General features: G+C 30.1%; 79 protein-coding genes, 1 tRNA gene and 5 pseudogenes (2 of these 85 running past the window's edge). 70 read left to right on the forward strand and 15 right to left on the reverse strand.

The genetic code is table 11. The features are described from left to right. From IPM32_12565 to IPM32_12615, 11 genes are all read left to right on the forward strand, one after another. Window positions 1-688: the 3' portion of a PorV/PorQ family protein gene (locus tag IPM32_12565; GenBank protein ID MBK8946087.1), read on the forward strand. The gene continues 371 nt to the left of window position 1, outside the view; 688 of the gene's 1,059 nt are visible here — the last part of the coding sequence; its start codon lies off the left edge, out of view; the stop codon is at window positions 686-688. A 2-nt stretch (window positions 689-690) separates the two neighbouring features. After that, the gene (locus tag IPM32_12570; protein MBK8946088.1) at window positions 691-2,124 is read left to right on the forward strand and encodes a hypothetical protein; all 1,434 of its coding nucleotides are present in this window, start codon (window positions 691-693) and stop codon (window positions 2,122-2,124) included. 21 nt (window positions 2,125-2,145) lie between these two features. Next, the gene (locus IPM32_12575) at window positions 2,146-3,303 is read left to right on the forward strand and encodes a metallophosphoesterase family protein (protein ID MBK8946089.1); all 1,158 of its coding nucleotides are present in this window, start codon (window positions 2,146-2,148) and stop codon (window positions 3,301-3,303) included. Window positions 3,304-3,320: 17 nt separating this feature from the next. Then, on the forward strand, window positions 3,321-6,251 hold the full coding sequence (locus IPM32_12580; protein MBK8946090.1) for a T9SS type A sorting domain-containing protein: 2,931 nt from the start codon (window positions 3,321-3,323) through the stop codon (window positions 6,249-6,251). A 68-nt stretch (window positions 6,252-6,319) separates the two neighbouring features. Further along, window positions 6,320-7,417 carry a 2-aminoethylphosphonate--pyruvate transaminase gene (locus IPM32_12585; GenBank protein MBK8946091.1) on the forward strand — a complete coding sequence of 366 codons (1,098 nt, stop codon included), beginning with the start codon at window positions 6,320-6,322 and terminating at the stop codon, window positions 7,415-7,417. An 18-nt stretch (window positions 7,418-7,435) separates the two neighbouring features. Then, window positions 7,436-8,257 carry a phosphonoacetaldehyde hydrolase gene (locus tag IPM32_12590; GenBank protein MBK8946092.1) on the forward strand — a complete coding sequence of 274 codons (822 nt, stop codon included), beginning with the start codon at window positions 7,436-7,438 and terminating at the stop codon, window positions 8,255-8,257. A 12-nt stretch (window positions 8,258-8,269) separates the two neighbouring features. Further along, window positions 8,270-9,439 (forward strand): alkaline phosphatase, encoded by a 1,170-nt coding sequence (locus IPM32_12595; GenBank protein ID MBK8946093.1) that lies wholly within the window; start codon window positions 8,270-8,272, stop codon window positions 9,437-9,439. Continuing rightward, the gene (locus IPM32_12600) at window positions 9,439-10,239 is read left to right on the forward strand and encodes a hypothetical protein (GenBank protein ID MBK8946094.1); all 801 of its coding nucleotides are present in this window, start codon (window positions 9,439-9,441) and stop codon (window positions 10,237-10,239) included. Before IPM32_12595 ends, IPM32_12600 begins: the two co-directional genes overlap by 1 nt. After that, complete coding sequence (locus IPM32_12605) at window positions 10,232-11,617, forward strand: aspartate aminotransferase family protein (GenBank protein ID MBK8946095.1); 1,386 nt, start codon at window positions 10,232-10,234, stop codon at window positions 11,615-11,617. Before IPM32_12600 ends, IPM32_12605 begins: the two co-directional genes overlap by 8 nt. Before the next feature lie 6 nt (window positions 11,618-11,623). After that, on the forward strand, window positions 11,624-12,985 hold the full coding sequence (locus IPM32_12610) for an aspartate aminotransferase family protein (GenBank protein ID MBK8946096.1): 1,362 nt from the start codon (window positions 11,624-11,626) through the stop codon (window positions 12,983-12,985). A gap of 12 nt (window positions 12,986-12,997) precedes the next feature. Further along, on the forward strand, window positions 12,998-14,626 hold the full coding sequence (locus tag IPM32_12615) for an alkaline phosphatase family protein (GenBank protein ID MBK8946097.1): 1,629 nt from the start codon (window positions 12,998-13,000) through the stop codon (window positions 14,624-14,626). A gap of 11 nt (window positions 14,627-14,637) precedes the next feature. On the opposite strand, the gene IPM32_12620 is transcribed toward IPM32_12615, so the two are convergent. The 6 genes from IPM32_12620 to IPM32_12645 all read right to left on the reverse strand — a co-directional run bounded on the left by IPM32_12620 (window position 14,638) and on the right by IPM32_12645 (window position 19,359). After that, window positions 14,638-14,988, reverse strand: coding sequence for an aspartate 1-decarboxylase (locus tag IPM32_12620; GenBank protein MBK8946098.1), 351 nt, complete (start codon window positions 14,986-14,988; stop codon window positions 14,638-14,640). Beyond that, on the reverse strand, window positions 14,988-15,767 hold the full coding sequence (locus IPM32_12625; protein ID MBK8946099.1) for a type III pantothenate kinase: 780 nt from the start codon (window positions 15,765-15,767) through the stop codon (window positions 14,988-14,990). The genes IPM32_12620 and IPM32_12625 overlap by 1 nt, the downstream gene beginning before the upstream one ends. A 10-nt stretch (window positions 15,768-15,777) precedes the next feature. Then, complete coding sequence (gene coaBC, locus IPM32_12630) at window positions 15,778-16,998, reverse strand: bifunctional phosphopantothenoylcysteine decarboxylase/phosphopantothenate--cysteine ligase CoaBC (protein ID MBK8946100.1); 1,221 nt, start codon at window positions 16,996-16,998, stop codon at window positions 15,778-15,780. Beyond that, window positions 16,985-17,740 (reverse strand): pantoate--beta-alanine ligase, encoded by a 756-nt coding sequence (gene panC / locus IPM32_12635; GenBank protein MBK8946101.1) that lies wholly within the window; start codon window positions 17,738-17,740, stop codon window positions 16,985-16,987. Before panC ends, coaBC begins: the two co-directional genes overlap by 14 nt. Before the next feature lie 6 nt (window positions 17,741-17,746). Further along, window positions 17,747-18,532, reverse strand: a complete 786-nt coding sequence (gene panB, locus IPM32_12640; protein MBK8946102.1) for a 3-methyl-2-oxobutanoate hydroxymethyltransferase — start codon at window positions 18,530-18,532, stop codon at window positions 17,747-17,749. Window positions 18,533-18,837: 305 nt separating this feature from the next. Next, entirely contained in the window at window positions 18,838-19,359 is a 522-nt protein-coding gene (locus tag IPM32_12645; GenBank protein MBK8946103.1) for a hypothetical protein, read from the reverse strand. Between the two features lie 138 nt (window positions 19,360-19,497). On the opposite strand from IPM32_12645, the gene IPM32_12650 reads away from it, so the two are divergent. Genes IPM32_12650 through nadA form a run of 6 tightly spaced genes read left to right on the forward strand, consistent with a single transcriptional unit; the run spans window position 19,498 to window position 26,016 of the window. Further along, window positions 19,498-20,568 (forward strand): zinc-binding dehydrogenase, encoded by a 1,071-nt coding sequence (locus IPM32_12650; GenBank protein MBK8946104.1) that lies wholly within the window; start codon window positions 19,498-19,500, stop codon window positions 20,566-20,568. Then, the gene (locus tag IPM32_12655) at window positions 20,561-21,880 is read left to right on the forward strand and encodes a hypothetical protein (protein MBK8946105.1); all 1,320 of its coding nucleotides are present in this window, start codon (window positions 20,561-20,563) and stop codon (window positions 21,878-21,880) included. Before IPM32_12650 ends, IPM32_12655 begins: the two co-directional genes overlap by 8 nt. Then, window positions 21,870-22,604 carry an HAD hydrolase-like protein gene (locus tag IPM32_12660; GenBank protein MBK8946106.1) on the forward strand — a complete coding sequence of 245 codons (735 nt, stop codon included), beginning with the start codon at window positions 21,870-21,872 and terminating at the stop codon, window positions 22,602-22,604. Before IPM32_12655 ends, IPM32_12660 begins: the two co-directional genes overlap by 11 nt. Window positions 22,605-22,618: 14 nt before the next feature. Further along, on the forward strand, window positions 22,619-24,205 hold the full coding sequence (gene nadB, locus IPM32_12665) for an L-aspartate oxidase (GenBank protein ID MBK8946107.1): 1,587 nt from the start codon (window positions 22,619-22,621) through the stop codon (window positions 24,203-24,205). A gap of 12 nt (window positions 24,206-24,217) precedes the next feature. After that, window positions 24,218-25,063, forward strand: coding sequence for a carboxylating nicotinate-nucleotide diphosphorylase (gene nadC / locus IPM32_12670; GenBank protein ID MBK8946108.1), 846 nt, complete (start codon window positions 24,218-24,220; stop codon window positions 25,061-25,063). Between the two features lie 14 nt (window positions 25,064-25,077). Continuing rightward, window positions 25,078-26,016: a quinolinate synthase NadA gene (nadA, locus tag IPM32_12675; protein ID MBK8946109.1), complete on the forward strand. Its 939-nt coding sequence runs from the start codon at window positions 25,078-25,080 to the stop codon at window positions 26,014-26,016. Window positions 26,017-26,069: 53 nt separating this feature from the next. Here nadA and IPM32_12680 read toward each other — a convergent pair whose 3' ends face one another. Continuing rightward, on the reverse strand, window positions 26,070-26,546 hold the full coding sequence (locus tag IPM32_12680; GenBank protein MBK8946110.1) for a DUF2062 domain-containing protein: 477 nt from the start codon (window positions 26,544-26,546) through the stop codon (window positions 26,070-26,072). Window positions 26,547-26,556: 10 nt separating this feature from the next. Then, window positions 26,557-27,129, reverse strand: coding sequence for a hypothetical protein (locus tag IPM32_12685; protein ID MBK8946111.1), 573 nt, complete (start codon window positions 27,127-27,129; stop codon window positions 26,557-26,559). Here IPM32_12685 and tilS point away from each other — a divergent pair. Next, the gene (tilS, locus tag IPM32_12690; protein ID MBK8946112.1) at window positions 27,095-27,211 is read left to right on the forward strand and encodes a tRNA lysidine(34) synthetase TilS; all 117 of its coding nucleotides are present in this window, start codon (window positions 27,095-27,097) and stop codon (window positions 27,209-27,211) included. The two genes, IPM32_12685 and tilS, sit on opposite strands and share 35 nt — an antisense overlap. Before the next feature lie 100 nt (window positions 27,212-27,311). On the opposite strand, the gene IPM32_12695 is transcribed toward tilS, so the two are convergent. The 3 genes from IPM32_12695 to IPM32_12705 all read right to left on the reverse strand — a co-directional run bounded on the left by IPM32_12695 (window position 27,312) and on the right by IPM32_12705 (window position 31,847). Next, complete coding sequence (locus IPM32_12695) at window positions 27,312-27,953, reverse strand: CPBP family intramembrane metalloprotease (protein MBK8946113.1); 642 nt, start codon at window positions 27,951-27,953, stop codon at window positions 27,312-27,314. Window positions 27,954-27,961: 8 nt separating this feature from the next. Beyond that, complete coding sequence (locus tag IPM32_12700) at window positions 27,962-29,005, reverse strand: hypothetical protein (protein MBK8946114.1); 1,044 nt, start codon at window positions 29,003-29,005, stop codon at window positions 27,962-27,964. A 106-nt stretch (window positions 29,006-29,111) separates the two neighbouring features. Beyond that, window positions 29,112-31,847 (reverse strand): TonB-dependent receptor, encoded by a 2,736-nt coding sequence (locus tag IPM32_12705; GenBank protein ID MBK8946115.1) that lies wholly within the window; start codon window positions 31,845-31,847, stop codon window positions 29,112-29,114. Between the two features lie 663 nt (window positions 31,848-32,510). Between IPM32_12705 and IPM32_12710 the strand changes: the two genes are divergently transcribed. The 37 genes and pseudogenes from IPM32_12710 to IPM32_12890 all read left to right on the forward strand — a co-directional run bounded on the left by IPM32_12710 (window position 32,511) and on the right by IPM32_12890 (window position 94,804). Beyond that, window positions 32,511-32,969: a TonB-dependent receptor plug domain-containing protein gene (locus tag IPM32_12710; protein MBK8946116.1), complete on the forward strand. Its 459-nt coding sequence runs from the start codon at window positions 32,511-32,513 to the stop codon at window positions 32,967-32,969. Window positions 32,970-33,089: 120 nt separating this feature from the next. Beyond that, window positions 33,090-34,103: a TonB-dependent receptor gene (locus tag IPM32_12715; protein MBK8946117.1), complete on the forward strand. Its 1,014-nt coding sequence runs from the start codon at window positions 33,090-33,092 to the stop codon at window positions 34,101-34,103. Between the two features lie 57 nt (window positions 34,104-34,160). Beyond that, on the forward strand, window positions 34,161-34,466 hold the full coding sequence (locus IPM32_12720; protein MBK8946118.1) for a TonB-dependent receptor: 306 nt from the start codon (window positions 34,161-34,163) through the stop codon (window positions 34,464-34,466). A gap of 55 nt (window positions 34,467-34,521) precedes the next feature. Then, a complete protein-coding gene (locus IPM32_12725; protein ID MBK8946119.1) occupies window positions 34,522-35,019 on the forward strand; it encodes a hypothetical protein in 498 nt (165 codons plus the stop codon). Between the two features lie 15 nt (window positions 35,020-35,034). Next, complete coding sequence (locus tag IPM32_12730; protein MBK8946120.1) at window positions 35,035-37,038, forward strand: HAMP domain-containing protein; 2,004 nt, start codon at window positions 35,035-35,037, stop codon at window positions 37,036-37,038. A gap of 870 nt (window positions 37,039-37,908) precedes the next feature. After that, window positions 37,909-40,215 (forward strand): annotated as a pseudogene (locus IPM32_12735) (glycoside hydrolase family 3 C-terminal domain-containing protein). A gap of 193 nt (window positions 40,216-40,408) precedes the next feature. Then, window positions 40,409-43,489: a TonB-dependent receptor gene (locus IPM32_12740; GenBank protein MBK8946121.1), complete on the forward strand. Its 3,081-nt coding sequence runs from the start codon at window positions 40,409-40,411 to the stop codon at window positions 43,487-43,489. Between the two features lie 1,193 nt (window positions 43,490-44,682). After that, window positions 44,683-45,354, forward strand: coding sequence for a T9SS type A sorting domain-containing protein (locus tag IPM32_12745; GenBank protein MBK8946122.1), 672 nt, complete (start codon window positions 44,683-44,685; stop codon window positions 45,352-45,354). 115 nt (window positions 45,355-45,469) lie between these two features. After that, the gene (locus tag IPM32_12750) at window positions 45,470-47,236 is read left to right on the forward strand and encodes a peptidyl-prolyl cis-trans isomerase (protein MBK8946123.1); all 1,767 of its coding nucleotides are present in this window, start codon (window positions 45,470-45,472) and stop codon (window positions 47,234-47,236) included. A 2-nt stretch (window positions 47,237-47,238) separates the two neighbouring features. Continuing rightward, window positions 47,239-49,575, forward strand: a complete 2,337-nt coding sequence (locus IPM32_12755; protein ID MBK8946124.1) for a hypothetical protein — start codon at window positions 47,239-47,241, stop codon at window positions 49,573-49,575. After that, window positions 49,572-51,524 carry a tetratricopeptide repeat protein gene (locus tag IPM32_12760; GenBank protein MBK8946125.1) on the forward strand — a complete coding sequence of 651 codons (1,953 nt, stop codon included), beginning with the start codon at window positions 49,572-49,574 and terminating at the stop codon, window positions 51,522-51,524. The genes IPM32_12755 and IPM32_12760 overlap by 4 nt, the downstream gene beginning before the upstream one ends. Window positions 51,525-51,573: 49 nt before the next feature. Further along, a complete protein-coding gene (locus IPM32_12765; GenBank protein MBK8946126.1) occupies window positions 51,574-53,964 on the forward strand; it encodes a glycoside hydrolase family 127 protein in 2,391 nt (796 codons plus the stop codon). Window positions 53,965-53,994: 30 nt separating this feature from the next. Beyond that, window positions 53,995-56,478: a glycoside hydrolase N-terminal domain-containing protein gene (locus IPM32_12770; protein ID MBK8946127.1), complete on the forward strand. Its 2,484-nt coding sequence runs from the start codon at window positions 53,995-53,997 to the stop codon at window positions 56,476-56,478. Window positions 56,479-56,488: 10 nt separating this feature from the next. Further along, window positions 56,489-57,925, forward strand: a complete 1,437-nt coding sequence (locus tag IPM32_12775; GenBank protein ID MBK8946128.1) for a DUF1593 domain-containing protein — start codon at window positions 56,489-56,491, stop codon at window positions 57,923-57,925. Window positions 57,926-57,972: 47 nt separating this feature from the next. Next, window positions 57,973-59,094 (forward strand): esterase, encoded by a 1,122-nt coding sequence (locus IPM32_12780; protein ID MBK8946129.1) that lies wholly within the window; start codon window positions 57,973-57,975, stop codon window positions 59,092-59,094. Between the two features lie 153 nt (window positions 59,095-59,247). Beyond that, a complete protein-coding gene (locus tag IPM32_12785) occupies window positions 59,248-60,393 on the forward strand; it encodes an esterase (GenBank protein ID MBK8946130.1) in 1,146 nt (381 codons plus the stop codon). Between the two features lie 12 nt (window positions 60,394-60,405). Next, window positions 60,406-61,563, forward strand: a complete 1,158-nt coding sequence (locus tag IPM32_12790) for an esterase (protein ID MBK8946131.1) — start codon at window positions 60,406-60,408, stop codon at window positions 61,561-61,563. Window positions 61,564-61,607: 44 nt separating this feature from the next. Continuing rightward, a complete protein-coding gene (locus IPM32_12795; GenBank protein ID MBK8946132.1) occupies window positions 61,608-62,474 on the forward strand; it encodes an alpha/beta hydrolase in 867 nt (288 codons plus the stop codon). Window positions 62,475-62,493: 19 nt separating this feature from the next. Then, on the forward strand, window positions 62,494-63,621 hold the full coding sequence (locus tag IPM32_12800; protein ID MBK8946133.1) for an esterase: 1,128 nt from the start codon (window positions 62,494-62,496) through the stop codon (window positions 63,619-63,621). A gap of 42 nt (window positions 63,622-63,663) precedes the next feature. Further along, window positions 63,664-65,595, forward strand: coding sequence for a glycoside hydrolase family 97 catalytic domain-containing protein (locus IPM32_12805; GenBank protein MBK8946134.1), 1,932 nt, complete (start codon window positions 63,664-63,666; stop codon window positions 65,593-65,595). 33 nt (window positions 65,596-65,628) lie between these two features. Further along, the gene (locus IPM32_12810) at window positions 65,629-68,226 is read left to right on the forward strand and encodes a glycoside hydrolase family 3 C-terminal domain-containing protein (GenBank protein MBK8946135.1); all 2,598 of its coding nucleotides are present in this window, start codon (window positions 65,629-65,631) and stop codon (window positions 68,224-68,226) included. Between the two features lie 252 nt (window positions 68,227-68,478). Continuing rightward, the gene (locus IPM32_12815) at window positions 68,479-69,408 is read left to right on the forward strand and encodes a family 43 glycosylhydrolase (GenBank protein ID MBK8946136.1); all 930 of its coding nucleotides are present in this window, start codon (window positions 68,479-68,481) and stop codon (window positions 69,406-69,408) included. 125 nt (window positions 69,409-69,533) lie between these two features. Beyond that, window positions 69,534-70,169, forward strand: a complete 636-nt coding sequence (locus IPM32_12820; GenBank protein MBK8946137.1) for a hypothetical protein — start codon at window positions 69,534-69,536, stop codon at window positions 70,167-70,169. A 73-nt stretch (window positions 70,170-70,242) separates the two neighbouring features. Further along, complete coding sequence (locus tag IPM32_12825) at window positions 70,243-72,564, forward strand: carboxylesterase family protein (GenBank protein MBK8946138.1); 2,322 nt, start codon at window positions 70,243-70,245, stop codon at window positions 72,562-72,564. A gap of 232 nt (window positions 72,565-72,796) precedes the next feature. After that, entirely contained in the window at window positions 72,797-74,641 is a 1,845-nt protein-coding gene (locus tag IPM32_12830) for an esterase (protein MBK8946139.1), read from the forward strand. Window positions 74,642-74,661: 20 nt separating this feature from the next. Further along, window positions 74,662-76,299: an alpha-L-fucosidase gene (locus IPM32_12835; protein MBK8946140.1), complete on the forward strand. Its 1,638-nt coding sequence runs from the start codon at window positions 74,662-74,664 to the stop codon at window positions 76,297-76,299. 136 nt (window positions 76,300-76,435) lie between these two features. Beyond that, complete coding sequence (locus IPM32_12840; protein ID MBK8946141.1) at window positions 76,436-78,355, forward strand: alpha-N-arabinofuranosidase; 1,920 nt, start codon at window positions 76,436-76,438, stop codon at window positions 78,353-78,355. A gap of 23 nt (window positions 78,356-78,378) precedes the next feature. Then, entirely contained in the window at window positions 78,379-79,986 is a 1,608-nt protein-coding gene (locus IPM32_12845) for a glycoside hydrolase 43 family protein (GenBank protein MBK8946142.1), read from the forward strand. 128 nt (window positions 79,987-80,114) lie between these two features. Further along, complete coding sequence (locus IPM32_12850; GenBank protein MBK8946143.1) at window positions 80,115-82,685, forward strand: glycoside hydrolase family 9 protein; 2,571 nt, start codon at window positions 80,115-80,117, stop codon at window positions 82,683-82,685. Window positions 82,686-82,703: 18 nt separating this feature from the next. After that, window positions 82,704-83,744 carry a radical SAM protein gene (locus IPM32_12855; GenBank protein MBK8946144.1) on the forward strand — a complete coding sequence of 347 codons (1,041 nt, stop codon included), beginning with the start codon at window positions 82,704-82,706 and terminating at the stop codon, window positions 83,742-83,744. A gap of 54 nt (window positions 83,745-83,798) precedes the next feature. After that, a pseudogene (locus tag IPM32_12860) lies at window positions 83,799-85,135 on the forward strand (family 43 glycosylhydrolase). Between the two features lie 39 nt (window positions 85,136-85,174). Continuing rightward, entirely contained in the window at window positions 85,175-86,704 is a 1,530-nt protein-coding gene (locus IPM32_12865) for an alpha-N-arabinofuranosidase (GenBank protein ID MBK8946145.1), read from the forward strand. Window positions 86,705-86,756: 52 nt separating this feature from the next. Then, the gene (locus IPM32_12870; GenBank protein ID MBK8946146.1) at window positions 86,757-89,105 is read left to right on the forward strand and encodes a DUF362 domain-containing protein; all 2,349 of its coding nucleotides are present in this window, start codon (window positions 86,757-86,759) and stop codon (window positions 89,103-89,105) included. A gap of 1 nt (window position 89,106) precedes the next feature. Then, on the forward strand, window positions 89,107-90,408 hold the full coding sequence (locus IPM32_12875; protein MBK8946147.1) for a T9SS type A sorting domain-containing protein: 1,302 nt from the start codon (window positions 89,107-89,109) through the stop codon (window positions 90,406-90,408). Between the two features lie 27 nt (window positions 90,409-90,435). After that, complete coding sequence (locus tag IPM32_12880) at window positions 90,436-91,638, forward strand: SMP-30/gluconolactonase/LRE family protein (protein MBK8946148.1); 1,203 nt, start codon at window positions 90,436-90,438, stop codon at window positions 91,636-91,638. Between the two features lie 33 nt (window positions 91,639-91,671). Then, the gene (locus IPM32_12885; protein ID MBK8946149.1) at window positions 91,672-93,015 is read left to right on the forward strand and encodes an acetylxylan esterase; all 1,344 of its coding nucleotides are present in this window, start codon (window positions 91,672-91,674) and stop codon (window positions 93,013-93,015) included. Window positions 93,016-93,076: 61 nt separating this feature from the next. Next, window positions 93,077-94,804, forward strand: coding sequence for a glycoside hydrolase family 43 protein (locus IPM32_12890; GenBank protein ID MBK8946150.1), 1,728 nt, complete (start codon window positions 93,077-93,079; stop codon window positions 94,802-94,804). Window positions 94,805-95,131: 327 nt separating this feature from the next. On the opposite strand, the gene IPM32_12895 is transcribed toward IPM32_12890, so the two are convergent. Next, window positions 95,132-95,205: transfer RNA gene (locus IPM32_12895), tRNA-Ile, on the reverse strand. Between the two features lie 141 nt (window positions 95,206-95,346). Here IPM32_12895 and IPM32_12900 point away from each other — a divergent pair. The 6 genes and pseudogenes from IPM32_12900 (at window position 95,347) to IPM32_12925 (ending at window position 102,668) form a co-directional block, all read left to right on the forward strand. Continuing rightward, window positions 95,347-97,286: pseudogene (locus tag IPM32_12900) on the forward strand (oligopeptide transporter, OPT family). Window positions 97,287-97,300: 14 nt separating this feature from the next. Then, a pseudogene (locus IPM32_12905) lies at window positions 97,301-98,589 on the forward strand (MFS transporter). A gap of 3 nt (window positions 98,590-98,592) precedes the next feature. Continuing rightward, complete coding sequence (locus IPM32_12910) at window positions 98,593-98,928, forward strand: PqqD family protein (protein ID MBK8946151.1); 336 nt, start codon at window positions 98,593-98,595, stop codon at window positions 98,926-98,928. Window positions 98,929-98,942: 14 nt separating this feature from the next. Continuing rightward, window positions 98,943-99,900: pseudogene (locus tag IPM32_12915) on the forward strand (aminopeptidase). 85 nt (window positions 99,901-99,985) lie between these two features. Further along, on the forward strand, window positions 99,986-100,354 hold the full coding sequence (locus tag IPM32_12920) for an ester cyclase (GenBank protein MBK8946152.1): 369 nt from the start codon (window positions 99,986-99,988) through the stop codon (window positions 100,352-100,354). Window positions 100,355-100,490: 136 nt separating this feature from the next. Continuing rightward, the gene (locus tag IPM32_12925) at window positions 100,491-102,668 is read left to right on the forward strand and encodes a UvrD-helicase domain-containing protein (protein MBK8946153.1); all 2,178 of its coding nucleotides are present in this window, start codon (window positions 100,491-100,493) and stop codon (window positions 102,666-102,668) included. A 77-nt stretch (window positions 102,669-102,745) separates the two neighbouring features. On the opposite strand, the gene IPM32_12930 is transcribed toward IPM32_12925, so the two are convergent. Beyond that, entirely contained in the window at window positions 102,746-103,951 is a 1,206-nt protein-coding gene (locus IPM32_12930; GenBank protein MBK8946154.1) for an ATP-dependent 6-phosphofructokinase, read from the reverse strand. A gap of 315 nt (window positions 103,952-104,266) precedes the next feature. On the opposite strand from IPM32_12930, the gene sulP reads away from it, so the two are divergent. After that, a complete protein-coding gene (sulP, locus tag IPM32_12935) occupies window positions 104,267-105,922 on the forward strand; it encodes a sulfate permease (GenBank protein MBK8946155.1) in 1,656 nt (551 codons plus the stop codon). A 48-nt stretch (window positions 105,923-105,970) separates the two neighbouring features. On the opposite strand, the gene IPM32_12940 is transcribed toward sulP, so the two are convergent. Next, complete coding sequence (locus tag IPM32_12940) at window positions 105,971-106,243, reverse strand: co-chaperone GroES (GenBank protein MBK8946156.1); 273 nt, start codon at window positions 106,241-106,243, stop codon at window positions 105,971-105,973. A gap of 14 nt (window positions 106,244-106,257) precedes the next feature. Beyond that, window positions 106,258-106,509 (reverse strand): NrdH-redoxin, encoded by a 252-nt coding sequence (locus IPM32_12945; GenBank protein MBK8946157.1) that lies wholly within the window; start codon window positions 106,507-106,509, stop codon window positions 106,258-106,260. 149 nt (window positions 106,510-106,658) lie between these two features. On the opposite strand from IPM32_12945, the gene IPM32_12950 reads away from it, so the two are divergent. The 8 genes from IPM32_12950 to IPM32_12985 form a co-directional block, all read left to right on the forward strand. Then, on the forward strand, window positions 106,659-107,846 hold the full coding sequence (locus IPM32_12950; GenBank protein ID MBK8946158.1) for a C40 family peptidase: 1,188 nt from the start codon (window positions 106,659-106,661) through the stop codon (window positions 107,844-107,846). 33 nt (window positions 107,847-107,879) lie between these two features. Next, entirely contained in the window at window positions 107,880-108,887 is a 1,008-nt protein-coding gene (locus IPM32_12955) for a dipeptide epimerase (GenBank protein MBK8946159.1), read from the forward strand. Between the two features lie 192 nt (window positions 108,888-109,079). Then, window positions 109,080-110,159, forward strand: a complete 1,080-nt coding sequence (locus IPM32_12960) for a hypothetical protein (GenBank protein MBK8946160.1) — start codon at window positions 109,080-109,082, stop codon at window positions 110,157-110,159. 3 nt (window positions 110,160-110,162) lie between these two features. Continuing rightward, window positions 110,163-113,111 carry a response regulator gene (locus IPM32_12965; protein MBK8946161.1) on the forward strand — a complete coding sequence of 983 codons (2,949 nt, stop codon included), beginning with the start codon at window positions 110,163-110,165 and terminating at the stop codon, window positions 113,109-113,111. 355 nt (window positions 113,112-113,466) lie between these two features. Beyond that, window positions 113,467-114,087, forward strand: coding sequence for a repressor LexA (lexA, locus tag IPM32_12970; GenBank protein ID MBK8946162.1), 621 nt, complete (start codon window positions 113,467-113,469; stop codon window positions 114,085-114,087). 65 nt (window positions 114,088-114,152) lie between these two features. Next, the gene (locus IPM32_12975) at window positions 114,153-114,524 is read left to right on the forward strand and encodes a GxxExxY protein (protein ID MBK8946163.1); all 372 of its coding nucleotides are present in this window, start codon (window positions 114,153-114,155) and stop codon (window positions 114,522-114,524) included. 48 nt (window positions 114,525-114,572) lie between these two features. After that, entirely contained in the window at window positions 114,573-115,070 is a 498-nt protein-coding gene (locus tag IPM32_12980; GenBank protein MBK8946164.1) for a methylated-DNA--[protein]-cysteine S-methyltransferase, read from the forward strand. A 120-nt stretch (window positions 115,071-115,190) separates the two neighbouring features. Next, window positions 115,191-115,343: the 5' end (the start) of a YjbQ family protein gene (locus tag IPM32_12985; protein MBK8946165.1), read on the forward strand. The gene runs 267 nt beyond the window's last position; the window shows 153 of its 420 coding nt (coding positions 1-153); its start codon is at window positions 115,191-115,193; its stop codon lies beyond the right edge, outside the window.

Raw genomic sequence — 115,343 nt, forward strand, 5'->3', positions numbered from 1 at the left:
ATTTGGTGACCAACCGGTCCGTACTGTTAATAGACCTGAAGGAACTGGAGAAAGTTACAGTGCACGAGACTATTCAGCTGGGATAACTTGGGCGACTGCTTTAACAGATAGATTTTCATTTGGGATTTCTTTCAAATATATAAGCTCACAAATTTGGCATGAAACCGGCACAGCATTCGCAACAGATTTTGGTATTTTCTATAATACAGAACTCGAAGGATTAAGGTTAGGTTTTAGTATGAATAATTTTGGAACTGATATTAAATATGAAGGACAAGATATTCACACCACTGTTGATCCGGATATAGAAGTTGAAAACTTTGATAGAGTTCCTTCGGAATATCAAACCGATAGTTACCCAATTCCGCTTTTATTTAGAGCCGGTATTTCTTATGAAGCAAACTTAGGCGGATTTGGTTCTGCAATTGCGGCAATTGATTTATTGCATCCGAGTAATTCACCGGAAGCAATTAATGCCGGTATTGAATATTCGTTTGCGAAAATGTTCTTTTTACGCGGAGGTTATGAAGGTTTATTTGATTCAGAAGCATTTAGCGGATTAACACTTGGTGCGGGAATAGACTACTACAACAATTCCGCAAACTTTGGAGTAAGATTTGATTACTCTTGGGCTGACTGGGGAATACTTGAAAATTCACAAAGATTTTCTGTAGGATTGGTTTTTTAGTTATGAAAAAATTTATCAAAATATCATCAATAAAAATATTATTTGGGTTTTTAATTACTTCAGCCATAAATGCTAATGATCAAAAATTAATTGATAAAGAAAACCAAATAGTTGCACAAATAGGAGATCAAGTAATTTATGAAAAAGACTTTATTGCAAATTATGAATTTGGATTGCCGCAATTAAAAGTTGGCGAAACAACTGATGAAAAAAAACTAACTTATTTAAATTTTTTAGTTAATGAAAAATTATTGTCTCTTGAAGCAAAAAAATTAGGCTTGTTTAATTCGAAAGATTATCAAAATGAAATGCGAAAAATTAAAAATGATCTTCTTTTACAATACACGATACAAAAAATAATAATGAAAAAAATTAACCTCACATTTGATGAAATAAAAATGAGGATTAATAAGAATAAAACATCATTTAAAATTACACTATGGCCGGAATTACATAAGGATGATGCTGATTTTATTAAATATCAAATTGAAAATGAGGGAATTGAAAATACAATAAAGCTCGTTACAAAAGAAAATCCTTTTTTAAATATCAATAAAGAATATTTTGAAACTGATTATTTACATGAGAACGAAATACCTTCGAAAATATTTGATGCAGTAAAAAAACTGCCAATCGGAAAAGTATCAAATCCAATAGAATATAATGGAGCATATTATTTAGCTATGGTGAATGATGTTCGTCGCAGTTCAGTTATGAGTAATGAATATAACTCACAATATCCAACTGTAAGGAAACAATTGTTTAATGAAAAATTACAAAATGAGATTGCCAATTTTACAGATTCAATAATTTCTCCAAGAAATATTTTATTGAAGAAAAAAGTTTTCAAAAAATTTGCTGATATAATTATTGGATGGTATCAAATTGAAAATCCAAAAGTTTCTGTTAGTGAATTCTATTTTGAAAAATTAGTTTTAGATGAAAACAAAATACTATCTAGTGAAAATCTTATTGAGTTTATTGATGGAAAATTAAATTCAAATGATATTATTGAATTTTTCAGATTCGATTTACTCAAAAAAGAATATCTAAATAATGAAAATAAGTATGCACTAATAAATCAAATTCTTTCATTATCTATTAGAGATTATTTTTGGATTCAAAATGCACAAGAAAATGAATATGACAAGACTGAGTGGATGATAAATGAAACAAAAAAATGGGATAGTAAATTAGGTTTTAATTTATTTAAAAATTATTTATCGAAAAACACAGACCCCAAAAGCTTAAGAACAAACCTTCTAAACTCTTCGGAAGAATTACGGAAAAAATATAATGTTAAAATCTTCGCTGAGGCACTTAAAAATATTGAAATAACAAACTCAGAAAAATCGAAAAATACATTTACACCAATTTATTTACTTGGTACAAATCGGCTTGCAGAACCAATAGTCGACGCTATATGGAAAAATTAAACATGAAAATTAAGGGACCAAATGATTAAAAAAATATTTCTCCTAAGTATCACATTTTTATTATCAATTGTTTTTGCTAATAAAAATCCTATTGAAAATAGTTCAATATTTCTTGTTAAGCCATATGTTCAATCAGTTTTAAAAAATGAAGCCAGAATTCTATTTGAAACATTTGAAGATACAAAAGCTATTGTTTTATTTGGTGAAGTTCTACCATTAGAAGAAAAAATTGAATCGAATAAAAATAAATTTCATGAAGTATTTTTAAAAAATTTAAAGAGTAACGAAAAATATTTTTATCAAATTATAGTTACAAAAGAAAACAATACTGAAATTGAATCCGAAATATATTCATTTCAAACTGCATTTGATGAAAAACTTCCAATTACTTTTGGAATAATAAGTGATACTCAAAATAATCCAGAAGTAAATAAAAATGTTGCTGAAAGAATATTTTCCGAACGACCTAACTTTGTAGTTCATGCTGGTGATATTGTAGGAAATGGAAATAAAAAAAATGAATGGGTGAGTGAATTTCTTAATTCTGTTCATACTTTAATGTCTCGCGTACCTATTTTTGCTGCATTAGGTAATCATGATGAAGATGCAGAATACTATTATCAATATTTATCAAATAGTAAAGATGAATTTTGCTTCTCTTTCAATTACGCAGAAACCCAATTTATTTTAGTTGATAGTAACAGGGACCTTCAGGAAAATAGCGAACAATATCAAAAAATAGAATTATTATTAAAAGATTCTAAAAGTAAATGGAAAATAGTTGTGTTTCATCACCCGCCATATAGCTCTGATGAAAACGATTACGGTGATACTTGGAAAGGAAAATCTGTTCTTGGCGATAGAGAATTAGACGAATTAGTAAAACTCTTAGAAAAATATAATGTAGATATTGTAATAAACGGTCATATTCATTCATATGAAAGAACTTTCCCAATTCGTAATAACAAAATTAATGAAGAAAACGGAATTACTTATTTAATAATGGGAGGTGCCGGAGGTGGTCTGGAACTGCCAGCACCGACTAGAACATGGTTTTCTAGCAAAGTTAAAAGCTGTCATCATTATGGTATTGCACAAATTTATGATAATAAATTTCAACTTAAAACATATGATCTTAACGGTAATCTAATAGATTTTCACGAACTTAACAAAAAATAAAAAACAGGAGGAATTCAATGTGGATTAAGAAAATAACAGTTTTATTTTTATTGTTTGGAAGTATTGCTTTTGCCCAAAATGCACTTCCAACAGAAGGATTAAAACATCATATCACTTTTGATAATGCAGGAGATTTAGAAACTGCAACTGTTGGTAACAACTTACAAAGAGATGCATTAACTGGTGTAACTCAATTATTCAATGCTGTTCAAGGTCCAACTGGTGGTAACGGAGCGGTTGAAGTAGGATTAGGTAGTTTTTACAGATTGGATTTAGATTTTGATGCGAATGGACCGGATACTGCATCAAGAGTTAATCAATATAGCTTAGTAATAGATTTTTATTTGCCAATTACAGGTGTTTGGTATGCATTTCATGCAACAACAAATGACGGTGATGCTGCAGAAAGTGATTGGGAATCTTTTGTAAGAGACAATGGAGCTATCGGAGTTGGTGCAACTGGATATTCTTTATATAAAATTCCGGAGAAAGAATGGCATCGATTAGTTATTTCAGCTGATTTAGGCAATTCATATAAATATTTTCTTGACGGTCAATTAGTTCAAGATGGCGGAGCACAATCAGTAGATGGAAGATTTTCACTTCCAACAATTGATGGAGCAAATCAAATACTCTTATTTGGTGATAACGACGGAGAGGATGCAAATATTTATATCTCTGAATTAGGTATATATGATAGACCATTAACTTCAGATGAAATTTGGGCAATGGGTGGTTATGGTCATTCAATTCCGCTTCAAGCACCAGCCGGATTATGGACATTTGATGATTCTGAAAATTTGTTATTACCATTTTATGGTAATGAATTAGAATTAGTTGGTGAACATGCAGCTACTCCGGGACCTGAAAGTGGTGATGGTGCCGTTACAATTGGAGTTGGAAGTCATTATTCAACTAAACATGATATAGCTTCAAATGGTGGCGGTGAGAGAGTTAATGAATATTCTATTGCAATCGATTTTAAAGTCGATAACTTAGGTTCATGGTATTGTTTTATGCAGACAGATATTACTAATACTTCCGATGGTGAATTATTTATAAATCCCGATGGGAAAATAGGTGTTGGTGATTTAGGCTATACTCAAAATTCAATTGTTGCTGGTGATTGGTATAGATTAGTAATGACAGTAGATTTGGATAGTGCAGTAAAAGTTTTTCTTGATGGAGACTCAGTACTTTATGGTGGACCTCAAGAAATTGATAATAGATTTTCCTTAAACCCAAGAAATTTGGATAACAGACTATTATTGTTTGCTGATAATGATGGTGAAGATAATATTATTTCAACAGCAAAAGTAACAATTTATAACAGAGCACTTAATCAAGAAGAAATAAGTGGTTTAGGTGGTTATGAACATGGTGCTCCGAATACAGAAGTAACTGGAGGACAAAAAGCAGTTTATTTTAATGGAAATGATGTGAATAATAAATATGGTAAAATTGTAAAAACAAATGAGGATTTTAATTTTGGTGAAGGTGATTTTACAATTGAACTATGGGCAAAACCGGATGTAAATTATGATTCGGATCCTGCACTTGTATCTGATAAGGATTGGGCTTCTGGTGGAAATCCTGGTTGGGTAATTTCAATAAGAGGAGACGATTGGAAATTTAATGCCGCAGATAATAATAGAAATAGATATGATGTTAGTGCCCCGGCAATAAATGATGGCAATTGGCATTATTTAGCTGTAGTTGCAAAACAAGATAGTGGTTTAAAGTTAATTACAGATACATTACAGAGTGTATGGGCAGGAGGTGAAGGGTTCTTTAATGTAGGAAATATTGACAATCCAACAATGCCTATATGTGTTGCTCAAGATGGAACTGAAAAATATACTGATGCTCCTCCAGCTCCAGCTCAAGTTGATGAATTAAGGATTTGGAAAGGAGTTGCAGTTGATCCGGAAGTACTTTTTGCTTGGAAAAATAAAGAAATAAATGAATCACATCCTTATTGGAGTTCATTAGTTGGATATTGGAAATTTAATGAAGGTGATGGAAATACAGTTGCTGATTTAAGTGGTAAAAATCACCCTATTGAATTAATAGGAAATCCTAAATGGGAAATTTCTTATGCTGTTATTGGTAATGAAACAGTTCAAACAATGACAGATGTAACTTCAATTTGGGGAGCTGGTACGTTAGCAAAGTCTGGTGGATTAATTGGCGAAGGTTCATTTCCATTTCCGGAAACATTAGCATTATCTAAAACTGAACCAAATAATAATTTATCAACAATTTTTGCTAAAGAAGATAATCCATATTTAGTATTTGGACATAATAATGCTGAAAATGCAACCGCATCACGTGTACCTTCTGGAGTTGAAGCAAGATTAGGTAGAATTTGGTATTTAGATGTTACTGAAACTCCAATAACTGAACCAACAATATCATTTGATTTAAGTGATTTGGGCGGCTCCGGAAATGCTGGAGATATCGCAAATTATGTATTGTTAAATTCTGTATCTGCAGAAGGTAATTTTACAGAGGTTTCTTCCACAATTGCAATTTCTGAAGATCAAATTACTTTTAGCGGTATGACATTGGCAGATGGATATTATACTTTGGGTACAAAATCATTGGCAAATTCACCGTTAGGTGGGTTATTAGTTGGTATAGAAAACTTAGATGGTTTAATTCCACAAGATTTTAATCTAAGCCAAAATTATCCTAATCCTTTTAACCCTTCAACAAAAATCAATTTTGCTTTACCGGTTTCAGCAAAGGTTAATTTAACAATTTATAATGTTCTAGGAGAAATTGTTGAAACATTAATAAATGGTGAAATAAATGCAGGATATCATTCTATTGATTGGAAGGCAAATAGCAATTTATCTAGCGGAATGTATATTTACAGCATAAATGCAACAAGTGCAAATGGTAAGAATTTTACAAAATCTTTCAAATTAATGTTGCTTAAATAGATATTAAAATATGAGGGTGATAATTCACCCTCTTTTTATTATAATTTGGCGGAACATTGGAAAAATTAATGAAAGATAAAAAACTTTTTACACCAGGCCCACTTAATACAAGTGATTCTATAAAATCTGCAATGTTAAGGGATTTGGGATCTCGTGATAATGATTTTATTTCAATTGTAAATAATGTAAGAAATAAATTATTAGAATTGGTCAATCTAAGAAAAGGTGATTATGAATCAATTTTAATGCAGGGTAGCGGAACTTTTGGTATTGAATCAGTGATAAGTTCAACCGTTCCTATTGATGGAAAACTTCTGGTAATTATAAATGGAGCTTACGGTAAACGAATAAAAAATATTTCACACCGTTTGGGTATTGAAACTATTGATTTGATTTATCAAGAAAATGAAATCCCAGACTTAAATAAAATTGAAGAAATATTAAATACTGATAATGAAATTACAAATGTTGCGGTTGTACATTGCGAAACAACTTCTGGAATTATTAATCCAATAGATGAAATAGGTAAAATTGTTAAGAAGTATAATGTTGAATACATTGTTGATGCAATGAGTAGTTTTGGAGCATATCAAATGGATTTTATTTCTTCCGGCATTGATTATTTAATTTCTTCTTCAAATAAATGTATAGAAGGTGTGCCCGGCTTTTCTTTTATAATTGCAAAAACTGAATCTCTAAAAAAGAAAAAAAATTTTTCAATTAGCACAAGTTTAGATTTATATGATCAATGGATTGCTATTGAAGGAAACGGTCAATTTAGGTTTACACCTCCAACTCACTCAATACTTGCATTCAACCAAGCATTGATTGAATTGGAAGATGAAGGCGGAATTAATGGAAGAGCTAATAGATATAAGCTGAACCATGAATATTTAGTTAATGGCATGAGAAAATTAGGATTTAGTGAATACGTTGAATCTGCTAATCAAGGATATATTATTACATCTTTTTATTATCCAATAAGTTCAAATTTTATTTTTGAAAAATTCTATGAACGACTAAGTGAAAAAGGTTTTGTAATTTATCCGGGAAAATTGAGTGAAGTCAATTGTTTTAGAATTGGTAACATTGGTAGAATTTTTATTAATGATATTGAAAATTTGTTAAATGCTATTTATGAAGTAAAATATGAATTAAACTTTTAATTTAGTTAAGAGAACTTAATGAACAATAATAAAGTGAGAGCAGTAATTTTCGATTGGGCTGGAACAACAGTGGATTTTGGTTGTATGGCTCCCGCAAAAGTATTTACAGAAATTTTTGATGAGCTAGGAATTAAGTTAAGTATTGAAGATGCAAGGGCACCAATGGGTATGAATAAGAAAGATCATATAAGAGAAATTTTAAAGAATAGAAAAATTGAACAACAGTGGAATTTGAAATACAATTCTGCTTGGAATGAAAATGATGTAAATGAATTATACCAATCATTTATTCCCAAACAACTTGGTATTCTGAATAAATATTCCGATTTGGTCCCGCATACTCTGGATGCACAAATAGAATTAAGAATGAGAAAAATTAAAATTGGATCGACTACTGGATATAATTTTGAAATGATTGAAATTGTTAGAGCTTCCGCGGAGAATCAAGGTTTTAAACCGGATTCTATTATCTGTGCTTCGGATGTTCCATATGGAAGACCGGCACCTTGGATGGCATTTCAAGTTGCTATGGAATTAGATATTTATCCGGTTAATTCAATTTTAAAAATTGGTGATACAATTTCTGATATTTATGAAGGAATAAATGCTGGAATGTGGAGTGTTGGTGTAATTGATTCAAGTAATGAAATGGGACTATCATTCGATGAATATAAATTACTCAATGAATATGAACTTGAAGATAAGAGAAAATATATTTCAAAAAAATATTTTGATGCCGGTGCTCATGCAGTTATAAACTCTTTATCAGAATTGCCTGAACTTATTGATAAGATTGAAAATTCCTTATCGCACAATTTTTATCCAAAACTAATAGAATAATCAGAGTGATTTATGAATAAAATTATAGTTTTTTTATTGATATTTATTGCAATAATAAATGCAGAATCTGAAAAATCAAAAAGTGAATATACACCGGTAAAGAATATAATTATTTATATTGGTGATGGTATGGGCAGTGCTCAAGTTGCTTCAGCTTCATATAAATATTTTGGAGTAAATGGTAAATTAGAAATTGAAAAATTACCTATTGTTGGATTGATAAAAACTCATGCTGCTGATAATTTAATAACAGATTCTGCCGCCGGTGCAACAGCATTTGCAACTGGTTACAAAACAAATGTTGGTATGGTTTCAGTAACACCAGATAGTATAGCCAAGGAAACAATTTTTGAATTTGCAGTTAAAAAAGGTATAAAAACAGGTGTTGTTGCAACTTCGCATATAACAGATGCAACACCATCATGTTTTATATCGCATGTACCAAAAAGATCAATGCAAAGTGAAATTGCAGAACAAATGATTTACAGTGGCGCAAGTATTATAATGGGTGGAGGCAAATCACAGTTTATTCCAAAAACCGATATGGAAAGTGAAAGAGTAGATGATAAAGATTTAATATCGAATGCAATAGAAAATGGATTTGAATTTATTGATACTAAAGAAAAATTAGAGAAATGTAATTCAGATAAAATATTAGGATTGTTTAATTTGCATGGATTTACATTTAATAAGGAAGAACCAACACTTGCCGAAATGACTACAAAAGCTATTAGTATTCTTTCAAAATCTAAAAACGGTTTTATGCTTATGGTTGAAGGGAGTCAAATTGATTGGAAAGCACATGATAATGATTTTGAAAAAACAATTGAACAAGTAAAATTATTTGATGATGCTGTGAAGGTAGGAAGAGATTTTGCAGAAATTAATGGTGAAACATTAATAATTGTAACAGCTGATCATGAAACAGGCGGATTGACATTAACGGGAAATAATAAAAAAAATAATTTGGATTTGGGAGTTAACTGGGCAACTGGCGGGCACACAGCTATTCCCGTGCCTATATATTCATATGGTCCAAATTCACAATTTTTTACCGGAGTAATGGATAATACGGATATTCCTAAAATCATCTCTGAACTATTTAGTTTAAATATGAATTTTAATTTTGACTCCAAAAATAAAATAGTAGAACTTGAAAAATCAGAAAAGTTAAACGATTAATGAAAATTATTTCATTGATATTCTTATTTTATTCAAATGTTGTATTATTTGGACAAAATAAATTCGCAGTAAATAGCCATTCGCATAATGATTATAATAATACTATTCCTTTATATAATGCTCTTAAAGCTGGAGCTAAAAGTATTGAAGTTGATATTTTTTTTGAAAATAATAAATTCTACGTTTGTCATAATAATGAAGACACAATAAAAAATAAATCATTAGAAAAAATGTATTTTTTACCTCTTCAAGAAATTATTGAAAACAATAAATCTTTACATCATTTCGAATATGAACTTTTTTTGTTTATTGATATAAAATCAGAAGCAGAAAAAACCTATCAACCATTAAAAATACTTTTATCAAAATATGTTAAGTACTTAACAAAAATTCAAAATGGTAATTTAATTAAGAATAAATTAAGAGTAATTCTTTCCGGAAATATGCCAATTGAAATGGTAAGGAATGAAATTGAAAGATTTATTTTTCTTGATGGTCGAATCTCAAATATTGGTAAGAATGAAAGCAATTTACTTTTTCCGGTTATCAGCGATAACTGGCTGAACGTACTTAAAATTATTAATGATTCAGACGAAGAAATTAAATTTCAAAACTTAAGAAATCTTATTGCACAAATTCATAGTGAAAATAAAATGGTAAGATTTTGGGGAATTCCGGATAATCAAGAATATTGGAAACTACAAAATGATTTTGGTGTTGATTTAATAAATACAGATCGTGTGGATAATTATCAAAAATATTATGTAAAATATTTTGAAGATAAAAAATCCAATGAATGAATTAGATCAAATCTCGGCACTTCAAAAAAAATACCTCCTTCAATGCTGGGGCAAACAAGAAAATTATAATCCAATTTCGATAGAAAGAACAGAGGAATGTTATTTATATACAACGGATGGAAGAAAAATATTTGATTTAAGAAGTGCACATGAATGCATCAATCTTGGGTTCAAGAATCCATATATAATTTCATCAATTAAAAAACAATTGGAAGATATTATTTATGTTACTGATGATTTTGCAACAGAACCTACTTCAAAGCTTGCAAAAAAAATATCAGAAATTTCACCTGGCGATGGTGATAAAAAAGTCTGGTTTGGTCAAAGTGGTGCCGATGCCGTTGAAGCTGCTATAAAAACTGCAAAGTTGTATAAATTTTATAAACTTCAAAGCAAAACAGATATTTCAGAAAAAGACTTTATTAATTTACCTTATAGAATTATTTCTCGATATAGATCGTGGCATGGTGCAACAATGGGTGCTTCTTCTGTCAGTGGTGATCCTAGAAGATGGTTTAATGAACCAATTTTTAATAGTACATTGTTCGCACCGGAAGCTTATTGTTTTAGATGTCCGCTTAAACAAATATTCCCAGGGTGTAATTTAGCATGTGCTGATTATGTTGATCATATTATTGAAATGGAAGGTGGTGAAAATAGAATTGCTGCAATTATTTTAGAACCAATTGTTGGGTCAAACGGAATAATTCCTCCACCGGATGGATATTTTAAAAGAATAAGAGAAATTTGTACAAAATGGGATATTGTTTTAATAATTGATGAAACAATGAGTGGTTTTGGAAGAACCGGGAAAATGTTTGCAATCGAACATTATGATATAATTCCTGATATTATAATTATGGGAAAAGCTTTAGGTGTTTACGTACCATTAACTGCAATGATTATCCAACCACATATTTCGAAAATATTTGAGAAAAATATTTTTGGTCATGGACAAAGTTATTCCGGGCACACCTTAGGTTGTGCTGCAGCTTTAGCCGGAATTGAATTTATTGAAAATGAAAATATTCTTGAAAAAACATTTGCAAAAGGAAAATATCTTGAAGAAAAATTAAATCGATTACGAAATAAACATTGGTCAATTGGTGATATACGAGGAATTGGATTGATGTGGACAATTGAAATAATAAAAAATAATTTAACTAAAGAACCAATTAAAAAAGTTACGGAAAAATATAAAGAAACAGTTATTGGAAAAATTTCTAAATATCTCTTGGATGAAAAAAATATTTATGTTCCATCAGATAAGTTTGGTATTTGGATTGTACCACCTTTAATTGTTACTTATGAAGAACTAGATTACATAATTGAAGCAATTGATGAAGCACTCATAATTGCAGATAATGAACAATATTAAAATCATATGAAAAATTATAAAAAAACTGAAGGCGATATAAATAATTCAGTATATCGCGATAAATGGATGCGAAATAATATTGATGAAAAAACCAGAAAAATTATTAATGAAGATTCAAAATACTTTTTACATCAATCGCTTTCTACTCCATGCATGAATACAATAACTCATTGTGAAGGTAATTATATTTTTGATGAACAAGGCAGAAGTTATTTGGATTTTCACGGGAATAATGTTCATCAAGTTGGGTATTCAAATCAATTTGTAATTGATGCTGTAAAGGAACAATTAGATACTTTAACATTTTCTCCCAGAAGATATACAAATCAAAAATCAATTGATCTTGCAAAAAAATTAATAAACTTAACAAATAAAAAACTTAACAAAGTTTTATTTGCTCCAGGAGGAACAACAGTTGTAGGAATTGCAATTAAGTTAGCAAGAAGAATTACTGGAAAATATAAAACAATAAGTTGGTGGGATTCATTTCATGGTGCTTCACTTGATTCAATAAGTGTGGGTGGGGAAGGATTATTCAGAAATAATATTGGTCCACTTTCTCCTGGCGCAATTCATGTTCCGCCTCCAAATAGTTATTCAAGTCCGTTAGGAAATAAAAAAAAATCTTTTTTGGAATCCATAAATTATATCGAGTACATTTTTGAGCGAGAAACGGATATTGCAGCTTTCATTGCAGAACCTATTAGATATACAACAGTTTCAATTCCGGAAAAAAAATATTGGAAAAGAGTTAGAGAGCTTTGTGATAAGCATGAAACATTATTAATTTTTGATGAAATCCCAACTGCCTTTGGAAGATCTGGCAAAATGTTTGTCTATGAAAATTTTAATGTAATTCCGGATATTCTTTGTTTGGGCAAGGGATTAGGTGGAGGAATAATTCCAATAGCTGCTTTACTAACCAAAGATATTTATGACACAAATGGTGATATTTCATTAGGACATTACACACATGAAAAAAATCCTATTGGCGCAGCGGCTGGTTTAGCAATGATTGATTACATTGAGAAAAATAACTTGCTTCAAAATTCAATTTATTTGGGCAGATATTTTTTAAAAAAGCTAAATCAGTTAAAAAAGAAAGTTTCAATTATTGGTGACGTTAGAGGTATAGGCTTACTTTTGGCAATTGAGTTAGTAAAAGATAGAAAAACAAAAGAGCCGGCAACAGAAATTGCTGAATATATATTATACCAATCTCTTAGTATGGGATTAAATTTTAAAGTTTCTGCTGGAAATATTATTTCTTTAATGCCGCCACTAACTATAACAAAAAATGAAATTGAAAAATCAATTGAAATTTTAGATGAATGTTTTACTAAAGCGAAAAAAGAATTTAAATATTAAAAGGAATTTGCAATGAGAAAATTATTTATCATAATATTGATACTTTTTTATTTACGTAGTTATGCTCAAGAACTAAAACAAATTAGTGAGCATTTTATTGTAATTGGGTGTGATGGTATGAGTCCGGATGGTATACTAAATGCAAATACTCCAATAATGAAAGAAATGATGAAAAATGGTTCCTACACATTAAATGCAAGAGGTGTTTTGCCAACTGTAAGCAGTCCTAATTGGGCTTCAATGTTGATGGGAGTTGGACCCGAACAACATGGCATAACATCAAATGATTGGAAAAAAGATGATTTTAATATTCCATCAATTATTTATGGTATTGATGGGATGTTCCCAACAATATTTAATGTTTTAAAAAAGCAAAATGAGAATTATGAAGTAGGTGCAATTTATCATTGGGATGATTTTGGAAGATTATTTGAAAAACAATTTGTTGATTTTGACAAACACGGTAATACAGAAGTTGAAACAAAAAACTTAGCTGTTGAATATATAAAAAATAAAAAACCAAACTTCTTATTTGTTCATTTTGATCATGTAGATGGTGCAGGACATGAATTTGGACATGGTACTGAAAATTATTATAAAGCAGTTGAAAAAGCTGATTATCTTATCGGCGAAATTATAAATGCAGTTACGGAAGCCGGAATTTTTGAAAATACAACTTTTCTTGTAACAGCAGACCATGGTGGAGTTGGATTTGGACATGGGGGAGAAACTTTAGAAGAACTTGAAATTCCTTTTATTCTTTATGGTAATGGAGTAAAAAAAAATAATGAAATACTACATCCTGTTTATACTTATGATAATGCTGCAACTGCAGCTTTTGTTTTAGGAGCAAAACCACTTAATGGTTGGATTGGAAAAGCAGTAAAGAGTGCATTTATTGGATTTGAAAATGAGAGTTTTATTGTTGGTCATAAATTATTAACAAATCCAGTTATTCATCCAAAGAAATATTTATATGAACCTGCCGGTGGACTTTTTATTGATAGCATTCCTGAGATGACAATAACTACAGAATACGAAAATGCTGAAATAAGATATACATTAGATGGAACTGAACCTACAAGAAATTCTTTAAAATATACTAATCCAGTTAGAATAAATGAATCATGTGTTGTGCTTGCAAAGGTTTTTGTTAATGATAAACAAAGTGGAATTTCTAGTGCAAATTTTAGAATTACGAAAAGCGATTCTAAAAATGGAATTAATTATAAATATTTTATTTTCGATAAACTTTCTTACATCCCATCATTAAATAATAAACAAGCAATTGATTCCGGTATAACTAATCAAATAAGATTAATTCAATCAAAGTTAACAAAAGAAAATTTTGCTGTTTCATTTTACGGCTATATAAATATTTTGGAAAATGGTACATATAAATTTTATACAAACTCTGATGATGGTAGCAAACTTTATATTGATAATAAAGAAATTGTTGATAATGATGGTGATCATGGAACAAAAGAAAGAAGCGGTACAATTAATTTAGAAAAAGGAATGCACGAAATTAATGTAATTTATTTTCAAGGTGGAGGAGGTTCTTGGATAGATGTATTGTATAAAGGTCCTGGAATTCCCAAACAAATTATTCCACCGGATGTTTTATTCCCTAAAAAATAATATTTATAATTTTAGGTAAAATTTAATACGCAATTATTTTTATCAACCAAAACAATATTTGGTTTATATGATTTTATTAACTCATTTTCAATAGAAACGAAACTTGCAATAATTATCAAATCACCAATTTGTACTAATCTTGCTGCAGCGCCGTTTAATGATATTTCACCATCATCACCCTCAATAACATAAGTAGAAAATCTTTCACCATTATTAATATTATATACATCCACTTTTTCAAATTCAATAAGATCGGCAGCTATCATTAGTTTTTTATCAATACTAATTGAGCCTTCATAATTTAAATAGGAACCGGTAACAACCGCTCTGTGAATTTTTGATTTTAATAAAGTTCGCAACATTACTCAGCCTTATGATTCATTTGAAAAGCTTCATGTAAACCAATTAGAACTAAATCTGGAATTGTTACATCAAATAAATTTTCATTTTCGAATAAACTTGAAAATCCTCCGGTTGCTATTAAAATTGCTTCGTCATTAAAAAAAACTTCACGCATAATTTGTTTTTTAATTGATTCAACAATTGATTTTTGTCCGAAATATAAACCGGAACGTATGCTCTCTTCGGTTGAGCGACCGACAACATTTTGTGGTTTAAATATTTCAACATTTGGAAGTTGAGCAGTATTTTTATTTAGAGATTCCATTGATAATCTAATTCCGGGGATAATTAATCCGCCTAAATATTCTTTAGCTTTTGTGATCACATCAAAAGTTGTTGCAGTTCCAAAATCAACAACAATTGAATTTTTACTGGGAAATAACTTTTGTGCGGCAATTGCGTTTGCAATTCTATCCGTACCGACTTCAAGCGGATTTCTATATTTTATTTTCAAACCAGTTTTAACTCCAGCTTTTAGAATAAACGGATTTATTTGAAAATATTTAATGCAACCGCTGATTATACTGTGTAAAATATCCGGTACAACACTGCAAATAGAAATATTTTTTATTTCATTCCAATTAATTTTATTTTCTGTAAGAACCGATTTTAAAAATAATCCAATTTCATCTGAAGAAAATTGTCCTCTGGAAGTTTTTCTAAACTGTAATTTAATTTCAGATCTTTCAAAAACACCTCCATGAATTTGTGTGTTCCCAATATCTAAGCAGAGTATCATTTATGTTCCTTTAAATGTTCAAAATATGCATAATTGATTTAGCAATATTTGCCGAATCTCCTTCGGATTTTATGAAACCATTTATGTTATAAAAATTAAATTCTTTCTGAATATTATTTTCTCTCATTGAAAAATCATTCTGAATAACTAAATCAGATTTTGATTTTTTTAGGAGATCATTAATTTTTTTAATAATATCATTTTGATTTTTTGAATTGGTAAACTTAAACGAAACCAATTTCATTGATTGATTATTGGAATACTTTTTTAGTTTGTTTACAATTTTAAAATTTGGAGAAAGTTTAAGTTCGATATTATATTCACTAGAATCCAATTTGTGTTTTAAAGGCAATTTAAATTTCTTATTACCGTAAATAATTTCACTCGCTTTGTAATCACTAACAGCAGCATTATGAATTAAAAGATCATAATTATTTTCACTCAGCAAATTTTGTAATAATATATTTAATGAAGTAAAGTCTGTAAAAATTTTACTTTGAAATTTGCCGATTGGTATTGCTGAATCCAAACTATGGAGAAATGTCATATCATAATTATTATCAATAAAATATTGAGCAATTTGTGATGCTGTTTTTCCAGTGCTGAGATTTGTTAAAAATCTAATTCCATCTATATTCTCTCTTGTGCCGCCTGATGTAATTAATATCTTTTTATTAAAATTATTTTTAAGAAATAATAACTTTGATTCAATCAAATTAAAAATTTGCTCGGGCTCAATCATTTTTCCTTTCCCCAAATCGCCGCAAGCTAAATATCCATCATTTGTTTCAGCAATATGGATTCCCCAACTTTTTAACAATGTTAATGACTTTTGAGTTGAAGGATGTTCAAGCATATTTGTATTCATTGCCGGAATAATTATATATGGTTTAGAAAAATCATGCGCTAAAAAAAGGGAAGTCAATAAGTTATCCGCAATTCCACAAGCAAATTTATTAATTGTATTTGCAGTTGCCGGAACAAGTATTGTTAAATCAGCCCATTTTACTAAATTAATATGAGCCATCATTTTCCCATCTTCAAAAGTATCATCATAAACTTCATTGCCAGATAAGCCTTCAAGAGTTGCTTTCCCAATAAAATTAAGCGCATCTTTTGATATCACAATTTTAACTTCATAATTATTTTGTACTAATTTTGAAATTAATATTGAAGTTTTATATGCGGCAATTGATCCGCTTATCTTAACAAGAATTTTATTTTTTAACATTATCTATTAACCTTACTTTTCCTAAATAAACTGCGGCAAAAAGTCTATCTAATTTTTCTTCAATATAATCAATAGTGAATCCAGAATTTATTAGTTCAGTTTTCATATCTTCAATTGATTTGTTGGAGTTTAAAGTTTTTGGGAAAATAGAAGCAATTTCTCTTTCTTTAGTTGTTAATAAATTATTGCGTGAGCTGAATGCTAATCCATCTTTATCTCTAACGGTTGGACAAGAAATAATATTTACATCTATAAATAATGCTTTTACCATATTGCGAATAAGTAATAACTGCTGATAATCCTTTTCTCCGAAGTAAGCATTTGTTGGTTTAATTATATTTAAAAGTTTTGCTACAATTGTTAAAACTCCATCAAAATGACCTTTGCGAGTTGCACCACATAAAGTTAAGCTAAATTCATTTTCGGTTATTTTGAATTTATAATTATCTGGGTACATAATTCCGTAATTAGGAAGAAATAAAAAATCCACATTATTTTGTTTTAACAATTCAATATCATATTCAATATTTGTCGGATAATTCTTAAGATCATTTTCATTATTAAACTGTGTTTGATTAATATAAATGCTTACAACTGTAATTTTATTCTCTAATTTGGATTTTTTTATTAGTGAGATATGTCCTTCATGTAATGCGCCCATTGTTGGCACAAAACCAATAACTTTATTTTTTAGTTTATGTGATTTTACAATTTCAAACCATTCAATTGGATAATAAAATATTTCCACTTAAAAACTTTCTTTTTGTGATGGATAAATTTTCATTTTAACTTCTTTGTTAAATTCATTTAGTGCCGATTGAAATAATTTATATCCATTTAAATATTTTTTTAAAAACTTTGGATTAAAATTATTATCTAGCCCTAATAAATCTTGCAAAACTAATACTTGTCCAGACGTGTGATTTCCAGCTCCAATTCCTATTGTGGGAATTTCTATTTTATCTGTAATTTCCTTTGCTAATTCCGAAGAGATTAATTCTAATACAATTGCCGAACATCCAGCATTTTCTAATTCAACGGCTTGAGTTAAAATAAGTTCGAATTCTTTTTCAGATTGCCCTTGAACTTTATAGCTGCCAAATTTATTTATAGATTGTGGAGTAAGACCTATATGACCAAAAACCGGAATTCCGGATTCAGTTAATATTTTTATATATTCGAGTGTACCGAAAACTCCTTCAATTTTAATTGCTTGTGCTCCGGCTTTCATTAATTTATCAACTGAATCCATAAAAATATTTTTACCTTTTTGGTGAAGTAAAAAAGGCAAATCTGCAATTAAAAATTTATTAGTTCCTTTTCTTACTGAATTTACATGAGTTTCAATCATTTCTATAGTTGCATTTATTGTTGAGTTAAATCCATGCATAACCATTGCAGAACTATCACCGACTAAAACCGCATCAATATCAGAATCGTCAATAATTTTTGCACTCCAGAAATCATAACATGTTACAATTGAAATAGGAATTTTATTTGTCTTACTATTCTGAAAATCAATTATACTATTCATCAGATATACTTTCATTGATTATTGAATAAGAAGTAAAATTGGATATTTTAATTTTGTAAAACGTTTCGGAGAAAAATTTGAGCGGATTATCTAAATATATTTTAGAAAGTAATTTTGTCATTTTTGGTACTCGTCAGTTTGATCAAGTCCAGCTTTATTAAAAAAATATTCTATTGTAATCTTCTCATTGAGATAGATTCAATAACTATCGTAAAAATAATTGTTACATAATTATTAAACAAGCAAAACAATTGCCATATTAAACACAATTTAATATTGTGAATTAATCATTGAGAAAAATACTTTCACTCAATTCTTAATTTGTGAGTAATATTTGATTTGAGTAATTCAGCTTCATCATGTTTTTTGAAATCACCAATGTTCATTATTTTTTTTGAAATATGAAATTCTAAACTATATGTTGTTGGTCCATCTGACCAATCATGAATTGCAATTTCAATTTTATTCAAATCTGTCAATTTATATTTATGTTTGAAAAGTGAACCAAAAAAAGTTTTGTGCGAGTATAAAATATATTTTCTTTCAAAATTTATTTCTAAAAATTTGTCTAAACCCCAAATGGAAACAATTATGAAAGTGCCTCCAACAAAAATTGCTCCAAATGAAATAATAATAGGAATAACTATTATAAAACTAAATTCATTCCAATGCGGCTTAATCAATAGTTCGTATGGAGTAAAAATTAGCGGACTTAATCCGATAAAAAATATAAAAAATCGTAATACTGGAGAAAGTTCTTCAGATATTAAAATAGAATTTTTATTTTCAATTATTTTAAACATAAAAGTGAATGTTTTTATAATCATTCAAATTAAAAATTTCAAAATTCTTTTTCACTCATAAATCATCATTTAACAATTACTTAATATTAATTAAAATTTTTAATAATATATTACAATGAACTAATTATAGTATTTCGAAAAAATATTTTCATAACTTTTATAATGAATTATTGCAAATCAAAAATTATTTCATTTGATTCAATAGACAATTCGCTGAAATATCTGGAAGTTGAAATACCGCAACTTACAATTGGTGAAATACTTGTTAAAAATGAATATGTAACTCTATGCAGAAGTGATATAAATACTTATATCGGAAAAAGAAAAGAAAAAAATCCAACTATTCTTGGTCATGAAATTGTTGGTAAAATTGTTGAGTTTGCAGATGGATTTCATCCAAACGATATTTTAGGAAATAAGCTTAATATTGGTGATAGAATTACTTGGGGAATTTATTCAAGCAATCCGGATTCATACTTTTCAAAAATTGGAATTCCGCAAAAAGGGGAAAATTTATTTAAGTACGGGCACGAAGAACTTACTTCTGAAAATACGCTTCATGGCGGTTTAGCTGAGTTTATTATAATTCGAAAAAACACACCAGTGATAAAATTGAACAATGCAATTCCGTTAAAAATTGCAGCTACAATAAATTGCAGTGTTGCAACAGTTGCCGGAGCTATTAGAATTGCAGGGAATATAAATCATAAAAAAATATTAATTATTGGTGTTGGAATGTTAGGAATTATTGCATGTGCAATGGCAAATTCTTTAAAGGCAAATTCTGTTGCGAGTTGCGACATTAGCAAAAATAGATTGAATGATTCTTTAGAATTTGGAGCAACAAATTCAATATTGTTTAATGAATTAGAAAAGTTAATTGAAAAATATGATTTAGTTTTTGATTTCAGCGGAATTCCGGATTCGATGGAAATTGCTTTAGATAAGCTGGAAATTGGTGGAACAGCTATTTTTGTTGGGGCAACTTATCCGCAAAGAAAATTAAATATTAGTGCGGAAAAACTTATTCGTAATATTCATACAATAAAAGGTTTGCATAATTATAACAGCGATGATTTAATAAATGCCGTGAAATTTATTGAAGAAAATTTAGAAAAATATCCGTTTGAAAAATTAGTTGTTGATAAATATAATCTTAATCAAACTTTTGAAGCATTTAATTGCGCAATTACAGAAAATCCTTATCGAGTCGGAATCTCAATCTATGAATAAAAATGATAAAATTTCAAATTGGTTAAATCAAACTAATAAATTCAATTTTGCTGTTTATTTAATTGCCGCTTCGTTTATAACTTATTTTTCAATGTATGCATTTCGTAAACCTCTTTCGGCAGGTACTTTTTCAGATTTGTATTTATTTGGGATTGACTATAAAATTTATGCAATATTTTTTCAAATAATTGGCTACACAATTTCAAAATTTGCTGGTATAAAAATAATTGCTGAGTTAAAAACTGAACAGAGAATTATTGGAATTCTGGTACTAATTGGAATATCGTGGATTTCACTTTTATTTTTTGCAATTGTACCAACTCCTTATAATTTGATTTTTCTAATTTTTAATGGATTTCCATTAGGAATGATTTGGGGAATTGTTTTTAGTTTTTTAGAAGGAAGAAAATTAACAGAAATATTAGGTGCCGGATTAAGTTCAAGTTTTATTGTTTCTTCCGGTGTTGTAAAAGCAATTGGCCGAAGTCTAGTTATAAATTTTGGTATTTCAGAATTTTGGATGCCTTTTTTAACGGGAATGATTTTTATTGCAAGTTTAGTTCTTGGAGTATTTTTACTAAGTAAAATCCCTCCACCAAATGAAGAGGATATAAAACACAGAACGCAAAGAATTCCAATGGATTCAAATATGAGGAAAAAATTCTTTAAGGAATTTTCACTTGGAATTATTTTAGTAACAATAATTTATGTATTCTTAACAATATTTAGAGATGTAAGAGATAATTTTGCTGTTGAAATTTGGAGCGATTTAGGTTTTGCAGATCGAACCGATATTTTGGCAACTGCAGAAATTCCAATATCAATTGCAGTATTGATAATTATTGGTTCTTTGTTTATAATAAATAATAATAGAATAGCATTTTATCTGAACAAAATAATTTTTACAATAACCGGAATACTTTTAATTTTAACTACTTATTTATTTCAATCAAATAGTATTAGTCCAATTTTCTGGATGATATTAAATGGATTTAGTATGTATTTAGCCTATCTCGCATACCACACATTTTTATTTGAAAGATGGATTGCAGTTTTTCAAATTAAAAGTAATATCGGATTTTTAATGTATATAGTTGATTCATTCGGATATTTAGGAAGCTCAATAATAATTTTCTCAAAAAGTTTTTTATCAATTCATATGAATTGGCTTTCGTTTTTTGTAAACATATCATACTTAACAGGATTTGTACTAATATTTTTTGGAATAATTACAATAATTTATTTCTTAAATAAAGAGAAAAAACATAAAGTTGAAATTGAACTTCAATTAGTCGGAGAAAATAATGGATAAAATAAAGTTGGCAGTTTTTGATTTATCCGGAACAACAATAAAAGATGACACAGCGGTTGCTGATTGTTTATATAAAGCCGCTTCGGAATTTAATTTGCAAACATCACGGGATGAAATTTTAAAATTAGTTGGTACTAATAAAATACATTTATACCAATATTTGATTGCAAAAAATTCAGGAAAAGAAATACCGTTCGAAAAGTTTGAAGGAGAAAAAGATCCGGCTACACATAAATTTGCCGAAGAAATATTTGTAAGATATTCTGAAATAATGTTGGACTATTATAAAAACGATTTAACTATTATGCCCGGCGCTGAAGAAACATTTGATTGGTGTCATAAAAATAATATTTTTGTTGCAACTAATACCGGTTTCCATCGAGATATTAATACTGCAATTATGGAAGGTACCGGATGGCTAAAAAATGGACTAGTTGATATTGCTGTAGATGTTGAACACACACCAAATAATATGGGAAGACCAGCTCCATTTATGATTTTTCATGCGATGAAAGAATTAAATATTCAATCTGTAAGAAGTGTAATAAAAATTGGAGACACACCGGCTGATATGTTGGAAGGTTACAATGCCGGCTGCTCTGGAATTATTGGTGTTTTAACCGGAATGTTAAATGTTTCTGAATGGGGAAAATATTTTCATACTCATATTATCCCAAGCGTAAAAGAATTACCGGAATTAATTCAAAGAGAATTTGTTATTTAAATGAAATTGAATACATGAATAGACAAATATTTAAATCTGATTTTCTAATTATAGGAAGCGGCTTAGCTGGATTAACTGCAGCAATTTATGCATCAGAATTTGGCTCGGTAAATTTAGTTTCTAAAAGCAAATTAAATATCAGCAGTACATATTGGGCGCAAGGAGGAATTGCTGCAGTATTTGATAAAGAAGATTCACCGGAAATGCATGTTAAAGATACAATTAATGCCGGAGGTGAATTGTGTAATAAAAAGATGATTGAAATTTTAGTAAACGATGGTATAGATAGAGTAAACGATTTAATAAAATGGGGAATGAAATTTGACAAAATTGGTGATGAAATACAGCTTGGCTTAGAAGGGGGTCACAGTAATAGAAGAATTCTACATGCTGGAGGAGATTCAACCGGAAGTAAAGTGGTAGATTTTTTAACTAAAGTTGTAGAATCAAAATCAAACATAAAAATATTTCAAAATACTCAAGTATTAGAATTATTAAAAGAGAATGAAATATGTTTTGGTGCTAATTCATATTCTTGGGAGACTAAAATTCATTATTTATTTCATTCGCCTATCACAATTCTTGCTACCGGTGGAGGAACCGGAATTTATTCACGAACAACAAATCCATATACATCAACCGGTGATGGAATTAACTTAGCATATAATATTGGTGCTGAAATAACCGATATGGAATTTATTCAATTTCACCCAACTGCATTTTATTCTGATAATGATCAAACATTTTTATTAACCGAAGCAATACGAGGCGAAGGTGCTTATCTCTTAAATGGAGAAGGTAGAAGATTTATGAAACATATTCATCCAAATGCTGAATTGGCTCCAAGAGATATTGTTTCAAAAGCAATTTTCTATGAGTTAAGAAATTCTAAAATTAAATCAGTATTTCTTGATTTAACTCATTTGGATGCAAAAAAAATTAAAGAAAGATTTAGTTCTATTTATGATAAAGCAATTGAATATAATATCGATATTACCAAAAATTTAATTCCGGTTTCTCCCGCAGCACATTATATGATCGGTGGAATTAAAACCGATTCGAACGGAAAAACAAATATTGACGGATTGTTTGCTTGCGGAGAAGTATCTGTAACCGGAGTTCATGGAGCAAATAGATTAGCAAGTAATTCACTATTGGAATGTTTGGTATTTGCCAAAAGATGTGTGGAATTTAGTAAAGACCACTCTAAAAATTTATCAGATATAAACTTTAATGTGAATTTTAATATCATTAATTATAAAATAAATAATTCCACGGTAAGTCAATTTGTGAGCATTAAAAATAAAATTGCTACTTTGATGAACAACAATGTTGGAATTGTTAGAAATTCTGAATTATTAAATTCAGCATTGAATGAGTTAGAAAATTACAAAAATTTTGCTGATGCAAAGGAATTTGAATATTATTCATATAGAATAAAAAGTTTAATTGATCTTTGTGAAATGATAGTAACTTCTTCATTAAAGAGAGAAGAGAGCCGTGGAACACATCAAAGAAGCGAGTACACAAAATCTTTTGAAAAATATCTCGGACATTTTATATTTAGTAAAGATTTACCGATTCAGTTTGAAAAAATATAATTGAATTTTAAAATGAATATTGAAGAAGAATATTTAAAAAATTTAGATGTACTAATAAAGTTAGCTATTTCCGAAGATATCAATACTGGTGATATTACTACGGATGCGATAATTTCCAAATCAAATATTGCTGAAGGATTTTTAAAAGCAAAACAAGATGGAATTATTTGCGGATTAAAAGTTGCAGAATTAGTTTTTAATAATTTTGATGAAAACATAAAATGGCAAACTAATTTTAATGATGGCGATAAAATTATTAGTGGTTCAATTCTCGCAAACTTTTCCGGAAAGTATAACTCTTTACTTTCTGCTGAAAGAATTGCACTGAATTTTATTCAAAGAATGTCTGCAATTTCAACAAAAACTTTCCATTTTGTAAATGAATTAAAAGGAACTAAAACCAAATTACTGGATACAAGAAAAACAATTCCTGGTTTTAGATTATTGGATAAATATGCCGTTAAAATTGGCGGAGGAACCAATCACAGATTTGGTTTGTATGATCTAGTAATGATAAAAGATAATCATATTGAAGTTGCCGGAAGTATTTCAAATGCGGTTAAGCAAGTTAGAGAAAAATATAAAAATAATTTCCGAATTGAAGTTGAAACAAGAAATATAAATGAAGTGCAAGAAGCTTTAAATTTAAATGTTGATATAATTATGCTTGATAATATGTCAATTGATGAAATGAAATCCGCTGTAAAATTAATTGGCGGCGAAATTTTAACTGAAGCTTCCGGAAATATTACTTTTGAAAAATTAAAAGCTATTGCAGAAACCGGAGTTGATTTTATATCTGTTGGAGAATTAACACACTCAGTAAAAGCTTTTGATATTGGCATGTATATTAAATAATGAAAGAGTAATAAATGGATACAAGAGAAATTATTTTTGAAATAAATAAATTACGAAAAGAAAAAAATGCAGTAATACTAGCTCATAATTATCAGATAGGTGAAATTCAAGATTTAGCAGATTTTGTTGGGGATTCTCTTGGGTTAAGTCAAATGGCAGCAAAAACCGAAGCAGATTTAATAGTATTTTGCGGCGTTCATTTTATGGCAGAAACTGCTTCAATACTAGCTCCACAGAAAAAAGTTATTATTCCAGATTTAGATGCCGGTTGTTCTCTTGCTGATAGTATAACCGCTGAAGAATTAATAAAATGGAAAGAAGAAAATCCCGGTGCGATTGTTGTATCGTATGTAAATACAACGGCAGAAGTAAAAGCTGAAACTGATTATTGTTGTACATCATCAAATGCCGTAAAAGTTGTAAACGCAATTCCGGTTGATAAACAAATTTTATTCCTTCCCGATCAGTATTTAGGAAATTATGTAAAGTACATTACTAATAGAAATATGAAAATATGGAATGGAGCTTGTCATGTTCACGAAAAAATTGGTGAGTTAGATTTTGAAAGTGCAGAAAATAAATTCCCAAATGCTGAGTTTCTTATTCATCCGGAATGTGGATGTTCAACTTCTTGTATGCTTAAGGCATCGCAAAATCCTAATTTAAAATTAAATATTTATTCTACAGAAGGAATGTTAAGAAGAGTTAATGAATCTGATTCTGATGAATTTGTAATTGCTACTGAAGTTGGGATTTTACATAGAATGAAAAAAAATAATCCAACTAAAATATTTCATCCGGCGAGTGAAGCCTCCATATGTGAATATATGAAATTAAATACATTTGAAAATTTATATCAATCATTGTTAGTTGAAAAGCATGAAGTAAAAGTTCAAAAAGAAATTGCCGATAGAGCAAGATTATCAATACAAAGAATGATTGAAATATTTTAATAAAGAGTGTTTTTTAAAATTTAATTGAAATTGTATTCAAAGTTCCTTTCAATTTATAATAGATCTTTCTTGATCGTTGAAGTTAGTTTCTTTTCTTTATAAAACTTTACTAAATAGAAAAACGTAAAATATGTTATTGAACTTAATATTATTGCAAAAATAAAATTTCCTAATGCAAGAGTAAGAAGTAAATTACCTCCTAATTCTAAAATATCGCTATATGAAGGAGAATCAATTAAATAACGTATTTCATTCCAATTTAATTCTTGATTAGTAAAAATTGAACCAATATTAAACGTTACGTAGTATAACGGTAAAATAGTAAAAGGATTTGAAATTAGAGTTGCACCCGCAGCAAGATAAATATTTGCTCTGAAAAGTAAACATAAGGGAATTACACTAATAGTCTCAAATCCCATTGGAACGGTAATACCAACAAATACACCCAATGCTAAACTGAATGCAATATTTTTTGGTTCGACTTCAATATTAAAAATTGAATTGATGTAATTTTTTATAATTTGTTTCAACTTATTTGATTTAATTAAGTAGTATTCTTGAACTGAATTTTGTTAAATAATCATTAATTACTTTCTCTGAACTAATTAATTTTTCACCATCGATTTTTATTTTCTTTAATCTGAAAATATTTGGGAATGATATCTTACCTTTAGAAAAGCTAAACATTATAAGAAGATTAATATAATCAATAATGAAAAGTGATTTTCTGTAAAGTCTAACTCTCTCTTCAGTGAAACCAATTTTTGAAATTGTTCCTCGGTTAATAAAATAAGTAATTCCGGTAACATTAATATTTTTTGGATTATTGTTCTTTTTCAGTTTATCGATAATATTTAACAAACCTTGTAAATAATTTTTAATGGTAATTTGTTTTGCAGTAACTCCTCTATATGACCATTTCATGTTTAATAAATAATCGAAAATTGTACCGTTGTGAATTTCCCAATGATTTTGTTTATATCTAATTGTTAGCAGAAAAGGAGAATGATAATTTAGATATCCGAAAAGTCTTAGCAATGGTGTTATTGAAAAATGTCCAATTACCTTTATAAATGGTATGGTAATTAAGTTAAAAGGAAATAAGTATATCAAAAAAATTTTTATAGATAGAAATATTCCGACGAAAGCAAAAACTAGAGATAAAAGCCATTGCGTCATGATTGGGTATGAATAAAATTCTCTAAAAAATTTCATTTTAGAAATGAAAAGTTATTACCAAAAGTTAGTTTAGAGAGATTAAATAAACGTAAAATAAAAATTATTTTATTGTTAAATTAATTTATGTTTCCAGAAAAAAAATAAATACCAAGTCCAACTGTAAAGATTAAATCTCCCCATATTCCATGTTCAATTGCAGTAATTACCAAGGAATTAGATTTTGAATATGTTCGTGCAAACATAATTCCTCCCAAAAAACTAATAAATGGAGAAATCCAATTTTGAAATATTATGTGAGCAAAACCAAATGACAAACCGCTCATGAAAATCATTATTGGAATTGAACTAAATAGGTTTCTAAATCTATGAAAAAAATATGATCTAAAAATTAATTCCTGAGGGAAGGCAGAAAAAAGAGGATATAAAAATAGAAAGAAAATATAAATCATTGTATTCTTTCTGGGAAAATCAAATAACTGACTTCTATTTGTGAAGTATATTAAAATTGTTAAAATTAAAAGACCTAATAGCCATCTAATAACAATAATTTTTAACAATTGTTTTTTATTTGAGATTTCAAATAAAATTGATTTATCAAACGATTTATCATTTTTTAATTTGATGAAAGCAATTAATGCGACTAATAAAATTATGGGTATTAACAGATGCTTGATTGGGAAATTTGAAATAGTAATTATAAATGGAATTAAATAAAAAATCGAAAATAGTTCAATAGATAATCTAATTTTATCTTTCACTTACATAATTACAATTTATCAAGAATGTCTTTTAAATTAAAACCTGAAATGTTTTTATCATTATTTACTGCAAAAAATGCACCTTGTGGAAAATTTGTATAAGATTCTTGTGTAAGCCAAATCCCATCGGTGTTTTTTGTATTATCTGATTTAAAATATCCAATATGATTAAAAGTTTTTCTTTCAAAAAGATGAAATATATTTGCAGATGAATCTTGATCTGTTACAATCCAAAATCCGTTGTTATTTTTTTTGTATAATGCAATTCCTTCAACTTGAGATTTAAATAGTTTCAATCCAACTACTTTATTTTTGAAATCTCCATTAAAGTTGTAGACTTTAATACAAGTTTCATCCTCTTTTTCTTCGGCAATTAATAAATTATTATTTTCCAAATCACCATTTATTGATTCAACAATTCTTAAAACACCATTGCTATTTGTTTCGCCGAACTTTTTAATTAACTCTGTTTTTGCTTCATCTTTATCAAACTGAAGTTTATAAAAATGAATTCTATTACCTAATTCAGAATCTATCGGTATTTGCTCATCAGCAGTTTCATAATTATCAGTTACATAAATATTATATGATTCATTTTCATAATAAACAAAAATACCGTATGGTTTAATCAGATTTCCATTTCCCACAAAAGTAACAAATTCAAATTGCGGCAATTGTAATACTTGTATTCTTGCATTATCTCGTTCAACAATAAATAGCAATGAATCAATTACAAAAATTCCATTAGGTCGTAAAAATTGAAGTTGACCATTTCCTTTTGTGCCAACATATTTGATAAATTTCCCATTTGATGCATCATGAACGAGTAATCTATCTGTAGATTTCGCTGTTGTAATTAGCCATATAGTAGTATCATTTAGTTTATAAAAAGTGGGTGAATCTACATTATCCAATTCATTTGCAGAAGTTTGAAAAGATTCATTTATTTTAAATTCTTTTTCAATTTTTACTTCGTTTGTTTTTTTATTTGTACATGATAAAAAAGATATTGGAATTAAAATAATGTAAAGTAAATAATAATTATATTTCATTTTTCTCTCACTTGATTAAGAAGCTGTCTCATAAGAAACAAATTAAAATATTAATTCTAAACAATAAACTTTTTTAGAAATTTCTTTTGAGACAGTTTTATTATCTTTATAAATCGAATTTAATTCCAGCATTAAATCTCAAATCATAATATTCCGCTTGATAAGTTCTTTTTTGAGAACCGGCATAATAACGTAATGGTTGATTTGTTAAATTATTCGCTTCAAAAAATAATCTTAAATTAGGAGTAAATGCGTAAGAGCCGTTTAGATCAAGCCTTACAACACTATCATAATATCTTTCCAAACCGGGAGTTAAATCTAATTCATCTGGATCCAAATAAGCTGCGGAATAATTAAATGTAATTCCAACAACAATATTTTCATTTTGATATGATAAATTTGCATTAACAATGTGAGGTGAAGTTCCCGGTAATTCAATATCTTTATCGTCTTCAACTTGTTCATTAAGTACCGGATTATCTGTATTTGAATATGTGTAAGTATAATTTGAATAGAAGTTTAAATTCTTAAAAATACTTCCCATGAAATCTAGTCTTCTTTGAAATGCAAATTCAAATCCGAATAAATTTGCCGAGGCTCCGTTTCGAGGTTGGAAAAATTCATCGTAAGTATTTCCGGAAACGTTATCAAAATAATCTTCTTCAGTATATACATATATGTAATCTTCAATAGCTTTATAAAAAATTCCACAGGAAAGTATTCCTACTGATTCTAAATATTTTTCAGCACTCAAATCAAAATTCATTGATGTCGTTGGCTTTAATGAGGAATTACCAATTGCAAGTTCTTCATTATCTTCTGCGATTGATCTGTACGGTACTAAATCATAATAATTTGGTCTTGCTAAAGTGTTTGTCCAAGCAAATCTTAAAACAGTATTATCATCAAAATTATATTTTAGATGAATACCGGGAAGAATGTTTGAATAATCATCTGTACCAGAAGTTGATGTTATTTCTTCTGATTCTTCATCAAACTGATTACCCTCAAAGTCAATATCAGTTTGTTCAAATCTGAGACCGGCAATCATAGAAAGTTTATCACCAAAATTTTGATTTAATTGAAGAAAACCGGCAATAACATTTTCAGTTGCCGAAAAATTTGCAGCAGCATATTCTTCTGGCTTATCTTCCTTTTCAAACAAGTTTGCATTATTTAATTCTAAATCTCCAATTGCAGTATTTGAAGTTAATAGTCCTATTTCATATTCACCGGCAAGAAAATTTGGATTTGTATAATCTTTTGTTCCCCAATTTAAAATATTCTCCGGTTCATTCAATGGTGAATATTCGAAGAAATTATTGTCTCTATTTTTATCTTTATTTTTTAGTCTTCCACCAACTTTTAATTTGTTTGAATAATTACCGGAATGAATTATTGGTATTTCAAAATTCAATTTTAAATTCAAATCCTTTTCTTCAGTAAATTGATATTCCTCACTAATTTCATCCAAGACATATTGTGTCATAGATACACTTTCAATAGGTTTCGGAGTTTCTAAATCTGATAAATCAAATTGAACTTCTACATCTTCAGCAGCCCAATTTATATATCTTTCATTTGGTCTTTCTTCAGAGGCTTTTGAGTAAGCAGCTGACCAATCTAATTTCATATCTCCATCAAAAAAATGATCGCCGGACAGTGCGAACGAAAACATTTTCTGATTTTCTAAACGAGCATTTTCATTTGTATTTCCGTTAATTCCACCTTTTGTTTGTCGTTCTATTGTATCATCAGAATAAGTTACTCTGTATCGATTTTCCCAATCTTTTCGATTTGAATAAATTCCTTTAAGATAAATAACATTGAACGGATTCAACCTTAGATCAAAAGTTCCACCAATACTTTGTCTTAATCTTCTGATTTGATATTCGCGAACTTCCCATTCATCGATAATTATATTACCATCGTCATTATCCCAAGAACCTTCGGTATTATCCGAACCCAATTCATGATCATGATAAGAGCCGTTTAATAATATACCAAGCATTCCATCAGCAAATCTTTGTCCTACGGTAAATGCCCCATTAAAAGCTGCTTTTTCTGATAATTGATTATAATTACCTCCAAGAGTAGTAGATAATCTAAATTGATTTGGGGCACCTTTTGTAATTAAATTTACTGAACCACCAATTGCATCGGCATCCATATCCGGAGTAACTGCTTTATTTACTTCAATTGTTTGGATCATATCAGATGGTACTAAATCTAATTGAACATTTCTTATTTCAGCTTCAGCAGAAGGAATTCTTTCACCATTTATTGTAAACGAGTTTAAACGGGGCTCAGTTCCCCTAATATTTCCAAATCGTGCTTCACCTTGATCATAATTAACTGTAATAGATGTAATTCTTTTTAATGCATCTCCAATATTTGCATCCGGAAATCTTCCGAACTGATCTGAAGAAACAATATTTGTAATATTCATATTTTCTTTTTGTTGATTCAAAGCTTTTGCTTGTCCCTTTAATTGATCGCCAAGAACAACAACTTCTTCACCTTGTAAAACTCCGGATTGTAGAACAATATTAAGTTCAATTGTTTTGTTATCCATAATATTTACATTACTTTTCTTCGATTGGTAACCTAAATAGGAAAAAGTTATTTCGTATGATCCGGGTTCTAAATTTGAAATAATGTAATTTCCATTTGCATCAGATGTTACACCTTTTTTTATAGCGTCAATAAAAATATTTGCACTAACAAGAGATAAATTATTTTCATCTGAAACATGTCCAACTATTTTTGCATTTTGAGAATAAGTTAAGTTTGAAAGAAAAAATAAAATCAATAAAATATAGAGATGTAAATATTTTTGCATAATGTCCTCAAAGTAATTATCTGGTTCGAAAAATTACTTATTAGGATTTGTGTGTATGTTAAAGAAAAGTTAAAAGTTTGTTAAGTAATTATTAAGGATGGGAAAATGATTACTTATATAAATAACAAGTTTGACATTTAATTAAAATTGAAGTATGCATAAAACACCAAATACAATATTTCACATACAGATAAAATAACATTTGAAAGTTTCTGTTTTTGATGCAACATTTTTAGAAAAGATAATTAATTAAAAATCCGGGAATTGAAAAGCAAATCGACAGCAAGAAAATTTTATTCGTATTAAAGTAAGAAATGAAGACTATTTTCTTAACGATGATCAAATGATAATCATAAGTAGTTCTGAAAATAAGATTTTTAAGAATTCTTTAAACGAAACTTGAATAAAAGTAATATACCGTTTGATAGATATATACCTTGATAAAATTTCGAATAGCAAATAATAATTGGTAATAAATTGGGTAAAACTTATTTGTAATTTATACTATCTAAAATAATAAGTAATAAATAAAAACTTAAAAAATTCATAAAAATCGCTAAAAATTAAACTTAGTCACCCCTTAATCGATAATAGCATAAAAAATTCAAAACACTTAGAATCTTTGAATTGCTTTTAAAATTTATAATTAACAAGGGGTATAGAATGAAGAATTACAACAAAATTAGTATTTCACTTATTTTTGTTTTCCTTCTTATAGTATTCAATTCAAACAATATTCTAGCTCAAGAAGAACAAAATTTAACGGAAATGAGTTTAGAAGATTTGCTTAATATGGAAGTAACAACGGCATCCAAAAAAGCAGAAAAAACAACTGATGCGCCGGGGATAATTTCAACGATTACTTCAGAAGAAATTAAATACTTTGGAGCAAATAATTTATTTGAAATTTTAGAGAAATCAACTTCAATTCAATCAATTGGGTCACATCTTTTTCCTTATAACGTTTCTGCAATGCGCGGTGATTTAAGAACACATTATGACAATCATATGTTAATTTTAATTAATGGAAGACCAGTTAGAGATGGCGTAATGGGAGGGTTAAATAGTTCAGTTTATGCGGGATATCCAATAGATATGATTGAGAAAATTGAAATTGTTTGAGGTCCCGGTTCTGTACTTTATGGCTCTAATGCTTTTGCGGGCGTAATAAATGTAATTACAAAAAGTAATGATGAAAAATCATCATTAAAAGTTTCTGCTAAAGCTGGTTCATTTGGTACAATGAAAGGAGCAGTTACAGGTAATTATGTTAAAGAAGATTTTAATTCAAAAGTAAGCTTAGTAATTGATGATATAAAAGGTTGGGATTTTGAAGCAGTTACTGCTCGACCAACTTTCCCAAATTTAAACGTGAATAAAAAGTATGGACAAAAAAATCTTGGAGTTGCTGCAGATGTTAATTATAAAGGTTTAAGTTTCACAGGATTTTATTCAAATAATCAGCATGATATGTTGGGGATTTTACCTTATGCTACATTTGAAGGTGTAAATAAATATGATAGGTTATTTCTAAATATTGGTTACAATCATAAAATAGGTGAAACTTGGGAAGCAACTGCAAATTTAACACATAGTGGTTCAATATTAACACTAAATGATGAAGCACTTGTTGCTGCTGATAAACATTCTTCTTCCGATTATGTAGGTGAAATAACATTAGGTGGAGAAATTGCAGAAAACTTCAATTTAATTGTTGGAGGAGTTCTTGATTCAAGAAATAAAAACAAGGTTGGTTCAACAGATGCGATTAAAGAACCTTATCATTTAACTCAACTTTCAAGTTATGTTCAAGCAGATTATAGACCAATAAGCAACTTGAAAATAATTGCCGGCGCTCAAATGAATAAACCGGAAGAAAAAGATATTGATATTGTTCCAAGATTTGGCGCAATTTATAATGTAGTTGATGAATTTGGAGTAAAAGCATTGTATGGACAAGCATTCAGATCCCCATGGCCGGTTGAACAATTTCTTCAAAATCCAACAATTGTTGGAAATCCAGATTTAGACCCAGAAAAAATTGCAACATTGGATATTCAACTTTTTTATACTATTAAAAATGCTGAAGTTTCTTTGACTTATTACAACAGTAAATATACAAATTCTATTACAAGGCAACCTCTTGCAGATAGACCAGGAGTTTTAACTTATGTAAATCTTGGTGAATTACATATGAATGGAATTGAAGTTGAAGGAAAAACGACAATTATCAAAGATGTATTTATTATTGGATAAGCAACAATTCAAAATAATGCTGATGAAAATACTGTTCCCGTTTACATCCCAAATTTTATGGCAAAACTTGGCGCATTTTTTAATGTTAATAAGGATTTAACAGTTGGATTATTCAATACTTTTTTTGGAAAACCAAAAGAGAATGCCGGTGCAATTGTAAATCCAGAAGCAAAAGCTGTTGCATTAGTTAATTTGAATGTAAATTATAAATTGCCAATTTCACTTCCGCTCGAATTAAATGTTAACTTTCAAAATCTGTTAAACTCAGATTACAATTATACTGAATTCGGAAGAAATTGGGTTAATTCACTTCCGTTGCAACCTGGAATGGCAGTTTATGGCGGAATCGCAATTCAATTATAGTTTAAAAATTTATAAAGAAAATCATAAAAAATTTCTTTATAGGGGAAAAATTTATATGAATATGAATCTAATTTTCAAAAAGATATCAATAATTAAAAGTATGATAATATTTTTAATTTTAACATCAATAACGTTTTCACAAGACATGGCTGTACCCGCAAATTTGCAAGCAGCTTTATTTAAAAAAATATTTTCTTTCAATAAAACTTTAGTTGCAAAAGGTAATTTTGAAGTAGCGGTTATTGGATCCGGAGCTGATGCAATAGTTGCAGCATTTAAAGAAGCTGGAATTAATGCAAAAGTTTCCTCCGATATTGGTAACAGTGCAGTTGCATATATTATGCCTGGAACAGCTTCTCTTAAATCTCAAACATCTTCAAAAGGTGTTTTTTCAATTTCCGGTGTAACTTCACATGTTGAAAGTGGCAATGTTGCAGTTGGGCTTGGAGTTGAAGGCGGAAAACCAAAAATTATTGTACATATGGCACAATTAAAAGCTGAAAGTCAAGAAATGTCAGCTGATTTATTGAAAATTGCGAAGGTAATTCAATAAAATTGAGGAATTTCAATGAAATATTTTAACAAATTAGGTATAAGACAAAAATTTCAAATCATTTTGGGAATTACTTTTCTATTAATTGCCTTGTTTCTCTTTTTCTATTTCCCTCAAAAACAGAAATCTGAAATGACAGAATCTTTGCAAGAAAAATCAAAAGTAATTGCTCAAATGATTGCTAAAACTTCGGAAGCAGGACTCATTTTTGATGATGTTTCCTCAGTTCAAACTCATTTAGAAGTTTTTAAGGAAATGAGTGATGTTAATTTTGCTGTGGTGTTAAAAAAGGATGGAACAAAGTTTTCAGCTTTTAATGAAAGCGAATATGAAAACTATAAAAAAAATATATCCAATTTAATAAAAGAAAGTACTGAGTCATATGCGGAAGGTAATAAAGTTTTCGGCCTTCATTCGGTTGGAACTGGGAAAGAAATATCAGGTTATGTTGTGGTAGCTTTAAGTACTTCGCATGTAGACGATCTGGCTTCTTCTGCACAGAATACGGCTTTAATAATTAGCTTAATTATTTTTATTCTTGGTTTAAGTGCATCTAGAATTTTCTTTAATAAAGTAATTTATAAACCGGTAAAAAATCTTACATCAATTGCTGATAAACTTTCTGTTGGCGATATTGAAGTTACAATAAAATCAAATTCAAATGATGAGATTGGTCAATTAGAAAAATCGTTTTTATCAATCATTGATTCAGTTAAGAATCAAACTCAAATTGCACAATATATTGCAAACGGTAAACTTGATGTAAAAGCAAATGTGAAATCTTCTAAAGATAGTTTGTCAATTAGCATGAATAATGTAATTGATAGTTTAGTGAATTTAATTGATGAAGCTAATTTGCTAACTAAATCTGCAAAAGAGGGAAGATTATCTGAAAGAGGTAATGTTTCCAAATATAATGGAGGATATCAGGAAATAGTGCAAGGAATAAATGATACTTTAGATGCGTTATTGAAACCAATAACGGAAGGAGTGCAAATTTTAGAAAAAGTAGCTTTGGGTGATTTTATTGTTAAAATTAGCAGTGCTTATAAAGGTGATCATCAATTAATAAAAAATAGTATCAATTCTTTAACAGATTCTCTAAACAGAACTTTGTTAGAAGTTAATGAATCAATATCTGCAACTGCTAGTGCTTCTAATCAGATAGCTTCAAGCGCCGAAGAAATGACAGCTGGTGTTCAAGAACAGTCTTCACAAATTGATGAAGTTGCAAGTGCAATTGAAGAAATGGCTTCTACAATAATTCAAACAACAAGAAATGCTTCTTCGGCATTAGAATATTCTCAAAAATCAGGATCTTTAGCAAAAAATGGTGGAGAAGTTGTAAAACAAACTGTTGAGGGAATGAATGAAATTGCAGATATAGTAAGTCAAACTTCAACAACAATCAAAGAATTGGGAAAAAGCAGCAATCAAATTGGGGAAATTATTCAGGTCATTGATGATATTGCAGACCAAACAAATTTACTTGCATTAAATGCTGCAATTGAAGCTGCGCGAGCTGGTGAACAAGGCAGAGGATTTGCGGTAGTAGCTGATGAAGTAAGAAAATTAGCTGAGAGAACTACAACAGCAACAAAAGAAATTGCTACAATGATAAAGCAAATTCAAAAAGATACAAATAATGCTGTTGAATCAATTGAAAGTGGAACAAAAGTTGTTGAGAACGGTAAGGAACTTGCAAATAAAGCTATAATTTCGCTTAAGGAAATTATTGAAAGTACAAATGAAACAAAAGATGTTATAAATTTAGTAGCTGCTGCAAGTGAACAGCAATCATCATCAGCTGAGCAAATTAGTAGAAATTTAACAAACATAAATTTAGTAGCAAAAGAATCTGCAGTAGGTGTTCAACAAATTGCTAAAGCTACAGAAGATTTAAGCAATTTGACAATCAATCTGCAGGAAAAAATATCAATGTTTAAATTGGAAGCAAACGTAAATAATTTCTCTATTGGTACTAAAACAAATATTCAAAGAAACGTCTATGCTAACTAATTGAGAAAATAAATTATTTTTAGCAAAAAAATTTTCTTACCAAATTGAAAATTTAATTTTGTAAAAAAAATTAAATTCATCTGTCATCATATAATTATTATTTCCAATCCCGGGTCAGAAATTACCCGGGTTGGTTATAAATACTTTTCAATATATTAAAATATAATTTTATTATAAACCACTAACTTCATTTTGTCGCAAAAAACATTTAATTTTTAATTGAAAATTTAATTAGATTGTTTATTCAATTATTAACTTGGTCTTTAAGAAAAATAAATATTGTAAAAAGGTAATATTTTTTTGTTGCGTAAAATGGTTAATAAAAAACTTAAAATGGTTTTTATCATATTAACTTAAAAGCTAATTTAATTTTACCTAAGGAATTTATTATTTAAAAAAAATTGAAAACATGTTAAATATTATTAAAAATCAAATAAGCAGTTTTCATATTTCCTATTTTTCGAATAAATAATTTTGAAGTAAAAAAATGTATTGTTAAGTTATAATTGTTTATTTTTGTTCTGAATGATTGAAACGGTTCAATAAAAGATAAAACTGTTTGAAATAGTTAAATAGAGAAAAGGATTTTAATAATTGTAGAAAAAAAGTTATAAAGTCTTAATAATAAAACATTAACTGATAAGAGATTCAGTGGAACAAAAAGACAAAATACAGCAGATCAAAAATAAAATACATCAGTACAAAATAGAAAGCGTATTAAAAGAAATACGTAAATGTTTTGTAAACCAAGAAAAGCTAATTCGAAAAACAGAATTACTTCCAATCCACATCGAAAGATACAATTCAAAAAAAATCAAGATATAGAATTCAACTTACAAGCAAGAAAATATAAGTTATGGAAATAAATAAATGAACGAAAAAGCAGAAATAATAAATAGTGTAGATATGCAAGACTATAAAAATCCAAATTTAAGAGTTGGTGATAGAGTAGAAGATTTATTGAGCAGAATGAGTTTGGAAGAAAAGATAGCTCAAATGATGTGTATATGGAATCAGAAAAAGAATTGATATTAGATGAGAATGGAAATCTTGACTATGAAATGATGAAAAGAACATACCAAACGGATTAGGTCAAATAGGTAGAATAAGTGATACAAATGGTGGACTAAGTCCGATAGAGATGGCAGAATTTGCAAACTCGCTTCAGAAATTTTTTGTAGAAGAAACAAGATTAGGCATACCGGTAATAATCCACGAAGAATGCTTGCATGGATTAGCTGGAAAAGAAGCGACAAGCTATCCACAACCGATTGGATTAGGAGCAACATTTAATCCGAAACTAGTAGAAGAAATATACTCGTCAATTGCCGAAGATACGAGAAAGAGAGGAGCTCACCAAGCACTTACACCTGTATTAGATGTTGCAAGAGATCCGAGATGGGGAAGAGTTGAAGAAACTTTTGGAGAGGATCCCTACCTAATAGGTGAAATGAGTAAAGCAGCAATTAGAGGATTTCAGGGCGATAGAACGTTTAAGGAAAAGAATAAAGTCTTAGCAACACTTAAACACTTTGCAGCACATGGACAACCTGAATCTGGATCAAACTGCGGACCTGCAAACTTTTCCGAGAGAGTACTGAGAGATGTATTTCTGGCACCATTTAAGGAAGTAATAGAAGAAGAGAAACCATATTCTGTAATGGCATCATATAATGAAATAGATGGCATACCATCACATGCAAATAAATGGCTGTTAAGAAAAGTTTTAAGAGAGGAATGGGGATTTAAAGGATTTGTTGTATCAGATTATTATGCAATAACAGAACTAAGTAATAAAGAAGAAACAGTAAGTCATAGTGTAGCGGCAGATAAGAAAGAAGCAGCATTACTAGCAGCAGAAGCTGGAGTGAATATTGAACTTCCGGAAATAGATTGCTATCCGAATCTAAAGGATTTGGTAATAAGTGGAAAAATAAGCGAAACATTAATTGATGAGTTAGTAAAACCAATGCTGGAAGCAAAGTTTGAGATGGGATTGTTTGAAGATCCGTATGTAGATCCAATGCTGTTACAGAATGAACACAAATTAGAGAATGACAGAAAATTGCCTTGAAAGCTGCTCAAGAAACAATTACTTTGCTAAAGAATGAGAACAAACTTCTCCCGATAAAAATAAAAGAAAAAAGTAAAATAGCAGTAATAGGACCAAATGCAGATAGAAGAATGTTGGGTGGATACAGTGGAACACCCAAATTTTATACAACAGTTTTAGAGGGAATAAAAAATAAAGTAAAAGACAAATTTGAAATTGTATATAGTGAAGGATGTAAGATAACAATTGGAGGATCGTGGAATGAAGACACGGTAGTTCCATCTGATCCGGAAGAAGATAATAGACTTATAAAAGAAGCAGTAGAAATAGCGGGAAAGTCGGATGTTGTAATATTAGCAATTGGTGGAAATGAACAAACATCAAGAGAAGCGTGGAGTAAGATACATTTAGGAGATAGAACAAACTTAGATTTGGTTGGAAGACAGAATGAGTTATTGAAAGAAATACAAAAAACCGGGAAACCAATAGTAGTTGTTTTGTTTAACGGAAGACCAAAATCGATAAGTTATATATCAGAAACAGTACCATCAATATTGGAGTGCTGGTATTTGGGACAAGAGACCGGAAATGCAGTAGCGGATGTAATATTTGGGGATGTGAATCCAAGTGGAAAATTGCCAATATCAATACCAAGATCGGTGGGACATATACCATGTCATTACAATCATAAACCATCATCAAGAAGAGGGTATTTGTTTGATGATATAACACCGCTATATCCATTTGGGTTTGGACTAAGTTACACAAACTTCAAAATAACAGACATAAAAGTTGACAAAGAAAAAATCACTGAAAATGAAAAAGTAAGTGTAACAGTAAAAGTAAAGAATGAAGGAGAATTGAAAGGAACAGAAGTAGTGCAGATGTACATAAGGGACAAAGTAAGTTCAGTAACCAGACCGGTGAAAGAGTTGAAAGGGTTTAGAAAAATAGAGTTAGAAGCCGGAGAAGAAAAAGAAATAATATTTGAGATAACGAAGAAAGAATTATCATTTACAAATGTAGATATGAGATACACAGTAGAACCAGGTGAATTTGAAATAATGGTTGGCAATTCTTCGGATGATGTTGATTTAATTAAAACAAAAATAGAAATTAATTGAAAAAAATATCAAAATTGGTAACGTGATATTGTTTTTTGAAACAAAAGCAGCAGCTTCAAACACGACTGCCTCGAAATCAATTTTTAAAGTTTGAGAAAAATTGGTTTATGTTTTGAGGATGCTGCTCAATTTTTTATAATTTACCATTTAATAAAATATGGAAACTAAAATTCAACAATATATCGGAGGAAAAATGAGCGTAAACAATTACTCAGTTAGAAATAAACTAGTACCGCTTGTTAGTCTCATAATCGTTTTACTATTACAAACTTCATTATTTGCCCAATCTGGATCTATAAGAGGAACAATCTTCGACAAAGCAACTTCTGAGACACTATTGGGCGCAAATATTTCAGTCAAAGGTACAAGTTTAGGTGCTGCTTCTGATATGGAAGGTAATTTTATAATTAGAAATATTCCGGTCGGGAAATATACTTTAGAAGTATCTTATATCGGATATAACTCTCAAATGTTAGATATAAATATTTCTGAAAATCGAGTAATTGATCAAGATTTCTTTCTGGAATTAAAAACTATTGAAAGCGGAACTGTAACTGTTACTGGTCAAGCTTCTGGACAGTTAGAAGCTATAAATAGACAATTAACTTCAAACACAATTACAAACGTAGTTTCTTCCGAACAAATAAGAGAATTACCTGATGATAATGCAGCTACAGCTCTTAGCCGTTTACCAGGTGTTTCGCTTATGAATGGTGATGAAGTTGTAATTCGCGGTGTGGAATCAAAATTAAATCAGGTTTTAATTAATGGTATTCAATTACCATCAACTAATATGGAAACCCGTTCAACAAATCTTGGTTTCATTTCATCAAGTATGATTTCCAGCATTGAAGTTATTAAAGCTATAACACCAGATATGGATGCAAACACAATTGGAGGTGTTGTTAATTTAAAATTAATGGAAGCTCCATCAGATCTTCACTTCGATGTTCTTACTCAAGGAAATTATAATTATTCAGATAGAAATTATAATAATTATAAATTTTGGGGAAGCGTAAGCAATAGATTTTTTGATGATAAATTTGGTGTTTTCTTGCAAGCAAATGCCGATCGTTCTGATGGTGGAAATCAAACTGCTTCTATTGGTCTTACACTGGACGGTTCTAGAAATATATATGGAGAATCTGCTTACTTAACAACTAGTGCAAATTTTGGATATGGTAGAAGCATTGTAGATATTTCCGGTGGTAGCCTTATTATGGATTATAAATTGCCAAACGGAAAAATTATACTACAAAATACTTATGCAGGAAATTTTACAGACCAACGAAATAATATCATCGGATTAGATTTTGGTGGTACAGATGTTCATTATACAGTTGATAGAAATAAATTTGGTAGAGATTTGTGGATTAATGCTCTACAAGCTGAAAATAGTTTTGGTGACTTTAAAGTTGAAGCAAGTTTAGCTCATTCAAGCACAAATCAATATACAAGAAATGCATATTCACCTTGGGGAGCCGGTAACGGATGGACTGATTTTAATAATGAGTCTAATTTTGATGCTCCTTTTGGAGTTGGTTCAGATAATTTACCAATTACATATTCTTCTCCGGCCGTTCAAGCAGGTTTGACTTTACAAAGAGCATATGAAATTTTTGATAATTTAAATCCTTCGGACGTTGATAGTGCAACTTTGGAAGGATGGGTATCATCTATTAAAAATAGATTTAATCAGCACTTGTATAATGGTGCATTAGATGTTTCGACACCTGTAAATTTTTCCACAGATATTACCGCAACTTTTAAAGCAGGCGGAAAATACACAAAAACAACACGCGTAAATGATTTTGACAGAACTTTTTCAGGTTCTTCTGATGATGATACTTATAGAAAGGTAGAAGATTTCTTTCCTATACATAGAGATGGTGAACGTAGAATGAGGTTAACCGATGTTTTAGACGATGATTTTGACAGAGGAAAAAATTATTTAAGCGATCAGTATGACTTTAAGAATGGATTTAAATATGTTATAGATGCAGATGTATACGACGATTGGCTTTACTTAGCACAAACAGGTTGGGAATCTGCTTTAAAAGAGGATGACAGTTGGAGAGATGATTGGAATGGATCAGAAACTTTTGCAGCAGGCTATATAATGGGTACTTTTAATTTATATAGAAATCTTACATTAATCGCCGGTCTTCGATATGAAAACTATAACATGAATTATCGTGCTGAGTTTACTGTTGTTACACATAATGTTTATGGTGACGCTGTTAGTACAAAAATGGGAACAGCAGATGTTCCTTATGATTATTATAATGTAGATAGATATGATATAAATTACTTCCCAAACGTACATTTAAAATATCAAGTTAATGATTGGTCGGATATTAGAATAGCCTATACAAACAGTATTGTACGCCCTGATTATGCATCTATTATTCCTAAAATAACTCTTTTCCCTGGCAATAATTATGTAGTTGGTAATCCTAAATTAAAACCAACAACGGCAAAAAACTTGGATGTTATTGCATCTGTTTACAGCAATATTGTTGGTCTTTTTTCAATTAATGGATTTTATAAAGAGTTAGAAGATGCTCAGTACAGAACCGGAATATATTATGGAAATGTTGATTTGTATGGTGAAAATTTATTTATGCCAGATTCAGCAATTTTACAGGACAATTTTAATTATTTAACAAAAGTTACAGATATTGTTAATACAACATTGAATAATCCGAACTTAGGTTATATTAGAGGTATTGAAGTTTCATGGCAAACAAACTTCTGGTATTTGCCCCAACCATTAAATTCACTTGTGTTAAATGTGAACTATACAAAATCCGGATCAAACGTGAATTACCGAATTATCAGAAATATACCTGTAAGACTTCCCGGTCCAAGACCTGGTACATATATATATGAATATACAACAAATGATACGATTTACAGTGGAAGATTAATTCAACAGGCAGATGATGTAATTAATGTTGCTTTAGGTGTTGATTATAAAGGATTTTCAGGTCGTTTATCATTTAATATGCGAGGGAATGTGATAAACTCTGTTGGTACAAGACCGGAAGAATCTTCATATACCGGAAATATTTATAGATGGGATTTTACACTCAAGCAAGATTTACCAGTTGATGGATTAAGTTTATCATTTAATGGATTGAATATTTTTCATAACGGAATTGAATCATTTAGGAAATTTAAACTTACACAAGATTCTCCGGTAACAGAAAATTTAGTTTCGGTTTTATATCCACCAACAATTTATCAGCTTAATTTAAGGTATAATTTTTAACAAATAGTGTATTTAAAAAAATAAACATAAGGAGGAGGTAGTTATTAGCAAACAATTATTTTTTAACCTTTTTTGCTCATTAAATCAATAATTTTAATAAGGAGAAATTTATGAGAAAGTTACTTTTACTTCTGACGGTAATTACATTGTTACCGTTAGCTTCTGTATTTTCACAAACATTGGAAGATTACATTTCAGAGCATCGTGGAGATTCTCTTGTAATTAAAGATGATATCGAATTTGGTGGACCAAACACACTTTTTCGTGTAATAAGTGATGATACACTTAATGTACCTGCAGGACGTGTATATGTGTTAAAAGCATGGGGAAATTACTCACTTGCAAATAACCCAACAACATCTGCAACCAGAAAAACAATTATTATGGGTGAAACAACCGGATCTGTAAAAACAAGTAAAGGCGATGCTCCACCAGTAGTTTCTGGTGCTGTGTTGGAAGGTGGTAATACTACTCCGTTTATTACTAGTGGTTCAGATCTTCTTGTGAAAAATATAAATATGGCTGTTGGTAATGCTGCTGGTGGTCTTGGATGGAACTGCTTCGGTTTAGCAGGTCCAGGTCTAAGAATTCAAGTTGAAAACTGTATTATTGAACATAACTTATGGACAGTTATTGGTGGTCAACCAACTAATTCAAGAATATTCTTTATAAATAATTATTTCGTAAACTTGTTAGGACATACTTGTCGTCGTAATGGTGGTGTGTTGGATTTCTTCTCTAACCAAGATACAATTTGGGTCGAAAATAATACACACGTAAACGTTCAAGGTCTTTTGTATAAATCAAGAGATAATTATGTAATTAACAGACAAGTTTTTAATCACAATAATTTTATTAATTGTAGCTCATATCCTCTAATGAACAGAGGCGGACATCCAAATTATAGCGTTACAAACAATATTTTTGTAAATACAAATGTGCAAGGAATGTCTGCTGTGCTAATTGGTGCTGATGCCGGTGAAGTTGATCCTGAAGGCTTGCCAATGGGTATTGTTAATTTACATTCCGATTCTACATTTTTGGCGAACGGTGCATCGTTCTATGCAGATAGAAACTTAACTTATTGGGACCCAAGTTTAAGTGATGTTGTAAGCACATTAAATGCTAATGCAGTTAATGGAATGACTGATTGGACTTCTCAAATGATACCAATGAATACAAGAACCGCAGCAATGTTTGCTGATGATGCAACTTATCCAAAATTAACAAACGGAACTTGGTATAACAAATTACCTAATTTTGCTGAAACAGATGTATTATTCACTACTCAACTTCAAACATTGAAAGAATTTTCAATTGCAACCGTAGATACAACTTATTCCGGTTCTTTAGCAGCATGGCGTCAACCAAATAACCCAGAAGTAGATTTTTTCATTTATGCAGACTGGCCGACTCCAATTGATCTTTCATACGATGATGCAGATTTATTAACTGCAGGTCTTGGCGGTTTCCCAGTTGGCGATTTAGCATGGTTCCCTGCTAAATATGAAGAATGGATGAATCAAAAAGATGCAGAATATGACCTAATTCATAAAACTCTTAATGGAATTGTTGGTGTTGAAAAAGTTGATGGTTTACCAACTAAATTCACTTTAGAACAAAATTATCCAAATCCATTTAACCCAACAACAGAAATTAACTTCTCAATTCCAAAATCTGGAAATGTTACTTTGAAAGTATTTGATGCAGTTGGTCAAGAAGTTGCTACTTTAGTTAATGAATTCAAAAATGCTGCCAACTATAAAGTAAACTTTAATGCTGCTAATTTAACAAGCGGTGTTTATTTCTATAGATTAGAAGCTAACGACTTACTACAAACAAAGAAAATGTTATTAATTAAATAATTTATAAACTAGTTAGTAACACGATTCAAAATTACCCCGGTAATTGAATTTTACCGGGGTTTTATATAAAATGCAATTGGATTCAAGTTTTATTCACAAAATGAGTTTTTAGCATATGCCTTTCTTTAAAACCAAACAATTGTTAAGATTTAGAAAATATCACTTTCTTTTTGTTTTAGCTATATTAATTATAAGCTGTATAAATAATGACGTTAATTCTTCTGAAGATGAAAAAATAATTGCAAAAATTGGAGAAGATTATATTGTTACATTAAGTGATTTGAAACAATATATCAAAGACTGGAATTACAACCAAAAATTTAGAGAAAAAGAAAAAGTTTATAAAAATGCACTAAATGATTTATTAACCAACCAGCTAAAAAGACTTGATTTCTTTGACAGAAAATTAAATCAGAACAAAGATTTAATGAGCAAAGAAATACGTTCAATTAATGCTGAAATAATAAATGCTTACTTTAATAAAAAGTTTGTTTCAAAATATGTTAGCGATAGTTCAGCAGCTAAAGCTTATAATGAAATGGATAAAGAAGTTATCTGCAATGATATTTTTTTACCGATCCCTGAAAATCCATCACAACAAAAACTTGATTCTTTAAAAGCTATTGCATTGGAAATTGAAAATTATATTAGCAATAATTTAAATATAGATGAACTTATTAAAAAACATTCTCTACAAAATACTTTAATTGTAACGCAAAAAAATTATACTTGGTCGCAAAGTATGAATGATCCTATTGCTTATGTTGCGTATCAACTGCAAAATGGTTCTACACAAGCACTTTATAATTTAGAAGGATTTCATATTTTAAAAGCGGTTGACATAAAAAAAATTAAATTAGAACCGTTTGATGATATTAAAGAAGAAATAATTTCAAATCTAAAAAAAGGATATTATCAGACATACAATGATGAGTATGGTGAATTTAGAAAAAATCTTGTGGATTATGGCACTATTATATGGAATGATCAAGGTTTGGATCAAATTGTTAAATGGTCAAATATAGATAAATTCTTTGGCGGTGCATATCAAGATACAATGAAAAATGCAATTTCAAACGGTAACAATTTTGAAATTCTAACATATAACAAAGGTAAAATTGATTTAAAAGAATTCCTTAGACTTCTGGATGAAGTTGTAATTTTGAATCCAAATATCCAATTAAATTCAAAGAGTGTAAAAGAGTTTATTTCAGAAGCAGTGTATGATAATAATGTAATAAAAGCCGCACAAAAAATTGGATTGGATGAAAAGATAGTTAATCCATATACGGATAACTTAGTAGTTAAAAGCAAGTTGAGTTATTTATATAACTTAGAAATAATTGAAGGAAATATTCCCGATTTAACACCGGAAGCTTTAAAATCATTTTATGATGAACAAAGAGATTCAATATTCTATCAACTAAAAAAAATAAATCTTTATACAAGAATTTATTCTGATAAAGAAAGGGCTGAGAAAGAAATTAAAGAAATAAATAGTGGTATTCCATTTGAAAAAATTTCTAATAGATGGTTTGTTAAAACATATATACGTGAACGTGATGGCTCCCTAAAATCATTTAGAAGTATTGAACCGCCATATTTGGCTGAAGCTGCTTTTAAATTGGAGCTAAACGAAGTTGCTGGACCAATTGAATTTGATGATACCGAAAAGGGAAAACAATTTGCAGTTATAAAAGCTATTCACATTATGCCGGAAAAACAACTCACATTTGATGAAGTTAAAGGTAAAAGAATAGAAGAAGAATTTAAAAATTATTATCGTCAAAAAATTTCGGATGAAGTTAATGCAAAGCTGATGAAGAAATACAATGTCGAAATCTTCGAGCATGAATTATCTCAAGCAATAACATCTAATTAGAGATGAACAATTCTAAAATCGTTAATTTAAATATTCTAATAATCTCGGCAGTAGTTATTTGTTTTGAAATTTTATCCACAAGAATTTCCTCGGTAATATTTGTTCAGAATTATGCATTTATAATTTTATCATTATCAATTTTAGGACTTGGCACTGGTGGAATTTATTCCTTTTACAAAATTAAACCAGATGAAACGAAAAGTGAAAATCATAAGATATTTAGCTTATACATTTCTCTTACCGGAATTTCTTTAATATTCTTTATTATAGCTGTAGTTCTTTTCTCGATAACAAATCCATACATTTATTTTTCTTTACTTTTTATACCATTTTTTTTTGCCGGAATAGTTTACTCGGAATTTTTTAAAAACTTTGCAAATTCCGGATATAAAATTTATGCTGCTGATTTAATTGGTGCGGCGTTGGGTTCGATTCTTTCAATACTTATTTTTAGTTTTTTCAATGCACCAAATGCTGTTTTATTTCTTGCGATAGTTTTAACTTTTTCTGCAGCTAATTTTTTTGTTGTTGAAAGAAAAAAACTCTTGCTGCATTACTTTAGTCTTTCCGTAATTGCAATTTTATTATTTGTTTTTGGTAAGAATGAATTTCTCGGAAAAATTCCTATCGGTAATTATCCGGAAAAAGATTTTTATCATATTTTAGATAATTCAAATATTACACCGGAAATAGTTGAAAGCAAATGGAGTATAAATGGAAGATCGGATTTAGTTGAATTTGAAAATCAAAGTTATGTTAAACATTTGTTAATAGATGGTGCCGCCGGAACGCAAATGTATGAATTCAATGGAAACATTGAAAATCATGATAAAATGCTTAATGATATACTGATAAGAAATTCAACAACAATTCCTCTTTTATTTTTAAAGAAAGAAGAAAAAGAGAACATGCTGGTTATTGGTCCCGGTGGAGGAAAAGAAATTCTTTCCGGGATTCTTAGTAATGTGCAAAATATTACCGGAGTTGAAATAAATCCCGATTTTGTAGATATAGTAAAAAAATATAAAAATTTTAACGGCGGAATTTATACTGATTTTCCGAATGTGAAAATTGAAATTGCAGAAGGAAGACATTTTTTAAAAAGATCTGAAAAGTTTTACGATTTAATAATTTTAGCACTTCCATCAACTGAGCAGTTCCAAATTATAGATGGAATTGCTTCAAACGAAAATTATCTTTTAACAGTTGAGGCAATAAAAGATTATTTAAAAATTTTAAATCATAATGGGCAATTGATTTTTACAGTCCATAATAAGTGGGAACTTGTTAGACTAATTGTAACAACTTTGTATGCATTTAAAGAAAACGGAATAAGTCATTCAAATGCAGTTAATCATTTTTTGAGTATTGGAGATGAACATTCGCCAACTTTAGTAATTAAAAAATCAGCTTACACAATTGATGAAATTAACAATATTATCAAAATTGCAAATACGTTTCCAACAGATTTGCCGAAGATTGCTTATTTGCCTTTTGTAAATATTCCTGGCAATAATCAAATTGAAAATATTCTTTTAAATACTCTTAAAGATGGCAGAAGTTCGCTTGAAGAATTAATTGCAAAGAATAGCTCTGATATTTCACCGGTGCTTGATGATAGTCCATATTTTTACAAAGTTAAAAAAGGTTTACCCGATGATTTGAAATATCTTTTAATTGTGGTCTTTATAATTGCGGTTTTGTCTGTTCTAATTCCACTAAAGAAAATAAAATCTGTTTCGAAAAAAAATATTAAAAGTAAAAAAGAGGAAAAAGTTTTTTTTCCGCTTTTTGTTTTTGTTAGCATTGGTTTCGGATTCATGGTTTTGGAAATTGCATTACTGCAAAAATTTATTCTTTATTTGGGATCACCAACAATTGCTTTGTCCATTCTTCTTGGTTCCTTGCTTGTTGGAATGGGAATTGGAAGTTTTTTTGGCTGGAAAATATTTCCCGATAATATTATAAAACGCCTTAAATGGATTTCCGGTTTGATTGTAATTACTGGAGTGATTTTATTTTTTATACATCCGTTAATTTTAAATCCGCTTCTTGTTTATGGATTAACATTACGTGCAATTGTAAGTTTTGTTTTGTTACTGCCATTCGGATTTTTTCTTGGAATTCCATTTCCTACAGCAATACAAATTTTAAAGCAGAAAAATTTTATAAAATATATTCCATGGATGTATGGTGTTAATGGAATTTTTTCCGTTCTCGGTTCTGTTTCGGCAGTTATTCTATCAATGATTTTTGGTTTTACTTTAAGTTTTTTTACCGGATTAAGTTTGTACTTAATCATTTTTGTTTTTTTATTCTCAAAAGCTCAACGGATTTGATACAAAAAATTAAAATATCAAAAGAAATAAAAAACCAAATCTTTGCAGATAAAGATAAACTTTCTGTGCATGAAATCTCAAAGAAATATAATGTCCCGATTTTTGAAGTTAAAAAAATTATTAATGCTTCTGCAAAAAAAACTCCTAAATGGTTTTATGCTGTTTTAATCTTTTTACCAATTATATTTTTAATCCTTCTTGAAATATTATTGAGAAACATTAATTATGGTTATGATTTTACTCAATGGATAGATGCCGGCGAAGGTAAATATATAATTAACTCAAATATGAGTAAAAAATATTTTACAAGTGGAGATTTCAATCCCACAACCAGTGAAGATTATTTTGATATACAAAAAAAGACAAATTCCTTCAGAGTTTTTGTTTTAGGCGGAAGCAGTGCAGAAGGATATCCTTATAGTCCAATGGGATCATTTTCACGTTATGTTCGGAAAAGATTAGAATTAGTCTATCCCAATACACACATTGAGGTTGTTAATTTGGGTATGACGGCAGTAAACTCTTACACAATATTAGATCTTTTCCCGGAAGTTTTGGATCAGCAACCCAATTTAATTTTAATTTATGCCGGACATAATGAATATTATGGAGCTTTGGGTGTTGGTTCGGTTCAATCATTTGGTTCTTCTCGAAATCTGATAAATTTAATATTATATCTAAATAATTTTAAAACTACTCAATTTGTGCGGAATTCAATTCATTGGGTAACGTCACTATTCTTTTCATCAAAAAATATAAAATCATCCGGCACTCTGATGTCACAGATGGCAAAAGACAAAAACATTATTTTAGATTCTGATGTGTACAATGCCGGACTTCAGCAATTTAAAGAGAATTTTACGGACATCTTAACATTATGTAAAGAAAAAGGTGTCCCAATAATTATTGGCAAATTGGCAAGTAATTTAAAAGATCAAAAACCATTTATATCTGCTGCAACTCATGGATACAAGAATGCTGATAAAGTTTTCGAAGAAGCTTGGGATAATTTTAAGAATGAAAATTATAAAAATGCAGATTCTCTTTTCAGATTAGCAAAAGATCTTGATGCACTGAGGTTTAGAGCACCTTCTAAAATGAATATGATTATTGATCAACTTGGAGAGGAATTTAATGTTGCAACTGTTCCGATAGATTCAATATTTAATTCTGAAAGTCCGGGTGGAATTGTAGGCGACAATTTAATTGTAGATCATCTTCACCCAAATGTTGAAGGATATCAACTAATTGGAAAAGCATTTTATAATTGCATGGAAAAGAAGGGATACCTTCCCAAAACAGAAAATGCCAATATTCCTTTTGCTAAACAAGATAGTTTAACTAAAGCAAATTTTGTATTTACAAAACTCGATTCAGCTATTGGCAATTATAATATATCACTTTTAAAAAACAATTGGCCTTATGTTAAGAATAGTATTACAATGACAAAGTTCCAACACAATGATTTTTTAAATATGCTTCAACCTAAGAATTTAACTGATTCTATTGCAGTTTACAAGATAGAAGGTTTATCTTGGACGGACGCACATTTACTTGCGGCTAAAACTTATTTGAGAAGAGAGGATATTAAAAATTATTTGAAACATATAAATACAATTCTTAATCAATATCCGGTTCTAAAAGACTTTAATATTTTAATCACATATTTCTATAACCAAAAAAAAATAGACCTTGCTGATTATACTTCTATACGCGTTGGAATTATTGAATTATATAGAAAAAAATATGATGAAGCTATAAAACACTTAACCAAAACATACAATATTGATCCTAAAAATACATTTGTATTATATAATCTTTCTGTTGCATATTTCGAAAAAAGAGATTTAAAATCAGCGTTAAGTATGATAAATAAATGTTTAGATATTGATGGTAAATACGCCGAAGCAATTAAATTAAAACGAGAAATTTTAAATCAACTTGAATAAACTAATTTGGCAAAAGAAAAATTAAAATGAAATTTCTTGGATTATTAAAATGAAAAACAATTTGATCAAAAATATAAGTTTAGGTTTAGCGTTGTTAATTTCTATTTCTTCAATTTTAAAATCTCAAGAAAAATTATATCCAAATTTATTTCCATTGCAAGATGTAACTTTACTTGAAGGACCTTTTCAACGCGCACGCGATTTAAATATTAAAGTTTTGTTAGAATATAATGTTGATCGATTACTTGCCCCATACCGAAAAGAAGCTGGTCTGAAACTTAAAGCTCCATGCTACCCAAATTGGGATGGATTAGATGGTCACGTCGGCGGACATTATTTATCTGCAATGGCAATGAATTATGCTGCAACAAGAAATCTTGATTGTAAACAGCGAATGGAATATATGCTTGCTGAATTAAAAATTTGTCAAGATTCAAACGCAATAAATAATCCTGAATGGGGAATTAATTATATTGGTGGAATGCCAAACAGTAAGGAAATTTGGAATAATTTAAAGAATGGTGATTTTACAGTTTACAAATCTTCTTGGGCTCCTTTGTACAATTTGCATAAAATGTTTGCCGGATTAAGAGATGCTTGGCTTTACACCGGAAATGAAATTTCAAAAGAAATGTTTCTTAAATTTTGTGATTGGGCAATAAATATTACATTAGAATTATCTGATGAACAAATGCAAATTATGCTTGATTCCGAACACGGTGGAATGAACGAAGTTTTTGCTGATGCATATCAAATTACAAATGATGTAAAATATATTAAAGCTGCAAAACGTTTCTCTCATAATAAATTTCTTGATCCATTATCACAAAAAATAGATAATCTTGATAATGCTCATGCTAATACACAAATTCCCAAGTTTATTGGTTTTCAAAGAATTGCAGAAATTACCGGTGATAAAAAATTTGCAGATGCTAGCAGTTATTTTTGGGAAACTGTTACAAAAAATCGTACATTAGTTTTTGGCGGAAACAGCAGAAAAGAGCATTTCCCTACAGTTAAAGCTTCAAAGGATTATATAATTGATATTGATGGACCGGAATCATGTAATTCGTATAATATGCTTAAGTTAACAGAAGATTTATTCCGGTCATACAAATCCGCAAAATATATTGATTATTACGAGAGAACACTTTACAATCATATTTTATCGACGCAACATCCGGAACATGGCGGATATGTTTATTTTACTCCAGCTCGCCCTAAACATTATAGAGTTTATTCAGCTCCAAACGAAGCAATGTGGTGCTGTGTTGGAACCGGAATGGAGAATCATGGAAAATACAATCAGTTAATTTATACACATCATAATGATTCACTTTTTGTTAATCTATTTATTGCTTCAGAATTAGATTGGAAAGAAAAGCAAATTAAAATAAAGCAAGAAACCAATTTTCCATATGAAGAAAAAACTAAATTAATTATCACTGAAGGCTCATCTAAATTTAAATTAATGATTAGATATCCATCATGGGTTAAAGAAGGTGAATTAAAAGTTTTAATTAATGGCGAAACTTTTCCGGTGACAGCTTCTTCTTCATCATATTTTGCGATTGAACGATTATGGAATATTGGTGATACACTTGAAATATTTTTACCAATGCATAATTCTATAGAAAGTCTGCCTAACATTTCAGAATACATTGCATTTCTTCACGGACCAATTCTGCTTGGTGCAAAAACCGGAACGGAAGATCTAGCCGGATTAATTGCTGATGACGGACGATGGTCGCAATATGCAAGTGGTAAAAGATTGCCTTTGGATAAATCTCCAATCATAATTTCTGATGACATTAAGAATTTATCTAACAAATTAATTTCGGTTGAAAATAAACCCTTCACATTTAAATTCTCGGATATAAATCTTATTAATCCTATTGAAATTATACTTGAACCATTTTTCAAAATTCATGATTCAAGATATATGATGTATTGGATGGCTTTAACAAATAGTCAATATGAATCGCGTATTGATTCTATTGCCGCTGATGAAAAAGCAAAACTTGCTTTGGAAAATCGTACTTTAGATTTTGTTGCTCCGGGACAACAACAACCCGAAACTGATCATTTAATGCAATTTTCGAATTCTAACAAAGGAGTATTTTTTGATGAATTTTGGCGCGATGCAAAAGACGGAGGATATTTCAGTTATAGTTTAGCAACTAAAGGAGAAGATAATTTGTCACTAGTAATTCGTTATTATGGTTATGAATGGGGCAATAGAAAGTTTGATATTTTTATTGATGATGAAAAATTAATTAGTGAAGATAATACTGGAAGATGGTATCAATCAGAATTTATAGATGTTGAATATAAAATTCCAAATTCTATAATTGAAGATAAAGAATTTGTTAGGATAAAATTTCAAGCTCTGCCGAAAAGTACAGCTGGAGCAGTTTACTTTGTTAGATTGATTAAATAAAATGACCAAAATATTATTAAATAGAATAAGATGAAAACTTATAAAAATATAACTTTGAGAAAAACATATAAAACTATTGTTATATGTTTTTTATTTATAACAAATTATTATGCACAAAGCAATACTTTATTAAAATTGTGGTACGATAAACCAGCAAAACAATGGATTGAAGCATTGCCAATCGGTAATGGCAGACTTGGCGCAATGGTTTATGGTGATCCGCAAAATGAAATTATTCAATTAAATGAAAGTACTGTTTGGGCTGGCCAACCACATAGAAATGATAATCTCGAAGCTAAAGAAGCTTTACCGATTGTTCGCAAATTACTTTTTGAAGGGAAATCGAAAGAAGCGCAAGATATAATTAATCAAAAATTTATTAGTAAAAATTCCCATGGAATGCCTTATCAAATTGTTGGGAATTTAAATCTAACTTTTCATAATCATTCAAATTTCAAAAATTATTATAGAGAATTAAATATTGAAAACGCAATTGCCACAACTGTTTATGAAGTTGATGGGGTAACTTTTAAAAGAGAAATTTTATCTTCGTTTCCAGATCAAGTAATTGTTCTAAGAATATCAGCTAGTGAAAAAGAAAAAATTAATTTTACTGCAACAATGAATCGTCCTGCAAAAGTTGATGTAAAAACTATTGGTAATGATTTATTGATAATGTCCGGAGTAACAACGGATTGCGATTCGATAAAAGGAGCATTAAAATTTCAGGCAAATGTAAAAATAAAAACAGATGGTGGAAAAATATATTCAACTGACACAAGTTTAGTAATAGAAAATTCAAACGAAGCAATAGTTTTTATTTCAATTGCATCAAGTTATAAAAACTATAAAGATATTAGCGGCGACCCGAATTTATTGGCTAATTCGTATCTTGAAAATGTTTTAACAAAAGATTTTAATCAAATTAAAAATGATCACATTTCTGATTTTCAAAAATATTTTAATCGTGTTTCAATTGATTTAGGAATTACAGATTCTGTTAAAAATCCAACCAATATAAGAATTAAAAATTTTGCAAACGGAAACGATCCTCAACTTGCTTCACTATATTTTCAATTTGGAAGATATTTATTAATTTCTTCTTCACGTCCCGGAGGTCAGCCCGCAAATTTACAAGGAATTTGGTGCAAAGATCTTTATCCGCCATGGGATAGCAAATATACTGTTAACATAAATACAGAAATGAATTATTGGCCTAGTGAGCCAACAAATCTTAGTGAAATGAATGAACCGTTCATTCAAATGATTAAAGAAGTTTCTGAATCTGGAAGGAAAACTGCGAAAGATATGTATGGTGCAAATGGATGGATGTTACATCACAATACAGATTTATGGAGAATAACTGGACCAGTTGACGGAGCATATTGGGGAATGTGGCCGATGGCAAGCGCTTGGTTTTGCCAGCATCTTTATGAGAAATATGAATATAGCGGTGATGAAAAATATTTGGCAAATATTTATCCAGTTATGAAAGGTGCGGTTGAATTTTATTTGGACTTTTTAATTGAAGAACCAAAAAATAAATGGTTAGTGGTTTCTCCTTCTAATTCTCCGGAAAATTCTCCATCGATTCATCCGGAATCATCAATATCTTATGGAACAACGATGGATAACCAATTATTGTTTGATCTATTTTCAAAAACAATAAAAGCTGCAGAAAAACTGCAAACTGATAATCAATTTATTGATTCGATGAATTCGGTTCTTGCAAAATTACCACCTATGCAAATTGGTCAGCATTCGCAATTACAAGAGTGGATTGAAGATTGGGATAATCCGGAAGATAAACATCGTCATGTTTCACATTTGTATGGTGCGTTTCCTTCAAATCAAATTTCGGCATTTAGAACTCCGCAATTATTTGATGCGGCAAGAACATCCTTAATTTATCGAGGTGATCCTTCGACTGGCTGGTCTATGAATTGGAAAATAAATTTGTGGGCAAATTTTTTGGATGGAAATCATGCTAACAAATTAATTAAAGACCAAATTAATTTGGTTGAGAAAGATTCATTCGAAAAAGGTGGAACTTACCCTAATATGTTCGATGCGCATCCTCCGTTCCAAATTGATGGAAATTTTGGATTTACTTCCGGCGTTACGGAAATGCTTATGCAAAGCGATGATGGAGCAATTTTCATTTTACCGGCATTGCCAAATGTTTGGAAAAATGGAAGCATTTCCGGACTTAGAGCGAGAGGCGGATTTGTAGTTGAAAAATTAGAATGGAAAGATGGTAAAATTTCTAATCTAATTATTAAATCAACAATAGGTGGAAATTGTAGAATCCGTGTTTATGATAAATTGAATTCAGTTAATAATTTGTTAAAAATTGCCGAAGGAGAAAACAGTAATTCGTTTTACCAAACAACTAAAATTAAAGATCCACTTATTTCAGATAAAGCTAAGTTGAATAAATTAAATATTAGAGAAACATTTTTATATGATATTCAAACTGAAGCAGGGCAGAGTTATGAGTTCACAATTAAGTAAATCAGAATTTATGCTGAAAATTTTAATCAGATATTTTTTTGTGTTTTTCTTTGTAATTGAAATAAATATTTTATTCGCGCAAGCTATTGAAAAACACAGAGTGATAATTCTTACTGATATTGAAGCAGATCCGGATGATACTCAGTCTTTAGTGCGTTTATTATTGTATTCAAATGAAATTGATATAAAAGGAATAATTGCAACAACTTCTTGTTGGATGAAAACTAAAATCAATCCGGAATCAATAAAAAAAATTGTTCAAACTTATGAAAAAGTTCAACCAAATTTAATAATACACAATCCAGATTTTCCCAAAGCAGAAAAATTATTTTCAATAATTAAAAAAGGACTTCCGGAATATGGGATGTTGGGTGTTGGGGAAAACAAAGATTCAGAAGGTTCTGATTGGATAATTAATGAACTTGAAAGAAATGATGATCGCCCTTTATGGATTTCAGTTTGGGGCGGTTCAAATACACTTGCACAATCCTTATTTAAAATAAAAAATACAAAATCAGAAAAAGAACAGAAAAAATTAATTGCTAAACTTCGTGTTTATACAATTTCTGATCAAGATGATAGCGGCATTTGGATTAGAAATAATTTTTCGGATTTATTTTATATTGTTAGCCCTGGTGATGATTATGGCAGTGCAACTTGGAGTGCAATTAATACATTTATAAAAAATATTGATAATACTTCAATTGGTAATTCATGGCTTTCGAAAAATATTCAGCAATCTCATGGTCCACTTGGAGCAGTTTATCCGGATGTTGCTTGGGGAGTGGAAGGAGATACTCCATCATTTTTATCTTTAATACCAAATGGATTAAACAATCCAGAACATCCAGAATGGGGCGGGTGGGGTGGAAGATACGAGTTATATAAACCAGATATTTCTACTCAGAAAAAAGGCGGTTCGGGAGTTCCTTTTGAACCTGAAACAAGAAAAATATGGACTAATGCTATAGATAATTATACTCCTTATATATCAAATGAATTTGGCAGAACAGTAAAATTAGATTCAGTTACTTTCAATGATAATAAAGTTACACTTTGGAGGTGGCGAGATGATTTTCAAAATGATTTTGCTGCAAGAATGGATTGGTGTATAAAATCATATCAAGAAGCCAATCATCCGCCAGTAATTGTTTTGGATAATCCTGAAGAAATTACAGTTAAATCTGGACAAGGTTTTGGAATGGATGCATTTAATACAAGCGATCCAGATGGAGATAATTTCAGTTTCTTATGGTTCAATTATCCAGAAGCTGGAACGTATAAAACATTAATTAAAATAGAAGGATCTGAAAATTCTCATGGAGCTTATGTCATTGCTCCAAAGGTTGAAAAAGAAGAAACCGCACATTTTATTCTTAAAGTTACGGATAAAGGTGAACCTAATTTGTGCAGTTATAAAAGAATAATTGTAAAAATATTACCATAAAATTTTGAAATAATTAAGTCAATGAAAAAAATAATCTTAGTGGGATAATGAAAAAAATATTTTCAAAATTAATAATAATTATTTGTATTGCAACTTTCTCAAATAAAATAGTTGCTCAGAATTTTAGGAAACAGCCGGTTGATTCACCAGTTTTTAATAATGACAAAACAGTTACTTTTAAGATTATGGCAAAGAATGCTAAAATTGTTGAATTAAGTGCGCAATTTCTTAAGTCAAATAAAAAATTGGAAAAGGATAGTTCTGGAATTTGGTCTATTACATTAGGACCAATTGAGCCGGATATTTATCCATATAATTTTATTGTTGACGGAATATCTATTGCAGATCCAAACAATGTTAATGTTTTTCCAAATGAAAGATTCAAAAGCAGTTTGGTGGATATTCCTGGAGAGAAAACCGTTCTTTATTCTGCTCAATATGTACCACATGGAAAAGTAACTTATTGCTATTACTACTCGGCAACATTAAAAGTAACTCGACCGCTTTTAATTTATACTCCGCCGGGTTATGAAAAAAACAATAATAATTATCCTGTATTTTATTTAGTAAGCGGAACAACAGATACAGAAGAAACTTGGTTTAAAGTTGGAAGAACAAATTTTGTTCTTGATAATTTAATTGCGCAAAACAAAGCAGTTCCTATGATTGTTGTTATGCCTTACGGAAATATGTTATGCGGTACTCCTGATCCAAATACTATTCAAGCCGCAGATATGTATAAATTATTTAGTGATGATTTAACCACAAATATAATTCCTTATGTTGAAGAGAATTATAGAGTTATTGCTGATAGAGAACATCGTGCAATTGCCGGATTTTCAAGAGGCGGAGGTCAATCATTATTTGCAGGATTTATGAACTTTGATAAATTTGCTTGGATTTGTTCTTATAGTGCGTTCTTAACAAGAGAAGTTTTCGATAAGTATTTTGAAAATATTTATTCAAATCCGGTATTGACAAATAAAAATTTAAAACTTTTATGGCTTGGCGTTGGCAGCGAAGATTTTCTTTATAAACAAGCAACAACATTTATGGAAATTATGAAAGAAAGAAATATCGACCATAAAACATTGATTACAGGTGGAGGTCATACTTGGATGAACTCCAGACATTATCTAACAGAAACATTACAATTATTCTTTAAATAAAATTAACAATAAGAAAGTTATGTATATTTTACTGTTAAAAATTGAATCGGTTTAATAATGTTTTAAACGATAAATAGTGAATTAAAAGTATTAAAAATTATAAACTAAGAAATCAATTAAAAATGTAAAAGTTGAATTAAAAAAGGAGAGAAAATGAAACAATCAATTAAAATATTAATTTTTTTATTGCTACTAAGTAGTATAAAGTATGCGCAATCAGAGCAAGAAAAAATTATTGAAGATTTTAAAACGGTTTCAAATCAACCGGGTAAAGAGTTTCCACAAGTTAATTCAGAAAGAAGAGTAAGAACAAGTATTTCCGCACCGGATGCACATAAAGTTCAATTAGATATTAGTGCAGTAAAATATGATTTGATAAAAGATACAGCCGGTGTATGGCATGGTGAATCTGCACCGCAAGATGAAGGTTTTCATTATTATCAACTTTGGGTTGAATGCGCTGCTGTTCCGGATCCAAACAGTTTATATTATTTTGGTGCAATGCGTTGGGGAAGCGGAGTAGATGTTCCTGCTCAAGATCAAGAATTTTATGATTTAAAAGATGTTCCTCACGGCCAAATAAGAGAAATTTATTTTCCATCAAAAAGCACAAACACTTCACGCAGAGCATTTGTTTATACTCCTCCGGATTATGAGCAAAACATAAATAAAAAATATCCGGTGCTTTATCTTCAACATGGATATGGAGAAAACGAATATGGCTGGCCTAACCAAGGGAAAACAAATTTTATTATGGATAATCTTATAGCTTCCGGAAAAGCAAATCCGTTTATTATTGTTATGACTTACGGAATGACAAATGATGTTAAAATGGGCGGACTAAGAGATTTCGATATTAAACCTTTTCAAACAGTTTTAATTGATGAACTAATTCCATATATCGATGCAAATTTTAGAACTTTAACAGATCAACCAAATAGAGCAATGGCAGGTTTATCTATGGGTGGATTTGAAACTCGCTTAATCACTCTTAAAAATCTTGATACTTTTTCACATATTGGACTTTTTAGCGGTGGAAGTATTAGTCTTGAAGATGTTAAGAACACACCAAACTTTAAAGAGAAAGTTAAACTTGTATTTGTAAGTTTTGGCGGCAGAGAAATCGATGCGATGAAAAATAGTAATAGAAATTTCTGGGGTGATCCGGTTGAAAATACAAATGCTATTACTAAAGAAGGTGTAAATACACATTTTTATGTTTCTCCCGAAACAGCACACGAATGGCAAAGTTGGAGAAGAAGTTTGTATCAGTTTGCTCAGCTTGTATTTAAGAAATAAGGAAAATTATTTATGAAGAAAATAAAATTAAAGTTATTTCTTGTATTAATAATTCTATCAATCAACATTAACTTTGCTCAAAATATTGTTGAAGATTTTAAACCATCGTCAACAGTTCAGCAAGGAAAGGAATTTCCGCAAGTAAATTCTGAAGGCAGAGTTCGAGTTTCAATTTCAGCACCGGAAGCAATACGAGTTCAGCTTGATATTAGTGCTGTGAAATATGATCTTAAAAAAAATACAGATGGCATTTGGATTGGAGAATCTGATCCGCAAGATGAAGGATTTCATTATTATCAAATTTGGGTAGATGGTGCTGCAGTTCCTGATCCCGGAAGTTTATACTTTTATGGGGCTGGTCGTTGGGGAAGTGGAATTGAAATTCCTGCGCATGACAAAGATTTTTATGAATTAAAAAATGTTCCGCATGGAAATGTTTGTGAACAATATTACTTTTCCAAAATTACTAAAAAATGGCGCAGATGTTTTGTGTATACTCCGCCGGAATATAATGAAAATTCATCTACCAGATTTCCGGTTTTGTATTTGCAGCACGGAAGTTTTGAAGATGAAACCGGCTGGAGAAATCAAGGTTTCGCAAATCTGATTTTGGATAATTTAATTGCAGAAAATAAAGCTATACCAATGATTATAGTTATGGATAATGGTTATGCATTTGAAGAATCTCAAAACTCTGATAAAAAAACTCCACCCAAATTTGTGTTTGAAGAAGTTTTAATTCAAGAAATAATTCCAATGATTGATGCTAATTATAGAACACTTTCAGATCGAGAACATAGAGCAATGGCTGGTCTCTCAATGGGTGCAAATCAAACAATAAGAATCACAATGAATAATCTTGATAAATTTTCTTATATCGGTGGATTCAGCGGAACATCAAATTATCCAAGCAGTGATAAAATTGATCGACAAACATTTATGAATGGAATCTTCAAAGACGGAAATAACTTAAATGAAAAAATTAAATTATTCTGGTTAGGATTAGGAACAAAAGAACCAAATCCGTTTCCGGGTTCTGTTGGAGCATTTCGAGCTATGTTAGATGAAGCCGGAGTAAAACATGTTTATTATGAATCGCCAAAAACAGCGCACGAATGGCTTACTTGGCGCAGAAGTTTATATCAATTTGCACAGTTGTTATTCAAATAGAAAAAATATGTCGGATGACAAAAATGAAATTAATTAAAAATTTTATGATAATATTTTTAGTAATTACTTCTTATGCAAAAGCTCAAGAAATAATTGAATTGTATTCCGGAGTAATTCCCAATTCGAAAAAATCAAACATGAAGGAAGAATTTAAAAATGGAATGTTTTCAAAAGTAACAATTCCTACATTAGAAATATTTCTTTCTCAAAAAGATAAAAATACGGGATCGGCTGTTATTATTTGTCCCGGCGGCGGTTATGGCGTTGTGGTTTATGAAATGGAAGGAATTAAAACAGCGAAAGAATTTGCTAAAAATGGAGTTAATGCATTTTTGTTAAAATATCGTCTTCCGAATGATTCTATTATGATTGATAAGAAAATTGGTCCGCTTCAAGATGTACTTCAAGCAATAAAAATAGTTAAAGAAAATTCTGAGAAATGGGGAATAGATAAATCTAAAATTGGCATTATGGGATTTTCTGCTGGTGGACATTTAGCATCTACAGCTGCAACTCATTTTGATATGCAAATTATTGAAAATAATTCAAACATAAATTTACGACCCGATTTTCAAATATTAATTTATCCGGTAATTAGTATGCAAGAAGGATTAACTCATTTGGGATCTAGAGAAAATCTTTTAGGAAAAAATCCAACAAAAGAATTAATTGATTTTTATTCAAATGAATTGCAAGTAAATGAAAACATACCGCCAGCTTATATTACACATACCGGAGATGATAAAGTTGTTGATGTGGAAAATAGTTTGGAATATTATAATGCATTGAAGAAAAAAAATGTTCCGGCAGAGATGCATATTTATCCCAAAGGAAATCATGGATTTGTATTATCTCAACCAATTGAAGAATGGATGCAACCAATTTTAAAATGGTTGAAAAAGTTAAACTAAATATTTGATGAAGGAAATTATGAAAACTGAAAAAAAAATAATTCTGCATATTATTATTCTGACTTTATTATTTACAAATATTTATTTCGCTCAATTTGGAAATAGACCAGTTGTCATTTCGCCTCAAGTAAAGGATGATTTTACTGTGACATTTAATTTCCTTGCTCCTTCAGCAAAAGAGGTAAAATTAAATGCGCAATTTGAAAAACAACCAATTTTAATGGAAAAAGATTCTGTAGGAATTTGGAGCGTAACAGTTGGTCCTGTAAAACCTGATATGTATCCATACTGTTTTATTGTTGATGGAATAAGTGTTGCAGATCCAAATAATTCAGCAATATTTCCTAATGAAGGATTTCAAAACAGTGTTGTGGAAATTAATGATAAAACACCGCTAATTCATTCTGTACAAAATGTACCGCATGGAACAGTTTCCTATCGCTATTATTTTTCGGATGAACTCGGAATTCGTCCAGTATTAATTTATACTCCGCCGGATTATGAAAAAAATGTTGATAAAAAATATCCAATACTTTTCTTACTTCATGGAACGACAGATACCGAAGAAACTTGGACAAAAGTTGGAAGAGCAAATATCATTTTAGATAATTTAATTAATCAGCAAAAAGCTGAGTCAATGATTATTGTAATGCCGTATGGAAGAGCTTATCCAGCGATTAGTAAATCTTCCGGAAGTTTAAGAAATTGGGAAAATCTGCAAGAATTTAAAAAAGATTTTTTTAACAATCTCATGCCATTTGTTCAAGAAAATTACAGAATAAAAGAAGGTAAAGACAATTATGCAATTGCGGGATTTTCCGGCGGCGGCGGCGAAACTTTATATCTCGGTCTGAATAATCAAGACAAATTTAGCTGGGTTTGCGGATTTGCTCCCGGAATGTTGAAAGAAGAGTTTGATAGAAATAATGCCGGTGCATTCGCTGATCCAAATCTTACTAATCAACAATTAAAATTATTTTGGATTGGTGTTGGGAAAGAAGATTTTTTATACAAAGTAGTATTAGATTATTTAAATATTCTTGATGAAAAGAAAATTAATTATGAAAAATATTTTTCGGAAGGCGGACATACTTGGATGAACTGCAAACTTTATCTGAGTGTAATATTGCAAAAATTATTCAAATAAAAGTTTTTCAAAAATTTACATGTAAATATTTATAGGCGAAAAATGAAAATATTTAGATTATTAAGCATTACGATTTTAATAACTTTTGGAACAAATTCCTTTGGAAGTAATAATTATAATTTGAAAAGTCCGAATGAAAAACTTTCAATAAATTTTTGGCTAACAGAAAAAGGTGAACCGTCATACGCAGTTTCATATCAAGATACTGAAATTTTAAAAGAATCAAAATTAGGAATTGTAAGAAATGATGGAAATTTTTCGACTGATTTAATTCTTGATTCAGTTTCAAATGTTACAGTTATATATGATAATTATAAACTTCTCCATGGAAAAAGATTAGAATGTAATTATTCGGCAAATAAAAAAATATTTTATTTAAAAAATTCTGATTCGAGAAAAATAGAAATTATTTTTCAAGTATCGAATGATGGCGTTGCCTTTAGATACCACTTTCCTGAAAATTCAGATGCGAAATTAAAAATTTATAATGAAGTAACATCTTATCATTTCCATACTTCCACCAAAGCATTTTTACAGCCTTGCCCGGATGCACGAACTGGTTGGAGTTTTTCACAGCCATCTTATGAAGAATATTACCAAATGGAAATACCGGTTGGAACAGTTTCTCCATTTCAAGCCGGTTGGGTTTTCCCAGCACTATTCAATTTTAAAAATTATTGGATAAGTATTACTGAAACTGCTGTTGATACAAATTACTGTGGTTCACGTTTAAGTCAGTTTTCTCCGGATGGAGAATATTCAATTCAATTTCCTCAGCCGCAAGAAACCAGAGGAAATGAATCCGCTTTACCAGAATCAACACTACCATGGTATACACCTTGGCGAGTTATAGCAATTTCAGAAAACTTGGGCGGACTTGTTGAATCAACTATTGGATCAGATCTAGCAATTCCGCAAAAATATGATGTGTCTTCTTGGCTCAAGCCTGGTATAGCTTCTTGGAGCTGGGTAATTCTTAAAGATGATTCTACAAATTTTGATACTCAAAAAAGATTTATTGATTTTGCTTCCAAAATGAATTGGGAATATTGTTTGATTGATGCTTTTTGGGATAAGCAAATTGGATATGAAAAAATAAAAGTACTTGCAGATTATGCGAAAACTAAAAATGTGAAAATATTATTGTGGTATAATTCAGCTGGTGATTGGAATACAACGCCGCTTACACCACATAATAAAATGATTTCAAAAGAATCAAGAAGAGATGAATTTCAAAAATTACAAGAAATGGGAATTGCCGGAATTAAAGTAGATTTCTTCGGAGGTGACGGGCAATCGATGATGAAATATTATATTGATATTTTAAAAGATGCAGCTGACAATAAAATTGCAGTGAATTTTCATGGTTGCACGTTGCCGCGCGGATGGTATAGAACTTATCCAAATTTGGTAAGTATGGAGTCAATTCGTGGTGAAGAATATGTAACTTTTGATCAATCGAATGCAGATCGCCAAGCTGTACATTGTGCAATAATTCCATTTACAAGAAATCTTTTTGATCCAATGGATTTTACACCAGTTAATTTTTCCGGAATTCCAAATATAAATCGTAAAACAACAAAGGGATTTGAAATTGCGTTATCTGTTTTATTTACTTCTGGAATTCAACATATAGCTGAAACTCCTTCTGGAATGGCAGCACAGAAAGATTTTGTAAAAGAGTATATGCAAACATTACCTGAAAAATGGGAAGATGTAAAATTTATTGATGGTTATCCCGGTAAGTATGTTGTACTAGCAAGAAAAAAAGGTAATGATTGGTATATAGCTGGAATTAATTCTGAAGATAAAGAAATAAGTTTAACATTAGATTTGTCATTTATCAAAAGCAAATCAAATGGTAAAATATTTAAAGATTCACAAGATTTAAAAGATCTTGCTCTATCGGATATTTCATACAGCAAACCAATTAAATTAACGCTAAGTCCAAATTCCGGTTTTGTTATAAAATAAATTTTATTGATTATAAAATAAATTGAGAGAAAAATGAAAAAAATATTTTTGATAATATTAACCATAACGGTTACTTTGAATTTGTTTGGGCAGTCATATCCATATCAAAATCCAAATTTAAGTTCAGAAGAAAGAGCGAATGACTTGATTTCTCGTTTAACTATTGAAGAAAAAGCGGCATTAATGTGTGACGTATCAGATGCAATTCCAAGATTAGGAATTAAGAAATTTAATTGGTGGAGTGAAGCTCTGCACGGTCTTGCAAATAATAATGATGTAACAGTTTTTCCACAACCAATTGGAATGGCAGCCTCATTCAACGACGAACTTGTATACAAAATATTTAACGCCACATCAGATGAAACCCGGGCGAAATATAATGAATCCCAACAGAAAGGTTTAGAAAACAAACGTTTCTTAAGTCTTTCTGTTTGGACACCTAATATTAATATTTTTCGTGACCCACGTTGGGGACGTGGACAAGAAACTTATGGTGAAGATCCATACTTAACTTCACGAATGGGAGTTTCGGTAGTTAAAGGTCTTCAAGGTCCAGATGATGCAAAGTATAAAAAACTTCTTGCTTGTGCAAAACATTATGCTGTTCATTCTGGCCCGGAGTGGAGCCGTCATTCACTAAATCTAAATAATGTTGATCCGCGGGATTTATGGGAAACATATCTTCCGGCATTTAAATCATTGGTACAAGAAGCTGATGTTCGACAAGTTATGTGTGCGTATCAGCGTTTGGATGATGAACCTTGTTGTGCAAATGGTCGTTTACTTCAAGACATTTTACGAGATGAGTGGGGATTTAAACATTTAGTTGTATCCGATTGCGGTGCAATTGGAGATTTTTATACTACTCATAAATATTCATCAGATGCAGTTCATGCCGCTGCCAAAGGTGTTTTGGCTGGAACTGATGTTGAATGTCAATGGATAAATCATAATTATAAAAGATTACCTGAAGCAGTTAAAAGAGGATTAATAAAAGAAGAGGAAATTGATGTTAGGTTGATGAGAGTTTTAAAAGGTCGTTTTGATTTAGGTGAAATGGATAAAGATGAATTGGTTCCATGGACAAAAATTCCCATATCAATCGTCAATAATGATGAGCACAAAAAACTCGCATTTGATATGGCACTTCAAACAATGACACTTCTTCAAAATAAAAATAATATTCTTCCTATTAAAAAATCTGTTGAAAAGATTGCTGTAATTGGTCCTAATGCCGATGACGAAGTTATGCTTTGGGGAAATTACAACGGAAAACCATTCAGAACAATTACAATTCTTGATGGAATTAAAACCAAACTTTCTGAAAATAAAATATTTTATGATAAAGGTTGTGATTTAGTTGAAGATAAAGTTACAAATAGTTATTTCGCAAAATGTTCTTTTGAAGGAAAAAAAGGATTCAAAGCTACTTACTGGAACAATAAAGATTTTACCGGAGATATTGTAACTACTGACCAATTAGAAAACCCAATAAAATTAACTACTGCCGGACAACATGAATTTGCTTCCGGAGTAAAGTTAGAAGGTTTTTCTGCAAAATATGAAACTGTATTTGAAGCGACTGAAAGTGAAGAAATTGTTTTCAAATGTGGAGCAACCGGTTCATTTGAACTTTTAGTTGATGATAATAGAATTAGAAAATATGAAAATTGGAGAACTCTTCCTTCAAGAATTCCATTTAAAGTTGAGAGCGGTAGAAAATATAAAATCGAAATTAAGTTTGCTCAATTAAATGACTGGCAAGCAAATATTGAATTTAATTTTGGGAAAGAAGTAGATATAGATTATAACGCACTCATTAGTAAATTAGATGGAATTGAGACTGTAATTTTTGTTGGAGGAATTTCAACACAATTGGAAGGCGAAGAAATGCCGGTTTCTTATCCGGGTTTTAAAGGCGGTGATCGTACTGAAATTGAACTTCCATCTGTTCAAAGAAATTATCTTAAGGCTCTTAAACAAGCTGGGAAGAAAGTAATTTATGTTAATTGCTCAGGATCAGCTATAGCATTAGTTCCCGAAACTGAAAGCTGCGATGCAATTCTTCAAGCGTGGTATGGTGGTGAATCTGGAGGACAAGCAGTTGCAGATGTTTTGTTTGGTGATTATAATCCATCCGGAAAATTACCAATAACATTTTATAAAAATTTGCAACAACTTGCTGATTTTGAAGACTATTCAATGCAAGGCAGAACATATAGATATATGTCTGATCACCTTTTCCCATTTGGCTTTGGTTTAAGTTACACAACTTTTTCAATTGGTGAAGCAAAACTGAGTAAATCCACGATTAAGGAAAATGAATCAATAGAAATTACAATTCCTGTTTCAAATACTGGTAATATGGATGGAACGGAAATAGTTCAAGTTTATATTAAAAAATTAAAGGATGTTGATGGACCACTTAAAACATTAAAGGGATTTCAAAGAGTTTTTTTAACTGCCGGAAAGAAAGAGAATGCTGTTATTAGTTTGCCGTATAATTCATTTGAATTTTACGATAGATACAACGATAAAATGATGGTAACACCTGGTGAGTATGAAATATTTTACGGAAATAGTTCAGATTTAAAAGATTTGAAAAAAACAATGATTACCATAAATAAATAATACAAAATTGAAATAATTGATCACGGAGATTAAATGAATATTCGAATAATTTTGTTGATAATTGTGCTAATGGTTTTTTATACAAAGCAAAAAAATTATGCTCAAATAAAAGAAAAGAAAGAACTTGTTCCAACAGTTACGATTCCTGCTCCTTCTGGGTCAAAAGGATTTGGAATGCCGCAAACTAATACCTCAAACACAAATCCACCAAGGAGACGTTGGGTAAGCCCAAGTGTTACAGAACAGCGTGAGATTAAAACAATTGTTTTAGATTCATTGATAATGAGTGATCCATTTATTTTCCCAGATAAGAATACACAAACTTATTATCTAACAAGTAGTGGTGGCAATATTTATAAAAGTAAAGATTTAAAAACCTGGACTGGTCCATTTGGTGCATTTGATGTTACCGGCACATGGATGGAAGGACTCAATTTTGTTGCAGCTGCAGAAATTCACGAAGTTAATGGTAAATATTATTATACTGCAACATGGACTGATAGAAAGGAACTTGTCAGCGTAGTCCCACGTAGATACAATGTTTATAGGAATCAAACACAAATCTTAGTTGCAGATAAACCAGATGGTCCGTTTAAACATATAAATTCTGATCCGAATTATGATTATTTATATCATGACTGGGATGTTATTGATGGAACAATCTGGTATGAAAAAGGTGTTCCTTATTTCATTTTTGTTCATGAATGGACACAAGTTGTTGATGGTACGATGGAATATGTTAAACTTTCGCCCGATTTGAGTATGAGAATATCTGAGCCGGTATGTCTATTTCGTGCAAGTGAAGCTCCTTGGGCACTTGAGATGGTTGCAAATGAAGAAATGACTTTTGGTATGAAATTACCTGGGTGGGTAACAGATGGACCACAAATGTTTAGAACACAAACCGGAAAATTAGGAATGCTATGGTCAAGTTGGGGAGAAGGTAGATACTTACAAGGGGTTGCTTATTCTGAATCTGGTACAATTGATGGACCATGGACACAAGAAGAAAAACCTTTTGTAGGAAATAATTCTGGACATGGAATGTTGTTTACAACATTTGAAGGAAAAAGACTTCTTGCAATCCATCATGTTGATGGAGATGGGCCTCGTAAACCTCAACTTTATGAGATTGATGATTCAGGTGATAAACTTATTCTTGGAAAAAGATATTATCCTTAATTGAAAATCTAATGGGCAGAAATTTAACGAATAATATCGAAAATCATTGAATTGGAAATTCAATAAAAATGTAAAAGTTTTATTAGAAAATGATAAAATCAATTTAGTTTGATAACGGAGAAAAAATGAAATCAAAAATTCTATTTATTTTAGTAGTAGTAGCAAGTTTAATAAGCAATGCCCAAATATTGGATGGTAAGTGGAAAGGCAATATGATGAGCCCCAACGGAGATTTTGAATTAGTTTTTACCTTTAATGTTATTTCAGATTCATTATGTGGAGAAGTAACATCATCAATGGGAACTTTGCCAATCGAAAATGGAAAAGTTAACGGAAACGAATTTTCGTTTGATGTAAATGTTAATGGCCAAATAATAAACCATATGGGTTTAATTGATAATAATATTGTTAAATTAAATATTCCAATGATGAATGACCCCATGATATTAGTTCAAGTTGAAGATAGATCTAAAGTTCAAGGTATATGGCTTGGTAAAACAACAGGTCCTCAAGGAGATATGGAATTAACTTTTACATTTGAAATAAATGATAAAATATTAAAAGGTAAAAATTCTTCAATTATGGGCGAAACTGAAATAACTAACGGAGTTATCAATGGAAATGAATTTTCATTTGATGTTGACTTGCAAGGGATGATTATTTCACATAAATGTTTTTATCTTGATGATGATACAATTGATATGAAAGCACTTGTTATGGGCCAAGAAATGGCTTTGAAATTAACAAGAAAGCGTCAATAATTTTTTGTTGTCATATTTCACTTAAATAATTTATAAATAACAATTGATCTTAATGAAAACTAAATGTTTTGGAATGAAGAATAACTATATAAAATTATTTTTAATCTTAATAATGTTTGGTAATATAAAAGTGTTTTCACAGGATCCAAACTTCCATATTTATCTTTGTTTCGGACAATCCAATATGGAAGGAAATGCAAAGATTGAAGAACAAGATAAAATAGTTGATGACCGTTTTCAAGTTTTTCAAACAGTCGATTGTCAAGATTTGAATAGAAGTAAAGGCAATTGGTATTCAGCTGTTCCACCTTTGTGCCGTTGTAAAACTGGTTTAGGTCCTGCAGATTATTTCGGCAGAACAATAATTGAAAACCTACCAAGTAATATTAGAGTTGGAATTGTTAATGTTTCAGTAGCAGGGTGTAAAATTGAGTTATTCGATAAAGATAATTTCCAAAATTATGCTTCAACTGCACCAATATGGATGAGCAACATTATTAAAGAATACAACGGAAATCCGTATGCCTATCTTGTTGAAATGGCAAAATTAGCACAAAAAGATGGAGTTATAAAAGGTATTTTATTACATCAAGGTGAATCAAATCCTAATGATACAACATGGGTAATAAAAGTAAAAAGTATATATGACAATCTTATTAAAGATTTGAACTTAAATTCAAATGAAGTACCATTACTTGCAGGTGAAACCGTTCATGCAGAGCAAGGCGGAGTTTGTTCGGGAATGAATTCCTTTATTGCAAAATTGCCAGAAGAAGTTCCAAATTCGCATGTTATTTCTTCCAAAGGTTGTTCAGCATCAGGCGATTTTATCCATTTTAACTCAGCAGGATATAGAAAACTTGGGTCAAGATATGCAAAAAAAATGTTGGAATTATTAGGATACGAGATTAAAAAACCAAAACCTATAAAAGTTGAAGAAGGATTACTGCAGGGGTTTTATGAAGATGAATTAACAATTTACAAAGGAATACCATTCGCAGCTCCTCCCATCGGAAATCTTAGATGGAAACCACCACAACCAATTGAAAAATGGGAAGGTATAAGAAATGCAGATAAATATTCCCCCAATACTATGCAAATTATGGTTGAAGAGTACGGTCCTTGGACGGCTGAATATCAACCCAAAGGGAATGCAAGTGAGGATGGCCTATATTTAAATATCTGGACAACTGCGAAATCGCAGGAAGAAAAACGACCGGTTGTAATGTATATCCCAGGAGGTGCATTCTTAAATGGTTCAGGCAATGTTCCTGTTTACAATGGTGCAAATTTAGCAAAGAAGGGATTGGTTGTAGTCACTATAAATTACAGAGTTGGTGTATTTGGATTTTTTGCCCATTCTGAATTAACAAAAGAATCGGAACATAACTCTTCCGGCAATTATGGATTGCTTGACCAACTAGCAGCACTGAAATGGATTCAGAGAAATATTTCTGTTTTTGGAGGTGATCCTAATAAAGTTACAATAATGGGACAATCTGCTGGAGCAGCATCGGTAAATTATTTAACTGCTTCACCTCTTGCAAAGGGATTATTTATTAGGGCTATTTCTCAGAGCGGATCAAATGCTACAATGGGACCTAGGGAAGTTTTGTCTGATGCTGAACAATACGGGACTGATTTTGCTCATGCAATTGGTGCTACTTCCATTAAGGAATTAAGAGCAATGTCTGCTGAAAAATTGCTCAATGCTGCAAATAATAAATATCGATTCTCTCCGATAATTGACGGTTGGTTTCTCCCGAAAAGCGGTGATGAAATCTTTGCGCAAGGCCAACATAATGATGTCACTACATTAACAGGCTGGGTAGCAGATGAAGGAAGTTTTAATGAGAATTATGGAAAAATGCCGGCTGAGGATTTTATAAATCATCTTATTCAGCAATACGGTGAATTTGCTGAAAAGATTCTAAAATTATATCCAGCTGCAACTGATGCTGAAGCTTCTCGATCACAGAAAGAATTAGCAAGTGATATGCGTATGATTTCTACTTACAAATGGGCAATAAAACGTAAGCGGACTTCTAAGTCAGATATGTATACTTATCTATTTACACACGAACAGCCTGGAGAAACTAAAGATAAATATTTAGCATTTCATTCTTCTGAATTACCCTATGTATTTAATAATTTGGAACAATCTCCAAGACCATGGACAGCTGAGGACAAAAAAATATCTGAGACATTGTCAAATTATTGGGTAAATTTTATCTCCTCCGGTGACCCAAACGGAGATAATCTTCCATACTGGCCGGTATTTGATGAAGCAAAAAAAGAGGTAATGGAATTGGGGGATGATATGATGCCCCGACCTATAGCAAGTAATGAAAAATTTGAGATTTTATTAAAAATAACTCAAAAAAGATTTTTTTAACTGGAAAAAGTGATATCGTAATTCAATAACATGCTGAAAATTATTGAATAGATGCAATCTAGATAAATAAGGGATAAGCAAAATAGAAAAGTAAAAAACTTAATAATTCAGATATTCTAAAAAAAATTGAATACTCTAATGAATAAAAGGAGGAACAGTGAATCGAAATTTATTACTCATATTATTTTTATTAGTAACGTGCGTGGTTATAAATGCTCAAGGAATTGATAAAATGGCGCCAGAAGGTTATGATGTTTTTCAGTCAAATATTGCTCATGGTAAAATTGATTCAGTTACATATGAATCAAAAACTGTAGGTACAAAAAGAAAAGCAATAATTTATACACCACCGGAATTTTCGAAAGATAAAAAATATCCGGTATTATATCTTTTGCATGGAATTGGTGGAGATGAAAAAGAATGGTTGAAAGGTGCACAGCCGCAAATAATTTTAGATAATCTTTATGCTGAAAATAAAATTGAGCCAATGATTGTCGTTATGCCAAATGGCAGAGCAATGAAAGATGATCGAGCAATTGGAAATATTTTTGATAAAGAAAAAGTAGATGCATTTGCAAATTTTGAAAAAGATTTACTCAATGATCTTATTCCTTTTATTGAAAAAACTTTTCCGGTTTTTACTGATAGGGAAAATAGAGCGATTGCCGGATTATCAATGGGAGGCGGTCAATCATTAAATTTTGGACTTAGTAATTTAGACAAATTTGCATGGGTTGGTGGATTTTCTTCTGCTCCAAATACTAAGAAACCGGAGGAACTTTTTCCAAATCCGGAAGAATCTAAAAAGAAATTAAAATTACTTTGGATTTCATGCGGAGATAATGATGGACTTATTCCATTCAGTACGAGAACACATGAATATGCAAGAGATAATGATATTCCGCATATTTTTTATATTGAACCCGGAGTACATGATTTTAAGGTATGGAAAAATGGTTTGTATATGTTTTCCAAATTAATATTTAAAACTGTTGATGAATCAAAATTTTCACAATACAGTCCTTTGGGAATTCCGGCTTCAACAAATGTTAGAAGAGCAAAGTATCCTCAAATTCTGCCGGATAATAGAGTAATATTTCAAGTAAAAGCTCCCGATGCAAAAAATGTTCAAATTGATTTAGGCAAAAAATATGATATGGTAAAAGATACAAGCGGTGTTTGGGAAATTACTACCGATACGATTAGTGAAGGATTTCATTACTATTCATTATTAATTGACGGTGTTGCAGTTTGTGATCCAGCGAGCGAAACATTTTATGGAATGGGAAGAATGGCTTCGGGAATTGAGATTCCGCACAAAAATGATTTTTATTATGAGTTAAAAGATGTACCACATGGAGATATAAGAATTAAAAAATATTTTTCAAGTGTCTTAAACAGATGGCGACAGATTTATATTTATACTCCGCCGGATTATGATAAAAATGTAAATGAGAAATATCCAGTGTTATTTATTTTACATGGTGGCGGTGAAGATGAACGCGGTTGGGCAACTCAAGGTAAAACAGATATTATTTTAGATAATTTAATTTCTGATAAGAAAGCTACCCCAATGATTATTGTTATGCCCGATGGAAATATTGATGCACCAATGTTCGGCGATCAAGTGTTAAAAATATTTGAAAGCGAATTAACAAAATCTGTTATACCATTTATTGAAAATAATTATCGAGTCAGAACCGATTCTAAAAATCGTGCACTTGCCGGATTATCAATGGGCGGACTTCAAACACTTTATGCCGGAATTAACAATACAGAAATGTTTTCATACTTGGGAGTTTTTAGCTCCGGCTGGATTCAGCCGATGCAAAAAGACTTGGCGAATTCTCAATATGATTTTATGCAAAATAATGCTGATAAAATAAATACCGATTTAAAATTATTCTGGATTTCGATGGGTGGAAAAGAAGATATAGCTTACAATAATTGCCAATTGATGATGCAAAAATTTGATGAGATGAAAATAAATTATCAATATAGTGAATATCCTGGCGGGCATACTTGGCCGGTTTGGCGTCATGATTTATTCAAAATTGCACAATTACTTTTTAAATAAATTGATATAAGTGGTTTAAAATGAAGATTAAAATTTTATTCATTCTGATTTTACTATTTCAAGTTTGTTTGATAGCTCAAGAAAATTTTAAAATAATAGTTAGAACAGATAAAGAACCAATAGCTTCTGGGCAATTTAAGCCAACTTGGGAATCGTTAAAAAATTATAGAGTGCCGGAATGGTATAGAAATGCAAAATTTGGGATTTGGGCACATTGGGGTCCACAATGTCAACCGGGACAAGGCGATTGGTATGCACGAATGATGTATGATGAAGGAAGCGCTCAATATAATTGGCATGTTAAAAACTATGGACATCCATCTAAAGTTGGATTTAAAGATGTTATAAATAGTTGGAAAGCAGAAAATTGGAATCCAGAAAAATTAGTTGAATTGTACAAAAAAACTGGTGCGCAATATTTTTTTTCAATGGCAAATCACCATGATAATTTGGATATGTGGGATAGTAAATATCAAAAATGGAATACTGTAAATGTTGGTCCCAAAAAAGATATTCTCAAGGGTTGGGCGGATGCAGCAAAAAAGTATAATCTTCCATTTGGATTAAGTGTACACGCAGCACATGCTTGGTCATGGTTGGAAACTTCTCAAAGATCAGATAAGAATGGCGAGTTAGCTGGTATTCCATACGATGGCAAACTTACTGCTGAGGATGGAAAAGGCACATGGTGGGAAGGATTAGATCCGCAAGAATTATATGAACAGAATCATCCTTTAAGTGAAGGCAGCGAAAATACTAATAAAATTCATAGTCAATGGTATTGGGGAAACGGCGTTGCCATTCCTTCACAAGAATATTGTGAGAAGTTTTATAATAGAACGATTGATATGATAAATCAATTCAATCCAAATTTAATTTACTTTGATGATACTGGACTTCCGTTATATCCAATTAGTGATGCTGGATTAAAAATTGCTGCACATTATTATAATAGTAATATGGCATTGAACAACGGTAAATTAGAAGCTGTTTTATTTGGTAAAATTTTAACTGATGAAGAAAAAAAGTGTTTAGTCTGGGATGTTGAACTTGGAGCTCCGGAAAATATTCAAGAACTACCTTGGCAAACATGTTCATGCATTGGGCAATGGCATTATAAAAATTCAATTTATGAAAACAATGAATATAAATCTGCTAAAGCAGTAATTCATCAATTAGTTGATATTGTAAGCAAAAATGGAAATTTACTTTTAAATATTCCTGTAAGAGGTGATGGTACAATTGATGAAAAGGAAATTGCAATTCTAAAGAGTATTGCTTCATGGATGGAAATAAATAAAGAAAGTATTTATGAAACTCGTCCATGGAAAGTATTCGGTGAAGGACCAGCAGCTGAAACAGCAAACCCATTAAAGGCACAAGGGTTCAATGAGGGAAAAGTAAAATATAGTGATAAGGATTTAAGATTTAATCAAAATGGAAATATTCTTTACATAACAATTATGGGTGTACCAAATGATAGCATTTTGGTTAAGAATTTGAAAATTGTAAATGGACAAAAAAACATTGCAAATATTGAATTACTTGGAAGCACTGAAAAAGTTGAATGGAATCAAACTATGGAATATTTGAAAATTGAAAAGCCAAATATTATTCCTAACGAAATAGCCATTGTATATAAAGCATATTTGCATTAATAGTTAAATGATGGTAAAAATAAAGAATTAATAATGTTAACAATAATGTTATATAATGAGACAAAATAATAAAATAACTTTTAATAGAAATTTTGGTATTTCACTAAAAGTAATGTTGTTCATTGTTTTTAGTAGTATGAATATTCCCTTAACCGCACAACCAGAGAATAATGGAAAAAAAATTAGCTCCAATTTATTTGGATTATTTTTTGAAGATATTAATTATGCTGCAGATGGCGGACTATATGCAGAGCTTGTGCAAAATCGTTCGTTTGAATATACTCCAACAGAACAAAAAAGTTGGAATCCCTTATCTTTCTGGGAATATATTTCACCCGGGTTTTCTTATGGAAGAATTAGTGTAGAAACAAATTCACCAATTCATCCAAACAATCCGCATTACATAGTGCTTGATGTTGAACATGTTGGTCATGAAGAAAATTATGTTGGTGATATTGGAGTTGGTTTGAAAAATTCCGGATTTAATGGAATGGTAATAAAGACTGGTGAAAAATATAATTTAACCTTTTTTGTACGTCAATATTTAGAAGAACCAATTAATTTCAAAATAAGTTTACAAAGTCCATCCGGTAAAATTAAATATGCTGAAAATCAAATTACAACTTCTTCACAAGAATGGAAAAAATATTCAACAAGTTTAATTACATCAGAAAAAAGTGACAGTGCAACATTAGTGATTCTGGCAACAACCAAAGGAAAATTTGCAATCGATGTAATTTCTTTATTTCCGGAAAAAACATTTCTTAATCGCATAAACGGATTAAGAAATGATCTCGCTCAAGTACTTGCCGATATGAAACCAAAGTTTATTCGTTTTCCTGGAGGATGTCTTGTGCATGGCGATGGATTAGGTAATATGTACAGATGGAAAAATACTATCGGTCCAATTGAACAAAGAAAAGAACAAAGAAATATTTGGGGTTATCATCAAACAACAGGACTAGGTTATTTTGAATATTTTCAATTTTGTGAAGATATTGGGGCGATACCAATCCCAATATTACCAGCAGCTGTAAGTTGTCAAAATTCCGGTGGAACTTGGAGAATTGGCGGTACTGGGCAGAAAGCACTACAAATGAATGAAATGGATGAATACATTCAAGAAGTCCTTGATTTAATTGAATGGGCTAATGGTCCAATTACTTCAACTTGGGGCAAAAAGAGAGCAGAAGTTGGACATCCAAAACCATTTAATCTTGAATTTATTGGAATTGGCAATGAAGATAAAATGACACCGGAATTTCAAGAAAGATTTAAAATGATATTTGAAGCTGTTAAATCACATCATCCGGAAATATCAATAATTGGTACAACCGGACCTTTTCACAGCGGAGAAGATTTTGAGAAAGGATGTAAATTAGCTGATGAATTAAAAATCCCAATTGTTGATGAGCATTATTATGTCGATCCCAAATGGCTTTTAACAAATCATAATCGTTATGATAAGTATGATAGAAATAAATCCAAAGTTTATCTTGGTGAATATGCATCTTGGGGAAATAAAATGATTAATGCTATTTCCGAAGCTGCATATTTAACTTCATTAGAGAGAAATGGCGATGTAGTTGTTATGGCTTCATATGCTCCATTACTTGCAAAAAAAGATTTTACTCAATGGCGAACTGATATGATTTTCTTTGATAATACAAATATCTGCTTAACCCCAAATTATTATGTACAAAAAATGTTTATGACGAATCAAGGAGATATGTATTATGATAATATTATTTCATATGATAAAAATGATACAACTTTTGCTTCATCTTGTGTTAAGGATAACGAAAGCGGTGATATAATTTTAAAATTAGTTAACACAAGCATTGAAATGAAATCAATTAAAATTGATTTATCAATTTTAAAAATTAATTCAGAAGCTAAGAAAACAATCTTATCTGGTGATCCGGAAGATGAAAATACTTTTGAAAATATTGAAAAGATTATACCAATAAAATCAAAAATAAAAATTCAATCTAAATTTAATTACGATATTCCGGCAATGTCATTAACAGTTCTGAGAATAAAAACAGAAAAATGATTTTTGATAGTAAGAGAAAAATTATGAATAAAAAATTTCTTATCACCAAATTAATTTTATCATTGATAATATTTTTATCTGCAGAAAATATTTTACTCGCACAAAAACTTCATAGCGATAATGGTGATGGTACATTTACCAATCCGGTAATTGCAGCTGATTTTCCAGATCCCGATGTAATATTTGTTGATGATACATATTACATGGTTACCACAACAATGTTTATTTTTCCCGGAGTAACAGTTCTTAAATCCAAAGATTTAGTTAATTGGGAATATTGCAGCAATGCGGTTCCTAGATTTGATTTTAGTCCATGTTATAATCTTGATGGGTGTAATAGATATCGACACGGACAATGGGCAACAAGTATAAAGTACAATAAAGGAAAATTTTATTTATTGTTTATAACTCTAGATGAAGGCGGATTTATTTGCTCCTCAGAAAAAGCTGAAGGACCTTGGGAAATTACAAAATTACCCCAAGGGTTTTATGATCCTGGATTATTCTTTGATGAAGACGGAAGAATTTTTGTTGCTCATGGATATAGTGAAATTAGAATTACCGAAGTTGATAAAAATTTTACACCAATAAGCAAAGATTCGCTTGTTTACGTCGGCGATATTCGAAAAGGTTTAGAGGGTGCTCATGTTTATAAAATTAACGATTATTATTATTTGTATTGCACATACGGAGGACTAGACGGAATTCAAGTTGCTCTTCGTTCAAAAAATATTTACGGTCCATATGAACAAAAAGTTGTAATTAGTGAAAAAACTCACGGTCCAAACTTTGGTATTCATCAAGGTGCGTTAATAAAAACACAAATTGATGAATGGTGGACAATGCTATTTGTTGATAGCGGTCCTTTCGGTCGTTTCCCATCTCTACAGCCGGTAACTTGGGTAGATGGTTGGCCATTGGTTGGCGTTGATGGAAAAGCAGTAGTTAACTATAAAAAACCAAATGTTGGAAAAGAATATCCAATAAAAATATTTCCAACTTCTGATGAATTTAATACTCAAGAATTGGGAATGCAATGGGGATGGAATCATAATCCGGAACCAAGTAAATGGTCACTTTCAGAAAATCACGGATACTTAAGATTAAAAACAGTTAGAATTGTTGACAGCTTGCAAAAAGCACAAAATACTTTAACACAAAGAATGTTTGCATATTATTCTGATACTTTAGCGACAGTTGGAACAACAGAATTAAATTTTGAAAATATGAAAGATGGTGATATTACCGGATTAGCAATATTTCAAGATCCGTATGCATTTATCGGAGTAAGAAAAAACAATAATAAAAATTATGTGATTATGGTTAACAATGGAAAAACAATTGATTCGACTGAAGTTAACGGAAATAAACTTTATTTGAAAACTAGCGCAATTTACGGATCGGGTGCCGCAGATATTTTTACGGGCAATGCTCCAGCTGGAACCGGAACTGCAACTTTTTCATTTAGTATTGATAATAAAAATTTTACAAAAATTGGTAATGAATTAAATATGAGATTTAGTTTAAAAATATTCACAGGAAATAAATTTTGTTTATTTAACTATGCTACAAAGGAATTTGGTGGTTATGTTGATTTCAATTGGTTTAGAACAAGTGCCGAAAAAATTTAAATATATAAATTGGAATAAATTCGCTAATATTTTTTTAATAACATAAATGTGGGGGTAAGATGAAGAATAATACTAAACAAAATCAAAAGTTTAAAAAACTTCTAAGATTTAAATATGGAGAAATCATAATGAAACAATCAGCAACTTTTGCACTTTTGTTAATTTCACTTTTGATTTTAACAGAAAATTCATTTGCACAAAAACTTAAATTAAATGAATCAGATTATTTTGAAGCACAAGGAATTAATGTTTTAGTTTTTAGTAATCAATACAACGGAATGTTTTTTGATGAAAAAACTGCTGGTATTGAATTAATTCAACATGGAATTAGAACTTCAACCGGAGGTGCTGTAAGATTAGCAAACACTCCGGAACAATGGGATTTAGTGCCGATGGTTATTGATCGAAAAATTGATAAAGAAAAAAATAGCATTGATGTAGTATTGAAATATGAAGAGTTTGATTTCACATCAAAAATAAATGTTACTGCAAAAGACAATGGAGTTTTGATAAGTGTTTTTCTTGATCAACCAGTTCCGGAAAAATTAGAAGGTCGTGCCGGATTTAATCTGGAATTCTTACCTTCAACATATTTTGAAAAAACATATTTGGTAGATGGTAATCCATATAATTTCCCAAGGTATCCTTCGGGCAACACTAAAATTGAACCAATAAAAAATAAAATAACTCAGTTTGCCGGACACACAACATTTGATGATAGAGGACTTGGTGAATTTATTGTTCCAGAACCGCTTGCAAAAGGAAAAACCATTGTACTTTCGCCGGAATGCCAAGAAAGTTTTGTAACTGTTAAAGGTATTGATTCAGAAATAATGTTATTTGATGGACGAAATCTTGCACAAAACGGTTGGTTTATTTTAAGAAGTTTATTGCCAATTATGAAAACCGGAAAAGTTCTTGAATGGTATCTTGAAGCAAATACAATTCCAAATTGGATTAGAAAACCTAATATTGGATTTTCGCAAGTTGGTTATACTCCAAATCAAGAAAAAGTTGCTGTTATAGAATTAGATAAAAATGATACTCAGTTGAATAATGCTAAAGTATTTCAAATTACTTTAGATGGAAAATCTGTTGAGAAATTTAATGGTGATGTGAAAGAATGGGGAAAATATTTAAGATATAATTATGCAAAATTCGATTTTAGTTCTGTGAAAGAATCCGGAATTTACTATATCCAGTATGGCGATCAGAAATCAAATACTTTTAGAATAAATCAAAATGTTTATGATGATGTTTGGCATCCTACAATGGATGTATGGTTTCCGGTTCAAATGGATCACATGCAAGTAAATGAAGCATATAGAGTTTGGCACGGTGAACCATTTATGGATGATTGCCTTCAAGCGCCGTTAAATCATCAACATTATGATGGTTACAAAATGGGAGATACAACTGACACAAAATATAAACCGTTTGAAAGAATTCCTAATATGGCAGTAGGTGGATGGTTTGATGCCGGTGATTTTGATATTCAAACTGGCTCGCATAATCATGTTATTTCAAGTTTTGTTGATACTTGGGAAAAATTTAAAATTGAACGTGATCAAACTTTTATTGATCAAAAAACTCGTTATGTTGATATTCATCGTCCCGATGGCAAAATAGATTTGTTACAGCAAATTGAACATGGGACATTAAATCTTGTTGCTCAGTGTGAAAATATTGGTCATCCGGTTATGGGAATTATTGTTCCAAATTTGCATCAATATCATCATCTTGGTGATGCAATGACTGAAACCGATAATCTTCCGTATAATCCAGATTTGAAACCATACGAAAAAGATGGAAAATCAAGCGGAACTTTGGATGACCGTTGGGCATTCACAACACGATTACCGTTTTTGGATTTTCAAACATCAGCAACATTAGCAGAAGCTGCTCGTACATTAAAAGGATTTAATGATGATCTTGCAAATAGAAGTTTAGCAAATGCAAAAAGACTATTAGCTGAAGCAGATGAAATACTTAAAAAACCAATTAAGGATGATAATCCGTGGTGGACAAGATGGGCAAGAGGTGCAGATATTGAAGCTGTTCTTCAATTGTATATTACAACAAAAGAACAAAAATATGCAGATAGATTTTTAGATAAAATTTGGACAATTCTTGAACCACCTCAGATTAATGATCCTCAAATTGACCCTAGTTTTTTCTTGAGTAGAAGTATAAAAGTTGCATTAAAAGCTGCACCTTATTTGGGTGACAATTACAAAACGAAATTAAGAGATTATGTTATTAAGTATAAAAATTATTTAACGGAGTTAGAAAAGAAAAATCCATATGGAATGCCAATAGCAACTGGAGGTTGGGGCGGCAGCGGAAATGTTGTTGCAACTGCAATTACAAATTATTTTGCATATAAATTATATCCGGATATTATGACTAAAGATGATGTTATAAAAGGTGCAAATTATATTTTTGGTTGTCATCCATATTCAAATCTTTCATTTGTCAATGCAGTAGGTACTAAATCCAAAAAAATTGCTTATGGAAATAACAGAGCAGATTTCACAACAATAGCTGGTGGAATTGTTCCCGGTGTAATGCTGCTTAAACCAGATTTCCTTGAAAACAAAGATGATTGGCCGTTCTTATGGGGAGAAAATGAAGTTACGGTTGGAGGTTCGGCAGATTATGTTTTCTTGGCAAATGCTGTTAAAGAATTATTAAAATAATTTGTAAGGAATTTTGAAATGAGTTTCCCAAATATTATTTCTTTCACCCTCTTAAATGCATGCAACTTAAGATGTAAAATGTGCGGGCAGTGGAGTGAAACCGGTTATGTAAAAAATAAAATTGTCGATGCAAATCCACAATTGGATTTGGAAGTTTGGAAAAAACTCATTGATGAAATTTCTCAACATAAAATTAGAATTATTTTAATTAGGGGAGGAGAACCATTTCTCTTCCCCAAAATTATGGATTTGATAAAATATGCAAATAGTAAAAATCTGTTTTTATCTATTGATACAAACGGAACGATGATTGAAAAATTTGCCGAAGAACTTGTCCAATTAGGGAATATGCATATTACTTTATCTGTTGATGGACCTGAAAAAATTCATGATGAAGTTCGCGGAATTGAAGGAAGTTATCAAAAAATTAAAACCAATATTGCTTTATTTAACGAACTTGAGAAAAAATATGATAAACCAATAAGTAAAAGTATTTGCTTTACAATTAGTAAATATTCTTATGATGGTTTGGGAGAAATGCCAAACGTTGCGAGAGAAATGGGAATTAATTCAATAAATATTGTGCCGTATTATTTTTTCAATTCTGAAGTTGGTGAAAAATATGAAGATGAATTAATAAAATATTTTGATACTAAAGCATATTCATGGAAAGGATTTTATAATGAAGATTCGGGGATCGATTTTAATATTTTCAAAACTCAATATGAAAAATATATTTCTTCTTTAAATGGAATTGAGAATTTCCCGTTTATGCCGTTTGGAATTGATGAATATAAGGAATGGTTTGATAATTCTTATTCAGTTGTTGGATCAGAAAAATGTTTGAATGTAGAAAGTTTAATAGATATTCAACCAAATGGTGATGTAAATTTCTGTATTGATTTTCCGGATTATGTTTTTGGAAATGTTAAAAATAATTCGATTGAGGAAATTTGGAATTCTGAAAAAGCAGAAAAATTTAGAAGTTACAGAAGAGAAAAACCATTAGCAGTTTGCTATAGATGCGGCGCAAAGTACTGTTCGGAAATTAAAGAATAGTTATAATATATTTATTTGAAATTAAAAATATTAGAAGTTGTTTGGAAAATAAAAATGAAATTATTAAAAATTAGAATTTTATTGATTTTACTTTTCGTTTTGCTAAATAATATATCGGGGCAAAACCCAATAATCAAGGATCAATACACGGCTGATCCAACAGCACGTGTTTTTGAAGGTAAGGTTTATCTTTATCCATCGCACGATATATTAGCAACTGAAGAGAAAGGTAGAATCGGCTGGTTTTGTATGGAAGATTATCATGTTTTTCTTCAGAAAATTTAACAGTTTGGAAAGATCACGGTGTAATTGTTAGTCAAAATAAAGTTCCTTGGGTTGATTCAAATACTTACAGCATGTGGGCGCCGGATTGCATTGAAAAAAATGGTAAATATTACTTTTATTTTCCGGCAATGAATAAAGATACAACCACACAATTTAGAATGAATATTGGTGTAGCCGTTTCTGATAAACCATATGGACCATTCACTACGCAAAATGAACCAATAAAAAATGTTAGAGGAATTGATCCGAATGTTTTTATTGATAAAGACGGACAAGCTTATTTGTATTGGTCGGCAAGAAATATCTTTGTTGCAAAACTAAAAGAAAATATGCTTGAATTAGCAGATGAACCAATGATAATTCCAAATCTTCCGGAGAAGGGATTGAAAGAAGGTCCGTTTGTGTTTGAGCGAAACGGAATTTATTATTTAACTTATCCGCATGTTGAAAACAAAACAGAGCGACTTGAATATGCAATTGGTGATAATCCGCTTGGTCCATTTAAAGTTACCGGAGTTATTATGGATGAATCTCCAAATTGCTGGACGAATCATCAATCAATTGTTGAATATAAAAATCAGTGGTATTTATTTTATCATTTTAATGATTTATCTCCACACTTTGATAAAAACAGATCAACAAGAATTGACAGCTTATTTTTCAATGAAGATGGAACAATTCAAAAAGTTATTCCAACTTTACGCGGAGTTGGTTTAACAAATGCAAAATCAAAAATTCAAATTGATAGATACAGTTTAAAAGGTGAAAATAATGTTAATGTTGAATTTATAGATACGACAAAAAAGTATGAAGGATGGAAAACTATTTTTGAAAATGAAGATTCTTGGATTCAATATAATAGTGTCGAGTTCGGAAATGAAAATGTAAAATCAATTATTGTAAATGCTATTTCATTAGAAGGCGGAGAATTAGAAGTAAGATTAGGAAATATTAACGGAAAAATAATTGCAAAAATTGAAATTGAAAAATCAAATGATTGGAAAATATTTAAATCAAAAATTGCAAATGTTCAAACCGGTGATCAAAACATTGTTGTAATTAACAAAGGGAAAAAATTAGAAATTGATTGGATTAGTTTTGAATAAATATTATAAAAATATATTAAACAAATATTGAGTATGAAAATGAAAAAATTATTAGCAGTTTTATTTCTTACATGTGCATTTACATTAATTGGGCAAAATGCAAAAATTAAAATTGATATTACAAGAACAATAGGAGAAATCGATCCTAAAATTTACGGTGTATTTATGGAACCTATTCATTTTAACGGTGCAAGAATGGGATTACCTGACACAGTTGAGTATAATACACTTTACGGAACTTTGTATGATCCAAAATCACCACTTGCAGATGAAAATGGTTTTAGAAAAGATTATATCGAAGCAATGAAAGAACTCAAAATTACAAATATGCGTTGGCCAGGCGGTAATTTTTTAATGGGTTATAATTGGGAAGATGGAATTGGTCCAAAAGATAAAAGACCTTCTCGTATAAATCTAGCCTGGGGAGGATTGGAAAGCAATCATGTTGGAACTGATGAATGGTTTCAATTAAATAAATCAATTGGAAGCGAGAATATTATATGTGTAAATCTTGGACTCGGCACAATTCAAGATGCACACAATTGGGTTGAATATTGTAATTACAAAAAGGGAACACACTATTCAGATTTGAGAATTAAGAACGGGCACAAAGAACCGTACAATGTAAAAATTTGGGATTTAGGAAACGAAGTTGACGGATATCCATGGGAGCTTGGTTATAAGAATGCTGAAGATTATGTAAAGATTGGAAGAGAAGCTGCAAAAGCAATGAAAGCCGTAGATGGATCAATAAAATTAGTAGCTTCCGGTTCGTCATATTATGAGCCAACCGGACAGTGGATTGATTGGAATAGAAAGGTTCTTGCCGGATTGGGAGACATGATAAGTTATATTTCTTTGCATAGATATTGGGAAAGAGGTAATGATTATTATGATTATATGGGACAAAGTGCAATGGATTTTGAAGAAAAAATTACCATCCCTGCCGCAGAAATCAAAGCAATGCGAGCAATGAAAGGATTGAAAAATGAAATTCATATTTCTTTTGATGAATGGGGAGTTTTCGGAAGAAACTTTTTATCAGTATTGCCAATTGCTCAATGTTTAAATTCTTTTATTCGCCATGCAGATGTTGTTAAAATGGCAAACTTTACAATGCTAACTTCTTTACTTGCCAATGACCTTGAAAAAGGCACATATAAATCACCTTTATTTCATACATTTAAAATGTTTTCAACAAATTGTTTAGGAAACTCAATCGATACGTATGTTGAGTGTGACACTTTTAATACTGAAAAGTACAAAGGAATTCCTTATCTTGACGTAACTTCTGTTTATAATAAAGAAAGCAATACAGTTATAATAAATGTAGTTAATCGTCATCAAGAAAATTCTTTAACAACCGAAATTATTAGTACAGATGGAATTTTTTATGGCAAAGCAGAAATTAACTTATTAAGTGCTGAAAAACTAGATGAACCATTTTCCATTGATAAACAAAATGAATATAATCCCAAAGTAAATGAAGTTAATGTTAATGGGAATAAAATCTCGTATTCATTTCCGGCACATTCAATTTCTCAAATAAAAGTTAAGATCAAAGAATAAAATATAATTTAGTAGTTTTGTTAAACGTTGGCACTATGTAGGAGTATTTAGTATGAATGAATTTTTTCAAAGATTTGTAAAAGTTTGTCCTAAAACCGGAAGAATAAGAAAAATAATTTTGCCGAAAGGATATTATAAATTACTTTTCCCTTTTGTTGGATTAGCTGCATTATTATGGATTGCATTTCGAGTAATACCGAAACCAAGTAGAGCTGCTTATCCATGTGTAAAAGCTGCAACTCCAATTGCAACAAGTTTTGTACTTTGGTTAATTGGAATTACAGCATCGTTTACGGCATTTTCAAAAATGAAACTGGCATTTTCAAATTCATCATATTTTAGAACAGTAATATTTTTATTTGTTGGAGTTATTTTCGCTGTTTTAGCAATTAGTCAAGATGGGGTTGTTTCATTCGCAGAATCACAAAATAAATATATATTTAAGCAAGCTGTACTTGAGCCAAATCAGCCAATGGGAGAACCGGTTGGAATAATTCCGGGCAGAGTTGTATGGGTTCACAATCCGGATGCAACAAATGAAAATTGTGATCCGATGGAAGAAAATCATTCTTATTTTCATGAAGAAAATTTTAATCAAGCAATTGTTGATGAAATGCTATCTCAAGCAATTCAAAAACTAACCGAAACAACTTCAGATTCAGCTGCGTGGGAAGCAATATTTAAATTTCATAATAATACAAGAGGCAAAGGAGAGGTTGGTTATCAATCCGGAGAAAATATATTCTTGAAAATGAATGCCACAAGCAGTTGGGGCGGAAATTATAATGATGAAGATTTAACAAAAGTTTATAAATCGTGGTGGGGAAGTGTTAACAGATATTATGGACTTTCAGAATCCTCACCAACGTTTATTAAAGCAATATTACGACAATTAGTAAATGTTGTACAAGTGCCGCAAGAAAATATTTATATCGGCGATCCGATGAAAATTATTTACAAACACATTTATGAATATTTGCATTCGGAATTTCCAAACATACATTATCTGGATCACTATGGACACACAAATTTGGGAAGAGAACTTGCTGTAAAAAGTACAACTCCAATAATAAAATATTCTGATCGCGGAACTGTTCTTGTTCGAGATGGAAATCCGGTTTATGAAGATGCATTGTATAAAATTTATGAAGATATGGAATACATGATAAATATGCCTCAAATGAAAGGACATGTTAGAGGTGGAGTTACAATGTTCGCAAAAAATCATTTTGGTTCTCATACAAGAGATGGTGCAAATCATTTGCATAATGGATTAATGCTGCCGGGTGAAACTGGATTAACGGCACGCCCAGGATATGGTTTATATAGAGTTCAAGTTGATTTGATGGGGCATGAAATTCTTGGGAAGAAAAATTTAGTTTATTTGATGGATGCTTTGTGGGGCACAGATCACGAATTAAATCCTCCAACAAAATGGCAAATGGAACCTTTTAATAATGATTGGACTTCATCAGTATTTGCATCTCTTGATCCTGTAGCAATTGAATCTGTTGGTTACGATTTTGTTCGAACCGAATTTACTAAAGAAAGATATCCAACAAGTTATGAAAATATTGTTGATGTAATTCAAATGGAAGGAGTTTCAGATTATTTACGACAAGCCGCAGATTCATCAAATTGGCCGGAAGGAATTAAGTATGATCCGGAAAATGATGGAACTATTTTGGGAAGTCTTGGCGCACATGAACATTGGAATAATTCAATAGATAAACAATATTCTAAAAATTTAGGAATTGGAAATGGAATAGAATTAGTTAAAATTTCCAAGCCAATTAATATTCTTGAATCACCAAGTTTGTTAACAGCTGAAGTTATTGATAGCTCAATTGTAAATCTTAGCTGGCAAGATAATTCAACCTCGGAAGACGGTTTTATTGTTGAGCGAAAAGAGAATACTGAAACATCAAATTATATAATACTTGATACTGTTTCCGCTAATCAAACTAATTTTTCTGATGAAACTGATAAATTAGTTTCTAGTTATTTTTATAGAATTAAGGCTTATAATTCATCGGCAACCTCTGATTACACAGAAACGATTTTAGTTAACAATCTTATAATTGTTGGAATAGAAGATGATAAAATTCCAAGAGAATTTACGCTTCATCAAAATTATCCAAATCCATTTAATCCAACCACAACAATTAAATTTAGTATAAAAAATAATTCGGATGTGACTTTAACAATTTATGATACTATAGGTAGAATAGTAAAAGTTTTGGTAAATGAAAAACTTTCTTCAGGTGAACATAAAATTGATTGGAACGGAAAGAATTATCTTGATGAAACATCCGTAAGTGGAATTTATTTCTACAAAATTTTAGTTAAATCAAATAATCAAAACTATTCAGAAACTAAAAAAATGATACTGGTAAAATAAAATGACAAAAATATTCTTACACTTTTTTTTAATTATTATAATCTGCACCAATTTTGTTTTTGCACAAACTTGGAAATCATATACAACAGAAAATAGTGGGTTATCAAATAATGTCGTTAATTCTATTGCTATTAGTACAGATGGAACAATTTGGTTTGCAACTGACGATGGCTTATGTACTTATGATTCTACAACTTGGAAAGTTTATAAAGTGGAAGATGGATTAAAGAATAATAAAATTAATTCAATTTCATTTTTACCAAACACTTCTCAAGAACTTTGGGTTGCATCTGATTCTGGAATTACAATTTTAACTGTAAATAAAACTGAAATTGTAACAAGTCCCAGTTATATAAATATAAGTTCGGATAATATTATATCCAACAAAGTTAAAGCAATTGAGCTTGATGCTTCCGCAAATAATTGGATTGGAACAGAAGATGGGTTATCAATAATTACTAATTCCGGTATTTATAGTTTTGATGAAAACAATGGATTTGAAAAACCAAAAGTTAATTCATTAAAAACTTTATCAGATAATTGGGTTCATGTTGGAACTTCCGGTGGTGGGGTGAGTCGTCTTAAATATAACGGTGTTGATGGAATTACTTCCGCTTCCAATATAATAACAACATGGAGCGGATTAGCATCGGACACTGTTTTAACAATTTACGTTACCGATGATACTTTACGCTGGTATGGAACAACACAAGGTGTTTCCACACATTTTGGAACTGATACAAAAAGTATTAATTATTGGTGGATTTATAATACTTACACAAGCGGAATTGTTGAAAATTATGTTCGTGCAATTATTCGTGATAAGAATAATACAATGTGGTTCGGTACAAGAAAAGGTATTTCAAAAATGTTAACCGATAAAACTACTTGGCAAACTTATACTGAGTTGGATGGTTTGATAAGTAATAATATTTTTGATATTGAAGTTGATAAAAATAATAATTTATGGATTGCAACAGATAAAGGAGTTTCAAATTTTCCTAATACTCCAACATCAATAAAGAATATTATAAATGAAAATTACAAATTAAGTTTGTCAAATTTTCCTAATCCATTTAATCCAACAACAAATATTGAATTTGCTATACCAAAAACAAGCAAAGTGAAATTAGAGATTTATGATAATTTAGGAAAACTTGTGGAAGTGTTGCTTGACAAAAAAATAAATGCTGGAATTCATAATGTTAGATTCAATACTAAAGGAATTCCAAGCGGAGTGTATTTTTATCGAATGACAACAGAACAATCAGCGATTACTAAAAAAATGATTTTAATTAAATAGAATATGAAAAATGTAAAGTAAATAATCATGATAAAAATAAAACAAATTGTTCATGATTTTAGGAAATTAGTATTTATAATTATTGTATTAGGAATTTTTCAGACTGATTTATTTTCGCAGATTATTATTGAACCAAATTTAGTTGTTGAAGAAATTGCAAAAGATATCCAACAACCAGAAGGACCAATCTGGAATGATAATTTGGGATTATTATTTTCTGATATAAAAGGAAATAAAATTTATAGATGGACTCAAGGAAATGGTAAAGAAATATTTCTTGATGATTCTGACAGTACAAATGGTTTAGCTTATGATTTGGATGATAAGTTAATTGCCGGACAAATGGGTAAACGAAGAATTGTAAGATTTGAAAACGATGGAACTCAAACTTCGCTTGCAGATAATTATGAAGGGAAAAAATTTAATAGTCCAAATGATTTAGTTGTAAAATCTGATGGCTCAATATTTTTTACTGATCCCGATTTTAATATTCCAAATGGACAAAAAAAAGAACTATCATTTAATGGAATTTATAGAATTAGTCCAATTGGAAAACTGCAATTACTTTCAACATTAACTTTACCTAATGGAATTTGCTTTTCACCGGATGAATCAAAATTATATGTAAATGATTCACAAGCTCACAAAATTTATGTTTGGGATGTTGTTGATGATTCAACAATTACAAACAAAAAATTGTTTTTTACAATTCCGGTAAATGGTTACGCAGACGGAATGAAAACGGATACATTAGGAAACATTTATTGCACATGTTCATCTGCTGTTTGGGTAATATCTCCAAATGGAGAACAAATCGGTAAAATTAATTTACCAACAAATGTTTCTGCATCAAATTGTACATGGGGAGATTTTGATAGAAAAACTCTATTTATTACAGCTGGAAAATCTGTATATAAAACACGTCCTATTTTAACTTCGTTAAATGGGCAAAATTCAGTAATCCCTACGAAAATTATGCTATATCAGAATTATCCAAATCCATTTAACCCTACTACAAAGATAAAATATAATATTCCAAAATTTAGTTATGTAACTTTGAAAATATTTAATTTGTTGGGAAATGAAGTTAAAACATTACAAAAGGGATTTCTTCAACCCGGAAGTTATTCAGTAACGGTAAATTCGGAAGGTTTACCAAGCGGAATTTATTTTTATAGATTGGATACTGAAGATAATTCATTAATTAAGAAATTAGTAATTCTTAAGTAAGCATTTCTCATGATTAAATTTATTGGGATGAAAATGAGGGGAAAGATTTTTTTTATTATAATCATTTTTATTTTTAGTAATAGTGATGCTCAAGTAAAAGAAATATTTGAACCACCAGTAAAATTATCTGCAAAAGAAGATCATGCAAGAATAATGAAACTACTTGGTATGGAATCAATTCGGCGCGGTCCGTCTGGAAATCCAGAAGATTCAAATTATGCAAATGTTGATGAATCTAAAGCTTCGCCGTACACTAGTTTACCGGATCCACTTATTTTCAACAACGGTGAGAAAGTAACTTCTTCAGAAATGTGGTTGAAAAAAAGACGAAGTGAAATTGTTGAAGAATTTGAAAGAGAAATTTACGGCCGACTGCCTTCAAACATTCCAAAAGTAAATTGGGAAGTAACTAAAGTAGAAAATAGTTTCATAGAAAATATTCCAGTTATTAAAAAGCACTTACTTGGTAAAGTTGATAATTCAATTTATCCTCTTTTAAATGTTGAAATAAAAGCAACACTTGTTGTTCCACAGAAAATTAAAGAGCCAGTTCCGATTATGATACATCTTGCATTTGATTTAAGTTTGTTTCCAAATTTTGATTTATCCAAACTCCCTCCCGATTTTTATAAATGGCAATCACAATTACTTAATAATGGATGGGGGTTTGTTGAATTAATTCCTACAAGTTTTCAAGAAGATAATGGCGGAGGTTTAACAAATGGGATTATCGGTTTGTGCAATTTAGGGAAACCCAGAAAATTAGATGATTGGGGAACTTTGCAGGCATGGGCTTGGGGCGCTAGTAAAGTATTGGATTATTTAGAAACAGATAAAATTGTTGATGCGAGAAAAGTTGGAATAGAAGGTCTATCAAGATATGGTAAAGCAGCATTGGTTACAATTGCATTTGATACACGTTTTGCAATAGGATTTATTGGTTCTTCTGGTGCTGCCGGAGCAAAATTACATCGTAGAATATTTGGCGAACAAATTGAAAATATTGCTTCTGAATATGAATATCATTGGATGTGTGGCAATTATATTAAATATGCCGGACAACTAACTGCTAATGATCTGCCAGTTGATTCTCATGAATTAATTGCGTTATGTGCACCTCGACCAATATTTATAGGTGTTGGTTCCCCGGAAGTTGAAGGAAATTGGATTGATGCAAAAGGAATGTTTCTTGCCGCAGTTCATGCTGCACCTGTATATAAACTTCTTGGGAAAAAAGATTTAGGAGTTTCTGAGTATCCGGCAATGGGTACAAAATTAATTAGTGGAGATATTGGTTTTCACCAACATTTTGGTGGACATACAAATGCTCCCAACTGGGAAACATTTTTAGAATTTGCTAAAAAATATATTGAGTAAAATTTATTACTTAAAATTGAAATCAAAAAGTTAATTTTTTAAATCACTTTAGGAATTTATCATGAAAAATATTTTATTTATTACAATCTTATTTGGAGTAATTTATTGTTCGCAACCTCAGGTTACTAAACATTTCACTAATCCAATACTTTCGGGATTTTACCCCGATCCAAGTATTGAACGAGTTGGTGACGATTATTATTTGATAACATCAACCTTTTCCTATTTCCCTGGAATTCCAATTTTTCATAGTAAGGATTTAGTTAATTGGGAATTGATTGGGCACGCACTTGAAAATCCTAATACATTTAATACAAACGGTTTGGGTTTATCTAGAGGAATTTTTGCGCCAGCAATTAATTACCATAAGGGAATATTTTATATAACTTGCACTATTGTTGATGGCGGTGGCAATTTTGTTGTTACTTCTAAAAATTCTCAGGGACCTTACTCCGATCCAATATATCTTCCCGAAATAAATGGTATTGATCCTTCTCTTCATTTTGAAGATGACGGTAAAGCATATATTCTTTACAATAGTGATGCACCAGAAAATAAACCATTGTATAGTGGTCACAGAACAATTAGAATGTACGAATTTGATATTGAAAATTTAAAAGTTGTTGGCGAAGAAAAAATATTAATAAATGGCGGCACTGATCTTAGTAAAAAACCTGAATGGATTGAAGGTCCGCACATTTATAAAAAATATGGATATTACTATTTAATGGCTGCAGAAGGCGGAACCGCAGATAATCATTCTGAAGTAATTTTTAGAAGTAAAAATATTTGGGGTCCGTATGAATCATTCAAGGGCAATCCAATATTAACTCAAAGAACTCTTGATCCAAAAAGAAAAAATCCGGTAACATCAACCGGACATGCAGATATGTTCGAAACACAAAATGGAGAGTGGTGGGCAATATTTTTAGGAATTCGTCCTTATGAACCTTTCGAAAAAAATTATTACAATCTTGCACGAGAAACATTTTTAACTCCAGTTAAATGGATTGAAGACCCAAATTCCAATGGAGATATGTGGCCAATTATAAATCCGGATTTTACAGAAGTTCAATTTTCATATCCGTATCCAAATATTGATGTTGATAAAAAAAATAATAGTATTGAATACAGTGGAAATTTTTCGAGAACTTATACTTTTGATGAAAATGAATTACACAAAAATTTTATTTTTCTCAGAACACCTTTAACAAAATGGTTTAGTTTGGATGAAAAGAAAAGTTATGTTGCTTTAGAATTGAGAGAAGAAACTTGCAACGGTTTAGGTAATCCAAGTTTCTTAGGACATCGCCAACATAATAACGCATGTGTGGCAAGCACAAAATTGCAATTTACCCCAAATTCAGAAAATGAAAAAGCCGGACTTGTAATTTTCACCAATGAAAACAAACATTATTTTATCTGTAAATCTTTAAAAGAAAATAAGGAAGTAATTCAATTATTTAAAAGTGTGAAAACGGACGATCATAATAATGGAATTATGTTGATTGAAAGTAGGGAAATTTTAGATGGAAATAAATCTAAGGATGTGATTTTCAGAATTGATATAAATGGTGGAGATTTTTCATTCTCATATTCTTTTGATAATGAAAATTGGAATTTGCTGAAAGATAAGGTTGATGGAACATATATCCGTGCACATATTCCGGAAGATTTTGTTGGTTCGGTATTTGGTTTGTATGCAACATCATTAGGGAAAGAAAGTAATAGCAAAGCATATTTTGATAATTTTTATTATGAAGGAAAAGACAAGATTTATATTAAATGAAAAATTAAAATAAATATAATAAGATTATTTTCAAATAATGTTTTATGTATGTGAAAATAATTTAATTTAGAAATTTTATTTTTTCGATTTCTTGTTAAGCCTGGAACATTATTGCTTAGGAGATTTTAATTGATTTATAATTCAAATGAAACAAAAATGAAAAAAAATGTGATAGATTTTGATTCTTTTCATTTTCTCAAAATGCTAACCATCAAATTGGTTGTTAGATAAAAGTTGGTTATTTAAGAAATGTTTCTTTATATGAATATTGATTAAAATCGAATTGATTAAATTCAGCTGAAACTTTACATTTTTGATTTGTTTTAGTGGGCCCGGAGGGACTTGAACCCCCGACCCTCTGATTATGAGTCAGATGCTCTAACCAACTGAGCTACAGGCCCTAAAATTTGCGTATGCAAAATAACACAATCATTTTTTGAAATCAATAAAATTCTATATCTATCATTAATTATCAATTCATATTTTTTTTAATGCCGATATATTTTTATTTTAGTAAATCGTATCTATTAAAAGGATGATTTATGGAAAATAATTTATCTTCATTTAAACCTTATATTTCTGCAAAGGATTTTATTCCAGAGTTTACACCAAAAGCTATTATTCTTGGGGCAATTTTCGGAATTATTTTTGGAGCTGCTACCGTTTATTTGGGATTAAAAGTCGGACTAACAGTTAGTGCGTCAATTCCAATTGCCGTATTGTCTATATCGGTTTTTAAACATATTGGAAAATCAACAATCTTAGAAAATAATATAGTTCAAACTATTGGCTCTGCTGGAGAATCTGTAGCAGCTGGAGTTGTATTTACCATTCCAGCTTTGCTTTTTTTGCCGGGTGGTCAAGATTACTTTCAATATTTTCAAATTTTTGTTTTAGCACTTGCAGGTGGAATTTTAGGTGTGCTATTCATGATTCCATTAAGGAGGTCATTAATTGTTAAAGAGCATGGAAATCTTCCATTTCCGGAGGGAACAGCATGTGCTGATGTTTTAGTAGCCGGTGAAAAAGGAGGAAAGCTTGCTCAAAAAGTTTTTTATGGTTTAGGAATTGCATTTGTTTATAAATTTTTAATGTCAATTTTGGGATTGTGGAAAGATGTACCAACTTATATTTTTAATAGAAAATCTTCACTTCCAAATGGAACGATAAATGCCAAAATTACCCTGAACTTTTAGGAGTTGGTTACATTATTGGACCAAAAATTTCCGGAATAATGGTAGCTGGAGGAATTTTATCTTGGCTAGTTTTGATTCCTCTTATAACATTATTGGGTGATAATTTAACTCAAGTTTTCCCCTATGCAACAAAACTTATTTCCGAAATGAGTCCAAGAGATATTTGGAATAATTACATTAGATATATTGGTGCTGGAGCTGTAACTTTTGGAGGCATTGTAACTCTTATAAGATCTTTTCCAACAATTATAAATGCATTTAGAGATTCATTCAAAGACTTAAGAGAATCAAAATCAAATAATTCTGCGGAGAAAAGTAGAACCGAAAAAGATATTCCACTTTTTTATGTATTAATTGGGAGCGTAATCTTGGTTATTTTTATGGCAATCATTCCAAGCATTCCAACTAATCTTTTATCATCAATTATGATTGTTGTATTTGGTTTCTTCTTTGTTACAGTTTCATAAAGAATCGTCAGTTTAATTGGCTCGTCATCAAATCCAATTTCTGGTATGACAATTGCGACTTTAATGGCAACAGCGTTAATTTTTGTTGGAGTTGGTTGGACTGGAGATTATTATCAGCCGATAGTTCTTATTGTTGGTTCAATAGTTTGTATTGCATCAGCAAATGCCGGAGCAACATCACAAGATTTAAAAACTGGATTTTTAGTGGGAGCAACTCCGGTTAAACAGCAATTGGGATTAATTATTGGAGTTGTAGCTTCTTCATTTGTTATTGGTGCAACTGTTTTATTGTTAAATAACGCATTAGGAATTGGTGTAATAACGCCAGAACATCCAACTCCTTTACCAGCTCCTCAAGCTACATTGATGGCAACAGTTATTAAGGGATTACTAAGTCAAAACCTTCCTTGGGGATTAGTAATAGTTGGAATGGGAATTTCCGCAGTTATGGAGTTGAGTGGGGTAAGGTCTTTGCCTTTTGCAGTCGGTGCATATCTTCCATTATCAACAACCTCGCCAATTTTTGTTGGTGGTTTAATAAAATTAATTGCAGATAAAGTAAGAAAAAATGATAAAGAAGATTCCGAAATTGGTCCCGGAGCATTGTTTAGTTCGGGTTTAATTGCTGGCGGAGCATTGACCGGAATTTTAATTGCAGTTATGATTGGAACAAATTATAACGATAAACCAATTGCAGATTATTTTAATACAAAAATTTCAGAAGGATTAGGTGGCGTTGGGGATTTAATATCTCTGATTATATTTGTTACGCTTGCGATCATGTTATTTAAATTCGCTACATCAAAAGATAAAAACTAATAATTGGAACATTTATGGAATTAATTTCTGATCAACGACAAATTACCAAACCGGAACCATCACCTTTTTTTAGATGGTTAGTTTTAGTTTTAATTAGTTTAGCAATGTTTGGAAATTATTATGTGTATGATAGCATTGCTCCGATTGCAGATATGTTAAAACAAGATTTAGGTTTTAACGATGAAAATATAGGTCAGATGTATTCAATTTATAGTATTGCTGCAATTTTCATTTTAATTATTGGCGGAATTTTATTGATAAATATGGTACAAAAATTTCTGTTTTGTTATTTGGAATTATTTGTACAATCGCTGCTGTAATTCCAACTTTAACTTCTGATCTAACAATTATGCTTTTTGGAAGACTACTTTTGGGAATTGGTGCAGAACCCTTAATTGTAGCAATTACAACTGCTTTGGCTAAGTGGTTTAAAGGAAAAGAACTTAGTTTTGCATTTGGAATAAATTTAACAATTGCACGTTTAGGTTCAGTTGCAGCAGATAATTCACCATCTTGGGCAAGTTCATATTATCTTAATTGGCATGATCCACTTGTTATTTCTGCTATAATTTCTTTATCATGTGCAATTGGAGGAATTGCATACTGGATTTTAGAATCTGCAGCTGAAAAAAAATATTCAATAGGTCAAGCTGGATCTACTGATAAATTTGTGATTTCTGACTTATTCAAATTCAGTAAATCCTTTTGGTATATTGTTGCACTTTGCATAACATTTTATTCAGCAATTTTTCCATTTAGAAGTTTTGCAATAAAATTCTTTATGGAGTTTCATGGTGAAAGTAGGGAATTTGCTGGATTCTTAAATAGCTTGCTCCCGATTTCCGCAATGATTGCAACACCATTATTTGGATTATTTGTTGATAAAGTAGGAAAACGTGCTTTATTTATGATGGTTGGTTCAATTTTATTACTTCCGGTTTATCTAATGTTTGTTTATTCAGATATTTCACTCTACATTCCAATTGCAATGATGGGAATTGCATTTTCATTAATTCCGGCAATTATGTGGCCATCCGTTGCATATATTGTTGATCAAAATAGATTGGGAACTGCTTATTCATTAATGACCTTAATTCAACAAATTGGCTTAGCTGGATTTAATTGGTTAATTGGTGCTGCAAATGATTACGGTAAGGCAAGTGCGCAAAACCCGCAAGGTTATGAATATGGAATGTGGATATTTTCTGTTTTGGGATTTTTTGGGTTACTTTTTGCATATTTATTGAGAAAATCTGAAACTGGAGCAAACGGGCATGGTTTAGAAAAAGGAGCTCAAATTTAGAAAATGTCTGAAATTACTGAACTTTATCCAATTCAAGATTGTGAATTTGAAATTGTAGAAAATTTGGTTTGTGTTAAATTGCTTATCAAAAATCCAAGTTTTATCGAAAAAATCTTTTTCAGAAATCAATTGGGAAAACCTTATAAAATTGATTTGGATGAAATTGGAAGTTTTATTTGGCAAAATTGTAATGGTAAAAACAAAGTTAAAGATATAATTACTTTAGCAGAAAATGAGTTTAAGGAAAAAGTTGCTCCCGCAAATGAAAGAGTAATTCTATTTATCAATCAAATGAATAAAAACAAATTGATAAAACTTTATAAAAAAATTGTAAAATGATGTAAAGAGAAAAAATGAAACAATCAGCTTTAGATTTAGCTTCAATAATTGCAATTAAAGATTGCATGGGAACTAAAAAAAATGAAAAAGTTTTGGTTATAACTGATGAAAATAAAAGAGAAATAGGACACTCTCTATATGAAAATGCAATTAAACTTGGTCACGAAGCTTTCATAATTGAAATGAAATCACTTGAATATAATGGTGAAGAACCACCCAAATTTATTGCTGAAGCTATGAAAATGGCGGATGTAATTTTATGTCCAACAACAAAATCTCTAACTCACACAAATGCAAGACGAAATGCTTCAGCTTTGGGAAAAAGAATTGCAACTTTCCCGGGAATTACTAAAGAAGTTATGATACGAGGATTAAATGCTGATTATAATAAAATATCTACATTAACTATAAAATTGGCAAAATTGATTGATAAAACGGAAATTATAAAAGTTACAGCTCCTAATGGAACTGATATTACTTTGAATGTAAAAGGAAGAAAAGGATTCGCAAGTAAAGGACTATTTCATAAAAAGGGAGAAAGTGGAAATTTACCAACTGGCGAAGCATTTGCTGCTCCCATAGAAGGAAATTCAGAAGGAATTTTTGTTGCTGATGGATCATTTGCGGGAATTGGGGTTTTAAAATCTCCAATTAAAATTAAAGTTGAAAAGGGACTAGCAACAGAAATTTTCGGCGGTGATGAAGCGAAAAGATTGATCGAAATTATTTCAAAATTTGGTAAAAAGGGAAGAAATATTGCAGAAATTGGAATTGGAACAAACGATAAAGTAAAATTAAGCGGAATGCTTTTGGAAGATGAAAAAGTTTTAGGAACGGTTCACATTGCGTTGGGAGATAATAAATCCATGGGGGAAATGTAAATGTCCCAATTCATTTTGGATAGTGTAATTAAAAAACCAACTGTTTTTTGATGGAAAATTGATTATGCAAAATGGAAAATTATTAATATGATAATACTTTAGTTATAATCATATAACTGATTATTTTATAATATGTTAACCAATCGACTTAAACTAGAAAATATAGTAAAAGATGGATTTCACTTTGGGATTCACCTATTAATTTAGATTCATTTGATGAATTACATTCTGAGAATTTTATTGATTTATCTTCATCTGGGAGACCTTCAGATAAAAATGGATTTAAATTAGGAATTGTAAAATTTCTGGAAGCTTTTCCGGATATAAAAACTTCTGCCGATCAAATTTTGATTGACGAAGGTAATTCGCAAATTGCTGTAAGATGGAGTTCTATTGGAGTAAATAAATTAAACTATTTGGGTGTTGGTCCAACAAATAGACTTACTAAAATTACTGGAATAGAAATAATAGAAGTAGAAAATTTTAAAATTGTAAAAAGATGGGGAGAATGGGATATTTCTGATCATTTGAAAAATAAATTATAAGATAAAATATATTATTTTATTGACCACAATAATCAACAATTCAATTGTCCACAAAAATAATCACAATTCAAATACAAATCTTTGAAATTGGTGCTAAAAATTAGTAAATTTGCCGTCTTGAAAAAATGAGGTAATAGTGAAAATTCTTAACGAACTTAATCAACAACAAAGAGAAGCTGTAGAATTTAATAATGCTCCCAATATGATTGTTGCCGGAGCTGGTTCGGGCAAAACAAGAGTATTAACTTATAAAATTGCATATTTGTTAGAAAACGGTTACGAATCATCATCAATTCTTGCGCTTACTTTTACTAACAAAGCAGCAAAAGAAATGAAAGAAAGAATTGTTCACCTTATTGGTTTAAAAGCTAATGAAATTTGGATGGGAACTTTTCATTCAATATTTGCAAAAATTTTACGTACCGAAGCTTCAAAAATTGGTTACGAACCTAACTTTTCAATCTATGATCGGGAAGATTCAGTTTCACTAGTTAGTAATTGCCTTCAAGCATTAAATATTTCGTTGGATAGTTTAAGTGCTTCTTCAGTTCAACACAAAATTAGTTTTTTGAAAAATCAGATGATTTCTGCAGAAGAATATTCAAAACAAATTGCTTCAAATTTGATTGAGAAAAAAATTGGTGAAGTTTATACGGAATACAATAAAAGATTAAAACAAAATAATTCAATGGATTTTGATGATTTGCTTCTTAAACCGATTGAATTATTCAATGTAAATCAAATAATTTTAGCAAAATACAGAAGTCAATTTAAGTATATACTTGTAGATGAATATCAAGATACTAATAAAGCCCAGTATGAACTGCTTAAACTTTTAACAACCGGAAAAATTAAAATTTGTGTGGTTGGTGATGATGCACAAAGTATTTACGGTTGGCGCGGAGCAGATATCAACAACATGCTTAATTTTGAAAAAGATTTTCCAAAAGCAAAGACTTTTAGACTTGAACAAAATTATAGGTCAACCGGAAAAATTTTGCGTGCTGCAGATTCTATTATAAAAAATAATTTGAATCAGATTAAAAAAACTTTGTGGACAAAAAATAATGACGGTGAAGATTTAACAATAATTAGAAGTACTGACGAAAAAGACGAAGCATTTTTAATTGCTAAACAAATTAAAAAGGAAGTTACTGCAAGAAAAATCTCTCTAAATGATATTGCAATTTTATATAGAATAAATTCTCAATCCAGAGCTTTAGAAGAAGCTTTGCGACGTGAAAAAGTGCCGTATAAAATTATCGGTGGAGTAGAATTTTATAGAAGAAAAGAAGTTAAAGATTTAGTTGGATATTTAAGAATTCTTGCAAATCAAGAAGATGAAGAAAGTTTATTGAGAATAATGAATTTTCCACAGAGAGGAATAGGAAATACTTCGATCAGTAAAATGATTGACTTTGCAAGAAAACTTAATATTTCTCTATTTACAACAATGTCTCGAGTATTTGAAGTAATTGAAGTTAAAGAAAGAATTCAAAAAAATGTTAAACAATTCAAATTGCTTTTGGATAAATATATAAAGCTAAAAAATCAACTTTCACTTTTAGAATTAACTTCTGCATTGGTTGATGAACTTGGGATTTTAAAAGTTTACAAAGAAGAAAATACTCAAGAATCTTTGCAAAGATATGATAATATTCAAGAATTGTTAAGCGGAATTGCAGAATTTTCTAAATCACATCCGGAAGCAACAATTGATGATTTTCTTGCCGAAGTTTCATTAATTACGGGACTTGATCAATATGCAGATGAACATAATTCAATTACATTAATGACGATTCATAGTTCCAAAGGTCTTGAATTTCCGGTTGTCTTTATAACCGGTTGCGAAGAAGATATTTTTCCGTTAAATCCAAAATTTGATAATGATTCTAAGATAGAAGAAGAAAGACGACTTTTTTATGTAGCATTAACGAGAGCGCAAACAAAGGTTTTTATTTCATATGCAAGATCAAGATATAGATTTGGTGAAGTAGCTTATCAAAGTAAATCAAGATTTTTAGATGAACTTGATCCGGATACATTAGATGAAGATAATAAAGGTACAACAAGAAAAGGTGGACGAAGAAGAAAAGCATTTTATGATGAAATGTATCAAGAAGATTTTGATGATTACAACCAAGAAAGAAGATCTTTTAGAGTTGGAAGTAGAATATCTCATGAATTATTTGGAAATGGTAAAGTATTAAAAATTTCCGGTGCGGGAGATATGACGAAAGTTACAATCGCTTTTGAAGAAAAGGGAACGAAAACACTTTTACTCAAATTTGCAAATATTCATTTGGCATCTTAAAAAATTTTAAAAATTAAAAGCCCAACGTCTAAAAAAATGATTGGGCTTTTTTGTTTGAAATCATACAAAAAATACTATTAGTCACTTGCCATAATAAATAATGGTTTTGATTCAAAACTCTTGTAATGTGGTCTTAATCTATCAACATTATAATATTTATCCACATCTACAACTTTTTTAAAACTTGTAACAATTTCAATTGGAGCATTATCATATCTTCCGTTCTTTAATGTAACTAATCTACCGGAAGTTCCTTCAAGCACTAAATCTAAAGCTAAATTTCCATAAGCCATTGGAACAATTGAATCTATTGCATCTGGATCACCGCTTCTTACCATATAACCAAGTCTTTGATTAATTACATTAACTCTTTTTCCGTTATTATATTTCGGTGATAAATCTTTCATTTTCTTGGAAACTAAATCTCCAATTCCACCTAATTTTTTGTGTCCAAACATATCGGTTTCATGATCTTCAAAAGTCATTTCAGAGCTTTCACTCAACATTGCGCCTTCTGAAACTAAACAAACAGAATATCTGCTTGGATTTTTAATTCTATCTTGTGACATTAACTCTGTAATTCTTTCAATATCAAATTTGAATTCAGGAATTAGGCAACGATCTGCTGCACCAGCCATTGTTGGTAAAAGTGCTGAAAATCCGGCATAACGACCAAAAACTTCAATAATTAAAAATCTTTCATGTGAACCAGCGCTTGTTCTAAGTGCATGAGTTAATTCAATTGTTCTTGTTACGCATGTACTGAATCCGATACAATAATCTGTTCCGGGAACATCATTATCCATTGTTTTCGGAATTGCAATAACTTTCATTCCTTGATCATGTAAATGTTTTCCGTAACTTAAAGTATCATCACCGCCAATAGGAATTAAATAATCTAAACCCATAAAATCCAAATTTTGGATAACTTCCGGAGTTAAATCATTAATTTCTTCGGTGTACTTATCTTTTAAATGTTCAGGAACATTTGGTTTTGGAACATGGCTTGCTCTAGTTCGTGAGGAATGTAAAAATGTTCCTCCGGTTCTTCCAGCACGATTTACAATATTTTCAGTTAATTCGATAAAATTTTCACTGTTATCATATTGCTTATCACGTACAATATCTATCATTCCACCCCAACCGCGACGAATACCAACAACTCGATATCCTTCTCTTAAGGCGCGGATTGTTACAGCACGGATTGCGGGATTTAATCCCGGAACATCACCTCCGCCAGTAAGAATTCCTATTGTACCTTTAATTTTGTTAATATTACTCATCATTTCTCCGCATGGTAATTTTGGTTAATTTATTTCTTCAATTAGTGAGATTTCTAAGAAGATTTAATTTCGTTTGCAAATATAAAAGATTTCTTCATTTTTTGTGAAATAGAAAATAATCCTTTTACATCTTTTTTATAAAAACTGAATAAATATTCATCAAATGATTACCATTTCTAAATTTTCAAATCCAATAAATAATAAATATCATTATTTTGAATATACAAATTGTCAATTTTTGTAAATTTAATTCACGGTTTTATAAAATTAGCCTAATTGTGATTTTTCAAATATTTGATTTAATTGAGATTTATAATGTTTAAAAAATCAATTTTCTTCCCAATTCCTAAACTTACCTCAAAACAATTATTTTCTGAATTATCTGCTGGAGTAATTGTTGGAATTGTTGCACTTCCTTTAGCAATTGCATTTGGAATTGCTTCTGGTGTAACTCCGGAAAAAGGATTAATTACTGCTATAATTGGCGGATTTATTGTTTCATATTTTGGCGGAAGTAAAGTTCAGATTGGCGGTCCTACCGGAGCATTTATTATTATTGTATACGGAATTGTTCAACAATATGGGGTAAACGGGTTAATTATTGCAACTTTAATGGCTGGAATAATTTTAATTGTAATGGGAGCAGCAAAATTTGGAGCAATGATAAAATTTATACCTTATCCAGTTGTTGTGGGATTTACTTCCGGAATTGCTGTGGTAATTTTCTCAAGTCAAATTAAAGATTTTTTTGGATTACAAATTGACGAAGTTCCCGCAGATTTTTTTGAAAAGTGGACAGTTTACGTTCAAAATTTTCATTCAATAAATTTAGAAACTTTTTTAATTTCGGTACTTTCTTTGTTAATAATAATTTTGTGGCCAAAAGTTTCAAGAAAAATTCCCGGTTCGTTATTAGCAATTTTAATTAGTGTAATTCTTGTAAACGTTTTTCATCTAAATGTTGAAACAATTGAATCCAAATTCGGCGAAATTCCTTCTGTCATTCCACAACCAATTTTCCCGGAATTAAGTTTTCAAATAATTAAAGATATGATTATGCCCGCAACAACAATTGCTATTCTAGCAGCTATTGAAGCTTTGCTTTCTGCAGTTGTTGCTGATGGAATGATCGGAAGTAGACACAATTCCAATAAAGAATTAATTGCTCAAGGCGTTGCAAATATAATTTCTCCAATTTTTGGCGGAATTCCCGTAACAGGAGCAATTGCAAGAACCGCAACAAATATTAAAAATGGCGGAAGAACTCCATTATCGGGAATTATTCATGCAATTACACTTTTACTGATAATGATATTTTTGGGTAAATGGGCAAAATTAATTCCAATGGCAACTTTAGCTGCAATTCTTGTTGTTGTTGCTTATAATATGAGCGAGTACAAGGTTTTTTATCATCTTTTAAGAAGCCCCAAAAGTGATGTTGCAGTTTTATTAACAACATTTTTCCTAACTGTAATTTTGGATTTAACAGTTGCGATTGAAGTCGGAATGGTTTTAGCTGGATTTTTATTTATGCGCAGAATGGCGGAAGTTTCGAATTTAGAAATTATTAAAAGTGATTTTACTGATGATGAAAATCTAAATGATCCAATGGCAATTCAAAATAAAATTGTGCCGGATGGTGTTGAAATTTATGAAATTAACGGACCATTCTTTTTTGGTGCGGCAAATAAATTTCGTGAAGTTATGAATGAAATTGAAAATCCGCCGAAAATCAGAATAATTAGAATGAGAAATGTTCCGGCAGTTGACGCAACCGGATTGAAAATGTTAAAAGAAATTTATCGGGATAGTTCGCATTTAGGAATTAAAATAATCTTATCTGGTGTAAATCCTCAACCCAAAAATGCAATTAAACAGTTTGGATTAAATGAAGTTATCGGTGAAGAAAATATTTTTGATAATATTGATGATGCACTAAAACGTGCAAATGAAATTTTGAATATTAAATGAAAAAAGTCCGGCAAAACCGGACTTTTAATACAAAATGTGTTTATAAATTTAGTTTTCAAATACTGCTAAAATATCGCTTCTTTGAATTATTTTGTAATCTTTACCTTCAAAAGAAATTTCTTCACCGCCGTATTTTCCAAATAATACTTTATCACCAACTTTTAATACTTTCTGTAATTCTTCGTCGGTTCCAACAGCTTCAACTTTTCCCATTGTTGGTTTTTCTTTTGCTGTATCTGGAATAATAATTCCAGAAGCGGTTTTGGTTTCAGCTTCAACTAATGATACAAGAACTCTGTCATCCATTGGTTTAATTTTCATGGTTTCTCCTATATTTATTTAATGTTTAACAAATTGTTAATTTTTGGTTTATCAAAACCCACAATTGGTTTATTATTTATCAAAATTACTGGAACTCCAGTTGTTCCGGCACGTCTTTGCATATCCAAAGCAGCTTTTTGATCCTTTGAAACATCAACTTCCGTAAATTTTATGTTTTTTTCTCTGAAATATCTTTTTGCAGAAACACAAAAACTACAAGTTGGCGTTGTAAACATAATAACTTTTGGTTGTGCAGATGTACTCATTTTTTCTCCGTCAATTATAAAAAATCAATATAATTTGATGAAGAATTCAAAAAAAAGTTTCAAAAAATATAAAATTGCGAGCCAAAATTTAAGCAAAAAAATATAAAAAAATAGTTAATTTTATTTATTCATTAGCTTAAAAATAAATTATGAAAAATAAAGTTGCAAAATTTATAATTCCCGTAATTTCAATTATTTTATTCAACTTTTGTCAAGAAACCAAAATGGAAAAATTAGAAGATATTTTAAGTACTGTTAAAAATGCATATGCTCCCGATAAACGAACTGCAATTTTTGATGTTAATTATGAAGCAAAAGACGGCAGATATGTTTTTACCGGAGAAACAAATAATAATGACGCAAAAAATGAATTAATCTATCAACTAAAAATAAATGAAATTGATTCTGAAGTTGACATAAAAGTTTTACCGGATGTTAATCTTGGCTATAAAAAATTTGGAATTGTAAATGTTTCAGTAGCAAATCTTAGAACAAACCCAAAGCATTCTGCAGAATTAGCAACACAAAGTTTACTTGGAACAATTATAAAAGTTTTAAAGGAAGAAGACGGTTGGTATTTAGTTCAAACGCCGGATAAATATATTTCTTGGGTTGATGAAGATGGAGTAATTTTAGTAAATGAAAGTGAAATTGATATTTGGAAAAAATCTGAAAATGTAATTGTTGTAAAAAATAATTCAACATTATATGAAAATCCTAATTTGGAAAGTGAAATAATTTCAGATTTAGTTTTAGGTAATATTCTAAAATTTATTGAAACAAAAAATGAATTTACGAAAGTTGAATGTCCCGATTTAAGAAGCGGATTTGTCAAATCAATCGATATACAAAAGTTTGAAAATTGGAAAAGAGATACAATTTCCACAAGTGAAAAAATAATTTCATCAGCAAAGAAATTTATTGGAATTCCGTATTTGTGGGGCGGAACTTCATCAAAAGGTTTGGATTGCAGCGGATTTACCAAAACTATTTTTTATATGAATGGTGTAATTTTACCACGTGATGCTTCTCAGCAAGTAAATATCGGAAAATTAATTAGTTCGGAAAATAATTTTAAAGATTTGCTACCTGGTGATTTATTATTTTTTGGAAAAAAACAAAGAGATTCTGAAAAAGAAAAAATTACTCACGTTGCATTATATATTGGAGAAGGAAAATATATTCACGCATCTGGAAGAGTTAGATATAACAACCTTTTTAAAGAATCGTCGGATTTTAATGAATATAGATTTAACACTTTTATACGAGCCAAAAGAATTATTGGAAATTTTGATTCTGGCGAAAATTTAGTAAAGAATAATGAATTTTATAAATAATATTAGAAACCTGAGAAGTTTGGAATTGTTTTAATGAAACTATCTTTTAAACCGTATACTTTAGAACTAAAACATACATTTACGATTTCGTCAAATTCAAGAACAACAACACCAGTTGTTCTAACAGAAATTGAGCATGATGGAATTATTGGTTACGGCGAAGCTTCAATGCCGCCGTATTTGGGTGAATCTCACGAAACTGTTTTGAAATTTTTATCAAAAGTAAATTTACAACAATTTAACGATCCTTTTTTATTTGATGAAATTCTAAATTATGTTGATAGTATTGATGAAAAAAATACTGCCGCTAAAGCATCAATAGATATTGCACTTCATGATTTGGTTGGAAAATTATTAAATAAACCATGGTTTAAAATTTGGGGATTTGATAAATCAAAAACTCCATTTACTACTTTTACAATCGGAATTGATAAAGAAGAAATCTTAAAACAAAAAGTTTTGGAAGCAGAACCATATAAAATTCTTAAAATTAAATTGGGAAGCGAAGACGATAAAAAATTAATTTCTACAATTAGAAAATTTACTAATAAACCTTTAGCAGTTGACGCAAACCAAGGTTGGAAAGAAAAGGAATTTGCAATCGATTTAATTTATTGGCTGAAAGAACAAAATGTGCAAATGATTGAACAACCAATGCCGAAAGAAAAGATTGAAGAAACAGCTTGGCTTACAGAAAAAAGTCCGTTACCAATTTTTGCGGATGAATCAGTTCAAAGACTAAATGATGTAGTTTCTGCAAAAGGAATTTTTTCCGGAATAAATATTAAATTGATGAAATGTACTGGAATGAGAGAAGCTCACAAAATGTTAACCCTTGCAAAATCCTTGAATATGAAAGTTATGATTGGGTGTATGACTGAAACTTCGTGCGCAATTTCTGCGGCAGCTCAACTTTCTCCTCTAGTCGATTGGGCGGATTTAGATGGTAATTTACTTATTAAAAATGATCCATATTTTGGTGTAAAAATTATTGACGGTAAAATTTCTTTGAATGAAAATCCGGGAATTGGGTTGCAATAATTATGTTTTTGAATAATTTTAAACATTTCAAAGTATATATTTTCGTGTTAGAATAAATTTTTCAGCTTTTGCTCAAAATGAAATTTTTTAATTAAATTTTGTGATTCGTAACACATAAAATCTTCAATTATTACCATTTCTTAGTGTTCATAAAATTATTAATATAGATAAGCTGAATCCAGAAAAATACTTATGCAGAAGTTTTCCAAAATATTAACGGGTTTTTCATTTTTAGATCAAAAATGGGGAGGAATTTATCCCGGTGGTAATTATTTAATTATTGGTTCTAAAAATGCAGGTAAAACTTTGCTTTCGTTAAAAATGATAGAAAATTTTATTTCTTCAAATCTAACCACTGCATTAATTACCAATCAACGTATTAAAAATCTGGAAATTCAAGCTTCATCGCTTTATTTCAATATTGAAGATCCAATAAAAACCGGAAAATTATTATTCACCAAAAATGATGAAATATTTCAATCGTTAGAAAATTTTAGAAATTTTATAAACGAGAAAAATCCTTCGGTAATTTTTATTGATCAATTATTGCAGAATTTATTTTTTGATTCAGCAGAAAAATATCTTCAAATTTTAGAAATTCTTGAAGAAAAAAATATTACAATTTTTTCAATTACCAATTTACCTCAAAATGAAAATTCCAAAAATTTATTAAAAGAAATTCTTCAATATACAACAGGAATTATTCAGCTTCAAAGAAGTTCAGAAAAGAGAATTTATTCGGGACAAATTACAATTAAACCCAATATTGGTCATATTGAAGGCGAGTTTGAAACAAATTACAAAGTTGTTCCAATAAAAGGTTTTGTAACTCTTGCGGATAATGAAAATGATATTTTAAAATTACTTTCCAAAGTAAATTCAGAGTATGATATTTTAGAGCAAAATCAAAAATTTGATTATACAATAATTTATGATTTGGAAGAATTTAAATTATTGACCGAAAGCAGAAAATCTTACGCACAAAAAACAAACACGCAGGTAAATATTATTACATACAAAATTAAAAATGAAATTGTTGATGCAATTGAATTGTGCAGAATTATTCAAAAAGGTTTAAACACCGGAGATAAAATCAGTTACAAAAAAAATACGGTTTATATTCTTCCGCAGAATAATGAATCCGAAGTTGTTGAAAAACTAATTAAAAATCTTGATAAAAATATTTCCGATTCATTTAAACATATTCCCGGAATTGAATTTTTAATTACGAAACGAAAGGAATTTTTAACTTCAACATTTATATTAAATTAAAATATGACCATAACTGAACAAATATTAAATTTACTTGAAATGAATGAAAGCATACCAGCATTGGTTCTTAATCAATTTGCTGATGTTGTTGCAAAGAATGATGTTTGGTCAAAATATTTTAATAATGCCGAAACCGGAAAAAGTTTTTATAATATTTTTGATAAAAATACATCGTTGTTGATTAAAAGCAGTTTGATTGATTCTAAAACTTTTCAAAAAGTTAAAACAAGAGAAATCCAATATTTATCTTCCGGAAAAATTAAAAATTTCCAACTCGTAATTTCGCCTTTTAAAATTCAAAATAATTTGTATTTCTATTTTTTAATTTATGATGAAAGTCATACAAACAATTTTATAGTTTATCCAACTATTGATGATTTCAGTTATTACAAAAAATATGAATACATTTTTAATTTACTTAAAACTGAAGATCGAGAAAATCAAATTATTAATAATCTAAAGTATTACGTTGAAATTGAGAAAGAGCCGATTGCACTCAAAGATTTTTCAAATTTCCTTTTGATGAATCAAAGTTTTAGAACATTCATGCTTCCCGAAGAAAATAAGCAAGATATTTCGCTTAATGTTAGAATAAAAACAAGCGAACTTCTGCTGATTATTTATTCTCTCGAAAAAGAAATTTTCGGCTCGCAAAATATTTTTGTAATTGAAAACACTTTCCCAAATAAAATAAATATTGCAGAAAGCAGTAAAATTTTAATTTTTCCTTTTATCAGAAAAAATGAAACTTTAATAATCGGTAAACTTGATTTACAAGCAAAATTCGGACAGCCGACAAATGTCGAAAGTCCGAAAATTGAAGAACAGCAAATTAAAAGTGATGTTCCGACAATAATTTACGATGCAAATAATTTTGATATTTTAGATGTGAATAAACAATGTGCAGAAATTTATGGTTATGATATAGATGAATTGAAGAAAATGAATTTGATTGAATTATTTCCACCGGAAGATATGCAGAAATTGTTAAGTCCAGAAATAGATGCAGAAAAAATTGAATATACACAGATAAAAAAAGATGGAAACAAAATTAAAATTTTAGCTAAAAGAGAAAATACAATTTGGCAAAATAGAAATGCTTATTTGGAAATAATCGAAATTGCTGATGAAAATGAAAAAATAATTTCTGAAGAAAAAATTGATATAGAAATAATTCCGCAAATTGAAAATGCTGAAATTGAACCGGTAGAAATTTCGAATGGAATAACAGAAAATAATATTGAAGTAATAAATACGGTTGAGGAAAATTCAGAATCTGTAAAAGTTGAAGAATTGGTTGAAGAAGAAATTTTAGAAAATAAAATTGATAATGAAAAATTAACGGAAATCCCAAATGGAATTTCTTCTGAGCAAAATATAATTTCTGATGAAATAAAAAGTGAAGAAAAAATTCCCGATGCTAAACCAAATTTTTACCAGAAAGAAATTGCAAAAGACAATAAAGAAATTTCTCCGTTTTTATCATTTTTATTTCATGAATTATTAACGCCGGTAAATGTGATTTTGGGTTTTGTTCAAGAAATTATTGATAGCATTGATAATCTTTCTGAAGAACAAGAAGAATCGGCAAAAATAATAAAAGAAAATCAGCAAATTTTATTGCAGACAATGAATTCCGCAGTTCAGTATGCAAAGCTTGAAGAAAATCTTCTGCCCATAAAAGTTGAAGAATTTAATTTTAAAAATCATATTCTTGATATTGAAGAAAGTGTTTCCAGACTTGCGGAAAAACAAAATGTTAAATTAAATTTCACTCAGTCTTTTGATAAACTTATTCTGCAAAACGATCGACAAAAACTTTTAGCAGCAATAAGTTATTTTCTAAAACTTGTCATAAATCTAACTGAGACGAAAGAAGTTTTTGTAAAATTACATTCAACGGAAGATAACTTAATAATTTCTGTTAAAGATAAACTTTCCGAAATTTCTGAAAATTTGCTAAATAATATTTTAGAACTTTATAATTCGCCAAAAAGTTCTATAAATAATAATTTGGGATTATCATCAATTACACTGCGACTTTCACAAAAATTGAATGATGTAATTTTTGCAAAAGTTACAAATCTAATTTCGGAAAATATAAATACTGCATCTTTAGTAATTCCAATTAATATTGATAAACATAAAGTTGTTTCTGAACAAACCGATTTTACAAATCCGGTTTCAACAATAAATGAATTAACCGAAAGTGAAAAAGAAATTCCGGCAGATAATTTAGAAAATAAAATTGATGAAATTGTAGAAAGTGAAATTGATGAAAAAAATATTATTGAAAATGATGAAATGATTTTTGATGAAGATGATTTGGAAGAATTTTCGGATGAAATTTTACATGAAGAAATTTCTGAAATTAAACTTGAAGATTCTGAAATAGTTTTGGAAAATGAAGAAAATAATTCTGCAAATTCTGAAATGAAATATGAAGAAACCAAAATTATTTTTGAAGAACCAAAAATTCCAAATGAAATTGATGAAATAATAATTGAAGATTTTAGCGAAGATGAAGTTTTAGAAAAAGAAACTGAAATTGTAAAAGAAGAAAAGACAATTAAGAAATTCAATATTTCTGAAATTTCTTGCTTATTTATTGATGATTCAATTGATGCGCAATTGTTGTTCAAATCTCAAATGCATGATTTAAAACAGTTGAGTATGACATCAAATTTAATTGATGCATTGCCGCTTTTAGAAAAATTCAATTTTGATATAATTTTAGTTGATATAAATCTCAACCACAAATTCAACGGTTTTGATGCACTGAAAATTATTCGTCAATTTAGTGATTATAAAACTACACCGATTGCCGCACTTACCGCATATCCTTTTGAAGGAGATAGAGAAAAATTCTTAATGTTCGGATTTACGGATTATTTTGTAAAACCATTATTAAGAGAAAATTTGCTAAAATCTTTCGAAGAAATTCTTTCGTAAAGATTTAGAAAACTATCTTTCAAATTCCGCAAAAAATAAAAATGTTGCTCAAATTTTTATTCTTGACAATCTAATTCTGTGTTTGTAAATTATACCATACAAATGTATGGTGTTTTAAGAAAAGATAAAAAACAGAGTAAGATTAAGAAGAAAATAAGAAAAAGAAAGAGAAGAAAAACAGAATAATTAATAATGCAACATTACAAATCTGTTTGGTAAAAAAAATATTTTGAAATCTGAAAACTTATTTTTGCTTCAATTTTTTAATTTTTTCTCTTTTTCTTACTCTTAATCTTATTCTTAATCTTTTTTTTAAATCTTTTTTTTGTGTGACTAACCAGCCGAAGGTGTGCTTATGCCAAAAGAATTAACAAAAACTCAGCAAAAAATTTTAGAATTTTTAACGGAATCCAAACTAAAAGGATTTATGCCTACTCTTGCAGAAATTGCAAAAAAGTTTGGATATGAAAATCGCTCAACAGTTCAGCAGCATTTGCAAGCAATTGAGAAAAAAGGGTACATAAGAAGAAGTTCAAAACTTTCACGCGGAATTGAACTTTTGCTGGAGGATAAATTTTTTATTCCAAAGCCAATTCTTGGTGAAGTTGCTGCGGGAAATCCGCTAACAATTTATCCCGATGCGATTGATACAATTGAACTTCCCACAATTGCGCACATGCCAAAAGATTCATTTTTGCTTCGTGTAAAAGGAGACAGTTTAAAAGATGCTTACATTTTCAGCGGCGATGTGGTAATTGTAAATCCCAATTTGGAACCGGTAAACGGAAAAATTGTTGCTGCAATTTTAGATGATGCGGCGGTTGTTAAAAGGTTTTTTAAAAAATCAAATTCAATTGAGCTTCATTCGGAAAATCCGGAATACCAGCCAATAATAATTAAAAAAAATTATGTCAATTTTAAAGTAGTTGGAATTGTTGTAGGAATTTACAGAAACATGGAAACAATGGCGGGATGAAAAGAGAAAAGCCTTAACCACAAAGGACACAAAGAAAGGCGCACAAAAGCACAAAGGAAAGAAAAATGAATGAAGATCAATTATCGAATGTTGTAATAGGTTTAGCAATAAATGTTCATAAAAATTTAGGACCCGGATTATTAGAATCGGCATATGAAGAATGTTTGTTTTATGAATTAAATAAAAATGGATTGTTTGTTGAAAAACAAAAACCAATGCCATTGATTTATGAAGAAGTTAAATTGGATTGTGGTTATAGAATTGATTTAATGATTGAAAGAAAATTAATTTTAGAAATTAAATCAGTTGAAGCATTGAATGATGTGCATTTAGCTCAGATATTAATTTATTTAAAATTAGCTGAATGCAAGCTTGGTTTATTGATTAATTTCAATGTAAAATATTTGAAAGATGGAATCAAAAGAGTTATTCTTTGAGTTCTTTGTGAAAAAAACTTTGTGATCTTTGTGGTTAAAAGGGGTAAAATGAAAACTAAATTTGTTACATATCTTAAATCTCCAATTGGAGAAATAAAAATTACCGCTGAAGAAAATTTTATTACTTCCATTCTTTTCGTTTTTGACGATACAGAAATAGAAGCGGAAAATATAAATCCCGTTTTAACCCAATGTAAAAAGGAACTTGCTGAATATTTTGTTGGGAAAAGAAATGAGTTTACTATTCCAATAAAACAAGAAGGTACGGAATTCCAACAAAAAGTTTGGAATGAATTACTCAAAATCCCTTATGCAAAAACTGTCTCTTACAATTTTATTGCAGGATCTCTAGGTGATAAAAAATCAATTAGAGCAGTAGGTGCAACAAATGGAAGAAACCAAATATCTATTATTGTTCCGTGCCATAGAGTAATTGGAAGCGATGGAAGTCTTACCGGATATGCCGGCGGATTGTGGAGAAAAAAGTGGTTGCTCAATCATGAAAAAGAATTTTCCGGTGAAGAAAAACAAATGGAGATGTTTTAAAGAATTTAACCACAAAGAACACGAAGAAAAATATCCACAAAGAATATTAACTTTGTATTCTTTGTGAATAATCTTTGTGTACTTTGTGGTTTATCTTTTCATTCATTTATTTGAGATCAAATGTATATCCAAACAGAAATAAATCTTAAACCTAAAAATCGCGGATTTCACATAATTACTCGCGAAATTGAAAATGCAATTCCCGAAATGAAAAATATAAAAATTGGGATAGCAAATATTTTTATAAAACATACATCCGCATCATTAACAATA

The organism is Ignavibacteriota bacterium (assembly GCA_016716225.1).
Taxonomy (GTDB): Bacteria; Bacteroidota; Ignavibacteria; order Ignavibacteriales; family Melioribacteraceae.

What these genes read in the sequence shown, in the direction of transcription:
- IPM32_12570 (MBK8946088.1), top strand. Translation starts at nt 691, where the DNA reads ATGAAAAAATTTATCAAAATATCATCAATAAAAATATTATTTGGGTTT.
- IPM32_12575 (MBK8946089.1), top strand. Translation starts at nt 2,146, where the DNA reads ATGATTAAAAAAATATTTCTCCTAAGTATCACATTTTTATTATCAATT.
- IPM32_12580 (MBK8946090.1), top strand. Translation starts at nt 3,321, where the DNA reads ATGTGGATTAAGAAAATAACAGTTTTATTTTTATTGTTTGGAAGTATT.
- IPM32_12585 (MBK8946091.1), top strand. Translation starts at nt 6,320, where the DNA reads ATGAAAGATAAAAAACTTTTTACACCAGGCCCACTTAATACAAGTGAT.
- IPM32_12590 (MBK8946092.1), top strand. Translation starts at nt 7,436, where the DNA reads ATGAACAATAATAAAGTGAGAGCAGTAATTTTCGATTGGGCTGGAACA.
- IPM32_12595 (MBK8946093.1), top strand. Translation starts at nt 8,270, where the DNA reads ATGAATAAAATTATAGTTTTTTTATTGATATTTATTGCAATAATAAAT.
- IPM32_12600 (MBK8946094.1), top strand. Translation starts at nt 9,439, where the DNA reads ATGAAAATTATTTCATTGATATTCTTATTTTATTCAAATGTTGTATTA.
- IPM32_12605 (MBK8946095.1), top strand. Translation starts at nt 10,232, where the DNA reads ATGAATGAATTAGATCAAATCTCGGCACTTCAAAAAAAATACCTCCTT.
- IPM32_12610 (MBK8946096.1), top strand. Translation starts at nt 11,624, where the DNA reads ATGAAAAATTATAAAAAAACTGAAGGCGATATAAATAATTCAGTATAT.
- IPM32_12615 (MBK8946097.1), top strand. Translation starts at nt 12,998, where the DNA reads ATGAGAAAATTATTTATCATAATATTGATACTTTTTTATTTACGTAGT.
- IPM32_12620 (MBK8946098.1), bottom strand. Translation starts at nt 14,988, where the DNA reads ATGTTGCGAACTTTATTAAAATCAAAAATTCACAGAGCGGTTGTTACC.
- IPM32_12625 (MBK8946099.1), bottom strand. Translation starts at nt 15,767, where the DNA reads ATGATACTCTGCTTAGATATTGGGAACACACAAATTCATGGAGGTGTT.
- coaBC (MBK8946100.1), bottom strand. Translation starts at nt 16,998, where the DNA reads ATGTTAAAAAATAAAATTCTTGTTAAGATAAGCGGATCAATTGCCGCA.
- panB (MBK8946102.1), bottom strand. Translation starts at nt 18,532, where the DNA reads ATGAATAGTATAATTGATTTTCAGAATAGTAAGACAAATAAAATTCCT.
- IPM32_12645 (MBK8946103.1), bottom strand. Translation starts at nt 19,359, where the DNA reads ATGATTATAAAAACATTCACTTTTATGTTTAAAATAATTGAAAATAAA.
- IPM32_12650 (MBK8946104.1), top strand. Translation starts at nt 19,498, where the DNA reads ATGAATTATTGCAAATCAAAAATTATTTCATTTGATTCAATAGACAAT.
- IPM32_12655 (MBK8946105.1), top strand. Translation starts at nt 20,561, where the DNA reads ATGAATAAAAATGATAAAATTTCAAATTGGTTAAATCAAACTAATAAA.
- nadB (MBK8946107.1), top strand. Translation starts at nt 22,619, where the DNA reads ATGAATAGACAAATATTTAAATCTGATTTTCTAATTATAGGAAGCGGC.
- nadC (MBK8946108.1), top strand. Translation starts at nt 24,218, where the DNA reads ATGAATATTGAAGAAGAATATTTAAAAAATTTAGATGTACTAATAAAG.
- nadA (MBK8946109.1), top strand. Translation starts at nt 25,078, where the DNA reads ATGGATACAAGAGAAATTATTTTTGAAATAAATAAATTACGAAAAGAA.
- tilS (MBK8946112.1), top strand. Translation starts at nt 27,095, where the DNA reads ATGGTAATTAAGTTAAAAGGAAATAAGTATATCAAAAAAATTTTTATA.
- IPM32_12700 (MBK8946114.1), bottom strand. Translation starts at nt 29,005, where the DNA reads ATGAAATATAATTATTATTTACTTTACATTATTTTAATTCCAATATCT.
- IPM32_12705 (MBK8946115.1), bottom strand. Translation starts at nt 31,847, where the DNA reads ATGCAAAAATATTTACATCTCTATATTTTATTGATTTTATTTTTTCTT.
- IPM32_12710 (MBK8946116.1), top strand. Translation starts at nt 32,511, where the DNA reads ATGAAGAATTACAACAAAATTAGTATTTCACTTATTTTTGTTTTCCTT.
- IPM32_12715 (MBK8946117.1), top strand. Translation starts at nt 33,090, where the DNA reads ATGAAAGGAGCAGTTACAGGTAATTATGTTAAAGAAGATTTTAATTCA.
- IPM32_12720 (MBK8946118.1), top strand. Translation starts at nt 34,161, where the DNA reads ATGGCAAAACTTGGCGCATTTTTTAATGTTAATAAGGATTTAACAGTT.
- IPM32_12725 (MBK8946119.1), top strand. Translation starts at nt 34,522, where the DNA reads ATGAATATGAATCTAATTTTCAAAAAGATATCAATAATTAAAAGTATG.
- IPM32_12730 (MBK8946120.1), top strand. Translation starts at nt 35,035, where the DNA reads ATGAAATATTTTAACAAATTAGGTATAAGACAAAAATTTCAAATCATT.
- IPM32_12740 (MBK8946121.1), top strand. Translation starts at nt 40,409, where the DNA reads ATGAGCGTAAACAATTACTCAGTTAGAAATAAACTAGTACCGCTTGTT.
- IPM32_12745 (MBK8946122.1), top strand. Translation starts at nt 44,683, where the DNA reads ATGTTTGCTGATGATGCAACTTATCCAAAATTAACAAACGGAACTTGG.
- IPM32_12750 (MBK8946123.1), top strand. Translation starts at nt 45,470, where the DNA reads ATGCCTTTCTTTAAAACCAAACAATTGTTAAGATTTAGAAAATATCAC.
- IPM32_12755 (MBK8946124.1), top strand. Translation starts at nt 47,239, where the DNA reads ATGAACAATTCTAAAATCGTTAATTTAAATATTCTAATAATCTCGGCA.
- IPM32_12765 (MBK8946126.1), top strand. Translation starts at nt 51,574, where the DNA reads ATGAAAAACAATTTGATCAAAAATATAAGTTTAGGTTTAGCGTTGTTA.
- IPM32_12770 (MBK8946127.1), top strand. Translation starts at nt 53,995, where the DNA reads ATGAAAACTTATAAAAATATAACTTTGAGAAAAACATATAAAACTATT.
- IPM32_12775 (MBK8946128.1), top strand. Translation starts at nt 56,489, where the DNA reads ATGCTGAAAATTTTAATCAGATATTTTTTTGTGTTTTTCTTTGTAATT.
- IPM32_12780 (MBK8946129.1), top strand. Translation starts at nt 57,973, where the DNA reads ATGAAAAAAATATTTTCAAAATTAATAATAATTATTTGTATTGCAACT.
- IPM32_12785 (MBK8946130.1), top strand. Translation starts at nt 59,248, where the DNA reads ATGAAACAATCAATTAAAATATTAATTTTTTTATTGCTACTAAGTAGT.
- IPM32_12790 (MBK8946131.1), top strand. Translation starts at nt 60,406, where the DNA reads ATGAAGAAAATAAAATTAAAGTTATTTCTTGTATTAATAATTCTATCA.
- IPM32_12795 (MBK8946132.1), top strand. Translation starts at nt 61,608, where the DNA reads ATGATAATATTTTTAGTAATTACTTCTTATGCAAAAGCTCAAGAAATA.
- IPM32_12800 (MBK8946133.1), top strand. Translation starts at nt 62,494, where the DNA reads ATGAAAACTGAAAAAAAAATAATTCTGCATATTATTATTCTGACTTTA.
- IPM32_12805 (MBK8946134.1), top strand. Translation starts at nt 63,664, where the DNA reads ATGAAAATATTTAGATTATTAAGCATTACGATTTTAATAACTTTTGGA.
- IPM32_12810 (MBK8946135.1), top strand. Translation starts at nt 65,629, where the DNA reads ATGAAAAAAATATTTTTGATAATATTAACCATAACGGTTACTTTGAAT.
- IPM32_12820 (MBK8946137.1), top strand. Translation starts at nt 69,534, where the DNA reads ATGAAATCAAAAATTCTATTTATTTTAGTAGTAGTAGCAAGTTTAATA.
- IPM32_12825 (MBK8946138.1), top strand. Translation starts at nt 70,243, where the DNA reads ATGAAGAATAACTATATAAAATTATTTTTAATCTTAATAATGTTTGGT.
- IPM32_12830 (MBK8946139.1), top strand. Translation starts at nt 72,797, where the DNA reads ATGGCGCCAGAAGGTTATGATGTTTTTCAGTCAAATATTGCTCATGGT.
- IPM32_12835 (MBK8946140.1), top strand. Translation starts at nt 74,662, where the DNA reads ATGAAGATTAAAATTTTATTCATTCTGATTTTACTATTTCAAGTTTGT.
- IPM32_12840 (MBK8946141.1), top strand. Translation starts at nt 76,436, where the DNA reads ATGAATATTCCCTTAACCGCACAACCAGAGAATAATGGAAAAAAAATT.
- IPM32_12845 (MBK8946142.1), top strand. Translation starts at nt 78,379, where the DNA reads ATGAATAAAAAATTTCTTATCACCAAATTAATTTTATCATTGATAATA.
- IPM32_12850 (MBK8946143.1), top strand. Translation starts at nt 80,115, where the DNA reads ATGAAACAATCAGCAACTTTTGCACTTTTGTTAATTTCACTTTTGATT.
- IPM32_12855 (MBK8946144.1), top strand. Translation starts at nt 82,704, where the DNA reads ATGAGTTTCCCAAATATTATTTCTTTCACCCTCTTAAATGCATGCAAC.
- IPM32_12865 (MBK8946145.1), top strand. Translation starts at nt 85,175, where the DNA reads ATGAAAAAATTATTAGCAGTTTTATTTCTTACATGTGCATTTACATTA.
- IPM32_12870 (MBK8946146.1), top strand. Translation starts at nt 86,757, where the DNA reads ATGAATGAATTTTTTCAAAGATTTGTAAAAGTTTGTCCTAAAACCGGA.
- IPM32_12875 (MBK8946147.1), top strand. Translation starts at nt 89,107, where the DNA reads ATGACAAAAATATTCTTACACTTTTTTTTAATTATTATAATCTGCACC.
- IPM32_12880 (MBK8946148.1), top strand. Translation starts at nt 90,436, where the DNA reads ATGATAAAAATAAAACAAATTGTTCATGATTTTAGGAAATTAGTATTT.
- IPM32_12885 (MBK8946149.1), top strand. Translation starts at nt 91,672, where the DNA reads ATGAGGGGAAAGATTTTTTTTATTATAATCATTTTTATTTTTAGTAAT.
- IPM32_12890 (MBK8946150.1), top strand. Translation starts at nt 93,077, where the DNA reads ATGAAAAATATTTTATTTATTACAATCTTATTTGGAGTAATTTATTGT.
- IPM32_12910 (MBK8946151.1), top strand. Translation starts at nt 98,593, where the DNA reads ATGTCTGAAATTACTGAACTTTATCCAATTCAAGATTGTGAATTTGAA.
- IPM32_12930 (MBK8946154.1), bottom strand. Translation starts at nt 103,951, where the DNA reads ATGAGTAATATTAACAAAATTAAAGGTACAATAGGAATTCTTACTGGC.
- sulP (MBK8946155.1), top strand. Translation starts at nt 104,267, where the DNA reads ATGTTTAAAAAATCAATTTTCTTCCCAATTCCTAAACTTACCTCAAAA.
- IPM32_12940 (MBK8946156.1), bottom strand. Translation starts at nt 106,243, where the DNA reads ATGAAAATTAAACCAATGGATGACAGAGTTCTTGTATCATTAGTTGAA.
- IPM32_12945 (MBK8946157.1), bottom strand. Translation starts at nt 106,509, where the DNA reads ATGAGTACATCTGCACAACCAAAAGTTATTATGTTTACAACGCCAACT.
- IPM32_12950 (MBK8946158.1), top strand. Translation starts at nt 106,659, where the DNA reads ATGAAAAATAAAGTTGCAAAATTTATAATTCCCGTAATTTCAATTATT.
- IPM32_12955 (MBK8946159.1), top strand. Translation starts at nt 107,880, where the DNA reads ATGAAACTATCTTTTAAACCGTATACTTTAGAACTAAAACATACATTT.
- IPM32_12960 (MBK8946160.1), top strand. Translation starts at nt 109,080, where the DNA reads ATGCAGAAGTTTTCCAAAATATTAACGGGTTTTTCATTTTTAGATCAA.
- IPM32_12965 (MBK8946161.1), top strand. Translation starts at nt 110,163, where the DNA reads ATGACCATAACTGAACAAATATTAAATTTACTTGAAATGAATGAAAGC.
- lexA (MBK8946162.1), top strand. Translation starts at nt 113,467, where the DNA reads ATGCCAAAAGAATTAACAAAAACTCAGCAAAAAATTTTAGAATTTTTA.
- IPM32_12975 (MBK8946163.1), top strand. Translation starts at nt 114,153, where the DNA reads ATGAATGAAGATCAATTATCGAATGTTGTAATAGGTTTAGCAATAAAT.
- IPM32_12980 (MBK8946164.1), top strand. Translation starts at nt 114,573, where the DNA reads ATGAAAACTAAATTTGTTACATATCTTAAATCTCCAATTGGAGAAATA.